The organism is Sphingobacterium nematocida (assembly GCF_900168125.1).
GTDB lineage: Bacteria > Bacteroidota > Bacteroidia > Sphingobacteriales > Sphingobacteriaceae > Sphingobacterium > Sphingobacterium nematocida.
Window position 1 is genome coordinate 1 of sequence record NZ_FUZF01000021.1, and the last position, 100,214, is coordinate 100,214.

Genomic DNA, 100,214 nt, shown 5'->3' on the forward strand with positions numbered 1-100,214 from the left:
AAAAAGTGAGTTCTGTACTACGACGTGTTTCATTCAGTGCTTTCCAGTTGCGTTCCATTCCATGTAAACGCAACGATCTCATTTGTGTTTCAATGTTCATTTTTTATTATTGTTTTTGTTATTCTGTTCAGGCCGTACCTGTTTATTATATTCGTGTCCCATCGTTTGGCTGATCAAAGAGTTTGGGTTGACTACTTGCGTAATAGGCTCTACCTCTGATATTGGCATGCTCAGGTAAGGAGCGTTTCACAGCGTCCTCTTCCTGATTGTTAGCTGTACCGTTTTCGAGCACATTTCTAAAGTAGTAGTAGGTATATAGCTTGTTTTTTAGAACGTACTTACATGCTTTGTCAAACTCTTCTGTCGGGAAGTCCCTCTTTAACCTGAACAGCCCGTCACAGGTACGGAATAACTGTTCGGGATAGCGCGCCCGCTCAAAAAGAGCTTCGAGAAGTTCAAGGAACTCCGGAGAGTGTGCTCTTGCCCTTGTTAGATAAGTTTCATGAGATCGGTCTTTATGCGCCCGATGTTCGGATTTTAAGTGTTCCGCAACAGTTGTATAAGTGTTTTCCTGATAACTGCGTATATGTGTAGCAATCTGCTTACCCTGGCAATAGATCGATACCATACTACGCGTGTAAACGATTTTGACTTTTGTTCCGATATAGGTAAACGGCACGCTGTAATAATGCTTGTTGCGCTGGAGGTAGATATGTCCATTATTTCCTACTTTGAGCTCTGCGTAGTACTTTAACTCGAAGCGTTTGCCCGGTAGTTCATTCAACGTCGATTTTTCAGCACTTAAGAACCGTTCCTCACGACAGTATGGCTTTTGCTGCATCCGCGTCTGGTTATGCTTTAGCATACAGGATCTGATGGCATCATTGAGCGAATGGATGTCGAAGAACTGCCTGTTTCTCAGCGGAGCAAAAACACGGGTATAGATCATTTTTACCTGGTTCTCTACCAGTGATTTGTCTTTGGGCCTTCCTGCACGGGCCGGTACTACAACTGTACCGTAATGGTTGGCGAAGTCTTCCATGGACTGGTTTAAGATCGGTTCGTATTTATCGGCTTTGATTACTGCTGCTTTCAGATTATCAGGAACAATGGCCTTAGGCACACCTCCCAGAGCTTCTAGACAGCAGCTTAGGGCATACAAGAAGTCTGGAGTCTGCTGAGAAGGTACAGCTATGGCAAATGCATAGTCTGAAAAAGGCAGGCAGGCGACAAATACTTCACAGGCAATCAGCTCCCCTGTGGATCGGTCGATATAATGGAGCTTTTTGCCTGAGAAATCAATATACAGTTTGTCGCCGGCGATGTGTTCCATCACCATGCTGCCTTTTCGGGAGACAAGCTGTTGTCTTAAATGATAATTAAACTGCGGATAGCTATAGCCGGTCGGGTCACTCTCGATATACTCTTGCCAGAGCAACAGTTTAGTGACGCCCGTACGTTTAAGTTCTCTTTCATAATAATCGAGACGACTTTTTAGGTATTCAAACTTATCTGCTTTATAAGCAGGGTTACCGGCATGAAAAGATTTTTCCAGTAAAGGATCTTCCTGTTTAAGAAGTTCTTCTGTGTTGAATCCGCCATCGGCCATCTTTTTGAGATAAGACCTCACCGTATTCTTACTCATCCCAAGAATGCGGGCAATTGTTTTTATTCCACTGCCGCCCTGGTACAATCTAATTAATTGCTTTATCTGACTCATTTGTTTTGGTTTTCCAGCCATCAGTGATCCAAATTGTTTGGTCACTAAGTAACAAAAACTACTCGCAAAGGGGTCAGCTTGCTCCAGCGCAATGAACTAATAAATGTATTTAGGGGGTCAACATCAGCCAGTATGGCAGTTGAATATGGGCTTTAAACGCAATATGCCTCCCTAAAACTAATTCAATTTTGAGGGGTCACCTTGCTCCAGTATATCCATCTTTAAGCTGTTCGTCCGTAATGTTCTTGTGCAGTATAGCCAATAAAGCCGTTAACACGACTACAGAAAATGGATTGCAATTGGCTCGAAGACCTGCCTCGTCCTGATCCAAAATCTTGTAGCTCTTAAAATCGTACCGAATCTTCGTATCCATAAATTCCTGAATATACACCTTAGGCCGATAACTTTTATTACCATCTGCAAGAATAGCTATTGCTGTGACCGGCACCTTGTATCGATCGTATATCTTATAGTAATACTGAAACATGCGCTCGGCTAGGTCTCCGCGTCCTTTGGCACTCTGTATCTCGATATGGCATAAAATAAATTTTTCTCCGCCATCCTTAAGATAGACTTTCACTAGCTTATCGACATAACGTACCCCTTTACCATTGGCCTCTGGGGGAAATAGGCTCTCGAACTCCTTATCCAAATAATCAAAAGGCTTATTCAAATCAAACACGGAAGCAGCATCGATATACATAAATTCTAGAAAATGGGAAAATGTCTGCTCTAAAATAGACTTCCACAGCGGGTCGTCCACACGCCTTACTCTTTTACTCATAACTGTCTATCAAATGGTTACTATAGCAAAGATACTAAACACAATATTAAAATGCTAATTATTTTAGCTTTCTGTCGCTATTTATTCTATTCCAAATAGATAGCTGAAAAGGAAAACTGCTTTATAGCGGCTGTAAATCACCCCGCTAGCAAACCACGACATCTTGAAAAAAAAGACTTCTAAAAAGGATAAACCAGCGGAGTAAAAGGGGGCAACTCCAGAAAAACCTTCAACACTTAAAAGTCAACGGTCTAATAAAACGGATCGGCCCGGACAAAAGAGGCCACTGGCAAGTGAAAGGGAATGGTGAAAAAAATAGCTAAATTTATTGAAGCCTCCAAGGAGCTGCTGTTTGCCAATCGTCTGGAAATCCCAAGTTTTTCACAGCTATGGAATGTTGGTCAACAAGATCTTCCACCTTTTTTACAAATGAATTATGTGGATTAAATGACGCCAACAAATGATTTATAACGATTATAGCTCCATAAATATTTGAATTTGAATACTCGGGTATGTGTCCTTCTATCTTATTGTTTTTTCTTGAAGGAAATATAAGCTTGTTTGCAGTAAATCGTCTATTCCACAAGCGCGTATGGTGCGCACAGACATTTCTAACATCGTTCAAAAACAAAAGCCAATTTACCAAATGCTTTCCTGAGGGTACTCTAAAGCTTAATGCTACGGCATTTTTTGCTTCATTATTTTTCAGACAAGTATACAACTTGATCATTTTGCCAAAAGAAAGAATCTCGAAAAACATATTCTCTGGGGGATAGGTCTCGGAAGTGTACTTATTTTTGAATGCCTTCAAAAATTGCTCTTTGGGAGTACTAAAGTCTTCCAATATGGATTTGAGTACATAGTGTTCATAAGATAACACCTCTTCTTTTTCTCCTAGTAATTCTGGTTTCCCAATAAAATGCTTTTCGTGCAGCGACCAGTAAAACCCATTCTCGACAGCATATTGATTAAGTATCCGTGTACGGAAGCAAACTTCAATGCGTTCTAGATATTCCAAAAAGATACATCGCAGTTTTTTATCGAAAGTATAAATGTTTATAACATCTGCAAAAGTTGTACCCTCATAAAAAAACGATTGTTTTTGTTTATCCTGCAAATGAAACATATAGCCACTCAGCCTATAATAGCTTACACTTTCTAAATATTTCCTAGCTCGATCCCGATCGCTAATAATTAGATTCCGACTTTCAAGCAAGTCGATATGCTCCTCTACAGTAAAGGCTTTCTTGGTATACTTCATTATTTAGGCAAAAAAAAACCTCGCAAGATGCGCTTGAATCAGAGGCGTGCGAGGGTATAACGAAACAAATATAAGAAATAGTTTTTATTATCCAAAAACAAAAATCAACTAAAATATTGAAGACCAATACCTAATACCTCCTTCACATTAAGCAAGCATGAAAGAATATCTACACTATACGACAACGGCGAGCACCCCATTATCGGCATACAAGCAGGGAATAAATATGGAACTTCACAAGGCTTTTGAAAATTGGGTGGATGAACAAGGAGTCATAGATTATTGTAAGAAAAACTACTCATTTATATATGACACCGCAACCAATACATTGAATAGTGCAGTGAAGAAAGGTTGGTTGCAAAGAGACGATAATGCTTCCCCTAAAAAATATAAATTGACTTGAGCATTAAACTTAAACAGAACTACTATTTTCTTTAACTACTTATACGACGAACGTCCTATCATAGGCTTGGTACCTCCTGCGGAAGAGATGTAAGGAAAATAGAAGTCCCCTGCTCGCGCGAGCGGCCTCGCTCGTGTCTAACTATTAAAAGCACGTATTTGCTAGCCAACTCTAGAAGAAAACCAAAAGAGGTTAAAAAGTAACGGGCAATTATAAATAACTTCGAGCGTCCTATCATAGGTTTAGTACCACATGTGGAAGAGAAGAAAGGAAAATAGAGGTAGTCATGTTGGTTCTTGGTTGAAATAGTTTAAATTATTTCAATCGATAATTGACTATGATATAAAACATTACACCAAAAATATTTTGCTAACTTAATTTATCTTATTATATTTGTACCAACGGTACTCGTACTGCTTCCCATAAGAACAGCATGCGGGTCTTTTTATTTTATAACCAAATTATACCTTAAATGTCTGGAAAGATACCTCTGACCGTTCAAGATCAGTTGTCCTTATTGCAAGAACGCAATATGCAATTCCGAGATATTGATGCGGCCCCACATTTCTTAAGCAATATAAGCTATTACAGGCTAAAAGGTTATTGGTGGGAAATGCAAGAAGACAAAGTGCTTCATACTTTCAAAAAAGGATCCGTTTTTGAAGATGTGATTGATCTCTACAATTTTGACCGACATTTTCGATTACTAATTTTTAACGCTATTGAACGGATTGAAATTTCCCTAAGAACAAAATTGATCTATCATTTATCGTTATCCCATGGAGCAGAATGGTATTTAAAGCAGTCCTTATTTCGAGACAAAAAGGAGCACATTAAATTTTTGTCAAAATTACTGAATGATATGTGCCAAAGCAGTGAGGAGTTTATGGTAAAGCATTATCTAAATCACCCAAACGATTATCCAGAAGCATGGAAAGGATTAGAGGTTGTGACTCTGGGAACATTGTCAAAACTATTTGATAACCTAGAAATACAACTCCCAGAAAAATCTAAAATAGCAAATGAATTTGGCCTAAGCAGCACTAGAGATTTTTCAAGCTGGTTAAGAACCATAACACTAATACGCAACCTTATAGCCCATCATAGCAGACTATGGAATAGGGCATTGATAATTAAATATACATGGCCTAATAATCTTTCTGGCACTGTTCTTAATTATATACCGAATGAAGACAGGAAAAAAAAGATTTTCCCAATCCTTTGTGCTATGCTATATATGAACGACAAAATATCTCCTGGGCACTCCCTAAAAAAGGAACTTATTGAACTAATTAAAGATTTTCCTAATATTCCTCCTTGGAAAATGGGTTTCCCAAAGGAATGGCTTGAGCAACCTCTTTTCTCGCAACTAAAGCCCAGTAAGTAGCTCAAGATGACCAGTTTTTCAAAATCGTTAACACGGAAAATGTAAACCACCTAGACAACAAAACTTCCAGACAGATCATTCTAAACCTTTCAAAACTCCTTACACAAGAAATCGGAAAAGGGTTTTCGCGTTCGAATCTCTTCAATATGCGAAAGTTTTACAAGGAATATCCGGATGTCCAGACAGTGTCTGGACACTTGACATGGTCATTTATATGTGAACTCCTCATTATCGAAGATAAAGCAAAGAGAAGCTTCTATCAAAAAGAAGAGCAGATATGAATAGGCGACGGGGTAATACTAGCGAAACGGCAAGCGCCCTGTTATAGGCTTAACACTGTCGGCTGAGGAGAATAAGCAAACTAGAACCGTTAAGTAGCTACAAAACAAATTATTAACCAAAAATATTTTGTTTACTTAGTTTATCTTATTATATTTGTAATAACAGTACACGCCACGCTACCCATCAGAACAGCGTCCCAGGGCGTGTCTTTTGCTTTATAACCAGTTATAATACACCTCCAACATGTATAATAAGCAAGCTTTTTCTATTGAACAACAGATACAGCAATTAAAAGAAAGGGGACTTACGATACAAGACTCAGATAATGCTCCTCATTACCTTTCCCACATCAGCTACTACCGCCTCGCTGGATATTGGTGGCCAATGCAAGATGACAAAGTAAACCACATCTTTAAACCAAATAGCAAGTTCTGTGATGTAATTGCATTATATAACTTTGATAGAGAATTAAGACTGCTGCTGTTCGATATAATTGAAAAAATTGAAATAAGCCTAAGGACGAAACTTATATATCATTTGTCACATGAATTTGATCCCTGGTGGTTTCAGAACTTCAACATTTTTCAAAACGCACCCGATCTTGTAAAAACGTTATCAACCATTGAGGAAGAAATAGATAGATCAAAAGACACATTTATAAAGGAACATAAGAAGAAACACAAAGATGATGGAAGGTTTCCTCCTTCATGGAAATCCTTAGAACAAACCAGTTTCGGAGCCCTATCAAAACTATATGGGAATCTTAAGAATAATATATCGTCAAAAGATATTATAGCTAAAGAATTTGGCACAGTAAACCATACATACCTTCCAAGTTGGTTACAATCAATAGCACAAATACGGAACTATTGCGCACACCACAGCAGACTCTGGAATAGGAACTTACCAGGAAGTCCAAAACTTCTTCCATCTCCTCCCAACCGATGGATACAAGATGTGCCAAAACCTCACGAATTTCAATTCTTATATGTCCACCTCTGCTGCATGAAATACCTGCTGAATGTCGTTCAGCCTGAAAATAACTTTGGAGAAAGATTAGAAAACTTGCTTAATAAGTTCCCAAATGTCGACCCTAATGCATTGGGCATGAAAAAAAAATGGCGCAATGAAGATTTATGGCAATAAAGAAAGCAACTCCGCTCGTCTCCCCACTCTAGAGAGCTGTAATATATAATTCTAATAAACAATCAGAGTTACAGCTCGCCCAACGCATCGCGATAAAACGAAGCTAGGAGCTCGTCGAAGACAAGACGAACTTAGCTGCGTTAACCAAAATAGCTTATGCAAACGAAAAAATAAACGCTGTCGCGTTATCTCAGATACTTTCGTTATTATTTAATAGACCCTAATTATAAACTAAAAGGTCTTTAAAATGTGAATGTCTATTACAAATTGCACAAAATATAATAGACACTAATTAACACTTTAAATTATAGACTAAATATGAGAACAATTACATGCCTACCCGCAATGCTTATTACTGCCTTGCTTTTATTCGGCTGCAAGAAGGAGAATGATTTACAGATCCAGCAGGGAACTTACAAAGGTACCTTTACCGTAACTTACGAATCAGGTACTCACACAGGCGAGACGACAGTAGAATTGAAAGATGGAAGATACTCTTGTCTTGCAAACGTAAATAAAATCCCTGCAGGGGGCTCGGGAAAATATTCTTTCGATAAAAAGTCAATCACCTTTAATGATGAAAATGTCTGGACCACCGAATTTGACGGCGGTTTAATATTAAATAGACGCTACGACTACACATTTGACGGTAAGAACTTAAAAATAAACCGAACGAATAAGATAGGAACATATACATATGACCTTGAAATGCAATAGGCTGATGTCAGAAAGATAATTCTGAAAATACCATACCCACGAGCGAGGAAGCTCGCTCGTGGGTAATCATTATACGTACTCTGTCCGCACCTCTATCTACAAAAAAGCCATCCCGAATTGACTTCGGGATGGCTTTTCTATTTTTTATAGCGATGTGCTTTCGCTAGAACTTTTCGATTTTACTGCGTAGAACGCTTTTAATTAGCACTAAAGTAGCTCTGCTAGTTTCTTATCAAGTTGTTCTTGTCTTAAATTCATGGCGACAACCTTGCCGTTGGCATCCACCAAATAATTGGCTGGAATACCTCGTATGCCAAACTGCATCACGACAGGGCTTTTGAAAGCCTTCAAATCACCAATGTCTATCCACGGCAGGTTCTCTTCTTTGGAAGCTTTTTCCCAACGTGCACGCTCATGGTCCAATGTGAAAGAAAGGATTTCAAAACCTTTGTTCTTGAAACTTTCGTATGCCACTTTCATATGCGGTATTTCACCTCGACATGGACCGCACCATGATGCCCAAAACTCCACTAAGGTATACTTATTCTTTACCAAGACATCCTTTAACCGTACGGTATTGCCTGCTAAATCCTGTCCTTGAAAATCTACAATATCAGACCCCACTTTTATATCCACTCTCTTTGCATTGCGCCTCTTTGCTGACTCTATACGATATCTCAAGTAAGTGATTTCGGGTGCTGTACCCAATTCTTTTTCCAAGCCGTCCAACTCTGTGCTATACGGAATAGCAGGATCAGAATTGGCTATTGCCAACAATCGGACTATCGGATCTGTATGTTCTGTCCGAAGACCAGTATATAATTTATACTGGGTAGTATACATTTCCTTTTGAAGTGCGGAATGCTTTGCTCTGACCGCCTCGTCTTTATAAAGCTCCTGTGTTAGCGTCTTTTGATAATCGGTAAATGCTTCTTTTGCTGCACGGTAATCTAAATTATTTTTTAGCGATGCGAATAGCACGTTGTATTTGCCTCCATCAATAACTAGACCATTGTCCATAGCATTTAAATCTATCTGCAGCTTACCTGGCTCTGCTATAAACTCTTGCTTATACACATAATCGCCATTGGGATTGTACATGCCAAAGTAGGCATTTTGTGGATAGGCTAAATCGCCTGATACTTCGAATTTACCATTTTTAATAACCTGTTCAGCTAATAGGTGCGTACCTCCAATTGAGGTGTCTAACACAGCGATAGATAGGCGATGCCCCTCATACTTATCCCAATTTTTCCCTGAATAAGTGAAGGACTTTACTGCGGTCGTCTGTGCATAGCTCGTAAGCGTCAGGAGTACCGCAAGGATACATAATCCCAAAGATTTCATTTGATGATTTTTTAATTTGGTATACATGGCGGATTAATAAATATATAAATTAAACTTCAGCTAACTTTATTTAACAAATGGATTCCATAAACCCTCGGTAGGTGTAAGCCCCCAATGTGGATTATATTTTATTATTTCGTTAGTTATAGGAAGCGTGAACGAATGTTTATTAAGCGTTACACTAAACACCTTTGGACCAATTGTATGGGTAAGGGTCGTTTGAGACCAAGGTTTACCTGTATCATGGAAATAGCGTTTAATATCCACTGTTCTATGGAAAGAGTTGTAAGGCATCTCGCGTCTGCGTTCCTGAATGATTTCGTTTAATAATTGATCCTGATTAAGCCCTGCTCCTCCTGGAAGATCGGTGATAGTAATGGGATCTGTGCTCGCTTTTACATACCTGTATTTTCTGAGTGTATTTAAGTCATTAAGTGCCTCAGACAAGTTGTTTAATCGCGCATTGGCCTCTGCGCGCATCAGCAACACTTCGGGATAGGTAATACCATGGCTACGTGTTAATTTATTTGCACGATAATACATTAATTGAATACCGTCATTGAAGCCTCCGGCGAATGTGGCTCCTACGCCCTTTAACATAAATAGCTTATAACGCAAATCTTTATTCTTGTCGAACAATGCGATGTAGCTGTCAGAAGGGTAAATACCGGACGACGAAGCCGCGCGTCTCCAAAAAAGATTCTCCCGCCCTCTTGCTTCTGAAAAGGGCTCTGCGGTATTCAGTACGCCTCCAGGGGCATATTCGATGGAAAGCGAAACGGCATGATCTGTACCATCGGTAGGTGGATTTCCTACGACTCTGTATCTAAAATCGTTGAAGTTGTATAACAGTTTATTCGGGTCGCTTCCTGCAGCTGTCCAAGAATCGTTTGCTTCTTTGAGCATATTCGTCCAATCTCTTTTATACATGAAAAATTGTGCTCTCATGGCGTGCAAGGCTGCCTTATTAGCCCAGATGGGATTACCCACCAACGTTGGCATACTTTGCATATCTGCATCTAGGTCTTCCCATATTTTGGCAAACAGTTCTTCTGTATTACTCAATTGAGGATTTGGGGCCGTAGGCGAAGAATCGGTGCGGTAAGGCATCACTTTTACGGTGTTGTCTCCGGCTGGGTCCCACATCGGGCCATTTACAACTGCTGCCACTAAATAGTTGTAGGCACGTGCAGCCCTAGTTTGCGCAACAATGGACTTAGCATCGGCGCTTTGATCTCCAAGATTTGTTATACCATCAACGATGGTGTTGTAAATGTTGATTGTCCTGTAATTCCAATTCCAGAAATAATAATAGTAAGCATTAAAATCAATCATCGGCTCAAAGAAAGTATAGCCCGCATACCTGTCTGTACTAGGGCTGGCGCTGAATGACATCTCTTGCGTCGTACTCATTCTAAAATTATCGCCCCGGTATCCATAAGAGCTTCCAATGTTATTATCCAAATAGAACCAATCGAAAACATTGCCATGATTCATCAGTGTGCCGAGTTGTTGAGCCTCCGTTGGAATCAATTTACCCGAAGGTTTTACATCTAGAAATTCATTGCATGAGCTTAATGCCAATGCAAGTAATAACGTATATTTTATTTTTGATTTCATAGTAATCATATTTAATTTAACTAAATTAAAATGCTAATTGTAAGCCAAAAAACAAGTCTCTTGGTAGAGGTAGTGAAGAAAATGAATAGTCGACATTACCGTTGGTTCCGCCCGTGTAGTTGACCATTGTTTCAGGGTCTATATCCATACCTTTAGCTCTCAACGTAATAAGGTTACGGCCTTGTGCGTATATTTTTGCACTGCCTAAGCCTAGCTTTTTAACCCACTTAGCATCAAAGTTATAAGCTAAGGTAATGTCGCGTAATCTTGCAAAGTTGGCTTTGTTGATATTGATATCAATAAATGGAGAATACCACCAATCCGAGTTGGTTGTCGTCAATGCTGGTACTTTTGCCCATTCTTCGTCTCCTGGTTTTTTCCATCGTTCGCCCACATGCTTATTTTGTATATTTCTACTATGGAATGCATCTCTAAGGTAATAGTGCCCTAGCTTGGTGATGATCATGAAGGAAAGATCCAAATTTTTATAAGAGAAATTGTTGCTAAATGATAGATCATATAATGGAGTGGTAGAGCCTACAAAATAGGCATCCTGTGCCAAAGCTTGTGAAGATAGCACTGCTTCCCCCTTGGCATTATAAACCATGGCGGCACCTACATTATTTAGTGGAGCAAAACGTAATCCCCACAACCCATTGACGGGATAACCCTCTACGTTTGCACCCGAGCTACGCAAGTAGCTCCCCACTGTTGCCAACGTGACATTATATTCTTTTATCACATTCTTGTTGTAGGAAAAACTTGATGAAACGCGCCATTTGAAATCTTTGTTGTCAATGATCTTGGATGAAGCTGTTACCTCAATACCCGAATTGTTGATTTTACCCACGTTTTGCATTAATGACATGTAACCAATGGTTTGATCTACGGCCTCATTGGCAAGGACATCAGAACTTTTCTTGGTATAATAATCTACTGTCAAATCCACCCAATTATTGAATAAGGACATGTCTACACCAACATCAGCAGTATTCGTTTTCTCCCAACGCAGTTGATCATTGGGTGGAGAAGATATGGTCGCACCCATGTTTTGAGCTGTAGCATTGAAAAGTGCATTTGATAGAATTAGGTAAGGGCCCTGTGTCAAGCTGATATTACCATTTACGCCATAGGAACCGCGTACATGAAGTTTGTTTATGAAGTCAACATTGTAAAACTTTTCATTCGATACCTTCCATGTACCACCCAATGACCATAAGGGTCTATATCGGTATTTCGGGTCGGTACCGAAAAAATTAGTTTGGTCTAGACGGATACTACCTGATAAGATGTAACGGTTGTCATACTCATAAGAGCTATTTCCATACCAGGAAACAAATCTATTATCACTTAATCCATATTCGCCCGTGTTAAAGGTGATTCTTCTACCAAATAGCATATCATTGCTATATACAGAAGAATTATAGTCCAGGATGTTTATCGGAGTGAATGCACCCGCCTGCTCATTATATCCAGCTCGTGTTGCAAGTACTATTTTATCAATGTATGTTTTACGGATCTCGGTTCCAGCAATAGCTGACACGATATGCTTCATGCCATTGAAGCTTTTGTTGAAATTAATCTGTCCCCTAATAGTCCAATTTCCGTTGTTGTTACGATTTTCATCAATAATAGATCCATCAGGTAGGTAATGTTTGGCAGGGTTGCTCAAGGACTTGGAGTCATTGTATGCTTCTCTTACTGCAAAGGCATTTTTATCGCGTACCTGCTGATATTTATACGAGCCACGCTGCCAGTTACCACCAAATTCAAAATTGAGGCCATCAATTATATTAGCACGTACAAAACCTGTAAGTCGTGTTTGAAAATTTTTGGTTGAAACCATTGAACGAGTAATATCGTTCATAAAATCGTAATCAACGGCTTTCATACCTTTATAATCGCCATAAATGGTTTGCTTGCGAATACTCTGTCCCCATAGGTTGGCTACGTCTCCGTTTTCGTCAAAGAGACTGGTATAAGGCGTAAAATAAGAACCTGTATGGAAATTAAATAACTGCTGGCTTCCTGTCGCATCTCCAGATTTAATCTCACGATCGGGATTGATGGTAGGAGATTCAAAACCCGCGTAAGAAAGATTTGCCGATATTCCTGCAGAGATGTACTTGTTAAACTTCCAATCATCTTTAATGTCTATGGTAAAACGATTGCTATTTGCATCCTTAAAATTCTGACGAACGTCCATTAAGTTTACAGCAACGTTGTACGTATGCTTTTCCGTTCCGCCACTAACCATTAGGTTATGTTGTTGACTGAATCCCATGCGATAAAGATGTTTATGTACTTCAGACAGGTAGTCGTTGTTACGTAGCTTATTGATTTCTTCATCTGCAACGGCTTGTGTAATATCTCCTTGATAAGCTTGCCTAAGCAGGTAGGGTACGCGTGATATTATTCCTGTTCCGGTGTTAATATTATAGGCCGCGGGGTTCAGATTAAAGAGATCGATTTCAGCATCGATATAATCACTGGTGCTCGCTTTATTTAGGTTACGAAGACTCGGAGTAGGTGCGAATCCCGTAATACCTCTATACGAAAATTTGGCCTCACCTTGACGACCTTTTTTTGTCGTAATTACGATTACCCCATTTGCAGCACGGGCTCCATAAATGGAAGCTGCTACAGCATCTTTCAATACGGTAACACTCTCCACGTTGGCTGCGTTGATGTCTTTAAATAGACCATCATCATAGCGATAGAAGTCATCGGTTACACTGGGTTCAACGGGATAGCCATCAATCACAATTAGTGGTTTCTTTGATGCGTTAAGTGTAGATATACCCCTAATAACAACCTGATTGTTCTGATCGACAGTGAGCCCCGCTAATTTACCTTCCAGCATGGTTACCAAATTAGGCTGCAATTTGTCTTCTAAATCTTTACTCGTTATTATGGAATAAGCACCGGTTACTCGCTCTTTAGATATGCTCTGGTAACCTGTGTTGACAACGACTTCACTTACGGCAACATTTACTGGCTTTAATACGAGGTTTTGAAGATCTGCAGAAGCGTTAATTTCCAGATTCTGATACCCTACATAAGTGACGATGAGTTTTTCTTTCGGATCGACGTTCGTTAATCGAAAGTATCCTCTCTCATCTGTTGCTGTGTATACCGCTGTACCTTTGACCCGTACTGTTGCTTTTAACAGCGGCTTGCCATTTGGGTCTCGTACGTATCCTGAAATGGGCTGCTGCACATCGACTATGCCGTTTACGGTTTCGTAAGGACTCTTGTTTTGCAATGGCACCAACGAAACAACTTTCCCATTTACAACATAATCAAACGGTTGATCCTTTAAGATTTTTTCTAACGCTTCCAAAACTTCCTCATTTTTGATCTGAGCAGTTATTGGCTTGCTTTTATTTAAATACGCTGAATTATAAATAAATGAGTACCCGCTCTGTTTTCTAAGTTCCTTAAAAACCTCTTCCAGAGCTCCCTTTTTCACATTTATATTCACCTTCTGCCCGAAAGTGCTAGCTGAAAGCTGTAAACTAGCTCCCAATAATAGATAACTTAAAACACGCATTTCAAGGGAAAAATTGATAGTAGTCCGTGTTTTTTTCCAAAAAGAGGGCAAAGAAATCCCCTTTAACCTTTTTGTATAAAACTGATTATTCATACATTTGAATGTTAGGTTATTAAAATTCTGTCAGTTATAGTTTTTTTTAGCCTTATTCTTAGGCAGAGGTGGTAGGATACCTCTGCTTTTTGGCTTTTATATGATAAAATTTATTTAATTCATCGGTCTCCTTTCATTTAGATTATTACTTTATTAGATTAGTTAGTTATTTATAGTTTTCGATTTGAATACGTGATCCATTTCGTGAAAATTTTATCCCCATGGTTGCTTCTAGGCCTTTTAACAACTCATCAATATTAACATTGGTCATCAACTCGCCATTAAGTTCGAAGCCCCTAGGTAATTTTTCGTGATCAAATTTCACATTGTAATTGCGCTCAATCATGCGGGCTACAGCTGGAAAATCTTGTCTGCTTAATCTAAGAATTCCTTCTTTCCAGCCGATGTAATCTTGAACATTTACCTGAATCACACTTTCTCCACCACGACCCTGAACAAATTGTTGATTCGGCTTTAACTCGGAAACATTTTTCCCGTCACTAACTTCAACAGCACCTTCAACTAGAGTAGTTGCTTTTATTTCTTCGTTATTGTAATTACTGACATTGAATTTTGTTCCCAAAACTTTGATCTTCTGAAAGCCCGCATCCACTATAAAGGACACGGAACGATCTTTAATTTTTTGCTTTGCTACTTCAAAATAGGCTTCTCCTTCTAATTCAACATGTCTACTCTTATCGCCAAATGCCACAGGGTATGTCAAAGTGGTTTCTGAATTTAACCATACTAAGGACCCATCTGGTAGCTGGAAATTTAATTTACCACCTCGTGGTGTCTTTAATGTTATATACTGCTCTGTCAAATTTGTTCTTTTGACAGCCGCATCATCCAGCACGGTATTGAATCCTTCACTATTTAAAATGATTTCTTCACCATTGGGTAATATCGCTATGGCTTCGTTTGTTATTTTGGGCACATCGATTTCTTGATGAACAAGTTGCTGATCGTCTACTGACCTAACACCGGAAGATTGCTGAAACGCCCAATAGCTGAAACCAAGTACCAAACCAACGGCAGCAATAGAAGCAGCCCAGCGCCAGATCTTGTGCACCGGAGTTTTCTTTTGTTCAAATACTTGCTGCAGGTCAAACGCCTTCATTTTGGATTGAGCGATCGTGTCGTCGTAACTCTCCAGTGATTTGGCCCTCAAATAATCGTTGTATGCTTGATAAAGTGCTGTCTTTTGATCTGCACTAATATTTTGATCAGCTAGTTTTGAAAGTAAATCTTGTAGTTCCTGTTTGTTCATAATCATGGATATATCATCCAACTATACTAATGACAGCATAGCCTGAGGATTGTCTAAGAAAAAAATAAAAATTAAGAGAAAAAAAACAACAAGGCGTATTTGAGATTACTTTTTAGGTTTAATAAGGCGTTATAAATCTGCTGCCTGACAGTTTTTTTCTTGATCTGAAGTAGATCACTAATCTCCTGATGTGAAAGTTGTTCGTCCCTACTTAAAGTGAAAATACGTCTCATTTTTTCAGGCAGTTGTGCAATCTTTGCTTCTATAATTTGGGTAAGTTCTTTCGTAACGAGATAGTCTTCTACACTATTATTTGAATCGTTATTTTGCCAAACTACATACGATTCAAATTTACTTTCGACTTCCTGATGTGCAATTTCGTTTAGATTGAAACGCCTAACCATAGAATGCAAGTAAGCACTGAAATTTGAGGTAACCTGAATATTAGCGCGCTTCTCCCATAATTTTATAAATATCTCTTGCATGACATCTTGAGCCTTGTCATAGTCTTGATGAAATAAGTAAGCGTGTTTGAATACGACTTCCTTATGCCTCTCATAAAGAACGGCAAATGCTTCTTGGTCATTGCTTTTGGACAATCCAAGTAGCATAATATCTGTATATTCACTATATCCCTTCACACGGTGGTTAGTTGCGTAATTCAAATATAGACATGTTGTATCTCTTTTCCAAAATAATAATCTACTAATTTAGTAGTCTACACTTAACTATCAATGGAATCTTTCTGTCAAAGTCGATTGTATCGAATAAATTAACGAGAGAAAGCACACCTACTGACTAGGCGAAACTTGATAGGATAAAAACGTTTAACACCAGATAATTCAAAATTTTATTTAAGATATCCCAAAGTTTAATATCAGATATTTCAAAGTTTAACATCAGATATTCCAAAGTTAATCGTTATATTTGACTTAAACAATGGAGGTTAACATGTCAGAATGGATTACAAGAACATTAGCGGAGCAGATTAGGAAGAGAATAAATCAATACCCTATTCTAGCAGTAACAGGCCCTAGACAATCGGGAAAAACTACTTTGCTCAAGGTTCTTTTCCCTGATTATACATATGTATCTCTTGAAAACCCGGACAATCGTTCGTTTGCGACAGAAGACCCCAATGGCTTTCTCAAGCAATATTCAGGGCAGGTAATTTTAGACGAAGTACAGCGGGCACCTGAATTGTTTTCCTATTTGCAGACAGTTGTAGATGAATCTGGCGAGATGGGGCAATATATTCTCTCTGGTTCTCAAAACTTTCATCTACTCAAACATATTACGCAATCCTTGGCCGGAAGAGTAGCTCTATTTCGCTTATTACCCTTAGATACCCAAGAATTAGAACAGGCTGGGAAATTGCCCAGCAACTATCTAGAAGCTTGTATAAAGGGAGGCTACCCCGCTATCTATCATCGAGGCATTAATCCAACAGATTTTTACGCCAACTATATCCGTACCTATATCGAAAAAGACGTCACCGAACTGATCAATATTCGGGACTTAAATAGTTTTAGAACATTTTTAGGCTTGTGTGCGGCACGCGCTGGACAATTATTAAATCTTACAGCCATGGCCAATGAGTGCAATATTTCGCAGCCTACTGCAAAATCCTGGTTGTCCATTTTAGAAAGCAGTTATGTTGTTTTTCAGCTCTATCCCTATCATGAGAATTTTAATAAACGTTTGGTAAAAACTCCTAAACTATATTTTTATGACACCGGCCTACTGACTCATTTGCTCCAAATTAGAGAGCAGGAGGAATTGGCAACGAATAGATTCAAAGGCAATATCTTTGAAAATTTTGTAATTGCAAATTTTCAAAAGTTTAATGAAAATAGCTATCAGCATCTTCAATATTATTTCTGGCAAGATCATAATGGAATCGAGCTTGATCTCTTGCTCAAGAACGCAAATGGATTTGAAGTGTATGAGGTAAAATCTACGCAAACATTAAGCGCTCCGTTATTTAAAAACTTAAAGCATTTCGCAGAATTGGCCCACCCTCAAAGAGTAATACCTCATTTAGTCTACGGTGGTGAAGAAAGCCTAATACGTAGCGGTGTACAGGTATTACCCTGGAAACTGACGGTAAAGTAATTGAGCCCTCCCTGAGAGACCTCGGTAAAAAATGGTTTGCGTTTTCTAGAATTGATCCCCCTCGCGCGAGCGTCCTCGCTCGTGTGTTCACTATTAAAAGTAAGTATCTCCGCTAGCCAACTTCAGAAGAGGGCCAAAAGAGAATAAAAAGCAAGGGAAAATCATAAGCGATGGCGAGCGCCCCCATGATAGTTTATAGTTAAACTTGCACTACCGTATTGCAAAATAAATTTTTCATGCAAAAAAGTACACTCATTCTGTACAATAGATAAAAAATAAAGGAATACGTCACAGCATCCCTTTAACCTGTCATTACTCAAAATAAAATTAGTAAGCCTAGTATCTCCATGTTTCCTTCTTTAATTCAAACCAGTCTGTCAAATCTCCTTCATAATCAAATGTTTCTTTGAAATCAAATCCAAGCTTGGACAAAACTCTTTTGGAATTCACATTCTTGGGATCGGTAATTGCAAACATGGAACAAATGTCCAGATTTTTGAAACCGTAATTTAAAATGGCAATGGAAGATTCCGTGGCATACCCCTTGCCCCAATGCTGTCTCTTAAACCTGTAACCCAGTTCATAAAAGTTTGTATGGTTATTTAAGGGCTCCCTAAAATATTTTAGCCCTGACCACCCTACACATTCGTTCGTTTCCCGATCCACCACCGCCCACCTCGCTATTCCATTTTCTTTATATTGTTGCTTCAGCGTTGCGATCACGTTAGTTATTTCAGAAATTGACTTTACTGGGTTATTCTCTATGTATCGATGGACCTCAGGGTCGGAATCCATTTCAAAGAGATCATTTTCATCTATAAAATCTAGCTCTCTTAGTATTAATCGCTCTGTTTCGACAATTGGCTTCATAATCTGGTGATTTTTAATCTTATTTAAGATGTATTTCTAAAAGAACAAACTTAAGCATATGAATTTGGATTATTTACGATAAAGATGACATGTTATGACTTACTATAGAAACAAACCTTATAATGATCTCCAAGCACTTACCTACAGTCAAGAGATGTAAGAAGACCGATCTAGATAGTCACATCTAAATCGGTCTTTTGCATTTAATAGCCTGGATTCTGAACCAGCAGTTTACTTTTTGAAATTTCAGCGAAAGGAATTGGATAGAGGTACATCGATTTTTTGAAAATTCGAGGCGCATTATCAAAATCTACTCTTTTGTAATAGCTCTGGTCTCCGTTATTTCCAGCAATATTCATCCCTGTAAATACCCCTCCTTGTCTACCCTCACTTGTTTCGGCGATCATCCAACGTCGCACATCAAAATAGCGCTGTCCTTCAGCAAAGAGCTCAACTCTTCTTTCCTGTTGTATGGCTTCACGCTGTTTATCTTTATTTCCCACCACAGTCGTCTTTTTTCCATTTGTATTCATTTCGGCATAGCCGGGTACGCCCGCACGTTTACGTACGAGATCCAGGTATTTTATGATTTCTGGATCTGTGGGATCTACTTCGTTACAAGCTTCTGCATATAAAAGATAGAAATCTGCTAACCTAAAAATTATCGAAGGCCTAAACACTGATCTTACGCCTGCCGCGACTGTGGGATGAATAGTCCTATTGTTAAATTTATAAAGTAAGTATCCTGTTTTTGAAAATCCACCAGCGGTAGCATCTCCACTATGCGCTATTCCGCCGTAGCCTGGTCTCGGATTTGTCGAGGATAGCACGTCTGGAACTGCAACTAAAAATGAGAGACTTTTTTTATGCTGCTAATCTTTCTTTACCCAGCAGCATTTCTTCCATTTGCCTAGGTGTTTTGTAACCTAAAGCCGAATGTGTTCTTTTAGTGTTATAAAAACCTTCTATATATCCGAACACCTCTAATTTAGCCGAGTGCTGATCCATAAACCTTCTATGGTAGACCATCTCTGCCTTTAAAGATTTGAAGAAACTCTCCGCTACGGCATTATCCCAACAGTTCGCTTTCCTACTCATACTCTGGATTATGTTATTATCGCTGAGTATCGATTTAAATTCGCCACAAGCGTACTGGATCCCTCGGTCTGAGTGAAAGATCAGTCCATTCTTGACAGCTCTGTTCCCAACAGCCATTTTCATGGCGGCTACCGACGTGTTTTCCGCTGTCATGTCGGTTATGTGGATTACAGCTGGCTTGGGGATTTGGACAGCAGGGGCTGTTATTTTGTGACTAGGAGTAAGACTGGCATGAAGTATAAAGTTATCAAGTCCTATCAGAGCGAAGTACTCCTGGAAAAGGGAATTATTAAGGATGAGCTTATTGAGCTCTGCGTTCCTTCGGCAAATAAATACAGTGCCAAGCGGCTGCGACTGGTTCACTTCTGGGACAGCATCACAGGTCATGAATACCGCTTTCTGACCAATAATATGCAATGGAAGGCTTCCCTGGTGGCAAGTATATATAAACAACGCTGGCAGATTGAGGTCTTCTTCAAGCACCTCAAACAGCGCTTAAAGATCTCGACTTTCGTGGGTACGTCCGAAAATGCAGTAATGATCCAGATATGGACTTCGTTGATCGGGATATTGCTGCTCAAATATCTTCAAAAAAAGGCTAAATACGACTGGAACTTATCCAATCTGGTTGGATTTATTAGAATGAACATCTTTGTCAAAATAAACATCTGGCAAGGGATAGACGATCCTTTTATTAGAGCGGCAATTAAAGCAAAAAATGGACAGTTGCAGATGTTCTCGGGCTAAAAGGAAGGGTAGAAATAGAAAGTGAATCAAAAAAGCGCTTTTTGATAAGGGAAACACACGCCGTAAATTTATTTAGGACGTAAGTGTTACAATACTAACTTGCACTATTCCTGCAAAAAAAATTGAAAGCTAAGAAACATTTTGTAAATTCGCTCCGCTTAGCCACTATAAACAAGAGGAATAAGCCTAAACATACCATATATGACATGAAAAACATTGCCCAGAAAATCAGACCTTGGTTTAGAAAAGTAAAGGACAGCCTTTTGAAAGGGAGCTCCAACACCTATCGTGATCCAAAAAGAACTGAAGCTGAGACCAAGCTGGATCAGTTTAGGCAAGCGGCAATCAACGCAGTGGATATGCCCAACGATTATCTGGACAGACATCTATATTGGCGAATGGATCCATTGGACAAAAAAACGCCGAAAGATCTTCCCATACAGTCATTCCCAAAAAAGGATGTGTACAAGTGCTTCGGATGGCAGCTGCACCCTTATGATATCCAAAAGCTATCGGAATATATCGATGCTAATCCAAGACTAGAACGTATACAGACTAATAGTATAATAGCTGGGGCGAGCGAGGCAGATATTCTAATCCTTACCAGTGGGTCTGGTAAATATCATATCGATAGTTTTCTATCCGATATAGATACTTCAAACAAAATCGTTATCATCGCCTCTGTGCGCGAGCTGGATAGTATCAAGCAAGATATCAACCACCGTATAGACGCCCATTTCAACAAACTGAAACCTTTTTCGATAGCCGATTTTAATACACTTATCGATGAGGTTATCTTGACAGCGCAGGCAGAACAACCTGAAGAAAATACGTCAAAGAAAAGGTTGAAGACATCAAGAACTGATCAGATACGCTTGTAAAGTCGTAAAAGAGTATTTTTTTCATACCTTTGCCTCAGTGCGCAAATTGGATAATTTCTCATTTCATCCCTTTGTAGGCCCTTAATCTGTAATAAAAGCGCACGCTTTCGGTCTACTCTCGAAATCCTGGAGCAGGAAATTATTGTCAAGATAGTCAAAAAAGAAAGCCTCCTTCTGAAACAAAAGCAGACCACCAACTGTTTCTGTTTCAACACACATGATGATTAAATTTCCCAAAATAAGAACTACCCTCAGTAAAGGCGTCACGCTACCCAGCCTGATCTTCATACTAGGCATCTGTCTACTATCCGCAGCCTTCCCTTTACTAACCGAAAATCTACTAAACACTGTCAAATCTTTCATCTTTGTCAACCTCAACTGGGTATATGTATGGGCTGTGACCATATTCGTCATCTTTTTGATATACCTGATGTTTAGCAAATACGGCAACATTAAACTTGGCAGCAATGACAGTAAGCCTCAATACTCCTTCTTTTCCTGGGTATCCATGCTTTTTGCAGCAGGAATGGGTATCGGTCTGATGTACTTTAGTGTCGCCGAACCAATGCAACACTATTCAGACGCTGTGTTTGATGGCAATACAGTAATCAACAAAGCCAAAAACGCACAACTCTATACCTTTTTTCATTGGGGCATACACGCCTGGGCAATATATGGTATGGTGGGATTATCACTGGCCTACTTTGCCCATCGCTACCGCTTACCTCTATCACTGCGCAGTGGATTTTACCCCTTATTGAAAGACAAAATCAGCGGTCGCTGGGGGAATGCTATTGATGTATTCGCTCTGTGCAGTACCTTTTTCGGAATCACTACTACCCTCGGCTTTGGCGTTGTACAGATCAGCTCTGGGTTACAGACCTTAGGTATCATACCAGAAAGTAGTTTTTTGTATCAGCTCATCATTGTTGCGGTCCTTGTATCATTAGCCATCTTCTCGGCCGTATCTGGCGTAGACAAGGGCGTACGGATATTAAGTAATGTCAATGTAGCTGGTGTAATACTCCTCCTGCTGGCAGTCCTCTTCTTGGGACCTACCGTATATCTCATCGGTAGCTTTACAGAGGGACTGGGTAATTATTTTAATAATTTTTTTAATCTGACCTTCGGTACGCATGTTTACGAACAAGAGACCTTACCTTGGTTTTACAATTGGACCATATTATACTGGGCATGGTGGATCTCCTGGTCGCCTTACGTCGGACTATTTATCGCCAAAATATCCAAGGGACGCACGATACGCGAGTTTATAGCTGCTGTACTGCTCCTGCCTACCTTATTCAACTTCATCTGGATGTCCGTCTTTGGCAATAGCGCCATGTGGATTGACATCCATATAGCCAATGGCGCTCTTAGTGAGCTCGCCACAGATCCCGATGCATTAATGTTCCGTTTCTTTGAGTACCTACCGCTATCCACGATATTTAGCTTTCTCACTATATTGATCATCGTTATATTTTTTGTAACCTCTGCCGATTCTGGAATTTTTGTGATGAATGGCATCGCTACAAAAAACGCCAAAATATCTCCCAAATGGCAGGTTATATTCTGGGGAGTCCTCCTAGCCACGCTAGCGCTTCTACTCTTGAATGCGGGAGGTCTACAAGCCCTGCAAAGTATGACCCTGATCACGGCACTACCTTTTTCTATTATCGTACTGCTATTCATCGTCAGTCTTGTCAAAGCGCTGGCCATAGACAGAAGCTACTACGAACGTGATTTCTCGGCCTCTACTGTGCCATGGTCTGGGGAATCTTGGAAAGAACGTCTCAAACAGATTGTCTCCTTCAAGGATAGCAAGACGGTCGACAAGTTCATACAGACGACCGTCAAGTCGGCCTTTGACGAGCTACAACAGGAGTTTCTGGCGAATGGTATCGAAGCGAAAATCAATACATTTGAAGAGCCGTTGCAGATCGAGATTGAGATCCACCACGATGTGGTCAATAACTTTGTGTATGGTGTCAAAAACCAGGCCCGCGACGTATCCGACTACCTGCTCACCGAAAACAACTTGCCCGACATACGCGAAGAAGAAAACCATTTCCCAAAATCTTACTTTGGTGATGCCCGTGAGGGGTACGACGTACAGCTGTTTACCAAAAACGAACTAATATCCGATGTACTAAAACACTACGAGCGCTTTATAGAAATCATCGTTGAGCAACGCAATGAAATGTTTATCAGCATTAATGCAAATCGGAGGATAAAGTAGATTATAGAGGTGGATAGTTACGGAAACAGTAATCGCGAGGGGCGAAATTGAAGGAATTCTTTATTTGATAGCTTAATAATTAATCCTAGTTTTGAACAAACGAAAAGTGAATATCAATCCTAAACTGAACTAAGAAATGAGAAAAACCTTACTAACTGCTGCTTTGATTTTTTTTGGCACAGGTCTGTTCATGACCTCGGCACAACAAAAAAAACCTAACGTAGTGCTTATATATGTAGATGATCTGGGCTATGGCGATCTTAGCAGCTACGGCGCGACTAAAATTAAGACCCCTAATGTGGATCGTATAGCGCAACAGGGAACGCGCTTTACCAATGCGCACAGTACCTCATCGACATGTACACCATCGAGGTTCGCCTTGATGACAGGGGTATACCCATGGCGGCAACAAGGCACAGGTGTATTGCCTGGCGATGCTAAACTTATTGTGCCGATAGACAAAGCTACCCTACCTAAAGTATTTAAGGACGCCGGTTACAGCACCGCTGTTGTGGGTAAATGGCACCTCGGTCTCGGCACACAGGTAGAAAAAAATTGGAATGCTGCGGTAAAGCCAGGCCCCAATGAAGTAGGGTTTGATTATTCATTTATATTTCCTGCCACGGCAGATCGCGTGCCCACTGTTTTCTTAGAAAACCATCATGTACTAGGGCTTGAACAGGACGATCCTATACAGGTCAATTATAAAAATAAAGTCGGCAATGATCCTACTGGCAAAGAGCACCCCGAATTGCTCAAGATGCGTTCGTCACCGGGGCAGGGGCATAACAATACAATTGTAAATGGCATAGGCCGAATTGGCTATATGGCTGGTGGCCACAAGGCGAGATGGGTTGACGAAGAAATAACGGGAACATTTTTACATGTGGCGCAAGATTTTATCTCTAAGAATAAAGATAACCCTTTTTTCTTGATGTTTTCACTGAATGAACCACATGTACCACGCATGCCGTCTACCTATTTCAGGGGGAAAAGTGGATTGGGATACCGTGGTGATGCCATACTGCAACTGGATTGGACTGTAGGCAAAGTGTTGGATCAACTTGAGCAGTTGGGAATTGCTGATAATACCCTCGTTATCTTTAGCAGTGATAATGGACCTGTTTTGGATGATGGTTATGTGGATGGTGCTGTGACCCAACTGAATGGACATACGCCAACCGGGCAATTACGTGGTGGCAAATACAGTATTTTCGAAGCAGGTACACGTGTGCCATTCATAGTTTCTGGCCCTGGTGTAACGAAGAACCAAGTGTCTGATGCGTTATACTGTCAGATCGATCTTTTGGCTTCAATGGCCCAACTGCTGGGACAAAAGTCCCCTAAAACCGCAATAGACTCCGAACCATTGGCAACCACTTTGTTGGGCAAAGACCTTAAAGGTCGCAAACACCTTGTCGAACATGGAGGGACACTCGCGATCGTGCAGGGCGACTGGAAGTATATCGCCCCGAGTAATGGCCCTGCCTATTCTAAACTAACGGATACCGAAATGGGTAATAATCCCGAGCCACAGCTTTATAACTTAAAAGAAGATATCGGCGAAAAAAACAACTTGGCTCAGACAAATCCGGAAAAAGTTAATGAATTAAAAGCGCTCCTTGAAAAGGAAAAAGCAAAAAAGGAACATTAATGTTCCTTTTTTGCTTTACAGGATTTTGATTTACTATACACAATAGATTCTTCCTCTTTATCCCCCTGTTTTAGTGCTCGGCTTTGCGGATCTTTACAGTAATCGATAGTTACCTCAGAATCCAGATATTTTTTTATCATTCCAGGTATTTCCTGATATCCCCTTGTCTCACTTGTCACCTTAATAATTTTACTTTTGGACTCCTTGTCAAATAATCTATTCAACCACCACCGCTTATCATACGTAATATACTTTGGAAGACTGTTTACATAGAATTTAAATCCATGGTGAAACTCTATAAAATCACTACTCACGACATAATTGTAATAAATAACGGTTTCGATGGATTGCCAATCGATAAAACATTGTTTGTCGAATAAAGGCATTTCAATTGTTATCCCTCGTTCATCAGCAAACAACTTATTTTGTCTCTCCTCCATTTTCCATTGTTGCTTTGCAGAAAGTGAAAATCCAAATAATATTCCGTAGAGAACTATCAATGGAAACAGGGTAAACAATGAAATGGTCAACCAGCCAAAAAATCCAACTTCCCAATGTTGCTTAATGGCAAAATACGTTATAGCAAAGCCAATGATTGAAAATATGACAAGCGGTAATATAAAATATATCCTCATTCAGGGCTAATTCTTAAGTTAGAAGCGTTAACAGCAAATACTATGCCTCTGATGTTGAAAAAGAACCGCTATCCCTCTAGAACTTGCTTGCTTCATTTGCATTATTGATTATGGTTATTTAAATTGGGGTGAAATCTACTAACACACCTTAAATTTATGATCAAGAAAGGATTTGGAATTAAAAATATTGCCGAAATGCTAGGAACCTCGGTTTCCACAGTATCCCGGGCGCTACGTGATGCGCACGACATAAACCCGGACACCAAAGATAGAATACTCGCTCTCGCCAAGGAACTTAATTTCAAACCTAATAAAAATGCAGCCGCATTGGCTTCTGGAAGTACAAAAAATATAGGTGTCATCATTCCATTCATTACCAATTATTATTTCGGCACTGTTATCTCAGGAATCCAAGAGGAAGCTTATCAATTGGGCTATAATATCATCCTATTTGTTACGAATGATGAGGTAGAACGCGAAATCGATCTAATACACAACCTAAATCTTGCCAGTCTTGATGGATTGCTAATTTCGATCTCTTCCAACACGACTGCAACAGATCACTTTAACGAACTCATAAGAAAGGAATTACCGGTGGTATTTTTTGATCGAGCACCGAGTGATATAAACGCATCTAAAGTAATGCAAAATGACTTCGAAGGTGCATTTTTAGCAACAAAACATCTAATCAATAAAGGGTACCAAAAGATTGCCCATTTAGCGGGGCCAGAGTCTTTAGACTTTTCAAAAGAAAGGCTAAGGGGGTATTTAAGTGCAATGAAAAAGGCTCAATTACCGGTCAATCCCGAACACATACTTCATTCTGGATTCACCCAGCAACATGGTTATATGGATACGCAAAAATTGTTGGAGCTACAAGATGTTCCTGATGCTATATTTGCTATAAATGATGGAAAGGCTATAGGTGCTATTCAAGCGCTTAAAAAAGCAGGAAAGCTCGTAGGCAAAGAAATAGGGGTTATGGGATTTACAAACGACCCTATATCGACGATCATCGAGCCCAATCTAACAACGGTAGAAGAACCTGCATTTGAAATCGGTAAACAAAGCTGTCAGCTATTGATCAGACATATAAAAAACAGAGAATTCGAGGCTCGGTCTGTGGTAATACCCTGCAAACTAATCGACCGCGACTCGGCTTAGATTAACAACCCATCATCGCTCATAAACAAAACGACCTTCAATCATCGTCTTTTGGATTTCGATATTATGATCAAACAATACTAAATCGGCCTGCAATCCTTTTGCAATAGAGCCTATTTTATTTTGCAATCCCAATTGCTTTGCGGGATTTATGGTCAGCATTTGAACCGCATCCTTTAACGCTAACCCCGCAACATTACACATCGTTCGGATTAGCCTATCTGCAGTCGCTACACTACCGGCAAAAGACTTACGATCAGGAAGTTTAGCCACATTGTCTTCGATAACTACGGGAAGCCCGTGGGCCCTACTCCCCAATATACTTACTGAATCGTGTGTCCCGGCAGCTCGCATAGCATCAGTAATCAAAATAATCTGATCCTTTGCCTTTACTTTGCAGATCAGTTTTAGAAATGGTTCGGGCAGATGCACGCCATCTGCAATAATTTCGACGTCTATATCATCAATCAAAAAGCAGGATTCTATAGTACCCGCATAACGATATGCATTTTTTCGGGTCATGCCCGACATACCCGAATAAAAATGGGTAGCCAATTTATATCCAGCCTCAACACCCCGCAAAATCTCTTCATAAACAGCATCTGTATGGGCCAAAGCCAGCAAAATACCTTCTTCACAAACCCTCCTACCGAAGTCAAGAGCTCCAGGTAATTCCGGTGCAGCACTCCAGCGGGCGATCAGATGTTTGTATTTTGATAATATAGGCTCATACTCTTTGGGATCGGGATTACGGATGTATCGAGGATCCTGTGCTCCACGCTGCTCCATCGCAAAATAGGGCCCTTCAAGATGTAATCCATAAAAACGTGCTCCATTTGTACTCTTCGCTAGCGATCCAGCATACGTATTAAAGGTCTGCAACAGGAGATCCTGCTCACTTGTCAACGTCGTCGGCAACATGGCAGTGGTTCCAAATTTGGCATGAGTCTCGGCAATATGGACATAAGCATCGACCTCATTATCCATAAAATCGGCCCCACCGCCTCCATGAATATGAATGTCAATAAAACCAGGCGACAGATATAACCCCTCTGCGTCTATGACCTTATGATTTGCCGTTTCTTTTAAGCCTGTATCAGACTGATATACATCAATAATACGCCCATTTTCTATTGTCACTATTCCCTTATCCAAAATTCGATACGGGGTAATTACTTTTGCATTTACGATACTGATCATATGCTGGAAGTTTTACGCCACGATTTAACTTTATGCCCTATAAAAGCATAAAAAATAATATATAGAAAACAAGGTACCAATACCCAATAAGCGTCTCGTACAGAATATGAATCGGCAGCCAAACCATAGATCATAGGTATGATGGCATTTCCACATAACCCCATAATCAATAAAGCGGACCCTTGCTTTGCGTATTTGCCCAGACCATCTAGAGCCAAAGGCCAAATGCCTGCCCAAATCAATGCATTAGGTAGCCCAATCATCGCTAAAAACCAGATTGAAATATCTAGATTCATACCCATCCAACCGACATTATAACTGGCGACACACACTAAAACAGATAGAAACAAGCCTACTATCGAACATATCTGGAGCATCCGCTTTTGGGATATAATGGATGGAATCAAAGTGATCCCTGCGAAATAACCAATAATTGTCGCTGTCAACACATAGGATGGTAATGCCTTGGCCTCTAAAAGGGAAAGACCCATCGAATCTGCATAATTAATGATAGTATCGATGGCTACCACCTGTGTGCCCACATGAAGAAAAATAGCTACAGCTCCCAATACTAAATTGGGAAATTGAAAAACGCCTGTTTTTTCTTCCGAAACGGTATCTTCGTCTGTATTTTCAATCTCAGGTAATGGCGAAAAATAAACGAACAACCCAATAAGAAACAAAACAACTGCAACCACGGAATACGGGACGACTACGCGCAGAATCAGCTCGTCCAAGGTAGTGGCTCGAGCTACTTCATCCATTAAAGGGATCTGTTTAAAAAGTTCATTATCTGAAGGTCGAAGAATAGCCCAAGAAAATACGAGAGGAGCCAATATGCCAGCCCCCTTGTTGCATATCCCCATGATACTAATCCGCTGTGCCGCGCGCTCTTTATCACCTATCATGGTAATATATAGATTGGCAACGGTTTGCAAAACAGCTAGCCCAGATCCCAACGTAAATAGCCCAGCAAGAAATAGCGCATAGGTACGACCATAAGCCGCGGGAATAAACAATAATGCTCCCAATGCCATGATCCAAAACCCAATTGTAATGCCCTTCTTATAGCCAACAAGTTTTAATAAGTAAGAAGATGGCATCGACATCACCAAATAGGAAATATAAAAAGCAAAGGCTACTAAATAGGATTGAAAATTGGTGAGCTCGCAGGCAATCTTAAAATAGGGAATCAAAATTGCATTTATCCAGGATACAAATCCAAAAATAAAAAACATCGTCCCGATAATGCCTATGGAGATAAATGTCGTCTTCTTGCTTATAGCTTGTGTATTCATTTTTAGGCTAAAAATTAGTAATTTATAGTAAGGAGGCTGATCCTTCATCTAAATAACAATAGCAATTAGCATGCTTTTGTAAGATACTGGCTGGATACAGATTAGACACTTCATTTTTGAGACAATCTCTTACTGCCACTGCTTTACGCACATCAGGCACAGCGCAGATGATGGTATCAGACTTCATGATCTGCTTTATCGACATAGAAATAGCTTGACTCGGCACTTCTTCCAAACTATTAAACCACCCCTCACCCATTTGCTGTTGTCTACATTGGTTATCCAAATCAACCACAATATAAGGATCTTCTACATCATAATTGGCCGGTGGATCATTAAAAGCCAGATGTCCATTTTCTCCTATTCCAACAAAAGCCAAATCGATAGGATATTCTTTAATAATCGCTCCCAACCTACTACATTCATCTGTAGCATTTTCCTCTCCATTGATTAATACCACTTGCTTTAACGGGTCCACTTTATTCAAAAATCGTTCTGTCAGATACTTTCTAAAACTCGCTTTGTGCGTAATGGGCATACCGATATATTCGTCCAAATGAAACATACGAACTTTAGACCAATCAATATCTTTATCGCTGATAAGAGCCTCTAAAGTATCGAATTGACTCTGTCCCGTAGCTAATATAATATTTGCTTCTCCTTTTTCGCGAATGACATCTTTAATACATGCTGCGCCTTTCGCTCCTGCCTGCGCTCCTAAAGATTCCCTATCTGGGAAAATTTCAACATTCATAGTTATTATTTTTATTTATTTGATTGTAAGACTTTTGTAGTTCCTCCCGTCTCCAAGTGAATAGTGTGTACTACATTTGATTTCCAACGTCCCATTGTAAAATCTGGGATGGCAATAGGTTGAGATCCATTGGCTACAGACCATTCGCTCAATGGGGAGATTACGGACCAAGAAGCAGCATCGTACACGTCCATATCTACAGGCAAGCCGTTGCGCAAACAATCGATCAAACGCCAGTCCATAATAAAATCCATTCCTCCATGTCCTCCTACGGCTTTTGCCATCTCACCGATCTGTGTAATGATATTAGGGGTATACTGGACTTCAATCTGCTTAAATTCAACTTCATCCATAAACCGCTCGTGTCCTACAGCTAATTTTGCTGGGAGTGGATATTTTTGTGCAAAGGCTTTAGTACCACTAATCATATGGATCCTAGAGTAGGGACGAGGTGTGCTTACGTCGTGCTGCAACATGATTGTACTCCCATCACTATTTTTGATAGTTGAAGTGTTTAAATTACCTCTGAACGGGTATTGAAGATACTTTTCAAAATTTTTGTTGGTTTTGGCCAATTCTTCCGTTTTGGGTTTCAAGGAAAAATCCTTGGAAGACATCGACGTCAAAAACTCCATCTTATTGCCTCTATTGATCTTTAATACCTGAGCGATGGGGCCTAGTCCATGCGTCGGATACAAGTTTCCGTTGCGCTTGGCATTCTCAAGAAGACGCCATTTATCATAGCGAGCCTCTTCTTCGAAAAGACTTTCGAGAATATCGTGGATATAAGCACCTTCACAATGTACGATATCGCCAAAAAATCCCTGACGGGCGAGATTAAGGGTTAACATCTCAAAAAAGTCATAACAACAATTTTCAAGAATTACACAATGTTTTTTTGTACGTTCGGAGGTCGTCACTAATCTCCAACACTCTTCTACAGTCACTGCTGCAGGAATCTCGACAGCGACATGTTTGCCCTGTTCCATTGCATATATCGCCATTTCGGCATGTGTAGCCCAATGGGTCGCAATATATACAAAGTCAATATCATCTCTCCGGCACATTTCTTTCCACGCTTCTTCATTTCCACTATATATTCTCGCCTCATGTCCTGTCGTGACGATGCGTTCTTTTGCGGCTCGGGCTTTATCGTCTCGCACATCACAAATTGCCTTGATAGACACGCCTTCAATCATACTTAACCTGTACACAGCAGCAGCCCCCCTATTTCCCACACCTATAAAACCCGTTCTTACAGTTGGTAAAGCAGGGGCTGCATAGCCAGACATATTAAATATGGGTTTATATGATTTTTGTGATTCTTTTAAAATATGGTCAAGATTGCTTCGTTCCTTCGTAGGGTTGGCAGATACTTGGTTCGATAGCAGTCCTAAGCCGGCCAGACCTGATAATTTAAGAAATGATCTTCTATCTGTAGACATAATATTAGGGTTTAAATATTTTTATTTGAACAACACTATTTGTTGTCCGTAATTGCAAATTATAGACAAGACAACTGGAGACGTGCAGCAATTGTCATCGTCATTAAAGATAGGTTCTAAAACCCAACCTACTTGATATAAAAAGCAGGTAACTTCGATAACGCTATCGGTTTTTTAAAGCTTAAGTAACCATAAGTCTGATTATGAGTCAGACTCTTGGTTACTCCATGTTTTTCCAATTGCAGTTAAGGAATATCTTCTAGCGGGGCAATATTTTTGTCTGCCCCATCATAGCCTTTATTCTGATTGATCACACCTTTCGTATTTGCTGTAATGATGGTAGATGGAATCGGCCATAGCACGTGAAAAGGAGCTATTGCGGCCACATTACCATTGAGATTAATTTTTTGATCATAGGTAGGGTTCTTTCTTTTCACACGATCATAATAATAGTTCTTTTCGCTAAAGTTTGCTAAGTTATACCCATTTAGACCTCTTTTAGCCAGGATGTAGGACATCCTGACCATCTCCGCATGTCGAGGCTCTTCTGCAAAAAGCTCCCTTGCTCTTTCATCCAAAATAAAATCGATATTTACCTCTGAAGGTGATACTGACAATGCTTTTGCCCTGCTTCTTACTTTATTGATATCTTCTGCGGCCAAATTCAATTGATCTTTCCAATAATAAGCCTCAGCACGCAATAAATAGGTCTCGGCCAAACGGAAAAGATACCAATCACCATTTCCACCGGCGACAATAGTAACTGCTGGATTCTGTTCGGGCACAAATAATTTGTAGTGTGGGACGGCATAAATAAAGCGAAATGTATCTATCGGAGCGGCTAAATAAGCTAGATTTACGGGCTTACCGAAGTCTTTAGATGCTGGATTATTGTATTTATACTCATGTTTATCCACCCAGTTTGCATCGGCTCTTCTCAGATCTGTGGTATTGTTCCAGGTGGCTCCTTTATAGGACCAAACGTCATACTGATAAAATCCGGTTAGACGTACATTGGCATTACCCCTCCCCAAGGTGTCATACATCGGTCCAGAAGCGACCATACCTGCTTTACCTTCGCTGTCTCTTACATTGGCACCAAACCAAGAAGCACCGTACCAACGCATCGTAAATAAACCGGATGAACGAGCGTCCGAAGGAGCCTCATATCTATCAATGGTAGCTAATATTGTTTCTTTGTTATTGGTCAAAGAAACATTTTCTGGCCGATGCAAATCCCAGATCACATTCCTATAGTTATTAGCCGCGTCTTTACCAAAGCGTGTTGTCATCAACGCATAAGGACCATTGATGACCTCCGATGCGGAGGCTATCGCTTTATCAAACTCTAAATTCGCTAGGTATACTTTAGTTAATAAATGATTGGCAGCACCTTTAGTCAGCTCACCTGGAGCAGCAGTAACAGGCAACCATTTGGCCGCAAACTCTAGATCTGCTTCTATTTTCTTTAATATAGCCGATCTACTATGTGACTGAAAATCTAATTTAGCACCAGAGATCTCTTCTCCAATAAACGGCACATCTCCATAGGTATTAACCAAACGATAATACCAATAAGACCTATACCACAAACCGGTTGCCAACATGGCATTCTTCTCTGCTTCAGTTTTAAAATCTACCTCTTTAGCCCTAGAAATAAGAACATTACAATTCTTAATATTGGTATACATCATATCAAACATGTTGACAAAATTGTATATCGCACTGCCATTAGGGGTCAATTTATAAAAATCAAGTTGTGACCAGGGCGAAGCAAGATCGGAGGCTGCAAACTCTTGAACTAAATGTTGATACTGTTTGGTGCCTGGCTTTCCTGTATTATGAGTTTCCTCTTTTAAATCACGCTTTAGGGTAATAGCTAAGGCTGCTAATCCTTCGGGATTTTGGTAGACATTCTCGGGTGTATAAAAGGATAAAGGCTCTGGAGATAACCAAGATTTGCTACAGGAGAGGGCAATCAGACTAAGAAAGCCTCCCATAATTACTATTTTTATTTTTTTCATGATATTTACACTTTTGGTTATAAAGAGAAATTGATACCTGCGGAATATGTACGTGGCATAGGAATAGTTGTTTCCGGATCCCACCCTGGCCAATTATCAATTGTAAATACATTTCTTGCCGCCAAGAACACCCGGAAGCTCTTTACATTTATCCGATCTAGGTACGCTGAAGGGACAACATAGGAGAACGACAAATCTTGTAATCTTAAATACGAGGCTGGTTTATACACTTTAATACCCCCTCCGAAAACAGTAACGTTGGTATTGAGCCGCGCATATTCGTTATTACTGTTTTCCGCTGTCCAATAAGGAAAATCAAATGTACTACGCTTGTCGTATGTCTCTGTACTCGTGCGGACACCCTCTGCAAATTGAGCGACATGCCCCAACTCTGCTCTTAAGAAAAACGTAACATTAAAGTCTTTTAGAAAATCAATAGAATTTCGAAGACCTAAGCGGTGCTGAGGAGCCTTATTCCCTAGAAATTGTTTATCTATTAACGCATTATAAATATAATCGCCGTTTAAATCCTCTACTTTAAAATCACCCGGCTGCAGCTTGTATTTCTTCGCTTCCTCAGCTTCACTAGCTTGCCATATTCCAGAAATTCTATAGTTCCAAACGCGGTCTAATGCCTGCCCCGGAAACCACTCGTTGGTATAATCGGGTAATTCTTGATAACCTGTGACACCATTTATTGTCGTTTCGCCAAAATCGCCAAATAATTCGTCGATTTTATTTCTATTTGCAGAGTACACAAAACTACTCGTCCATCTAAAATTTTCTTTATCTACATTTACCGTATTTAAGGTAAATTCAACGCCCTTATTACTCAATTTACCCAAATTTGTAACTACAGTAGAATATCCGGTAAGCTCGGGCAATTTCCGATTCATCAATAAATCAACGGTCGTCATATCATATACATCTGCCGTAAATCCTATTCGATTACTAAACATCGAGAGATCAATACCTAAATTAAATGATTCTGTCTGCTCCCATTTTAAATCATAGTTGGCCAAGGTGCTGTTGTACACCCCTATTTGAGTCGTCGAACCATTATAATAGCGGTTGGAAGACACTTCTGCTAATGCAGCATATGCGCCTATGGACCGATTACCATTGCGTCCCCACGAGGCACGTAGCTTCAGATCATTGATACTATTCACCTGAAAAAAAGGCTCATTGGAAATACGCCATGCTGCCGCAAAAGCGGGGAATACTGCGCGAGGGTTCTTCTTGCCGAAAGCCGAGTAACCATCCCGACGCACAGATGCCGTGAACAGGTATTTATCATTCAAGGTATAATTCAAACGAGCCATAGCAGCGTCTCCCGTAGCCTTTCGATCATCCGAAGAAACTTTAGGATCTTTACCATACTGAATACCATGATAACCTAAATTTTGATTTGGCGTAAAACTCGAGTTACTCAAATAAGAATTCCAGTTCTCCAGTTTCTCAGCACTGTAAAGCAAGGTCACATCAAACTGGTGTAGTCCTATTTTTTTATTCCAATTGACGAGGTGGTCTAACATCCATTCAAAACTGGATTTTTCATCTCTTGTGCCATAACCATCTTTATAAGTAGAACCTCCTATGATCGTTGTTGAGGGGTAAAAATTATACAGCTTTTCAAAACTATATCTAGGTTGGTAAGAAATCTTATAATTGATATCAAGAGGTAATTTGAAATTCATGTAGATGGAGGCAAATAAACTATTGATTTTATTTTTTTGATCTTGACCTCCCAGTATATTAACTAATGGATTGGCTACCGCATAACTATTGGGATACCATAATAATTTACCATCTTGATCATACATACTACCATAGGGACTCATTAACGACATCTGGTAAGTACTGGGTAGCAAATCGAGCTGACTACGGTCCGAAAACTGCGTGTTGACTCCTGCTGACAACCACTTGTTTATCGTAAAATCTGTATTCAACCGGGTCCGGATCGCTTTAAAATCATCCCCCAACATAATACCCTCATTGCTTTGATAGCCTAATGACCAATAATATTTGACTTTCTCAGCACCACCTGAAATGCTCAGATCGTAATCTTGACGAGTTCCGGTTCTAAAAACTTCATCGAGCCAATTCACCTCTTTACCTGCCACATAATTATCCGATTCGATATCAAAAAAATTCAAGCGATTTAACCACTCCAATGTATTATCACTCTGCGGGTTATTACTAGCTTTTCTCCAATCCTCCAAACTCACCCCAGAAGGTAGATTATTTGGATCGTTATAGTAATAGCCTGGCTTGGTCGTATTAAACGCTCTCATGACATCCGATCGGAACTGAATGTACCCTTCGCCATCATAGATTTTAAAAGGACGAAGTAAACTCGCTCCCCCCACTGTAGCTTGCAAATTAATAGTAGGATTACCAATAACCCCTTTCTTGGTTGTCACCTGGATGACACCGGCTGCTGCCCTCGCTCCATACACAGCGGTCGAACTAGCATCCTTTAATATATCCAACGTTTCGATGTCGGCAGGATTGATGTCAGACAACGATCCATTAAAAATCACTCCGTCCAAGACGATCATAGGGTCTGTTGAGGCATTTAACGATTTAGGACCACGGATCTCCATGGAACCACCTCCCGCTGCCCTTGTGCTTTGATTCGAATTAAAACCAGCCACTGTTCCATTAAGCATTTCTGTCAATTGTGTTTTGGGTTGATTTTGAAACTGCTTGGCATCCACTCGGGTAATTGACCCTGTTAAATCACTCTTTTTTGCAGAGCCGTAACCAATTACAACAACTTCATCTAAGGAGGATTGTGTGCTTTCTAATACGATGTTAAGATCTTCCTTACTGTTAGAGATCTTTTGGCGGACACTTTTGTAGTTAAGCATGCTAAATGTCAACACATCACCGATCTGACATTTAACTACGAATCTACCAGAAACATCTGTCGTCGCTCCCCCTGCTTTACCTTGAATCCCAACAGAAACACCCGTCAATGGCTCTTTGGTATCTGATGAACGAACTATGCCTTTTACTTCGACGGTCTGTGTTTGATTCGATGCAAAATTCCCAACCCTACCGATTGGAACTTTTGCTTGTAGATCATTGTGATAGAGTGCCACAAGAACTACCGTAAATAATAAACTTTTTACCCTCATAATTTTTTAGTTTTATTTAAATCGGTTTGGGAATTCTAGCCTTCCCGACTATACAAGGTTAAAAATTATCCCTTCACTATTTTGTTAAACTTAAATATTTATTGTCGGTAACGCTACCGAAGAATAGATAAAAATCCTGTCTTACATAAACCTGCTGTTATGGCTGATTTTAGTATTTTTATAGAAACAATATTTTTCCGTTAGTATCTTAAGTTATGAGAAACCTAGTCATAATATATTTTTGCACCATACTATTCGTAACCGTTAGTCAAGCTCAACAAAAAATCAACTGGGATGATAAAACGAGCGCGATATGGCCCAACCAAACAAGCCTGATAGAAATTAAGTCTAGTATAAGTCCAGCTTTGCAGAAGTGTTATGTTTATAAAAGCACGGCCTACACGAAAAAACCGCTCATCATCAGTCTACACACCTGGGGTGGGGACTATTCGCAGCGAGACCCTTTATTAAAATATTGTATGGAGGAGAATATCAATTACCTTCACCCGGATTTCCGTGGACCCAACAACAATCCAGACGCTGCAGGTAGCGCACTGGTCATTCAGGATATTGACGATGCCATTCAATGGGCAATTGACTCGCTAAAAGTCGACACACAAAACATACACATGGTGGGCGTGAGCGGAGGCGGCTTTGCAACTGTTGCCAGCTACATGAAAACCAAACACAATGTCAAATCTTTTCACGCTTTTGTCGGTATTTACAACCTCGAAGATTGGTACTATGAGTCTTTACAGCGAAAGAATAATTACGCAAAAGATATACTTGCGATAACTGGAGTAATTAATGGGAAACCAAATCCGGAAGAGGTCGTAAAGAGATCTCCATTATTAATGAAAACACCCACGAAAGAAAGACTCCGTACCAAACTAAACTTGTACACTGGACTCCATGACGGATATGTCGGATCCGTACCTATTTCTCATAGCTTGGAAATGTATAATAAAGTAGTAAAGGATTTCAATAAGGATATAAGGGAGGCTATAATTTCTCCAGATGATATTTACACCTTATTAAAACGAAGAAAGCTAACAAATTTTGAAATCATAAAAGGTGCATTTCTAGGTAGAGATATCATTTATCAAAAAAAATACAAAGAGCTCGTGGAGATCATTGTTTTTGATGGTGGTCACGAAATGCCTGACCAAGATTTATTAAAACGGATATTTAATCCGTAATACCTAGTGAGCCGCTGGCAGCGTTATCGCTGATAGTCTTTTTATTTATCTTCAAATTCATTTACTATTGACCTCTAAATCGGATAATGGATCCGAAGAACTACTTTAAATCGATGAAAATTAATAACGATAACCTCAGTCAAATTATTCAACTGACGCATCAATCCATCGCTGATCCTAAGAAATTAACGGATAGAGTCATTCAATTTGGAACGGGCGTTTTATTAAGAGGCCTACTTGATTTCTATATTGACCATGCTAATCGTACTGGAGATTTTGAGGGATCCATTGTCTTGGTCAAATCTACAAATCAAGGTGACATCAATGCCTTCAAAGAACAGAATAACCACTATACTATTCAAACAGAAGGTATAGAAAACGGAGAAATTATACAACACCAACAAATTGTCACCTGTATCTCTAAGGTATTAACCGTGCAGCATGATTGGGATCAATTAGTAAATATCGCCAAACAACCCAATATAGAATATATTATATCCAATACGACAGAATCCGGTATCGTCGAAGTGGACGAAGACCTAACAGGTATTCCTAAAAGTTTTCCAGGACGACTTACGGCTTTACTCTACGCTCGTTTTCTCCATTTCGCAGGCAATCCAAATAATGGTTGGATTATACTACCGACAGAATTGATCGATAACAATGCAGACAAATTGAAAGCAATCGTTATTTCAATAGCGACAAAAAGCAACCTTTCAGCTGCATTTGTAGAGTGGATTGAAAACTCTAATCACTTTTGTAACACCCTAGTAGACCGGATTGTTCCAGGCAAAGTAGAAACTTCGGGCTGGGAATATGAAGATGAATTAGCAATTGCAGTTGAACCCTTCAACCTATGGGCTATAGAGGTAAAAAACGATACTCTCAAAGAAAAAATAACCTTTGCTGCGGCAAATCCAGGAATAAGACTGATGGACTCGATTCAAAACATTAAAGAATTAAAATTAAGACTTTTGAATGCGACCCATACGTTACTTTGCCCTATTGCAATAATAGCACGACACGCACTCGTGCGAGAATCTCTTAACGATCCATCAATCGAAAATTGGACACGGAATCTGATGCGAACAGAGATCAATCGGTATTTATTGACAAAGGGTATTCTAGAGATTACAATCAATGAATTCGCATCTGTTTTAATTGACAGATTCAAAAACCCTTTTATCGGTCACCAGTGGCAAGCCATTTTTCAAAATAGTACCCAAAAATGGATACAGCGGGTAATCCCCATTCTACATACCTGGAACACTTTACACACAACCTCTTCTGCCACTATAGCTTTAAGCATGGCTTGCTACTTAAAATGTCATCATCTTTTCAATGAGACAGAACTAGCTCTGGATAGCCAAATCCAAAAAGCTCTGTCTCAAGGTAGTTCTCCTAGCGACATTCTAGGTCAAAAAAATATCTGGACAGTTGATTTGAGCTTAAACTCAAGCTTCGTCGAACTGGTCACAAAATATATGCAGGATTTAGATACAAAATCCATTTTTCAACTCATCCATTAAATTCGCATCACAATGAATATCATCAAACTAGACGCTATAGATAATATCATAGTTGCTTTAGAAGATCTAAATCAGCAAGATACTTTTAACTATAATCAGGAAGAGATTGTACTAAAAGACGAAATCCCTGCAAAACACAAATTTTTTACCGAAGACCTGAATAAAGGAGACAATATCCTGATGTATGGAGTCAAAGTCGGCCAAACGAGCAAAAACGTCTATAAGGGCCAACGGATGAGTACAGAAAACAGCATCCATGCAACGGACAAATATCAATATAATGGTTTTAAGAGCAACTGGAGCCCCATTGACGTAAGCAAATTCAACAACCGCGTATTTTATGGTTATCACCGTGAAGATGGTCGTGTTGGAACGGCAAACTACTGGTTATTTATCCCTACTGTCTTTTGTGAAAATCGAAACATCGAAGTTATCAAAGAAGCGCTTCTTGAAAATCTAGGATATGCAAAGCCGCAAATATATCAAGACTACGTGAAGTCTCTGGTACAGGCCTATGAAAGTCAAACGGATATTGAAACCCTGAATCTATCTCCTACCACATCCAATAATAGTAGAGTATTTAAACAAATTGATGGAATCAAATTCTTAACCCATCAAGGCGGTTGTGGTGGTACTAGACAAGATGCTGTAAGCTTGGGTAAGCTATTAGCTTCCTATATTGATCATCCTAATGTCGCTGGCGCGAGTATACTGGGGTTAGGCTGTGAAAACCTACAAATGGATAATCTCCTGACTGAAATCAAAAGGAGAAATCCTAACTTTTCAAAACCTATAATACAACTGGAGCAACAAAAAGTAGGTAAAGAAAGCGACTTGATACAAAACTGCTTACAAGAAACGTTCAAGGCCCTCGTCAAAGTCAATAAGACAGAAAGAAAACCTGCCACACTAGATAAACTTGTACTAGGTGTAAAATGTGGGGGGAGTGATGGATTTAGCGGAATATCCGCTAATCCTGCTGTAGGATATGCCGCTGATCTCTTAGTCAGTCTTGGAAGTTCTGTATTACTGGCTGAGTTTCCGGAATTATGTGGAGCAGAACAACAATTGCTGGATCGGATGAAAGAACAACGTCATGCAGATAAATTCATAGCACTAATGGAAAAATACAGCCACTCTGCCGAACAAGCAGGCTCAGGCTTTCATATGAATCCCTCTCCTGGGAACATTAGAGATGGTTTAATCACAGATTCGATGAAAAGCAATGGGGCAGCGAAAAAAGGAGGAACCTCCCCCATTGTGGATGTACTAGAGTATACCGAGGGGATCAAACACAAAGGTCTGAATCTGGTTTGCACACCAGGCAATGATGTGGAAGCTACTACCGGCAAAGTAGCTTCTGGAGCAACCATATTACTCTTTACCACAGGATTAGGAACACCTACAGGCAACCCTATTTGTCCAACGATAAAAGTTGCTACAAACAATCAGCTCGCAGAACGCATGCCCGATATTATCGATTTCAACACCGGATCTATTATTGATGGCAGCAAAAGTATAGAGCAGGTCGGAGAAGAAATATTAGAATATTGTATAAAAGTAGCAAGTGGTATCATCATCCCGAAAGCTGTACAATTGCAACAAGATGATTTTATACCCTGGAAAAAAGGAATTAGTCTTTAAGATTAAAAAAACTTATTTAAAACCTGTATTTTACACCGGTTTTAAACCGGATGAGATTATCGATCTTAACGATTCCAGGTAGAGGGCTAGGTACATGAACTGATCTAAATGTTTTAATTTATAACTATGATGATATTTAATAAAGACCAAATTTTAAAGTATTGTTTGTGCATTTTCTCATTTGTACTATATTGGAATAATTCGCATGCGCAAGCTCAGTATACTCGGATTTCTAGCGATCTGATAATGGGCAGAGTCGAGGAGGTTAGGGAATTAAATACGCTAGGTAGATTGCCCGAGCGTTTGAAAGGAAGTGTAAGGGAACCTGTATGGTCTCTGGGCACAAGCACAGCGGGTAGCTATGTTGATTTTCAAACAAATAGCGATACAGTTTATGTTAGATATAAGGTAGGGAGTGGATTAAATATGCCCCATATGCCATCAACAGGTGTTAGTGGTGTTGATCTTTATTATCAGGATAAGTCTTCTAAAAGCTGGAGCTGGGCATTTGGCAACTACAGCTTCAAAGACACGATAAATTATGTATTTGCAAATCTTGGGAAGTCAAATGACGGAGCATACAGACTCTACTTACCTTTATACAACAGTCTGCAATGGATTGAAATAGCAGGCAACAAAGGTAATTCCATCAAATTCGTTAACAACTCTAAAGAGAAACCTATTATTGTATATGGGACCTCCATCGCACAGGGAGCTTGTGCTACGCGACCTGGATTGGCCTGGACCAATATATTGGGGCGTTCATTTACGAATCCTGTAATTAACCTTGGCTTCTCTGGAAACGGCCGTCTCGAACAACCGATTTTGGATCTGATCACGCAGGAAGATGCTGCGGCATTCATACTAGATTGTATCCCCAACTTAGCGTTAACTGCCGAACGTTCGGCTGCCGACCTCGAATCTCTTATCTTTAATGCGGTAAAAACTATTCGAAAAAAACATCCGCAGACGCCCATTGTACTAGCTGCTCACAGTTCGGCGAACACTCCTGGCTTCTTAAATATCCATACGATGCAGGAATATGGCAACTCTTCTAAAGTAGCTAAAGCTACTTACGCAAAATTAACAAGAGAAGGGATAAAGCACCTCTATTGGGTCAGCGAACAAGAGTTTGGACTTGATATTAATTCTACCGTAGATTATGCCCATCCAAATGACATAGGAATGATGAAAATAGCAGAGGCATACCGACGTTTGCTAATAAAGGTCCTATAAATGATCACATGTGTATAAGTTTATAAAGTTTACGTGTTTCTTATAGTCGAGAGAAAGAAATCCCCATCAGATATCAAGTCTCAACACAACTCTGAAGTATAAACTACAATAAGCAACACAATAAATTTTCAAAATCAAGTATATTCATAAAAGTGACTTTTGGCTGGTTAATGACTAATCATGAACGAAAACAAAATATTTTATTCAAAGTACTCCGAGTCCGATTTCGATAGCTATAAAACATTAGTTTACGACAATGATCTAATGCGTTATATAACAGGAACGGCACTAACAGAAGAGCAGGCTCAAACAAAGTTTAAGTCCATTTTAGGGATCAATAAAAAAGAAGAAAAATTAGGATATTTTAAAATCCTTACTGTAACTAATGTTTTTATAGGCGACTGTAAATTGGAACGCTATAAATATGACCCTTCGATTCTAGAGATAGGATATATACTAAAAAAAGACTATTGGGGAAGGGGCTACGGGACATCGATCTGTAAGGAGATGCTTACATTGGCAAGCACATACTTTCCAGGACAAGATATTATTGGAATTATCGACCCTGATAATATCGCTTCAAAAAAGCTCTTGCAGAAATTTGGATTTGAAAGCTACTTTGTCGGGGTAGAGGACAACCTGCCTACGGAAAAACTACTATTGAAAATTGCAGATAAAACACTGAAATAAAAGGAGGTGCTAAAGTACCTCCTTTTATTTGTATTGACAACGTTACTCGACTTTTACAAAATTACCGTTGCGATCGAACTCCAACTCGACATCCTCTCTAGACTCGTTACTGTATAGCTCTATTGAATATGGTCCATCCGCATCGATCGCTACATCAACAAGAATATAAGAAGCATATCCACTAGCAACATACGCTGCGATCTTAGCGGGCAACAAAATTCTTATCGGAAATCTAGCATTATTTCCTTATTTTAAGAATCTAAAATTCTACAACATGAACCTCATAAAGAAAATTAGTCTAATAGGTATTCTTGCTACAGCGACACTCTCCACCAGTGCCCAAGAGACATCTGTCCCTTACGAAGGAGTATCTGGTTGGGCAGAGACGAAAGATAAGCGTATGGAATGGTTTCGGGAAGCTCGTTTTGGTCTATTCATCCATTGGGGACTATACAGCGCTGCAGCTGGTAGTTGGGATGGCAAACAGTACCCTCAGCATTACGCAGAATGGATCCAAGCTTGGGCCAAGGTACCCAGCAAATCTTATGCTGAAGTATTAAAACCAAAGTTTACAGCAGCAAAGTTTAATGCTGACGAATGGGCCTCCCTGGCTGATGAAGCCGGGATGAAATACATGATCATCACTTCTCGTCACCACGAGGGTTTTTCAATATTCAATAGTCAAGAGCCTTTTGCCCAGAAAAACAACGTGACTGGAGGAACAAATACCCTAAAGGACGCGACCTATACGGCGAGATCATAACAGCGTTTCATAAAAAAGGGCTTAAAGCGGGAGCATACTATTCTTTACTAGACTGGCAACACCCCGATTCCTATGAAGGCCTAAGCTACCTAAATAGCAATCCAACGGGATACAAACCTGACCATGAGGCCTATAAAACCTTTTTATATGGACAAGTTAAAGAATTAGCGAACAACTATGATGCGCTAGATGTATTATGGCTTGATTTCAGCAGCAAAAAACATCAAGGGGAAAGCTGGGGAACAAAACGTATTCTTACCGACCTCATTCGATGGCAACCAAATATTTTGGTAAATAACAGATTTTGGGATGGATTAGAAAATAAGAATGGAGACATAGGTACACCTGAAAAATACATACCACCAACTGGTCTACCGGGAATGGATTGGGAGGTAAGCCACACAATGAATGAGAGCTACGGTTACAGCGCACATGATCAAAACTGGAAATCTTTTGATCAAACCATGCGTCTCTTCATAGAAACAGTGAGCAAAGGTGGTAATTTTTTACTGAATGTTGGCCCTGATGCCGAAGGTGCGATACCAGCAAAAGCAACAACGCTGCTAAAAGATATCGGTAAATGGATGAAGGTAAATGGCGATGCGGTCTACGGGACTACAGCCAGTCCTTTTCAAGCCTTGGACTGGGGATACTGTACACAAAAGACAGGAAAATTATACTTTCACGTCTTTGACATTCCTGCCGATGGATCGATTACAGTACCTTTGTCCAGCGCTATCCAAAACGCTCATATCATGGGGGTATCAGGAAAAAAATTACAAATAAAAAGTACAGCCGCGGGCAAAACCATCCTATTACCAAAGCATTTTAACGGACAGATGCCTTTGGTTATCGTAACAGAAATTAAGGGAACACCACAGGTTATACAGAGTCAGATACAGACACAAAAAGATGGGCGGATCGTCCTGACAGCAAACAATGCCCGGTTGACAGGTAGCGGGGGAATACGCTTGATAGGAGCAACAACACATAATCCCAACCGTCCCAATGCTATAGGAGCGTGGGCAGACAAAAATGATCAGGTCGTGTGGGATGTCAAAATCCAAAGACCCGGTCAATACCAGGTTGTTATCAATTATCTCCCGAATCAGAAACATGCTGGAATAATCGCTATCAAAATGGGTGATCAGCTCTTGAAACATCATTTTTCGGCAGAAAAAGAAAACCAATTTACAAATAAAGAAGTGGGCACTATCGAAATATCCCAACAGACCATAGGAGATGCTGGATTACAAATAAAACTGAATGCATTAGATATTCAAGGTCTAACACTTCCTGAAATAAGTTCAATAACATTGATTCCGATCAGCAAATAATGTTCGAATTAATACGCTGACCCGTAAAAATAGAAGAAAGTCTCTAAAAAGCTTCTATTTAGAGGAAATGCTTGATTATTTTTCTAAACAAGAACGCCTGTAGCGGGGAGCTACAGGCGTTCTAAACTAACCAATTATTAACCTAAATTATGAATACCCAAAGTTACGGAGATGAATGCTTTTAAATGTTAAATTCTCGTTAATATTCAACTAGACAACAGATTTGTTACCTCTGCTCACTCCTTTTAGCATAGATAGAAGCATTATCACTAGAAATGCAACCTCCATTCCTTCATTCCCGCCGAGTAGTTTTTGACATCCTTGAAACCATGTTTTGCCAATAAAGACTGTGCTATTGTAGAACGATCTCCGCTCTGGCAGTGAATAACAATTTGCTTGTCCTTATTAAACTTATCCAGATTTTTGGTCAGAGTCCCCACGAAAATATGCTCTGCTCCTTCAACATGATATTCTAGATATTCGGAAGCCCCTCGCACATCTACAATCTGTACATTAGGATCTCCGATATAAGATTTAAACTCCTCCATATCAATAATTGTCTCCTGTTCTAAATCTATATCTAAATCATTGACACTAGAAATATACCCGTACATATTATCTAGTCCAATCCGCATTAACTTGCGTGTGAGATCCTCCATCTTATGATCCTCGGCTACAAGGATAAACTGTTGTTGATAATCTAGCAACCACCCACACCAAGTTGCAAAAGAGTTGTTTCCCTGTATATTCAGGCTATTCGGTATAAATCCCTTTGCAAAATCAACTTTATTGCGGGTATCGATCACAGTTAGGCCTTTTGAATACGCTTCCAGAAACTGATCTCTTGTTAGTTTCGGGTACTGCGGAACCTCGACAAGCAATGGTCTATCGACTTTATTAAGATGTTTCATCATTGCAAAATAGGTCGGTGGTTCTGGCTGTCCGTCTAAGAGATTAGCAATAAATCCTTTTTCATCTTGAGGATATTGAAATGCCCAGTTTCGAATCTTCTCATACCCAATAGTAGTGCTAGGCACTGCCCCCAACGCCTTGCCACAGGCAGAGCCTGCGCCATGACCTGGCCAGATCTGCACGTATTCCGGGAGTTGAGCAAACCGTTTGATCGATTGATACAATTGTCGAGCACCCTTTTCCTGTGTACCGACCAGTCCCGCAGCTTTTTCCAATAGATCAGGTCTCCCCACATCACCAACAAACACAAAATCGCCTGTAAACACCATCACAGGACTTTCGGTAGCAGGATGGTCTGTCAATAGAAAACTAATACTCTCGGGCGTATGCCCAGGTGTATGCAACACCTCTAAACTCAAATTACCAACGCGAATGGTATCTCCATGTCGCAATCCCTGATGTACAAATTCGTACTGCCATTCAGGACCTCCTTCAGCAGACAAGTAGAGTTCGGCTCCAGTGGCAGCAATCAACTCTCTTGATCCACTCAGAAAATCCGCATGAATGTGTGTTTCTGTGACATGTGTAATCTTCATATTGTTTTGCTTTGCAATATGCAAATACACATCTATATCACGCTGCGCGTCGATAACAATAGCTTCGTTCTTGGCCTGACAACCGATAAAGTAACTCGCTTGAGCTAAACTCTTATCGTACACATGTTGAAAAAACATATCTTTTACTTTTTTAATGGGGACATAAAATCAGGATGCGACCAGTCCCTTCCTGTTATAAAAATAATTCTTTAATGAAAATATAGATTCCCATCAATAAAACAAACCATCCAAACGCGACCTTCAAGCGCTTTCCTTCAATCTTTTTAGACAAGTAGATTCCTACAAAAATACCCAAGATTGATAGTACAGTAAAAATCACTAATAAATTCCAATCAATGATTTCATTGCCCTGTAGATCACCTATAAAGCCGAGTAGCGATTTAGCCGCGATGATAAATAAAGAAGTACCAACAGCAAGCTTCATTGGCATTTTAGCAAGAAGGACCAAGGCTGGGATGATTAAAAAACCTCCCCCCGCTCCAACGAGACCGGTCAAGACACCAACTAAACTACCCTCTAATAAAATCATTGGGTAATTGTACTGTATACGGACCTCTTCCGAATCACTACAATTACGACATGGCTTTATCATAGAAATTGACGCGAGAATCATAACGATTGCAAATAATACCATCAATCCTATTGCTTTAGTAAATTGAAAGTCGCCGACGGTAAAAATAATCTCCGGAATCAACGGCATAAGATAGGCTCTTGTCAAATAAACCGCAGCGATAGAAGGTATGCCAAAAATTAGAACTGTCTTGAAATCTACTTTTCGCTGCAAAGCATTCTGCATGCCTCCAACCAAAGATGTGGCTCCTACAACAAAAAGAGAATAAGCCGTAGCGAGTACGGGTTCTACCGCCATAATATAAACCAGAATAGGAACAGTCAGAATCGATCCTCCGCTACCTATAAGCCCCAGAGAAATACCAACAAAAATTGCTAGAACATACCCTATAATTTGTGAATCCATGTAACTATACTATTTATTTGACGACTTGACACCCCTCTTACTTTGACTAGAGACCAAAGATACCAAAGATCCTAATCCTCTAGCGTAACATTAGTTACAGTAATACAAGTAGTCAACCATATATCAAAAAATAGTCCTAGTCTACTATTTTGACGGTAGCATCACCTCCGTTCTCTGGAAGATTAACCGATTCGCCAATCAGTTCACGAATAGTCTCTTCAATCATGATATTCATACTATTCAGCCCCAGATCGTTGGCTTCATGACCAAACGGCTCTTCGATCTCATCGGCAATGGCTTCAAAAGCAACAAAGGTATAAGCAATAAAGACAACGATAAAGGGAGTAAACCAGCTCAGACTATCCACTAAGCCAAACGGTAATAGCAAGCAATAAATATAAACAGTACGATGTAATAGAACCTTATAGCTATAAGGTATAGGTGTTGAAGATATACGTTCACAACCGCCCAAAATATCGGATAGTTTATCTAGATTTTCATCAAATCTGGCCTGTTGAATTGAATCAATATATCCTTCTTCTTTTATGTTTTGAACCCACCTACCCATCAACATCAAAACAACAGCTGGCTTATACTTTGATTCCATAAGCATCTCATAATCCGAAATAGAAACACGCGCCCTCAACTCATCACTCGGATCCGTGAACCGTAATTGATGCTTTAGCGATACAATAAATGCCCCTATCAAATAGACAAACTCCTGTATAGTTTCTGCTGCTATTTTTCTCTGCCCTAGGGTCAATGATTGACGAGTCAGTGATCGGGACACATTCAGTAGAGCTCCCCACAATTTTCGTCCCTCCCAAAAACGATCATAGCTCACATTATTACGAAATCCCAAAAATAAAGCAAGAACAAAACCAAATAAAGTAAAGGGAACAGGATTCAGCGGTACTTTATAAGAAAATAAGGTCCCGTGAAAATACACCACGCCAATAGATAGGATAAATAACAAGGATAGCCGTGGTAACAACTGCGGCAATACGGAGCCATGCCAGATGAACAGCATCCTAAACCAATTTTCCTTTTTACGTACAATCATGGGCTCCACTGTAATGGTAATCAATCACAAAAATACGGAGATAAATTAGCTTTATTGCAATACAGACGATCAAGCGAGGTACTTTTCCTCTTCACTATCTAAAATTGCTGGGCGCTCAAAAACTATAAATTTCTGGTAAATAGCATGCTTACTTTGCTCTGTGCATTCCAAATATCCACTAATATAAAGTTCTAACCCATTCAGTCTGATCTCAGGAACTAGCCGTATATCTACTAAAAGAAAAAGCTCCCGTGCTCTTCTGTCATGGGCTGAATCGGTAAGATACAAAGGAGAAAACTGCCTAAAACGTATATTATCTTTTTTTAAAAAGCCTATTTCTTCAACACAAACACCTCTATAATATGGAGATAGGGATAATAATTCCAAACGCAACTTGACCAAAGAACGCCCTGTATCCTGATGAACTTCTTCGTCAGAATAACAAGTAGAGAGGCGTACATTAACAGCATCCTGAAAAAGATAAACCTTCCCAGTTTTAACATACTGCATGTAGACCATAAATCCCAAGAGGATTATACCTAAGGTCAATAACACTTCATAAATCATAGATAGCCTGCGGTTTGCATGGGTGCAATCCCTAAAACGAATGTAGACAAATTTTCTTTGAAAAAAAATTTTCTTTCTAAAAAACATACGCTTATACGTGCTGCAAATATTTACGGGAATTTAATCCTTAGAAAAAAACTAGTTTTTAACGCCAAACCGCTTTACATCTATTTTCTTAGCTTTTACCTTCAAACTAAAAGATCCAAGATCCACCCTGCTTCCAGGATTAATTTGGATAGTGTAAGCAGGATCCTCGAGGTATATGTGCTGTTGAAATTTGGAGACATCCGGATATATGGTATAAGTTCCTTTTGGCAGATGGAATTCGAAGAAACCTCTTGCATCCGTATTCACGGTAAAAACCCGTCCTTGTTCATTACGTGCACTTATCGTATAGATACCCAGGCGAGGGTCGATCGGAAGCTGCAGTGCAGGATCATAATCCAACAGTAAGCGACCGTGCGCGCTTCCTACTTTTTGCAAAGCAACTTCTATCCGCATGCTCTTTGCGTCTATATCAACAGATCGCGAACCTCCTTGGTATTGATTCTTCAATGGGAAAAACAACATATAGCTTCCATACGGCATTTTCTTGAAGGAGGCCTCTCCTCTTTTATCTGTTACAAACAGGATATTACGCACCATAAAACCGTAATCAGATGCCGTTTCGTCACCTTCATCGAAAATATCATTCCCATTATTGTCGTAATAACAAAACATTTTCAAATTTCCTGATTTCGTCGCTGCACGTTCTAAATCCTGTCCTTTAAACTGCTGACGAACCCCCACCTGCAGATTTGCATAATCGTATCGATAGTTAGTTACACCGACATTGTACATATATTGAAATGTAGTATGCAAATGAGTTTGCTTTGCTACACGATATTCGGCCAATACATTACCACTGAGTGATTTTCCCCATCCTTCGTTCACCTGTCCACTAACACTTGTATTCCATCTCAGTTTACGTTGCATTAAATCGCCTTGGTAACGTATGCCTAAAAGATAGCGAGCACCAAACTCTCTGTCTAAAATCAAAGCACTCATCATATCATAAACCTCAAAAGGTCCATTTTGATAGTTGCCAAAAACACCCAATCGCTCATAGTTATAGGATACATCGGTACGAAGAACAAATCTACGTGAAGAAATATTCTCCAAAGACATACTCCCTCCCTCCACTGTAAAAAACAAACTGTGTTTTAAGTTTTTAGAACGAAGACTGGCACTCGTTAACAAAAGTGCCGAATGGGAAGAAAGTTTGACCATATCGTCATATACCATATAATCTGCGTGCTCCTGATTATAACTAGGGACGACACTAAACTGTCCAAAGGAAGATAAAGAGAAGGAAAACTGCGCATCCCATCGGGATAAGCCACTGTTAAAACTCTTATAATAAGGATTTAGATACTCAGGTCTATAATCTGTATAAGAATACCCCAACCCCAGACCGAAATGCCGAAGACGACGATTGACCCGCTGGCTTAACTGCAAAGCACCACGTCTATTGCCTGGAAAATACCCAGAACTGTAATAATTGTCACTACTGAAGTTCCACTTTCGCAATTGCTGATCCACTTTAAGCCCCATAGCGATAGATGGCATGGATGTTTCATCTTTTCGATAAAAACCAGTATATTGTTGTACCCCCGCTCCAAAAAAACCTTCTATCCTCATCCCTTCGGCATGTTTCGGCTTAGCAATATCGAAACGATTAGTCCATAGGATAGAGATCACACTATCCTGACGATTTTGATCATATAAGACCTGTCCATCATAACGCTTTTGTAGAGATTCTTGATCTGCCAACTGTACACGGGCAAATGCCGTAAACCCAGGATCATCCGGCCCATAATATCCCAACAAATCGTGAGTCCGTTGAATGAAACCTCCCGAAAACCGCTGATCAGCGGCCGTATCTTGGTACACATATGTAGCTCCTCTTCCATAAAAAGGAGCTTCAAGACCCTCTTGTATATTTCCGACTGTCACACCGTGGCGTCCTTTTTCATAGGTCAAAAAAGTATTATTGACATTCCAATACTTATCTCCTCCCCAATGATTGGCCGATACTCCATAACGAGCCCTTCCACCAGCAAGCCGATAAGATCCTTCGGAAAGGATATTATACGATGGCTGTTGATCTAAAATATTTGAAACCCGAAACTCTACATAATTAGGATTATAGCCTACAAATCGTTGATCAGAGGCAAACATTTGTTGATAGTTTCGTTCAGAGACAATATTGGAGTACTGTAAATTAACATTACCAAACACATCATTATTATCATATATCCCCGCAATTCGTACGGTATATTGAGCGAGATTCATCATATAACGCTCGATCACAAAACTTCTTCTTATTAACGTATCTTTTCCCGAAGCAAGCTGTAGATTTATTTCCTGAAAGATAGTTTGACCTATGCGGTCCGAAGAGGAGAAGAGAATTTTTACTTGTTCATCTGTAGTCCCAGTATTGACGACACGCAACTGCATTTGTATCGAGTCACCAATATTGCGAAGATATTGAATACTTGAATTATCTTGAAGCTGTACGGAGCGCCTATCAGGGACCTCTAGCGAAATAGACTTACTTAAAACTTCCTGCTTGTCATTATCAGAAAGAAACACACGAAATCTCTTCCCTTTAAGCAAGCTCAATGTTTCTGAACGTAATTTAAGCGACATAAACCGCTTCTTTCCAGCATCGATCTGAACAGCTATTCGTGATGAACTAAGGCTAGTCAAATCTGAGGGTAATTCTAAAGAGACATAGCCCGTAAAAACAGTACTTCCTGTATTCTCAAACTCAATATCCAAACTATTAATTCCTGGTTGTAAAATCAAACTTGATACAATAGTCCAATTTACACTTGCTTTTTCCTGTGCATAACCTTTTAGCGCGGAAAAACACGAAAGCAACAATAAAAAAAAAGACAGTTGCCAGTTCAGAAAAATCGACTTTCGACAAGAAAACATCTTCACTATTTTGGCATTAACAGATAAAGAAGTGAAACTGTATAACTCCCAGAACGAGCTGTAAGCAGTTGTGAGCGGGTCAAATAGGCACCGTATTGAATATTAAAATAACGAACCACCTTTTTGTCTGTGGAGCGTCCTGAATAGGCGACCTGCTCTGTTGTAGACAACTGTATTTTAGGATTGGAAATTGTATTTCCTGAACCTGAGGTCGGGACGACCTGCAAGGAAAGAACAGACAAAGGAAGAGAGCCCCCTAAAGCCCTATTAATCTCTGGTTCTAAGGACTTAACACGTAGTTCATAATCTGTACTGGAATTAATACGGATAGCATTATCTACCTGAAACTGCACCCCCTCAGCATAATGCTGACGCGTAAAAAACTGCAATGAAGCATCCATGGCAGCTGCATCTATCTGCAGACTATAATCTGGTTCTACATCGACAGCATTTCCGTCTGTAAGACGAGGCTTAATATGAAGCTTATAATTAACATATTGATAGCCTATAACCCTACCATTCACTTCGTACAAGGTAAATTGCAATGGAATATCATATTCAATATGTGTCCATTCATTAACACTACTTATAAAATCGTCCAGATATTTCCCTTGTACAACAGTTAACATCCCGAACAATCTAGCTAAAGTGTGCTGATTATTACGTCCACGCAATGGCTGACCAGACTTTTCGATCAAAAAAACCTCCCCACTATTCGCCAAAAATATATCATTTCGACTAGCTCCTATACCACTAAGATTTAAGAACGATTGGTTATCATCTTCTGTCCATCGAAGTCCAATCTTATCCGCAGGAAAGGGCTTTCCGCTACGATTCGGACCTCCTGATACAGGTTGTATCGGAGCCAATAAGCGTACTGAAAGTGACCAGTTGGGAATATTTATATTACCATCCTGACTACCTATTTCAAACTGAAAGGTATTGAACCGAGGCGCCGTGCTCTTACCTAAATAGGAAGAAACCTCTACATACCTGTCGGACCAGACCGTGAATTTTACTTGAGCCCTACCCCACGAGATGGAAATAAGACTAAGAAAAATAACAATATATAATCTATTGCTTTGAAACATAATCAAACTCAAGCTCTGCAACTTTCACATCGTTATCCTCACCGTAAAACAACATCGCCGTCGCCAAATAACTTCCAGATTTCAATTCAGGAGGGAGTAACACATACTGCTTTCGCTGATCTCCAGGCAAGCTATAAAGATGAATATCGTCAACCTTAAAACGTTCGCCCGTATCCTGATTCAAAAACTCAACACGTAACTGACCTTCTGTCCATGTATTTCCTTTGGTATCAAAATTAAGCGCAAGATATTGTCCAATGCTATCTACCGAATGATAGGTAAGGTCAGTAATCTCGACGTCGGTCTCGGCTCTTCCATTAAAGCGCTGGTAAATTTTAATGCCCGAGCGTACTGCCAATCGAATATTAGCCCCTTCACGCTCCTCGCTCACTCTAGGATTCAGCTGCGTAACGAATAACATCGTCGTGTGTACAGGTACAGCGCTACTATTCCGTTTATCTTGAGGAACCTGCATCTGTAGTTGTAACCGCTTTGTCTCTCCTGGCTTTAATGCAAAAAATGGTTCAGAAACGGAGAGCCAATTTGCACAACTGGTTATCAAGCTGCCTTTTGGACTAAGAATATTATCACCCGTAGGAGAGTAAGCCCAATCCTCAAAGGAGATCGCGAGATCCAATGCATAATCTTTACTGGGATTGGTTACATCTACATACTGCGTCTGCGTTTGGCCTCCGTCTGCAACAAAGTAGACACGCGGAGGACCAACAGTAAGTCCTGTCTGGGCATACCCCATCATAAACGTTAAAATGTTAATTAAGAGAACAGATAGGTAGTATCGCATAGGAAGTGGGTTTTGAACGGAAAATTAAGAAAAATTTCTGACAGCTCTATAAAAACTTTCATGATTCCATGGAATCATGAAAGTTCTTGATGGCCTTTGGAAACAGAGGTTTTCAGAAAAAAAGGCAAGTGTTAACGCACTTGCCTTTGATATGACCTTATAACAGATCGCAAATTAATTTGTTGTGATCGTGTAAACGACGTCAATCGTATATTTTGCTTGGCTTTTTTGATTTCCAAAAAGGGTGTTCAACATACCTTCATCTAGCTTTTTACCAAAGTACTTAACATCTAATTCTTGATCTAATACGGATGACTCACCAGTACTAGTTGCACCGAAAGGTCCAAATTCCATATTTGCTGCTGCTGTAGTTCCGGCAGTAAGACCGCTAACGGTTCCTCCTTTACCAATCGCAATTTCCAATAATTGAGCAGCATCAATATTCCCTACACCACCACCTTGCACTTTATTAAACTTGCCTGAGTTGCCACTATTAAATCCTAGTGTCGCTTTTACCTTATAGCCCGATCCTACAGAAGATACTTTTAATTGTTTTTCAACAAGCTTAGATACACCAGTCTTATAATCACTAGCCGTATTATACACTAAGTTCACTTCGTCACCTGAATTGGAACCTGTACCTATTTCGATCGATTGAAAAGGGTTCAATTCGACATTTACTTTTACTTTTACAGAACTAGAAGATGCTGTTTGTGCCTGTGTTCCTACTACTGCTGCGAAAACTACTGCTAATGCTAAAACTACTTTTTTCATATTTTTTATAGATAAACTTTGTGTTATTTTTTTGTTTTATCTCATTGAGAACAGGACAAAGGTAATCACCGAAAAAGGCCATAAAGTATGATTTTAGGCGCAAAAAATATGAAAAAATGCAGTAGTTTTTATTTGTAGTTTTTGCTCTACAAGATGTAGCTGAGGCGCTACAGAAAAAGCCTGATATGAACCTATCGAGTCTCTATACTATACAAAATATCGTTAGTAAAAATAACCGTTTTATTTTTTTCGGCGTATCGGATGAGCTCTTCTCCACCCGGACCTTGATAAGTAACATTATATATAGCATCAAATGCTGGTCTATCAGAAGAAATAATCTTGCTTCCCCCAACAGAGAGTTCTCCAGTCGCCAAACTGACCTGCTGGTCCCCAACAGGACTTGCTTTTACTTTTATATTTGGCATCTGTAGTCGATCTGTCGGTTGCCCACCCAGTTTAACAAACTCTTCATTAGCCAACTTTACTTTAACCTCATAAGCGCCAGTGCTAAACACGGTAAGATGAGAATTCTTAACAACCTCGACCCCTCTTTTATAATCTTGGAGATCATTGTATGTCAAGGTCACTTCATTTTGATCTGGATGAATGGTCAAATTTTGCACATGGTTAAGCACAATATTAAGCCTTACATTAGCTTGTCCATATGCCCCGCTTAAAGCTACTACCACGAGCAATAATAGGATTGATAAAGTTTTCATAGCGTAGTCCCTTTTCGTAAAAATAAAGCTAAAATTAGAGCAAAAAGAATTTTTAATCCATTATTTTACCTACCGTGACGTATATCATAAAATTAGACCTGCCTTGTTACTTTTTCCAGTCACTTCGGTATTTTTTAGGACTAATACCTGCTTCTTTTGAGAAAAGTGTACTAAAATTATTTTCGTCCACATAGCCCAGTTGCCACGCAATCTGCTTAATACTTAATTTTGAATTCGCCAATAAACGCTTTGAAACACGAATCAAACCATCCGTAATTAGTTCTTTCGGCGTTTTGTTCATCACATCTTTGGTGTACAACGAAAGTTTTCGAGGGCTAATCCGTAGATGATCAGCATAATAACCTACATGTTTTTCATGATTCACATTTTCAGCAATCAGTTGTTGAAAACGATTTACAACCTGTACAGCCTCGCTTTCGTCCATTAGCTGAGCGCTATCACGATCCCCTATATAAACAGCACCTAGCAGCAAAATCTGCTTAATAATATTAAACGCCAGCACATGCTGGATAGATTCAGGTGGTTGCTTTCGAGCCATCTCCAAATGTGCGCGGACGAACTGATAATAAAACAAATAATCATCTGGAACACTAAGCATCCGGTAAGTCGAACTGTCTTGTAATACGCGAAAGAAATTTTGCAGAAACGTCCCATCCCATTCGCTGCGCGAAAAAAAAGCTTCCGTAAAATAAATTAAGACAAACTCTCGATTTTCATCGGGATTGCTCTTAAGCTGCGTACCAAACGGTACAAATATTAAACTGTTAGGAGGAAAATCAATTAAATTTTGATTAAGGAACAGACTGCATCCATGCTCCTTAATAAACAATAGTGTGTAATGGTCTTTCTTTAATGCAAGATCATTTGTTACAGCCCTCAAGTCTTCTCCGACAACATATTTTATGCCGTATTCCATTCAAAAATGCTTTTAATAGGTAGAGTAATGCGATTAAAGCAATTAATAGAATAAAAATAGAAAAAGAATCTTAATTGTAAAGAAAAATCAATGTAAAATGACAGAAATTAAAGGCTGAGGCCACAAAAGTCGATATACAAAGGTCAACAATCGAACTAGAGGCGAGCATCCACGATAGATCTATCCAAAACAGATTTACAATCAAAAACAACGGACTTGCCTGCCAAAATATTTTTAATATCCAGTTTTAAAAAATCTGCATGTGCAACAGCGAGAATCACAGCATCATAAGGCCCCTGAGGAGCAGGTATTAACTCGACTTTATATTCCTTCCTTACTTCTCCAGGATCTGCCCACGGATCGTATAACACTGGAGCGGCTCCGTATTCTTGGAGCTCCTCATAGATATCCAATACCTTCGTGTTACGAATATCAGGACAATTCTCTTTAAATGTCAATCCTAAAATCAAAACCTTAGCATCTTTGACTGCTATATGTTTTTGCGACATCAATTTAACAACTTTTGAAGCAATAAATTCGGCCATACGATTATTGACACGTCGGCCCGACAGAATAACTTCGGGATGATAACCCAGTTGAGATGACTTGTGCGCTAAATAATAGGGATCCACAGAAATACAATGTCCTCCCACCAAGCCTGGCTTATATTTTAGAAAATTGAACTTCGTTGCCGCTGCATCCAAGACATCGTGGGTATCTATCCCAACCCGGTCAAAAATCAAAGCCAACTCATTCACAAAAGAAATATTAACATCTCTCTGGGCATTCTCTATTGCCTTTGCTGCCTCCGCGACCTTGATCGAAGGAGCCATATATGTACCGGCTTTGATTATGGTCCGATACAACGCGTCGACAGTCTCCGCAGTCTCTGCCGTCGATCCCGAGGTAACTTTAACAATCTGTTCTAAGGTATTGACCTTGTCTCCCGGGTTGATTCGCTCTGGAGAATAACCAACAAAAAAATCTGTATTAAATTTTAATTTGGAAACCTCTTCCAAAATAGGCACACATTCTTCTTCTGTACAACCCGGATATACCGTAGATTCGTAGATAACGATATCGCCAACTTCTAAAACCTTTCCTATCTCTCGAGAAGCCTGTTGAAGAAAACGAAGATCAGGGGCATTGAACTCATCAATAGGAGTGGGTACTGTGACGATGTAAATCTGGGCTCGAGCGATATCAGAAAGGTCGGATGTAGCTCGATACCCTAGCTCTTGGGACGACTGAAGATCTAATGCTAACATTTCTTTCAGCAACGATGCATCCGCCTCTAACGTACGATCCTCCCCACGATTCAATTCAACAACCCGACTAAGTGAAGTATCGTATCCCAACACAGAATAATGTGCAGCAAAAGCTAGAGCCAATGGAAGCCCCACATACCCTTGTCCTATAACCGCTATGGTACCTTTCTCCGTCACGAGTAAAACTATAATAAAGGAGAAGCTCCGTGCTCCAACTCTTCATACAGATGTTTTACATCTTGAGAAGCCTGCTTCTGAACCACTAAAATAGCATCCTCAGTATGAACCAAAATCGTATCCTGAACACCTAAAAAAGAAACGTACTTGTCAGTACCGATCACCATATTACCGGCAGAGTCAACTGCATGTCCTTTATTTTTAAGGTAATCGTACAAGGAATCGTACGACCCCATATCAGACCAAACAAAATTGGAAGGAATCACTTTAATCCGCTCACTACGTTCCATAACAGCATAGTCAATACTCTTTGATGGAATTTTGATAGATAATTCGGCTGACAAGATACCATCATGCGACGCTTCAAAAGCTTCCTTGGAAGTCCTAAACACCTTAGGTTCAAACCGAAGCAATTCTTCAAGATAAATCGAGGCTTTGAAACAGAATATTCCTGAATTCCATAAAAAATTACCCTTCTTCAAAAATTCCTTTGCCGTATCCAAATTGGGCTTTTCTCGGAAAGAAAGCACATAATTGTCTTCATATTCGATATAGCCATATCCTGTCTCAGGTCGATTGGGCTGTATACCAAATGTGACGAGATAGTCTTGCTTGGCCATTTCAATACCTTGCCTCAGCACAGCCTCATATTGAGGTTGATTCTCGATCAGATGATCCGATGGAGTTACAACAAGAATATCATCTGGATTACAAGCGAAAGCAGCAAAAGCAATCGCTGCAGCGGTATTACGAGGAGTGGCCTCAACAATAGTCTGACTGGTATCTTCCGACAGGTAAGATTTGGCCAAATCAACATTCTGTATACTCCCGACCATAAGCGTACGATCCACAATCCCTTGATTGCGAGACACGGTCAACTCAAATAGAGACTGTCCCTCAAATAATGGAATATACTGTTTAGGTCGCGACTTACGTGAGAGCGGCCACAACCTAGATCCGACACCTCCGGATAATACAACATTAACAATACTTGACATATTTATTTATTCTAATCCACTAAACTACGGTAGCAGTGTAGCAGGAATATGATCTTGTTTTAAAAATAGTAAAGCTGATGCACGTGCATCAGAAAGCGCATCATGATGTTCTAACGGAATCCCCATTAATTCACAACAGATACTCAACTTGGTTTTAACAAATCCCTTTTGCCTGTATATATTGCTGGTACACGCCCACACTTCTGGCAAATGAAGGTTCTTGTAATCCAGACCATAAAGTTTCATCGTACGCTGAAGAACAGCGCGGTCAAATGATTCATTATGTGCAACCATATATTGTCCTGACAATAAAGGAGCCAAAACGGGATATAACTCTTCAAAAGAAGGCGCCCCTATGGTGTCCTTTGGCTTAATACCATGTACACGGGTCGTTTGCCACATATACTTATTCTGTGGGGGCCGCACAAGGCTGTAAAATTCGTTGCTAATCTGTCCGGCAATGACATTGACAATACCTACAGCACACACACTCGTATAGTCCGACGTCGCCAACTCAAAATCTATCGCTGTAAATGTATCCATCTATGACAAAAGTATAAAGTAATCTGTTAATATGAAATATCCATGTGGCAATAGCTGTACAAACACAACTAAAAATACGTTGGATATTCCATATAGCCTTTAAAAACAAACAACCTATATATGAAATATCCATGCAACTAATAGCCGTACTTATCTTTCCATTTTTCCCGTAAGGAGAGCCGCAGTTTTTCTTCGGAAGCATTACCTCCTGGTTCATAAAGTTTATTACCGCGAATCTGGTCGGGCATAAACTCCTGCACAACAAAATTTCCGGGATAAGCATGCGAATACTTGTATTCCGCGCCATAATCCAGCTCTTTCATCAATTTGGTCGGCGCATTACGCAAGTGTAGCGGAACAGAAAGATCTCCAGTCTGTCGCACCAGTGCTTGTGCTTTATTAATCGCTTCATATGAGGCATTGCTTTTGGCCGAAGAAGCCAAATAAGTCACTGCCTGTGATAATATGATCCTAGACTCGGGCCAGCCAATTACGTTAACCGCCTGAAAACAGTTATTGGCCAATAAAAGCGCATTGGGATTGGCATTTCCAATATCCTCTGAAGCTAAGATCAACAATCGGCGAGCAATAAATGAGGGATCCTCCCCCCCTTCAATCATACGAGCTAGCCAATATACCGCTGCATTGGGATCTGACCCCCGGATTGACTTTATAAAAGCCGATATAATATCATAATGCTGCTCTCCGGTCTTATCGTATCGTGCCATATTCTGCTGAACCTGCCTCAGGACAAAATCATTGGTTATAGCCGTATTATAGGGTACCGCAGCATCCACAACAAGTTCAAATACATTCAATAGCTTCCGTGCATCCCCTCCCGAAAGACGCAGCAATGCATCATACTCCTTAACCACTATGCGGTCATTTTTCAGAAATTCGTCCTCAACCATCGCCTTTTGAAGGAGACCGATAAGATCCGCTGCTTCCAAATTTTCTAACACATACACCTGGCATCGACTTAAAAGCGCTGAAATAACTTCGAACGAAGGGTTTTCCGTTGTGGCGCCGATCAATGTCACCAAACCACGCTCGACAGCCCCCAAGAGCGAGTCCTGTTGGCTCTTTGAAAATCGATGAATCTCATCAATAAATAAAACAGGTTGTTCTTGATTGAAATTCATCAATTGTTCTGCTTTATCGATCACTTCCCGGACCTCCTTAACACCAGATTTGATCGCGCTCAGACTAAAAAAAGGGCGTCCCAGTTCTTTAGCTATTAAATATGCTAAACTCGTCTTTCCTACTCCAGGAGGCCCCCAAAGAATCATCGACGGAATATTCTTTCGCAGCAAAGCATGATGCAACACGGCATCTTCACCAATAATATGCTGTTGCCCTACATAATCCTGTAATGTTTTTGGCCTAAGCCTTTCCGCTAAAGGTACTCGTGTCGCCATGATTGATTTCTTTACCTTACAAAGGTACGGAATTTGCAGAAAGGAGTTAGCCCGACTACAGGAGTAAATACCTTAAGTGATCGGACGAGACATAAGTAGTAGCTTTTGTTTTTCGATTTGGCATTCGTGAATACAAAGCTTTTTATCTAAGTTTGATTATATGATACAAACATACAGCATTATAAAATTGGCTATGCGATCTGTCGCTCTATTAGGAATAGGCATATGGATGGTAACTCCGGTATCAGCACAACAGAAAACACCCGATCCTTCTGGTTATATACAGAAGTATGATAGTGAATTTGATGGTATAGGCCCAAGGGTATATATACTCCCCGCTCCACGAACAAAAGAAGAACAAGTAAGGGACAACTACATGGAAATAGCAAGTTTCCAAGACTCTATAAACAGGTCGCTACAATACCTACGGCTTCTTGAGTCCTGGAAAACGACAAGCAACAATGCTACTATCTTACAACTCATCACACCTGCTCCCAAAAACACGGCAGACTGGAATGCACTGATAGCCATCTACACAGATACCGACCAAAAGAATCCTGCTATCGCGACAGGCCTCCTCAATGAATATGCGAAAATCCGAATTCTTCAAAAAGAGACCAGTCAAGCGACAGGGATACTTGAATCAGCCCTGCAAGAAGCATTAGCACAGCAAAACATTCAAGACATCGGTGTTATACAGTCAAACCTATCTTCGCTACTGGTATACAACAAAAACTACATAGATGCAGGACGATATGAAGAAGCCTATTACAAACAGGCCTTAGAAAACAAAAGCATCATTGATCAAGCCAGTTCCTTAGTCAAAATTGCTTTGATACAAGCATATGACAAAGATTACAATTCGGCAGAAAATAATATTATCCGTAAAGCTGTCCCCCTTTTCAACAAAGCCAAAGCATATGAAGGAAAGACTATAGCATGGCTCGTTCTTGCTGAAATATATCAGATGCAAAACAAACACACCGAGGCCCAGTGGTTTCTGATTCAGGCAAGGGACCTTGCTTTAGCGAAGAATTTTACAAACGACCTCGCTGAAATAGAATACATGTTGGCTTCTTCAAAATATATCCAGAAAAATCTCGTTATTTCCAAGAAAGAGCTAAACTTGGCTTTTGATCTGGCGACAAAAGAAGACAACAAATACCTACAACTCGCCATTGCGGAGAAATTGGGTCGGATAAATCTACAACAAAACAAAATTGATGAGGCAGAAAAGCTGCTGGAAGACTATTGGAAGATTAGAAATGAGTTGTTTTAGAAAAGTTACACGTTTTTTTGCCTGTTTGTGAATTAATTACGTCCAACAGATATTAGCATGTCTATTTTTTAACTATTTTTAGCCTTCGCAAAACGTGTCACAATTTTTGCGTTATATTTTAAACAATGAATCTTAACAAAACAATCTATATGTTTAGAAATTTAGTATTTGGATTAGCATTGATTTCCGTTGTAGCCTGTGGCTCAAAGCCGCGCGTCCAACTGGAAGAAGGGGGGATTAATATAAAGCCGACCTTACAGCATGAGGTGATTGCAAAAGAAGTCGTGGGGATATTAGAGAACTACAGTTATAAAAAGGTAAGCCCAAGTGACTCACTATCGAACATCGTTTTTAACAATCTGGTAAAGATGATCGACCAAGGTAAAAATTACTTACTCCAGTCGGACATCGATGACATTAATAAATATAAAAGCAATATCAGTCAAGATATGAAAAAAGGAGACCTTTCTGCTCCATTTTATATCTTTAACATCTATTCCCAGCGCTACCTAGAAGCTATGGAATATGCTTTAACACAGGTCGACGCCAAGCACAACTTTGACGCAAACGAAAACTATACGAACAACCGGGAAAAACTAAACTGGTTTAAGTCTGATAATGAATTAAAAGACCAATGGCGTAAACGCGTCAAGCTTGACCTTTTAAATCTCAAAATGGCAACGGCAGACGGCAAGAATGAAGATGAGAAACACAAAGAAACTCTTCGTAAAAGGTATAACAATTTGATTTCTCAAGCGAAGAAAACAAATGCCAATGATGCTTTTCAATTGATTATGACATCATTTACTGACGCCATCGATCCACACACCACTTACTACAACCCATCTTTTGCACAAGCATTCAACGAAGGGATGTCCAACACACTAGAAGGTATTGGTGCACGTCTCCAAATGGAAAACGAGATGGTCACTATTAAAGAAATCATTGCCGGTGGCCCTGCTTTTAAAGAGAAAACCTTAAAAATGGATGACCGCATCATAGCGGTGGCGCAAGGTAACAACGGTGAATTTGAGGACATCGTAGGTTGGCGTCTAGATGCTGCTGTAGCAAAGATTAAAGGATCAAAAGGAACAATAGTACGCTTAAAGATCCTTCCAGCAGGACAAGATATATCCGCGCAACCCGTCATCGTAAAGTTGACCCGCGAAAAGATTATTATGGAAGAAGAATCTGCTAAGAAAATAGTTAAAACTGTCAAAGGTGAAGATGGCAAAAACTACCGCATTGGTGTGATCAATCTACCTAAATTCTATATTGACTTTGAAGGCTACCGCAAAGGGGATCCTAACTATAAAAGCACAACACGTGATGTAAGGTTAATCTTAGATTCATTACGCAAAGAAAATGTAGATGCTGTCGTCTTGGATTTACGCAACAACGGCGGAGGTTCTTTACAAGAAGCGATCGAACTGACAGGACTATTTATAGACAAGGGTCCTGTTGTTCAGGTACGCAGTACAAACAACCGGGTTGATGTTGAGCAAGACAAAGATGCAGGAGCAATATGGACAGGTCCCTTTGGTGTAATCATTAACCGCTTCTCGGCATCTGCCTCTGAAATCTTTGCAGGAGCTATCCAAGATTATGGCCGAGGTATTATCTTAGGATCGACTACCTATGGTAAAGGTACCGTTCAATCTGCGGTACAAATGTCTAGATTCATTAGCCCTACAAACAAATTGTTAATGAAAGCAGCCGGAGCCGACAAAGATGCAGATACACCTGCTGGAGCTCCTGAATTTGGACAGATCAACGTGACAATAGGCAAATTTTACCGTGTGACCGGAAGCAGTACCCAGCACAAGGGTGTTGATGCTGATGTCACATTCCCAACACAATACGTTGCAGAAAAATTCGGTGAAAGCTCTGAGCCTGCTGCTTTACCTTGGGATCAGATCAAGGGCACGACTTTTGGCCGTCTTGCTGATCTTAAAACAACAACACAGCAACTTCAGGACGCCCACATGAAGCGCATGGAAAAATCTCCAGAATACAAATTCTTGCTGGAAGATATCGATGAGTTTAACAAATCTGATTCTATAGCCCAAATTAGCTTGAATCAAGAAAAACTAAAGAAGGAACGTGATGTTAACAAAGCTAAAAACAGAGCTCGGATTAACAAGCTTTTGGAGCTACATAATATGCCACTTTGGAAAGAAGGTCAACCACAACCAAAAGTAGAGTTTGACTTTATACTAGATGAAAGTATGAATGTGATGAAGGATTATGTGAAACTTGTAAAAAAGTAATCGGCTAACAATACTATTAAATAAAAAAGCAACGTTTAAAAACGTTGCTTTTTTATTTGAACCAACTTCTATCTCAATATGGTTACATAACCTTTGATGACACGGGACTTCTGATTATCCCCTTCAAATTCTAAGATATAAAAATAGGTCCCCAATCCTAGACCTTGTCCATTCCAGTCGTTACCATAATTCTCACTTTGGTAGACCTCAAACCCCGAACGATTAAATACACGAAGTCTCTTCTTATCAAAAAGCTCTAAACCTTGAATAACAAAAGTATCATTCTTACCGTCGCCGTTAGGCGTAAAGACGTTAGGAATTTGAAAGAAGACAATACGCACTTTAGCGTCCGATTCATTATTCAAAGCACTCCCATCTTTCTCCTTTGCCGTCACTTTAGCCATAGTAATCACATCCCCGTCAGCGATACCTTTGACAGAAACCCAAAGCGACAAAAACTCCTTAGCTTTCAATTCAGGCAGCTTCCACAATAGCTGTCTAGAGCTCTGTATGAAATCAATCTCGCCACCATAGCTACCGACAGGTTTTAGATACTCCAGACTCGCTGGAAGGTCAAATGTAACTCGCAAATCGGTTGCATCTACCAGACCGTTGTTTAAAACCATCAGTTGATAGTTGAACGGTTCCCCAAGCGCAACAACACCCTTCTCGGGCAGATTCCGAATTTCCAAATCAACGGTAACCTCACCTCCACCTGGATCTAGAATAATTTCTACAGGATCTGACATATCTGAATTACAACCATCGCCCAATGCAATAACTGTGTAAATCCCTGGTTCGACAACAACGATCCGTTGATCATGCAGACCATTGAGCGGTTCATCATTCTTAAACCAGATGTAAGACAAGGCATGTTTAGAATCGGCACGCAATGTTACCTTTTTACCCTGAACAATATGCAAAGTCTGTCCCTGCTGCGCCATTGCTCCTTTTGAAAGGAACAACAGCACAGTTAGGAAAAATCCTAAAAACAAGAGCAGGCTACGCATTGCGAAAGTATTACCATTCTGTATTAATCGTTAACAGTTTCGATGGTGATTGTAGGACGTCCTGGTTTCGGAGAAACTATTAACTCGTATGGCGTATCACCACCAACCCGAGCTGTCCATAAAGCATGTTCTCTATTATCACGTTGCTTAATTGCTTCACTGTATTGTACTTCAACAAAGAATTGATACGTGGCAGCATCCGCCAACGCCGTGTAATCAGACAGCGTAAAAGTATTAGCAGCTCCTGTACTATTAACAGGTGTAGTTTGCAAATATATTTTAGTATTACTGACATCTCCTTTTTTTACAGCATACCATCTATATGCTAAATCAAAGTTTCCTACTGCTGGATTAGGATAACTCCCACCCTGATAGTCAATAGCAGAGAATTCTACTGTTGAATTCAAGACAAGGTCTGCAGCGGACGCTTCTTCTCCAATACAGAAGCCGGCAAGGCTATTCGCCGCCGCGCTAGCAGTCGGATCCAGTGGACGAAGAACGAAGAAAATAATGTCTTGAAATTCTTCAGACTGACATAATACTGTCCCATCCTCAACTAAACCGTACACCCTGTATTTGTAATATCCTGGCTGAAGCGCTGTCAAAGCCAAATCACGAGTAGTCTGACCAGAAATTTCTGCAGGCGTCTCGGTAGTGCCGTCATACCCCATTTTATACCACCTATAACTCGTAAATTCTAAGGGATCAGTGCTATTATCATCTGTCAAACTAGCTCGTAAAGTTAGTCCCGTTACTGAAACGCCTCCAGTTTCCTTATAAAACAAGATGGTATTAGCTTGATCCGTTACTGTTCCCACACCATCATCTAAAGTCCCCAAGCCTAATTTTGACTTACTATCAATAGGAATAGTTGGAACTGGTGCTGCCAACTGCGCCAACGAGGAATTAATTAAAGTACATAAAAGCAGTGCTAGTAGCCCTGTTTTCAATAATTTTAGTTTGTTTTTCATATCGATTAATTTTTAATTGTTTTTATTTTTTAACTCTAATTGATAACATCTGATATGGTGAGTTGCGCTTTACCTGGCTTATCATAGACCATTACCCTGATTATTGAACCCCCAGATTCTTGTGAAATACAATTAGGTGCTATGGACCGAACGACAAACTCATAAGGTGATCCATTAGTAATCAACGAATTAGTAGAATATTGCAATTGATTGCCTGTTCCAATATTATTTCCATTTAGATACCATTTATACACTAATGATGAATTGGGATTTTTCACTTCAAGGGCAAGCAAATCACCTTTGCAAGCATTCGCCGTAGAAGAGTTGACCTCGGGAAGAGGGGGAAGCATCTGTATCATGTTAAACTCCATCCCCCCACTTAATACGCCTATATTTAAGAAATTTCCCAATGAAATTCTTACTTTGTCAAAAGATGAATTAACTCCATATATATCTACAGGCACCAATTGCTGTCCGCCTAACAAACCTAAAAGGTCTAAACCTAGAATCTGATCTAAGGTCTTTTCAAAGACCATGCTCGCGCCGTTATAAACTGTTATCTTAACCCCTGAAAATAAATTTAGATTAACGACGGATTGGGGACTTCTTAGATAAAGACGAACTCCATTACCTTGGAGACTAGACGGCTTAAAAAGCACGTCCTGATAGACAAAGCTACCTAAGCCAATAGTAACACCAGATCCCAATAAAAGTTTAGAATGGGTATTTAAATCATCATCAATAGCATTATAAGGATTTACCACCTTTGCCCCCTCTCCAATTAAATCTATTGTAAGCCCACTGGCACCGAAAGATGTATTAATTGCAGCGTGACACTCCGAATCTAAAAAGTAAGCATAATACAATCTCATCCGCAAGTAAGAAGCGCCTCCCAATAATCCTAAAAGCGAACTACCTTTATCCGTTTCAATTATTATCCTTAACCTATTAAAACTTCCATTTACAGAGAAAATAACTTCTCCATTAGACGTTTTGGGCAAATCGTTAAATTGTTGAGCCGTTCCAACACTAGTATAAGTGCTATTAAAATAGTTATACGCCTGGACTGAAACTTTGTTACTCCTAAATTGGTCATAAATAATTGCGTTGATATATATTAACTGACTTGCAATCGTGGACTTACTGAACGATAATTCTATCCATGCGCTCGTACTTCCTCCCTCACCAGCCAATAATCCAAGAGCTCCAGTTCCCGGTTGACCACTAATAGCTTCTATATTACTAGAGTTAGAATAGTCGCTATCACCAATATTTGCAACATCTTGAAATTGAAAAGAGCCATCTGCTCCTCTGCTCCCCCCCAAACCTGCATTACCACCGCTACCCTTCACTCCGCCAGAGTTAAAATAAGATCCATAAACCCTTTGCCCATACACTTCCCTCCCCGCTCCGCAGAACAGCAGCACCAATACCAACGTCCATAACCAGCGGAGACGAGTTTTTTCCATAGATCAATAGCATACACTCACTTATTGGTAATTAAATGAGTCAAATAAAAACGTTTTTCACAGTTATTATATCAAAAGATATAATATAAAAGTCACTAAATGACTAAACAAATATATTGATTAAAAGGAAACAAAGGTAGACCTAGATACAATATATTGATAAATATCATGCATTTTTTCAATCAAATATTGAAAATCGATAATTATTCAAGGCCCAACAATTTAACGCCAGACACAAATAACTGAAAAACAACCCCTTACAAAAACAACAATAAGCGCAAAAAAATCAATAAATAGAATCTATAGGAATACAAAAAAAGGCCTCGGTGAAGTTTTCACCGAGGCCTTTCAAAATTCATTTATTAAAGACTAATCTCTCCAGTTTTTATACTGATTGATCAACCCATTAGTGGAACTATCGTGACTATCAACGTCATTGTCACTGATCAATTCTGGCAAAATTTTACTGGCAAGCTGCTTTCCAAGCTCCACTCCCCATTGATCAAAGCTATAGATATTCCAAATAATACCTTGTACAAATATTTTGTGCTCGTACAGCGCAATCAAACTCCCTAGCGACCTTGGTGTAATCTTTTTTAACAAAAAGGAATTCGTAGGCCGATTTCCTTCAAAAACTTTATAGTTCTTTAACCCCGCTATCTCTACTTCCGTTTTCCCTGCTAATTTAAGCTCTCCAACGACTTCTGTCTCCGATTTTCCATTCATCAGCGCCTCTGTCTGCGCAAAAAAGTTGGACAACAGTAATTGATGGTGATTACCGATAGGATTGTGCGAAATAGCAGGAGCGATAAAATCACAAGGAATTAATTTCGTCCCCTGATGGATCAGTTGGTAAAATGCATGTTGACCGTTCGTTCCCGGTTCTCCCCAAATAATCGGCCCAGTCTGATATTCGACTCGATTACCATTCCGATCGATATATTTACCATTACTTTCCATATCCCCCTGCTGGAAATAAGCAGCAAAACGGTGTAGATACTGATCATACGGAAGTATAGCATGGCTCTCGGCATCAAAGAAATTATTATACCATACTCCCAGCAATCCCAATACAACAGGGATATTCTGCTCGAATTCCGTAGTTTTAAAATGTTCGTCAGCAATATGAGCTCCTTCCAGAAGCTGTTCAAAATTATCAAAACCAATTCCTAAGGCAATAGACAGACCGATGGCAGACCACAGAGAGTAACGACCACCTACCCAATCCCAAAACTCAAACATATTCGCCGTATCGACACCAAATGCCGCAACACCCGCCTCATTTGTACTTAATGCCGCAAAGTGTTTCGCCACATCGGCCTGTTTCGCACCGGATTTTAAAAACCAGTCCTTAGCAGATGTCGCATTGGCCATAGTTTCCTGAGTCGTAAATGTCTTAGAAGCAATGAGGAATAAGGTCGTCTCTGGATTTAAGCTCTTTAAAGTTTCTACAAGATGTGTTCCGTCTACATTAGAGACGAAGTGCATATTAAGACGCGTCTTATAAGCCTTAAGCGATTCCGTAACCATAACAGGCCCCAAGTCTGAGCCTCCTATACCGATATTAACCACATCCGTAATTTCTAGTCCAGTATATCCACGCCATTCACCAGACAACACGCGGTTCGTAAAGTCTTTCATGTGCGCTAACACCGCCTTTACCTTAGGCATCACATCCTCGCCATCCACCAAAACCGGAGTACCTGACTGATTTCGTAATGCAGTATGCAAAACCTCACGTCCCTCTGTCACATTAATCTTCTCACCCGCAAACATGGCCTTGATAGCCTCGTCGAGCTTACACTCTCTCGCCAACTGAGACAAGAGTGCCATAGTCTGTTCATCAATTCTATTTTTAGAATAATCTAAAAGTATGTCTTCTAAGCTAAGAGAGAATTTTTCAAACCGAGCAGGATCGGACACAAAGAGATCTTTCAACGTATGTTCATTAATAGAAACAAAATGATCCGCGAGATATTTGTACGCTTGAGTTTGGGTAAAGTCGATTTTTGGCAACATAAGTCTGCTATTTTTTTGCTACGATCAAACTTAGATAAAATGCTTGATATTCACCAATACGAAGATATTATTTTTAGCTAAACCGTTAAACAACGTAAATTCACCAAGGTCACTTATCTTTTAATCGCTAACCATTAATCCTTAACCATTAACAATTAATTCTTACCTTTGAAACTATGACCAGAGAACAAATTCAGGACTTGAGGGATAGAGTAACTTCCCTGAGGAGGCATCTTTGACATCGATGCCAAGAAAGCAGAGATAGCAAACGATACCGAGATCACCCTACAACCTACTTTTTGGGACCATCCAAAAGAAGCAGAGAAAATCCTTCATGGGATTAAGAATCTCAAAGTATGGACAGATCATTTTGACCAAGTAGCCGCTTCCGTAGAAGACGTCGGCGTCATGTATGATTTTTTTCAATCCGGAGATGCTAGCGAACAAGAAGCGCAGGAACAATACGAAGTTGCATTACGTGATGTCGAAGAATTGGAATTCAAAAACATGCTCAGCGCCGAGGAAGATCAATTAGACACCATCCTACAAATTACCGCAGGAGCAGGGGGTACCGAATCTTGTGATTGGGCAGCGATGCTCATGCGCATGTATATTATGTGGGGCGAAAAACACGGCTGTAAAGTGACCGAGCAGGATTACCAAGAAGGAGAAGTGGCAGGTATAAAAACAGTCACACTACAATTTTCAGGAAATTTTGCCTACGGTTACCTGAAGGGCGAAAATGGGGTGCACCGACTCGTCCGCATTTCACCTTTTGACTCAAATGCCAAACGTCACACCTCTTTTGCATCCGTATATGTATATCCACTCGTCGACGATAATATCGAGATCGACGTTAAAGACTCCGAAATAGAATGGGATACATTTCGAGCTGGAGGTGCTGGTGGACAGAATGTGAACAAAGTAGAAACGGCTGTACGTCTACACCACAAACCGACAGGTATCATCATCAAAAACCAAGAGTCTAGATCACAATTGCAGAACAAGGAAAATGCTTTCCGATTACTAAAATCTCAATTGTATGAAATCGAAATGCGAAAGCGCCAAGAAGCAACTGCCGCTATCGAGGGATCTAAGAAAAAAATAGAATGGGGGTCACAGATACGAAACTACGTATTACATCCTTATAAGCTGATCAAGGATCTACGCACAAATAAAGAAACATCCAATACACAAGCTGTCTTAGACGGCGATCTCGATGATTTCTTAAAAGCGTACTTAATGGAATTTGGTGGATAGGGAAGAATGCTAAAAAGCATTCTTCCACATCATACTTTCAACAGGACGGATAGTCTTGTTGTTATATTTGGCATTTCCTTTACTGTTGTAGAAAGTTTCAATATCCCCCTCTACCACAAAATAAATCAACTGACCGATAGGCATCCCTGCATAGACACGAACAGGCTGAGCAACAGAAACCTCTAAGGTCCAAGTGTTACAAAAACCCACGTCACCCTTTCCAGCTGTCGCATGTATATCGATACCAAGACGGCCGGTGCTTGATTTGCCTTCCAGGAAAGGCACATGTCCGTGCGTCTCCGTGTATTCCATCGTAACCCCCAAGTAAAGTGTGCCCGGCTCTAAAACATAACCTTCTTCAGGAATTTCAAAATGTACAATCTCGTTATGCTTTTTGGCATCCAACACGCCATCTTTATAAGTTGCTAAGTATTTTCCCAAATGTACATCGTACGAATTCGTACCTAGGCATTTACGATCAAATGGCTCGATAACGATGGTTCCATTTTCGATCTCTTCTAATATTCGTGTATCTGATAATATCATATTGAATTTTCAAACAGCTGGCGATTACCAACTGGACACCAAAAATACGGTATTGCCTGACATCTAGCAAGTTTTTTAAAAAGTTACTCGAGGTCAGGACTAAAAATAACTTTTTACTTTTTACTTTTTACTTTTTACATTTGGAGTATGGCTTTAGTATACCTCAGAGAGCTGGACAGCAGCACTAAATTCGCAATATGGAAGATTGAAGAATCTGCAGATGAGCTATTGAGCAAATTGCAATTGGATGAGGAAGAGCAAAATCGCTTACAAAATCTAAGCAAGGGCAAAAGAACCCTGCATTGGCTGGCCACTCGTGTCTTGCTACGTTACCTCCTGCAGACCGATGAATTCATATATTGTCCTTCCGACAAAAACGGCAAACCGTATCTACCACACTACCCTTATAAGATCTCGCTCACGCATTCTTTTGACTACGCTGGCGTAATGTTAAGCACAAAGGGCGAATGCGGCATGGATCTCGAAATTGTAAAAGATAAGGTATTACGTATCAAAGAGAAATTTCTAAAGCCACAAGAGTTATCTTTTATCCAATCCGAAAACGACATTCTACAATTGTATGCCTGTTGGTGCGCCAAAGAAGCTGTTTATAAATTACAAGGCAACAAAGGAGTATCTTTCTTACAAGACATGACCATTCGGCCTTTTAACTACGAAGCACAAGGTGTTATGACGCTCGATCTGGCCAAAGACGGAGAAGAGACTTCTTATCAAGTTTACTACGAGCAATTTCAAGATTATATGTTAGGATACGCCGTGGGCTAACGATTATTCTAACCTTTCCTCCAACATCTGCTTTTGAAGAGAGAGTCGCTTATTCGCCTTGTATATCTTCACGGCGATTAAGAAATACGCCAGCAGTAACGGCCCATATACCAGTCCCATAATTCCGAAAAGAGGAATACCAATAATAACACCAACGATAGTAATAATAGGATGTATATCGCCAACCTTTTTGGCGATAATCAAACGCAAGACGTTATCGATATTAATGACGAGCCCAAATCCCCATACTAAAAGTCCCACTCCTTGCCAAGTAGCACCTTGAGAAAATAGAATAACTGCAGCCGGCACAAAAATTAGAGGAGGCCCCAATAAAGGAATAAAAGACAGAATGGCACAGATAACGCCCCAGAATAAACCATCCTTAACACCAAAAATATAAAAACCGATGGCCAAACAAATCCCTTGAACGATAGCAATAAAAGTTTGTCCGATGATGTTAGAATAAGTAATATTTTTCAACTCTTCTCCAAAAACTGTCGCATTGGCATCATCAAAAGGCAAGTAATGTATAATACTACTTTCAAACCCTTTATAATTCACGAACAGGAAGTAAAGCAAGAAGTACATTACCGAAATCTCAAGAAAAGCATTTGCAGCCCCCCCTAAAACCGCGGTTAGCATTCCTCCAAAATAGGCCGCACTAGCTTCAATCTGTTCTTTAAGAAAATCAGGTTTCCCTAGCTTATCCCCCGCAAAGCTATTTATCGCATTGATGATATCGTTAATCCAGGCAGGATTTTTCTGCAGCTCAATTGCCTTATTAACCAGCATAGTCCCAATCCCAACAAATGGTAAAACTATAATGAAAATCGAAAGAATAATAACGACTACAGAGGATAAGGACTTTGGCCACCTCAATCGTTCAATCAAAAAGATATTCAGATTACGAAACAAGGTGTACATTACCATGGTCCCTAAAATAGCACCAAAAATACCTTTCATGGCATAAAGAATAACAGCCCCGAGGACAAGGATAATTATTAAAATGATAATATTCCTTTCCTTCTGCGAAAAAACGTCTTTACCAATCATAAACCAACCATTAAATACAACTACAAGAAGACTCTATTCATTTAAAAATTTGGCTTTCTTTTCTCCAAAAAAGCTCGAATCCCTTCCTTCGCCTCATCCGTATCAAAACAAGCACCAAAAAGAGCCATCTCTTTCTGAAAACCTTCCCTCGGGTCTAAAACACCCGTATTGACAGCCTTTATGGTTGCCGCAATTGCTTTAGGCGATCGTAAATAAATCCGCTCCAGCAATGTATAACACTTCCCTAATAGCTCATCCCCCTCCACAACATAATTTACTAAGCCATAGGCCAAAGCTTCCTCAGCGTTCACCATATCACCCGTCATAATCATTTCAAAAGCTCTCCCCTTTCCCACCAATTGAGGTAACCGTTGTGTCCCCCCATATCCAGGGATTAATCCCAAAGACACCTCTGGCAAACCCAACTTTGCAGTCGAACTCGCAATACGCATATGAGCAGCAAGTGCCAATTCAAGCCCACCCCCCAATGCAAAACCATTGATTGCCGCTATAACTGGTTTTGGATAAGCTTCAATTTTATCCATTACGTTTCGTTGCCCCTCTATTGCGAGAAGTTCTGCAGAGGCTCCATCCATACCCTCAAACTCCAAGATATCAGCCCCCGCGATAAAAGACTTATTTCCTGCGCCCGTTAAGACGATTCCCCGTACGGTCACGTCTTCAGCCAACATATCTAAAACAGCACTCAACTCAGCCAACGTCTCTTTATTAAGCGCATTCAACTTTGCCTCTCTGTTTATCTTAACAACTGCAGTCTTTCCCTCTCTTTCCACTAAAATTGTATGGTATGCCGTCATAGCTCTAAAAATTAAAGTTTAATGATAGTTTAAATCGTTCGTTAGTTATATTCGGATGATATCGGTAGTTAAAACGATAAAAATACTGTACCCGGAATATACTTAGAATATTATCAAGTCCTACGTATCCCTCCCAATAAGGGCTTTTTTGAAGTGCATGAGTTACGGTATATCCCTCTTTATGAGTATCAAAGTACACCACCTTATCACTGATACTTGGGTTATTGTTCGCTGATAACCGTCCATAAAACATACGCCCGCCAAAGATCTCCCTGAATCTCAGCTTTTTGATCAAGGGCAATTTATTTAAAAGAAAGCCATTCAATTCGTGATCATAGGAAAGTTTCAAAAACTGGTCTGCCACAAACTCCATTGAGTTTGTCATTTCATACGATATCGTATGCCGATCTTTCATCTCCTGTATGTTCGGCATTTCTAATAGCGGGTAAGGTAAAGTACCCCAAATCTTTCCGGCAGTAAACGTAATATCAGCAAACCCGAGCTGATTCATAAAAAAACGTTTGGAAGCAGAGAAACGTAAGGCATCATAATTATAAGCACCGCCAAAAAAGCCATCAAGCCCCTTGTTATACTGCAGACTAAACACGGGCTGGCTTTCTATAATTGTGCGCCGTTGCAAATTTCTATAGTAAAATTTCTCGAAGGGGGCCCATCTCAAGGTAAACTGTACATCGTTCGTATTAATATTTGCCAGAGATTTCGTGCTATCTGCGGTTAACACAAACCGTAAATCACCAATAGCTGTTCGCTTTTGATGCGTAAAGGTGCTTGATAAGCTAAAATGATTTCCAAACTCGACAACATGTCCAAACCTATAAGCTTCGGTATCCAACCACTTTGTCGGCTTATTCGACCTAAAGCTTCTAAAAAAACTATCGCCTTTTAGATAACCGATGGCTTTTCCTGGTTCAAATATATCACGCTGTACGGATCCCTCTAAATAGTGTGCTGGAAAAGTAGCAACAGATTTGCCATTTAACGCAATAGCCGTACGCAAATAATATTTAAACTGTTCATCCTGGAACCCATAAGCCATATACCCTTCCAAATAAACCTTCTCCGAAAATTTCGCTGTAGTTCGCCCTCCAAATCGAATCCTATCGCCCTCCATTTCATTGCGATGATACAAATATTCCAACGGACCAAGCTCAAATTTCCCTACCGGATAATAACCCTGCGCTACCAGATAGCCGGCAGCCAATAGTGTTTTGAAAGATTTAAGATCATTTAAACTATCTATATTCGCATAGGTCCGAGCTTCGTACGTACTCAACGGCACAGGCCGTTGCCCATCCAGCCCCGATCCTGAGTCCAACCGTAATTCAACCGGAGCCCCCGAAAATGTATTCTCTGCTGCTACGTGGTGCGTATCATAACGATAATGAACACTAGACCGCTCTCCAAATACAGCATCAACCTTACCTCTACCAAATACAACAAACACATTCGAACTATCCTGCAGCATGACTCCCTCTGTGTTTTTAAAATACGAAAGATCAACTTTAAAAGAATTAACCCAACTGATATTTGTCTTCTCGTCGATTTCCAGCGATGCCCGCTTTACAGCGTAACGAGCGTCCAGGGACACAACAAGTGATCCTTTAAAAAGCAGATCACTTTTATTCCGAGGTTCAAATCGGAGGACAGCAAAAATTTCCTTTTCCGTACGGAGTGTGTCTGTGATATAATATTTGTAATACAACTTCGCATTGTCTGCAATAGGGCTAAGGAAAAGCTTATTGATAAAAAATATACTCTCGTCATAAATATCCACCGGTTGAAACAAGTAGTTAAGATAAGAGCTTACATTTGGGTTGTTGACATAACGCGGGTCAAATTCCGTTTTGTGTTGTGCGCGGATGATTTTTTTAGTTCGCGTAGGCCGTTGTCGGATATAATTATCGGAGAGGTCCTCTTGCAAATACAAGGTCAGTAATTCATGTCCCGGAAGTGACGTCGTATCGACATCTTTGAAAAAGAAACTCATGTCCCCCATTTTGGTCTTGAATCCATTTTGAGGGTCCACCATACCAAATTTTATTTTATCATACTGTTGGAAGTATAGACTATCTTTATGCGTAAGCTGGTTTCTACGTTTATTACGAATCACCAAGTCAATGAGCTCTGTTGCCGGGTTATTGTTCTTATACTTGCCCCTTTTGACGATCTCGACAGTCTCAATGAGATGGTCTTCCTTCTCAAGATATATCAGCAGTGTACTATCTTTTCCAGTGACAAGAACATTTTTCTTCTTGTAGCCCATAGCAGACACCACAATTTCTAGAATTGTCGAGTCCAGTTTCATGTAAAAACTCCCACTGCTGTTTGTAGAACTCCCCTCTGGATATTCCAGACACTGTATAGTAGCACCCACAATTGGACGCTTACTTATTGCGTCTCTGACTCCCCCCCTTAAAGAGGTTTGGGCCAAAGTCGGAACAATCGACAATAGCACAACAATAAAAATCGCAACATGCCTACTCAATAGCACTACCAATCTTCTCATAATCAACTATGGTCCTTTATAAAGATACAACTTGTGACCAAAGTTCAAAACACATAGGCACAAAAAATAGGTAAGTCTGTGGCGCTTGCCCCTTAAAAAGACAAAAAGCCCTTACAAAAGGGCTTTCATCATGAATTTATAAAACAATTATAACAATCTAATAATACAATCTGGATAAAGGCCAATCAACAGCGTAAACACCACTGCCGTAGCTAGGACAACTTTAAAACTCCACGGAAGCACGACAGCCTCCCCCTCATCTTCAGCCGTTTTGAAATATAGGTGCACAACAACACGCAAATAGTAGTACACACCAATTGCCGCATTTACCACTGCTAAAAGCAACAAGATGATATGATAATCCTGCATCACTGTACTGAACATCATAAACTTCCCAATAAAACCTGCAGTCAACGGAATTCCGGCCAAAGACAACATCGCTACCGTGATTACAAAAGCAAGGAAGGGATTCGTTTTTCCAAGACCGTTAAAAGCCATAAACTGATCAGACCCTTTGGCACGCTTAACCAAAATAAGCCCCGCGAAGGCTGCTACAGAAGATAATGAATATGCAATCGCATACGTAAAAATACTAGAAGAAGATGTCGCCCCCAACGCTACGATAGCAAACAACATGTATCCTGCATGTGAAATACTGGAATAAGCCAACATCCGCTTGAAGCTAGTTTGCATCATCGCGGTAATATTACCGATAAACAATGTGATGATAATAACAACTAGAAGCACCGGCGTCCAAAAATCGTGCAACGGCACAAACACGTAACTAAACAAACGTAAAAACCCTGCAAAAGAAGCTACCTTGACCACTGTACTCATATAGGAAGTAATCAATATTGGCGCACCATCATATACATCAGGGGTCCAAAAGTGAAATGGAGCAGCCCCTACTTTAAAACAAAGCCCGATCAATAGAAGCAAAACACCGCCATAAAAATAAGGGGAAATATGCTGCGGATTGTCAATCAGATACTGTCTTACGCCAGTAATATCAAACGTTCCTGTAGCTCCGTACAACAAAGTTATTCCAAACAAAAGAAAACCTGTGGAAAAAGCTCCCATAAGGAAATATTTCAAAGAAGCCTCATTCGACGCAAAGTCCGTTCTCCGTATACCAACCAAAATGTATAGCGCTACAGACATCACTTCGATACCAATAAATAGCATAGCAAAGTTATGATATGCACACACCATCAGTGCCCCAGTAAGGGAGAAAAGAATCAAACAATAGTATTCAGCGACGTTATTACTAATAGCACTGAAATAAGCCCTGGATAATAGGATTACTAATCCTGTAGTGACAATACACAATATGGAAAAAGCAAGAGCAAAGTTGTCAAAAACCACCATTCCATTATATATTGGTTGAGCATCCCCCCCCCATAAAGCTACCTCAAACCCCAATGCTATCAGCAAGCCTATAAGTGATACAGGTAACAACGCTGACTTTGCCTTGAATAGCCCTAAATACAATACTAAAATTCCTAATAACGAAAGCGTAATAATCGCGGCCATAATCTATTAACTTATATCTTGCTTTAAAATTTAACTTGTTGTAAGAGTTTCATTACCGATCCCTCTGACAAATGCAATAGGCCATTTGGAAACACGCCTAAATACAACACCCCTATTGCCACAATGAACAATACAACTACCTCATGCCCTTTTATATCCACAATCGCAGCATGTTCCTCCAAACGTCCACCTAACATTGTACGTTGAAATAAACGCAGCATATATACTGCACCCAGAATTAATGTGAGACCTCCAAAAACAGCATAAAGTAGCCCCACACCATAAACACCCTTAAGCAGTAAAAACTCTCCGATAAAGCCATTTGTAAGCGGCAAACCCACCGCCCCCATGAGGATAATCAAAAAGAATATAGCCAGTTTGGGCATACGTTCTGCGAGTCCCCCCAGCTCCTTAAGGCTACGGGTACCAGTACGGTCTGCAATAATATCCAAAACAAAAAACAAACCAATAACACTGATACCGTGATTAACCATTTGCATCAATGCCCCCTGAAGCCCTTCCTGATTCCAAGCGAAAATACCTGCTCCAATCAATCCTACGTGTGCGATCGAGGAATAAGCGATAAGGCGTTTTGTATCCTTCTGCTTAAACGCAATAAGAGAAGCATAAACAACACCGATAATACAAAGGATTAAAGCCATCTGACCATAAGCCGCTACGCCCAGTGGGGCGAGTGGAATTAACCAACGAATCAAACCAAAAGTTCCCATCTTCAACATGATACCTGCCAGAAGCATCGTTCCTGCCGTCGGGGCGTTGGTATACGTATCCGGTTGCCAGGTATGAAAAGGAAATATAGGAATCTTAACAGCAAACGCTATAAAGAAAGCCCAAAAAATCCACCGCTGCGTACCATCCTGTAGCGAGAGTGCGGTAAATGATGTCCATTCAAAATCTTTCGTAGGAGTCTGCTGATAAAGATAAATAATCGCGATCAACATCAGTAAAGATCCAAAAAACGTATAAATAAAGAACTTTAGATTTACACGAATGCGGTCGCCTTCACCCCAAAGCGCACATATAAAATAAATTGGGATCAGAGCGACCTCCCATCCTACGTAGAAAGAGAAGGCGTCCAAAGCAACGAAAACCAAGAGGAGGCCCGTCTGCATAAAGGATACTAAGGCATAAAAATTACCTTTAAAGCTTTTACCAAAAGTAGAAAGCACAATCAACGGAATCAATCCATTCGTCAACAGGACCAACGGCAAACTGATACCATCCAATCCAATATGAAATCTTATCCCGAGACTCTTAATCCAATCAAAGGATTGTTCAAATTGAATACTCGCATCAGGAACAAATTGACATAAAAAAGGAACAGTCAATGCCAACTGTAGCACAGACAAGCCCAAAGCAAACCCCTTGGCAGAAGACGAAGACTTCACAAATGCTAAAACTATAGCACTTACAAGAGGGAGTAACAGCAGTATAAATAGGTTATTCATGGATTACTTCGATTACAAATAGCTATACATTCAAAAAACCGTACAAAAGGATAGCAATAACCCCAATGACCATCATAAAGATATAAAAACCAACGTGTCCGGTCTGTAGCTGTCGGATTCCACGTCCCGAAGACATAAAAAAGGAACCTAAGCCATTCACAAAACCATCTATTCCAGCTCTGTCGATCACGTTGTACAAAAATTTAGAAAGCGCGTTTAATGGACGGACGAATACAAGATCGTACAGCTCATCCACATAAAGTTTATTATAGGAAAGCTTATACAACAATCCTTGTTCTTGACCATCAGCACCAGGTATATTCCGCTTCTTCACGTAAGTTGAGTATGCGACAACTGCCATGATCAACGCAGCCACAGCTGATGCTCCCATCAACATATATTCTGTATTATGATCAATATGAACGGCCTCTATCCGACTGTTACTATAAGCGAATATCGGATCTAGGAAATTCGCCAACCAATTACTTCCACCCAAAGCTTCGGGCACATTCAATAGCCCTCCCCCTGCAGCCAATATGGCGAGTATAACCAAGGGAAACAACATCGTAACCGGCGATTCATGCAAATGACTTTTTTGATTCTCTGTTCCTCTAAATTCTCCAAAAAACGTCAGATACAACAGCCGGAACATATAAAAGGCTGTTAATAATGCACCTAAAAACCCAAGTCCCCATAACAGTGGGCTGGAAAGAAAAGCATGCGCTAAAATCTCATCTTTAGAGAAAAACCCTGATAAAGGAGGTATTCCAGAAATAGCAATCGTCCCTATCAACATTGTCAAATACGTCACTGGCAAACTCTTTTTAAGCCCTCCCATATGTCGCATATCCTGTTCATCACTCATCGCATGGATTACCGAACCTGCACCCAAGAAAAGTAGAGCCTTAAAAAAAGCATGCGTAAGGACGTGGAAAAAAGCCCCTGTAAAGGCTCCAACGCCAAGCCCCAAAAACATATAACCCAATTGTGAAACTGTGGAATAGGCCAAGACCTTCTTAATATCATTCTGCGTGATGGCTATAAAAGCAGCTACCAATGCCGTACATACACCTATGCCTGCGATAATCTGCATCGTGACCGGCGACAAGGTAAACAAGATATTCGAGCGAACGATCATATAAATACCCGCTGTAACCATTGTGGCAGCATGTATCAATGCCGAAACCGGAGTCGGTCCTGCCATCGCATCGGGCAACCAGGTAAATAGAGGAATCTGCGCGGACTTTCCTGTAGCCGCCACAAACAACAATAGCGTAATCAACAGAAGAGTCGCGTCACCTATAGGAAAAGTAGACGCTTGTTTAAATACAACATCAAATTCCAATGATCCAAATGTCGCGATAATAGCAAAAACAGCGATTAGAAAACCAAGATCTCCTATTCTGTTCATCACAAAGGCTTTTTTTGCGGCAGAAGCATAGGAGGAGTTTTTGTACCAGAACCCAATTAATAAATACGAGCATAGGCCGACCCCTTCCCATCCGATAAACATAATAAAATAGTTAGATCCTAACACTAACAACAGCATAAAGAAGATAAACAGGTTCAGGTAAGCAAAAAATTTACCATATCCTGCATCGTGATTCATATATCCGATCGAATACAAATGAATTAAAAATCCTATTCCCGTAACAATAAGCAACATCAATGCGCTCAAAGGATCTACCAAGAAAGAGAAACTGATATCCAAATTACCTACCCGAATCCAGTCGAATAAATGGTATGCAAACGCAGATTCTTGCCCGGCATTCCGAGCAGCTAACACCTCGCCAAATACAAGACAGCTCAACACAAAAGATACCAGTACCACAGCACTACCGAGCGTACCGATGACGCTTTTAGGAAGAATATTTCGTCCTATTCCATTGACTACAAATCCAATCAGGGGTAGTAAAGGTATCAACCAAATTAGTTCGATCATATAGCTAGTTCTACTTAATTTTTACCAACGTAATTTACTTAACGATTCAATGTCTACCGACTTTGTATTTCTATAAACCATGATTACAATAGCTAGACCGACCGCAACCTCAGCCGCTGCTAATGCCATGATAAAAAACACAAAAACCTGCCCACTGGCATCTCCACGATAGGCAGAAAAGGCAGCCAACAGCAAGTTGACCGAGTTGAGCATAAGCTCTATCGACATCATAATGATAATCACATTACGACGGATCAATACACCAATGACGCCGATTGCAAAAATGATACTGCAAAAAATCAAATAATGATTCAATGGTATCCCTTGTATATTTTGAATAAGATTATCCATTATGCTTCTTTCGTTTCTTTTTTAGCCAACAATATCGCTCCAACCATCGCTGTCAACAATAATATAGAAGATAACTCAAACGGTAGCAAGAACTCGTCAAACAAAACCTTACCCAAGTTTTTTACAAGTCCTACATCAGTATTACCTGTCACAAATTCATTGTTGCTCTCGATCACCTTGAAAGCGCCCAAGAATGTAGCCAGCATGCACATCCCAGCTACCGCTCCCATAACTTTGACCAAGCTTGATTTCATTGGTTCGGTATCTTTATTAAGGTTGAGCAGCATCAAGACAAATAAAAACAAGACCATAATCGCACCCATATAAACGATGAAATTGACAACGGCCAAAAATTGTGCATTCAGTAAAATGTAGTGCACCGTAAAGGTGAAAAAGGTAATAACCAAGTAAAGTACACTATGCACAGGGTTCTTTGTGAAGATGGTCATCAGCGCAAAGAAAATAGACAAAAAGGCAACAAAATAGAATATAGTCATCTGCTTAGGCGTTTTCTCTGTTTAGTTTCGTAATATCAAATTTTGGCTCCACCAATTTATCTTTGCCATATATAAAATCTCCACGTAAATAATCCGCAGTAACATGCGGCCCATCGAGGTATATTGCTTCCTTAGGGCAAGCCTCTTCGCAAAGACCACAAAAAATACAACGCAACATATTTATTTCATAAACCGCGGCATACTTCTCTTCTCGATAAAGGTGTTCTTCCCCCTTTTGGCGCTCTGCTGCGATCATCGTGATCGCTTCAGCAGGACACGACAAAGCACATAGCCCACAAGCAGTACAGCGCTCACGCCCCTGTTCATCCCGCTTCAGAGAGTGTTGCCCCCTAAAATTCTTTGAATAAGGGCGTATCTCCTCAGGATACTTAATCGTTGGGATCTTCCTGAAAAAATGTTTTATGGTAATAGACAGCCCTTTGGCAATAGCCGGCAGGTACATCCGTTCCCATATATTCATTGGCTTCTGCTCAATTACTTTCTTTCTATTGCTTAATGATTGCATAGTTTTTAAAGTTACAAAAGTGATGATTGTGATGATAGTGACGGAGGTCTGCATACTTCCTCACTCTCATCTCCAACGTCACGATTTTTAAAAATAAGTATCCTTTATTACTGTGATTATACCTGTCAACACGATATTCGCAATGGCTAATGGAATCAATATCTTCCATCCCAAATTCATCAATTGGTCGTAGCGGAAACGCGGCAATGTCCACCGTATCCACATAAAGAAAAAGATGAAACCGAATATCTTTAAAAAGAAAACTAATACTCCTATAATTGTTATCCAATTCTGTGATAACCCAAGCTCGTACATGAATGGAAAATTATAACCGCCGAAGTACAACGCCGCCATCAGTGCTGATGATACAAACATATTAATGTACTCCGAGAACATATAAAGTCCTAGCTTCATCGAAGAATACTCGGTATGATACCCCCCGACAAGTTCGGTCTCACATTCTGGTAAATCAAAAGGAACACGGTTACATTCCGCGAAAGCACAAGTGATGAAAATCAAAAAACCCAGCGGCTGCACCCAGATATTCCAATTGACAAATCCGGACTGCTGCGCTACGATATCCTCCAATTGCAATGTCCCAGTCACCATCAATAAAGCAATCAAGGACAACCCCATACCGATCTCATAACTGATACTTTGAGAAGCCGCACGAATAGCCCCCATTAAAGAGAACTTATTGTTAGACGCCCATCCACCGAGCATAATACCATACACGCCCAATGCGATAACACCAAACATATAAAGCACACCGATATTGATTCCCGAAGCGACCTGCAAAGAGATTACTTTTCCATTAATGGCCAATTCCTGCCCCCAAGGGATCACCGCCGAACTAATACATGCCGTAATAATAGCTATTACCGGTCCCAGAATAAAGAGCGGCTTGTGTGCTCCAGAAGGAATAATTTCCTCCTTAAAAAAGAACTTACCGCCATCGCATAGGGGCTGCAAAAGGCCAAAGATACCAGCTCTATTCGGACCGTGTCGATCCTGCATAAAACCGGCTATTTTGCGCTCTGCAAGCGTGGAGTACATCGCTATTACCAAAGTGATGGTAAATACGATGACTACTAAAATTAATTTTTCTAAAATAAAACCTGCTTCCATCGCTCAATTTACTTTAAACGTTCTGTTCTAGCCAACTGTTCTTCATTCGCCAGCTGCAATTTTTTATCTTCCTGAATTACTGCCGGAGGATTAAACTCCAGGTAATGGTTAGCTCCGATGACAGATTCCTGCTCTACAAGAGTAGGCTCGTCCAATATCCAATCCCCAGTATGTTTTGTTTCAAAACGACAAGTGTTACATATAAAATCGGCAACTTCACCGTACTCATCCTTTCTACCTGTGACCCGTAACACCTCGTCACCTTTATACCAAAGTGTTACTTTGCCAGCGCAAGTCGGACAGTCCCTATGTGCATCCACAGGTTTCGTGAACCATACCCGGTTTTTAAACCGGAACGTTTTATCCGTCAAAGCTCCCACGGGACACACGTCAATAACATTGCCTACAAAATCATGATCAAGAGCCTTGTGTATGAAGGTAGAAATCTCCGAATGATCTCCCCGATTCAATACACCATGTTCCCGTTCTTCAGTAAGCTGATTGGCGACATACACACAACGATAGCAGAGAATACAACGATTCATGTGCAATTGTATCTTGTCTCCGATATCAATACGTTCGAACGTACGACGTTCAAATTCGTAACGTGTACCTTCATCGCCATGCTCATACCCTAAGTCCTGCAATTTACACTCACCAGCCTGATCACATACGGGACAGTCTAAAGGGTGGTTGATCAAAAGCATTTCCACTACCCCTTTTCGGGCCTCAACCACATCTGGTGATGTAATATTTTGAACCTCCATTCCATCCATAACTGTGGTACGACAAGACGCAACCAGCTTAGGCATAGGCCGAGGGTCTTTCTCAGAACCCTTCGAAACTTTAACCAGACAGGTGCGGCATTTACCGCCGGTCCCCTCCAACTTAGAATAATAGCACATCGCTGGTGGGACAATATCCCCACCGATCTGACGCGCTGCATTGAGAATAGTAGTCCCTGGATCTACCTCTACAGGTATACCATCGATTGTTACTTTAAATTTTACAACTTCTTCAGCCATCGTTTCTGCTTTCTACTATATAATTACGGCTTTTACTGTGCTACAGGTTTTATCGGATCAGCATAATGTGCTAGTCCATAATTCCGAGATTGTGATTCCTCAGGGTGCAGGACATGCCATTCAAATTCATCCCTAAAATGTCTAATTGCCGCTGCAACAGGCCAAGCCGCCGCATCGCCTAAAGGACAAATAGTATTCCCTTCTATCTTACGCTGGATATCCCATAATAGATCAATATCATCTATCGTACCCTGTCCATGTTCTATTTTATGCAACACTTTCTCCATCCATCCCGTACCCTCACGACAAGGCGAACACTGCCCGCAGCTCTCGTGGTGATAAAAACGCGTGAAATTCCAAGTATTACGAACAATACATTGATCTTCATCAAATACAATAAACCCACCAGAGCCCATCATAGTTCCTGTTTGAAACCCGCCATCAGCTAACGATTCATAGGTCATCAAGCGGGCATCTCCATTGATAGTCTTACAGATTAGATTGGCGGGCAAGATCGGAACAGAAGAACCACCTGCAACCAATGCCTTTAAACGCTTGCCATTAGCTATGCCTCCGCAATATTCATCAGAATAGATAAATTCTTCGACAGGTACTCCTAATTCAATCTCGTACACGCCAGGGTTATTTACATTTCCTCCCGCGGAGATAAGCTTCGTACCGGTACTGCGCTCGATTCCGATTTTTGCGTATTCTTCGCCTCCATCATTGATGATAGGCACTACAGAGGCAATAGATTCGACGTTGTTAACAACTGTTGGACACCCATACAAACCCGCCACAGCGGGGAAAGGAGGTTTAATACGTGGATTACCACGATTACCTTCCAATGATTCCAACAAAGCGGTCTCTTCACCGCAGATATATGCTCCGCCTCCAGGCTGTACGTAAATTTCTAAATCAAAGCCTGAGTTTAAAATGTTCTTCCCTACGAAACCAGCCGCTTTAGCTTCTGCAATAGCTCGCTCAAGAATCCTTATTTGTGGCATCATCTCACCACGTACATAGATATACGAAGTATTCGCGCCCAAAGCATAACTGGACACAATCATACCTTCGATCAAAGCATGTGGGATATGAGTCATGAGGTAACGGTCCTTAAAAGTTCCGGGCTCCGATTCGTCACCATTACAGACCAAATAACGGGGTACTCCCTCTGGTTTAGCTAAGAAGCTCCATTTCATCCCTGTTGGGAATCCCGCTCCTCCTCGACCACGCAGTCCAGATTTCTTGACTTCCTCAACCACATCATCTGAAGACATGCTTTTCAATGCCTTTTCTACGGCTCGGTACCCCCCCTTTTGACGATATACATCAAAGGTCTGAATACCTGGCTCATTAATATGCTCTAATAATAATTTACGTCTCATAGGTATTAAGCTTGCTGTTTCGCCTTATTTCGCAAATTGTCAATCAGTTGATCCACACTTTCTTCGGTCAAATTCTCATAAAAAGTATATTCAGGTCCAATCTGTAATACTGGCCCATAGCCGCAAGCAGCCACACACTCTACGCCCCGCCAGGAGAATAACCCATCCGCTGTAACCTCGCCTTCCTCTACGCCTAAGCGATTTTCTATATGCTTCATGATTTTTTCGGCACCGACCAAGCAACACGGTCCAGTACGACACACCTCCAACATATACTTGCCCTGAGGCTTTAAAAAATACATGGTATAGAAAGTGGCCACCTCATACACCTCAATAGGTTGTATATGAAGATAAGCAGCTACCTTATCCATACCTGCTGTACTCAACCATCCATACTCCGCTTGCACCAGATGAAGGATAGGCAACAATGCAGACTTTTGACGACCTTCGGGATAGCGAGAAACAATCTCTCCGAACTGATCCAAAAGCGCTGCAGAAAATTCTATCGGTTGGTTCTCTTGTATACTAAGCATCTAATTCTCCAGCTATTACATTTAAACTACTCATATTGATAATCGCATCCGATATTAACATTCCACTACTCATGGGTGCAAACATCTGATAATTGATAAAAGATGGCCTTCTGAAGTGTAAGCGATAGGGAGTACGTCCACCATCATGTATCAAATAAAAACCCAACTCCCCGTTTCCTCCCTCAACAGCATGATAAACCTCTGATTTTGGTGTATCCCACTCACCCATCACTATTTTGAAGTGATAGATCAGAGCCTCCATATTATTATAAACCTGTTCTTTGGGCGGCAAATAAAACTCCGGAACATCAGCATGAAACACCCCTTTCGGTTCCTTTTCTATTTTCTCTAGCGCTTGCTCGATGATACGCATAGACTGCCACATCTCCGCATTACGCACCATGAATCGGTCGTAAACATCACCAGTTGTACCCACAGGAACGTCAAAATCAAACTCCTCGTAAGAACAATAAGGAGCCGTAACGCGCACATCGTAGTCTACACCCGTAGCCCGTAAAATAGGTCCAGACCAGCTGTAATCAAGGGCTTGCTCTGGTGTAACTGCTGCCACACCCGAAGTACGTTCTATAAAAATTCGGTTACGAACAAAAAGCTCCTCGAACTCACTTAACACCGGTGGATATCGTTCTAGAAACGTTCTTATCTTTTCGAAAGCGATTTCATTAAAATCCCGTTCGAATCCACCTATACGTCCAATATTTGTTGTCAACCGCGCACCACAGATTTCTTCAAATATTTCGTAGATAAACTCCCGTTCCTGCATAACATATAGAAATCCGGAGAATGCACCTGTATCCACCCCCAAAATTCCATTACAGATAATATGATCGGCGATACGAGCAAGCTCCATTACGATCACACGCATATACTGTACACGTTTTGGGATCTCGATATCCAAAAGTTTCTCCACTGTCATATGCCACCCCATATTATTGATCGGGGACGAACAATAATTCAAACGATCTGTCAATGGAGTAATCTGATAAAAGGGTCTGTGCTCTGCTATTTTCTCGAAAGCACGATGTATATAGCCAATAGTAGAGACTCCACTTACAATCCGCTCGCCATCAATCTGCAACACGTTCTGAAAAACACCATGCGTCGCAGGATGTGTAGGCCCAAGATTGAGTGTTATCAACTCGTCTTGTGGATCATTATCAAAAAAAACTGGGCTATTTGGGGTTATCTTGGTTATTCGGTTACTCATCTTAATCTACACTTGAAGTTAACGGCCAAAATAAAAATCTTTCTTATCTATTCGGTTAGGATCCTCCAGTGGATACTCTTTCCGCATCGGAAAGACATCCAGGTCGTCCATATTCAGAATTCGTCTCAAATCCGGGTGTCCTTCAAAGTGGATTCCAAAAAAATCATAAGTCTCCCTTTCCATCCAATTTGCACCTTTCCATACTGCAGTTGCAGATGGTACTGTCGGCTGCTCACCGCCAACAAAAACCTTAATACGAATACGAATATTCTGGAAAAGGTTGTGAAGGTGATATACGACAGTATACTGCTTCTCCTGATCCGGATAATGAACAGCAGTAATGTCTGTCAAATAATTCAGTCGAAGTATCTCGTCATTCTTAACAAACGCCAACAGCTCTAAAACATGCGCTACATCTGTCTCTATAGTCAATAAACCATGAGGCTCTCCCAACACACGAACACTATCGTTAAAAACAGCCTGAAGTCGATCTATTATGACCTGATTGTCCAACTTATCCATTGTTTGCTTCTATTCCGTACTTTTCTAATAATGCTTTATACTCCGGGGTATTTCTTCTATTCAGGGATTCATTTTTTACGATCTCCTGCAGCTTAAGCACACCATCCAAAATCGCTTCTGGACGAGGAGGGCAACCGGGGACGTATACGTCTACAGGAATAATCTCATCTATTCCCTGCAGCACCGAATAGGTATCAAAAATACCTCCACTAGATGCGCAAGCACCGACAGCAATTACCCAACGCGGTTCGGCCATTTGTATATATACTTGTCGCAATACCGGAGCCATCTTTTTGGCAATAGTCCCCATCACCAAAAGCATATCTGCCTGACGAGGAGAAAAGCTGGGCCGCTCAGCACCAAAACGTGCCAAATCGTAAGTCGACCCCATTGTAGCCATAAATTCTATCCCACAACAAGAAGTAGCAAAAGGTAGTGGCCACAAAGAATTAGCTCGCGCCAAACCGATGGCTTTATCCAATGAAGTAGCAAAAAATCCAGCGCCTTCTACGCCCGGAGGCGCCTCAGCTAAAGTAACTTTGCTCATAATTAGTTGTTTTCTTTCCGTAGTTTATATCTTGGCTCAATATAATATTTTAAATCCTGTATTGAAGCCCAGGATTACTATTTAGAACTATTCTAATCCCAATTGAGTGCCTTCTTTTTGATGACATAAATGAAGCCTAAAAGCAACATCCCCATAAAGACAAACATCTCTATTAATCCCTCTACCCCAAACTCACGGAAATTCACGGCCCAAGGGTACATAAAAATGACCTCGATATCGAAAATCACAAAAAGGATGGCTACAAGAAAGTATTTAATCGAAAAAGGTTGACGGGCATTACCTATAACTTCTACCCCGGATTCAAAAGAGGAAAGTTTCTTTTCTGATCGCACTTTAGGCCCCAAAAGATGTGTACCGACAATGGTAAGAACACCAAATCCCGTGGCTACAGCTAATTGAATCAGAATAGGCAAATAATCAACTGGCATATTCTCTATTTGTACATTTTCCATGCTATAAGTTTAAGTCTCAGTTATATAAACAAAAATAGGAAATTTATCCCAAATAAAAAGGGGAACTGACAGTCAGTTCCCCTTTTTATCTTATTTATAGCCGATCTAGCTTAGCTTTTTAGATAATCCAAATAAGCCTTAGCTGTCTCATCTTCAGGACTGTACTTTAAAGCATTTTCAAAATACGGTAATGCCTTCGCATTATCGCCTTTTAGCAAGTGGAAATAGCCCACATTATTATAAGCTTCTACTATTTTTGTAATCTGATCTTCATCTAATGTTGTACCTGCGGCTTCTTTATCTTTCAATACTTTGATCAATTGATCAAAAGCAGGAACAAAAAGACCTTTTGTCAATTCAGGAGTTTCTGGATTAACAACATCCAGGTTCATATTGGAATAACCTGTCATATATAAGGCCTGCACCAAATATTCGTCGTAAACTTTTTGATCGTTGGATTTAATGATCACATCAAATGCCTTGATTGCATCGTTGAATTCCTTCGTAGCATCCTCTTCCTTTCCTTTCTTAGCAGTACCTGCACGGAAATTTGCCATACCTAAGAACTGATTTGCTTCGTAGTAAAAATCAGTACCCGCTTTCTGAGCTGGAATATTGAAAATACCTGCAGCCACATCATACTTGCCTTGATTAAAAGCAACCATACCTGCAGAACCGATCTCCGCCATCATTTCCGGATTCATTTCCAACGCCTTTTGCAAGTTAGGTAATCCCTTTGCTAAATCACCAGTTTCGATGTATGCAAGACCAGAGAAAAGATAATCAATATCGATCAGTCGGTTTGCCTCTGCATTAGCGAACAACTTACCGAAGTATTCTACCCCTTTTGTATAATCCTTATCTTGGTTAACTGCGATCAATCCTAAATAACGGAATACTTTCGCATCTACCCCCGGTACATTAGCCAATTTCTCAGCTACCGTTTTTAACTCATCATATTTCTGGCCGTATACCAAGAAGTCAGCGTAGCGCACGTTTGCCTCCGGAGACATATCTCCTGTTACTTGCAAATATTTCTTGTAACTATCTACCGCTTTAGCCACTTGTGCCTCGTAAGCCGTCTTTTCTTCGTCTGTATTGTCCGGCATACGCTTCGCTATTTGCAGTTGCGTCTCGGCAATTTCGCGGTATACTGGTCCATAGTTCGGATACTCAGCAACAATTGTATTGTATTGTTCCAGCGCTTCGTCAAAAGCAAATGCACGGCGTGTAATTAAAGCTTGTTGAACCTTAGCTTTTACCAAATTAGGATCGATATTTAGTGCGTCACGGTAAGCAACATAAGCCTCACTCGATCTTTGCCCCATTCCGATATATGCATCGCCCAAAGCGACAGGAATTAAAGCGTCTTTCGCATTTTTCGCTTTCGCTTGTGTTAAATAATCAACTGCTTTTGCATAATCAGGCTTCGGTGCATCGATATAAGCGCGTCCGATATAGTATAAAGGCAAATAATCCTTCTTACCCAGAGTAGCTGTTGCTGTAGCGAACTTTGACTCGGCCGCCGAAGCATTGCCTTTCTTTAAATCAACAATACCTAAACCAACATTGTTCAACTGCTCTTTAGGAGCGTTTGTCAAACCATTGTTGAAAATGATAGCTGCAGAATCTGCTTTCTCATTAATCAAATAAATCTGTCCCAAGTAAAAGTAGTTTTCGCCATCTTTAGCCTTTTTCTCGACCAAATTTTGCAAAATACTTTTAGCCTTATCATACTGCTCCGCATCCATCGCCGCCTGAGCATCCTTCAAACTTTGAGCACTTGCTGTACCAACTACAGCCCCAGCCATTAATAAACTCAAAAATAATTTGCTTTTTGTCATAATTTTATTTTGTGTTCTTAGTTGTTTACTAATTTATATTATCTCTAATTATTATCTCGCGACCGGGCATTGTAAAAGGTAATAACCCTGATTTTAAGACAATGCGTTGTCCTCGATCTCCTGTCATAAATGCTGAAAAACCAATCCCCAATCCGAGATTCGGTTGGTAATTCAACACAAAAATTTCTCGTTTTAAAGGATATTCGCCTGTAGCAAGCGTCGTTTGCGACGGTTTTACATACTGTATAGCCTTTGATTTTTCGTTAAGCACGCTCAAGATACGAATTTTATCTTTTTCTCTAAAAGAACTTTCTAAAGATAAAAACTGATTGTAGCTGATCAGACCTACCTTCCCTCTATTCTCAGCAATTTCCTGCAAAACTTCGTTTGCACCAGCCTTCGTTGTTACATATGTATTAGCCGCTTTCTCTATATTTCCTAATTCTCTAAAATAACGAAAGACGCTGGAGTTTAGATTGTCAAAGACTAACGAAAAACTCCGGGCTTTATTGCCTTTTATAAGCTCTACAACATCACTTACACGAATACTTGAATCGGCATCAGCAACATTACCTACTAAAATGATGCCATCATATGCCAAACTGTACACCCGTGGCTTAAGAGAACGTATTTCAAACCCCTTTTGTTCTTCATCGGTTAACGTTCTAGCCAAAACAGCGAAAGCAACATCTCCTTTTAAAAGACTATTAACCGCCTGAACCTCCGGCTTTGCCACTTCCTTAATCTTAGCATTATAGTACGAACTTTCAAAAACCTCCTTTTGTTCCAAGAACAATGGCAACAACGTTTCATCCACTACAACGGGCAATTCTCCCGCAAGAATATCGTCTTTCTTTTCCTTCTTGTTGTTAGAACAACCAGAAAAAAAAGTAGTCAACATCGTTGCAAAAATTATGTAGAAATAGCCTTTCATTGTCATTAAGATTTAAGGATTATTAAAAAGTTTAATCACCAAAATTATTTAACGTAAAAAATTATTTTGCCAAAGCCGTGCAAAACGCATAAATGAATACACGATCAACAATGCTCCGAACATATTTTTATACGTCTTATCGATCTCTAAAGGAAACTGTTTCCAGAAGATAATCGCTAGCCCCAAAGCAAAGTAAAAGAGAAACATGCATAGGCCTAAAATGGACAGAAATCGCTGTGTCGGCGATTTCTGTCTAAATTTATTCATTCTTGAGTTGTTACTCACACTCATTACATATTTGTTAAGTCCAAACGAATAGGCAACGTATAAGCCACACGTACTGGTCGTCCGTTCTGAATACCCGGGCTCCATTTCTTTGCTTTCTTCAACAAATTGATAGCAGCTTGTCCGGTACCGTATGATAAGTCACGGATTACTTTTATATCTGTCAAAGAACCGTCTTTCTCAACGACGAAAGATACGTTAACAGCTCCTTTTACGCCTGCATCAATCGCTCCCGAAGGATATTGATAGTTGTCACCGATCCATTTACGGAAAGCTGCCATACCACCCGGTGGCTCAGGTTGGATCTCTACGGATTCGAAAATTTCGTCTCCTGTACCCGTACCGCCTTCAACACCTTTGGTACTACCTGTAGCAGATCCTGCTACATCTTTTGTACCCCACTTACCTTCGGTAGTGATGCTACCACCTTTCATACCTTTCATGGCAACAGGACCGATAAGCTTTTTCTTATCTGTAGCTTCTTCCACAGTTGCTACTTCTTGTTCCACGGCCTTTTCCTTAGGCACTGGCTTGATTTCTGGCAATGCAACAACGTCCAACGCTGGTTTTGACTCAGCGATTTTAGGAGCTTCTTCTTGCACTGGTGGTTTCTCTTCTTCTTCAGGAAGTTTCTCCGCCAAATCTTCTAAAGTAACCTCTTCTGTAAATGCCACCTCTTCTTTAGGAGCATCATTTCCAGAAAAAAGCTTTAGATTCATTGCAGAGGGAATACTAAAGACTGCAACTATACTCATCACAATAAGCAATGCCGTATTTGTCGCTTTAGGTCCTAACTTACGCAGCTCGTATGCTCCGTAAGCCTTATTCCTGTTTTCGAAGACAACATCAAGCCACTCTTTTCTAAATATATTTAATTTTTCAAACATATTAATTCTGTTTAATGATAACTATATACCTGACTAGTCGTTATATAAATTATCTTTTTTCAATAGCTCAATTTCTTCGGTCATGATACGATTAGATATCATATAACGCTTTACATCGACAATCTTCATTTCGTCCAAAGCATCAACGATATTTCTAGTTACTGATTTTTCACTAGGACGTATCACTACGATCATGTCTTTGCCTCCTGCTTGTTTAGGAACGACTTGTTTCATTTTCATAAGCACAGCACGTAGGCCATCCTTACTATAATCGATCACAGCCGGCTCCTGAATAGGCTTTTTCACATCTCCTTGGTACCAAACGATCTTATCATCAGATCCCAGTATCAAAGTAACACTACGATGCTCATCTACATCAACGTCAGTCTGCTTGTCAGTTTCTACGTTTTTATCCGGCATCGCGACGTCCATCGCTTGAGGCTTGTTCAAGGAAGTGGTCAACATGAAGAACGTGATCAGTAAGAACGCCAAGTCAACCATGGCTGTAAGATCTACCTTACCTCCATTTTTCTTGGATCTAACCTTTCCGCCTTTGCCGCCCTTACCAGAGTCTTGATTTAATTCTGCCATTTGCTTCTATCTTATTTATCAGCCTTAAGACCAGTCACGAAACTGAACTTGTTTTGCTTCTGATTACGTAATGTTTCAATTATTAAATTCAAACTAGGAAACTTCTCATCAGCATCTGCTTTGATTGCGACTGTCATAAGCTCGATATCATCTGGATCGCCACCACTTTCGATAGCCTTATCTTTTAATATCTTTGCCGACGCCAATCGAGCTTGCTTTACCCAAGCAGACAACTCATTTGAGGCATTCATTGTCGAATCTACCGGAATACCTTTTTGCTTATCAGCCGTTCTATCCTCTGATGCTGCAGCCAACAATGTTTTCATTGTCTTCATTGACACACCAAAATCTTCCATCGATTTGAATTTGCCATATTCTTCTGGCGTAAATTCAATACCATACAAAGCGCCCATTTGCTGTAATGCTTGTACACGCACGTTTTGATCTGACATATGAAAGAAGACTTTTCCTTCATCGCCAACAGTGATCATCGCTACGTTTCCGTCTGGCAATTTTGCCTCAGAAAAGGAATGTGGCGCGTCAACTATCAATGACTCTTGTTGTCTTGCAGTTGCTGTAAGAACGAAGAACGTAAGAAGCAAGAAAGATACGTCACACATCGCCGTCATGTCGATCGATGTACTGGCTCTTTTTACTTTTGCTTTACCCATTTCTTTAATCTTTTTAAATTAACAACTCTTCTTCTTTTTCTTAATGATGCTTTCAACTTTCACTTTCCATAAAAAAAGTAAAAGTTTTATTCAACATCTTATTTGTGGTTTGCAGCGTACGTTTGTACGATTGAGAAACCAGCCTCGTCGATAGAGTAAGTTAATTTGTCGATTTTTGCAGTTAAGATATTGTACATTACAATCGCAAATGTAGAAGTCGCGATACCTGTAGCTGTATTGATAAGGGCCTCAGAGATACCGTTCGCTAATTTCGCTGAATCTGGTGCACCACCTGTTGCCAATGCCGAGAAGGCCTTGATCATACCTGTTACTGTACCTAATAGACCTGTTAATGTACCGATAGAAACCAATGTAGCTAATACATTTAAGTTTTTCTCCAACATCGGCATTTCTAATGCTGTAGTCTCTTCAATTTCTTTTTGGATCGCTAATGCTGATTTTTCTGCATCTAAGCCTGGGTTAGCTTCAACGTCTTTGTATTTCAACAATCCTGCTTTAATTACATTAGCAACAGAACCTTTTTGTTTGTCACACTCTGCAATTGCAGTATCAATGCTTCCGGTTTTTAATAACGATTGTACTTTACGAACAAAGTTACCTACATTACCTGTTCCTGATGCTTTTCCGATAACGATAAAACGCTCAATAGCGAATACCCATACCATCAAAAATAAACCTAATAAGATAGGTACAACTACCCCTGCGTGATAAACCATACCACCATAGTTACCTGGAAGAGGTTGGTTTTCTGGATTATTATCAATAAAGTTTGCTGGATTACCCATCACGAATTTCCAGATCAAATAACCGATAATGAAACAAATTACGATAGATAAGCTTGCAAATAAGTTACCTGAATTGCCACTTTCTTGTTTTGCTGGACTAGTAGTTTTTGGTGCGTTTGCCATTTTTACTAAATTTTAGATTTTTACTGTTGTTTAATTATTATTGTTTAATTCAATTTATGCAATATTTACTGCGTCATTTTGAAGTCTGTCAAAACAAATATACTATTTTGTTACAAAAGTCAAATTTTTTCGCATCTAATTTTATACTCTTTCAAAATGTCTTGACGGATGAGCATCAGCGGCAATCATATCCTCAATACATCCCTAAATTAAATGTTTCCATCCTGTGAATATTATGCAATAAAAACTATTTTTTTTTTGATATGCAAATTAATAAATAGTTAACTCGATAAAATAAGTAAGCCACCACTCACTTTGATTGTTGCAACATATTTATTCTTAGACGCCTTTTAATCAGCTAATCTCCTTGTACTAACGCATTTATAAAACAAAAATTGCGCTAACCACCTACTTGTTTTACGCCATACCCTTCTGCACTAAGGATATCAAAAACTTTTTGCTTAAAATCACCTTGTATCAAAATCTCGCCGTCTTTTGCAGATCCACCGACACCACATTTCTGCTTTAACAATTTAGCCAAGTTTTGAAAATCGGCATCTTTTCCTATAAAACCTTCGACAATTGTAACAACTTTGCCCTTCCTTGACTTACGGTCCAAAAGAACCTTCAATTTTTGCTGCTTATTAGGCAATGTATCTTGCTCTGACTCCAAATTCTCCTCATATGAAAAAGAGCTGTCTGTCGAATATACAATACCTTCGTATTGCTGTTTTTTTTGCTTTGCCATTTTTATTTTAAAGTTATTAGAAGTTAATAAAAGTGATGTAAGTTACGAGGAGCCTTTCATCACCATCATAACCTTTGTCACCTTTATCACTGTGAGTTAACATATAATCTTCAACGAACTCGGCTTTACCTCTATTTTTAGATTTCCGGGAAGCGCTAAAGGCTCGCCATCGACATGTACTGGACCGTCATCGTCCCGCTCTATCAGAATATCCTTCCCAGGAATAATCTCGACGTAATCCGACTGATCAGCAGAACGATTGAATAGGTGGTAAACCATCATAGGTAGAATATACAATGGAAATTTATGTACAATACATACATCAAGTACGCCATCACTGACAGAAGCATTGGGCGCAATGTATGCATTATTACCATATTGCGGCGAATTTGCTACCGAAATCATAAAAGCTTCCCTTTCATAGGTTTTACCATCTATAGTCAACTTATAATGAAAGGGCTTATACTTCCCAAGCAGATTAACAACAGATCGCAAATAGCCAATTGGCCCGCGAATAGAATCATTCGCAAAGCGGTCACTCACCGAGGCATCAAAGCCAAGCCCCGCAATATTGAAAAAAGGCTTATCGTTTACGGTGCCACAATCCACATCAACAGTTTCAAATCTATTTAATCGACGTATTGCGGCCGTCTCATTCATCGGAATCCCCAAATAAAGGGCCAATCCATTGCCAGAACCTTCTGGAATAATGCCCAAAGGAATACCAGACCCGATCAACGAAGCTCCCAGCTCATTGATTGTACCGTCTCCTCCCACCGCAACAACTGCATCATACTTTTCTTCAATAGCTTTTTTTCCAAGCTCATAGGCGTGATTAGGCTTTGTTGTCTGCTGAAAAGTGGGATTAAACTTTTTTAAATCAAGGACTTCCAGCACATTTTTATTAAAAGCCGTTTTCTTTTTACCCCCGGAAATTGGGTTTACTACAAAAAGTATCTTCTTTTGATCTTCCATAAATGCATATCGTCAGGCTTGTAAAGATAAGATAAAATTAGCTTTTAATAGTTACAAAAGAGTTGTAGCTTTGTGCCGTTAAAAAGGTGGACTGATTTGCATTTTACACAAAAAGAGGTAAAAAAGGAGATTGCAACCACAGAAAAAAAGTGCTAAAACCATTCTTTTATTTGTTTTTTCACTTCGCTCTATACAGAGTAGGCTGCTTCAAATCTCAAAGATTTCCCTCTCTTTTTTCTGAAAGAGTTTGTATTCAATGGACATCAAGAACTTTCATCTCTGTTGGTGATTCAATGGAATCATGAAAGTTTTTTCACACAATGGAGTGCACCGATATATAGTATTATACAAAACATAAATATTGTAATATGGCATATTTATTCACATCCGAATCGGTATCGGAAGGCCATCCCGACAAAATTGCCGACCAAATTTCAGATGCATTAATTGATAATTTCCTAGCTTGGGATGAAGACTCGCGTGTCGCGATCGAAACCTTGGTAACTACGGGTCAAGTGGTTCTAGCTGGAGAAGTGAAGTCTAAAATATATTTGGATGTTCAAAAAATAACCCGTTCAGTTATTGAAAAAATCGGTTATACCAAGTCTGCATATATGTTTGAAGCCAACTCCTGTGGTGTATTATCAGCGATACACGAACAGTCTGCTGACATCAACCAAGGAGTAGATCGTAAAACCAGACAAGATCAAGGTGCAGGTGACCAGGGTATCATGTTTGGATACGCAAACAATGAAACGGACAACTACATGCCATTGGCACTCGACCTGTCCCATCGTCTGCTATACGAACTCGCCGAACTGCGTCGTGAAAACAAAGCTATTAACTACTTACGCCCTGATGCAAAATCACAGGTAACATTAGAATATAGCGATGACCATAAAGCCTTACGTATTGATACCATTGTAATCTCTACCCAGCACGATGATTTTGACGAAGAGGGGCTGATGTTAGCCAAAATTAAGGAAGACATCAAAAACATTCTAATTCCGCGTGTCAAAGCTCAGCTCAAACCGGAGTTACAAGCGTTATTTAATGACAACATTAAATATCACATTAACCCGACAGGCAAATTTGTAATCGGTGGCCCACATGGCGATACAGGTCTTACTGGCCGTAAAATTATTGTGGATACCTACGGAGGCAAGGGGGCACACGGAGGTGGAGCTTTCTCGGGTAAAGATCCTTCAAAAGTAGATCGCTCTGCGGCCTACGCTACCCGTCACATCGCAAAAAATCTAGTAGCAGCCGGCGTTGCAGAGGAGATATTGGTACAAATATCTTATGCCATAGGTGTTAAAGACCCTATGGGGATCTATGTAAACACCTACGGAACCAGCAAAGTAAACCTGTCGGACTCTGAAATCGCCACCAAAATAACAGAGCTATTTGACATGACTCCTTACGGTATCGAAACAAGACTAGGCTTACGTAATCCTATGTATGCAGAAACTGCTGCATATGGACACATGGGAAGAACACCGAAAACCGTTACCAAAACTTTCGAGAATTCAAACGGCGAAACTAAAACGGTAGAAGTTGAACTGTTCACTTGGGAGAAATTGGACTATGTCGATAAAATCAAAACGGCTTTCGAAATTTAATTCTTAACAAAACAGATTATAAAGTTTAAAAAGCTCAAAGAATATATATTCTTTGAGCTTTTTTCAGTAAGAGCAATACCGTATCTAGCGGGTATCAATTTATGTTTTTCTTTTAAATTAACAGGTAGATTTGTAATCTTCCCTTAAAATAGCTACGATTATTAATGTAGTTTTATAATTTAGGGACAATGAAAAAAAGTAAGTTTAGCGAATCACAAATCATCAAGATTTTATCACAGCAGGAAGCTGGGCAATCGGTTTCGGATATCTGCCGAGAGCATGGTATTAGCCAAGGGACTTTCTATTCTTGGAAGAGCAAATATTCGGGTATGGAGGTTTCGCAGCTTAAGCAGTTGCGGGAAATGGAAAAAGAGTTGGCGCAATACAAAAGGATTGTTGCCGAGCAGACTTTACAGATTACGGTTTTAAAAGACGTTATCGAAAAAAAGCTTTAGGGCCTGGCGAAAAG

At 40.1% G+C, this 100,214-nt stretch carries 88 protein-coding genes; 24 read left to right on the plus strand and 64 right to left on the minus strand.

Translation table 11 applies throughout. From position 1 onward, the window contains the following. Window positions 1-145: 145 nt before the first annotated feature. From istA to B5X76_RS18250, 3 genes are all read right to left on the minus strand, one after another. Window positions 146-1,720: an IS21 family transposase gene (gene istA, locus B5X76_RS18240; protein WP_245801088.1), complete on the minus strand. Its 1,575-nt coding sequence runs from the start codon at window positions 1,718-1,720 to the stop codon at window positions 146-148. Window positions 1,721-1,916: 196 nt separating this feature from the next. Then, window positions 1,917-2,504, minus strand: coding sequence for an RpnC/YadD family protein (locus tag B5X76_RS18245; protein ID WP_079645365.1), 588 nt, complete (start codon window positions 2,502-2,504; stop codon window positions 1,917-1,919). 325 nt (window positions 2,505-2,829) lie between these two features. After that, window positions 2,830-3,765, minus strand: coding sequence for an Abi family protein (locus B5X76_RS18250; RefSeq protein ID WP_079645366.1), 936 nt, complete (start codon window positions 3,763-3,765; stop codon window positions 2,830-2,832). Between the two features lie 157 nt (window positions 3,766-3,922). Here B5X76_RS18250 and B5X76_RS18255 point away from each other — a divergent pair, with 157 nt between their 5' ends. From B5X76_RS18255 to B5X76_RS18275, 5 genes are all read left to right on the plus strand, one after another. Beyond that, window positions 3,923-4,168, plus strand: coding sequence for a hypothetical protein (locus B5X76_RS18255; protein WP_079645367.1), 246 nt, complete (start codon window positions 3,923-3,925; stop codon window positions 4,166-4,168). Window positions 4,169-4,640: 472 nt separating this feature from the next. Continuing rightward, on the plus strand, window positions 4,641-5,555 hold the full coding sequence (locus tag B5X76_RS18260) for an Abi family protein (protein WP_079645368.1): 915 nt from the start codon (window positions 4,641-4,643) through the stop codon (window positions 5,553-5,555). 23 nt (window positions 5,556-5,578) lie between these two features. Further along, complete coding sequence (locus tag B5X76_RS22480; protein WP_079645369.1) at window positions 5,579-5,836, plus strand: DUF1016 N-terminal domain-containing protein; 258 nt, start codon at window positions 5,579-5,581, stop codon at window positions 5,834-5,836. Between the two features lie 244 nt (window positions 5,837-6,080). Further along, entirely contained in the window at window positions 6,081-6,983 is a 903-nt protein-coding gene (locus B5X76_RS18270; RefSeq protein ID WP_079645370.1) for an Abi family protein, read from the plus strand. Window positions 6,984-7,301: 318 nt separating this feature from the next. Beyond that, window positions 7,302-7,700: a hypothetical protein gene (locus B5X76_RS18275; RefSeq protein WP_139375383.1), complete on the plus strand. Its 399-nt coding sequence runs from the start codon at window positions 7,302-7,304 to the stop codon at window positions 7,698-7,700. A gap of 207 nt (window positions 7,701-7,907) precedes the next feature. Here the strand turns inward: B5X76_RS18275 and B5X76_RS18280 are convergent, their stop codons facing one another. The 5 genes from B5X76_RS18280 to B5X76_RS18300 all read right to left on the minus strand — a co-directional run bounded on the left by B5X76_RS18280 (window position 7,908) and on the right by B5X76_RS18300 (window position 16,248). Then, window positions 7,908-9,047, minus strand: a complete 1,140-nt coding sequence (locus B5X76_RS18280) for a TlpA disulfide reductase family protein (RefSeq protein WP_176141126.1) — start codon at window positions 9,045-9,047, stop codon at window positions 7,908-7,910. Between the two features lie 66 nt (window positions 9,048-9,113). After that, window positions 9,114-10,667, minus strand: coding sequence for a RagB/SusD family nutrient uptake outer membrane protein (locus B5X76_RS18285; RefSeq protein ID WP_176141127.1), 1,554 nt, complete (start codon window positions 10,665-10,667; stop codon window positions 9,114-9,116). Window positions 10,668-10,692: 25 nt separating this feature from the next. Continuing rightward, window positions 10,693-14,313 carry a SusC/RagA family TonB-linked outer membrane protein gene (locus B5X76_RS18290; protein WP_079645374.1) on the minus strand — a complete coding sequence of 1,207 codons (3,621 nt, stop codon included), beginning with the start codon at window positions 14,311-14,313 and terminating at the stop codon, window positions 10,693-10,695. A gap of 166 nt (window positions 14,314-14,479) precedes the next feature. Next, window positions 14,480-15,583: a FecR family protein gene (locus B5X76_RS18295; RefSeq protein WP_176141128.1), complete on the minus strand. Its 1,104-nt coding sequence runs from the start codon at window positions 15,581-15,583 to the stop codon at window positions 14,480-14,482. A gap of 71 nt (window positions 15,584-15,654) precedes the next feature. After that, window positions 15,655-16,248, minus strand: coding sequence for an RNA polymerase sigma factor (locus tag B5X76_RS18300; RefSeq protein ID WP_139375384.1), 594 nt, complete (start codon window positions 16,246-16,248; stop codon window positions 15,655-15,657). A 274-nt stretch (window positions 16,249-16,522) separates the two neighbouring features. On the opposite strand from B5X76_RS18300, the gene B5X76_RS18305 reads away from it, so the two are divergent. Continuing rightward, window positions 16,523-17,698: an ATP-binding protein gene (locus B5X76_RS18305; protein ID WP_245801089.1), complete on the plus strand. Its 1,176-nt coding sequence runs from the start codon at window positions 16,523-16,525 to the stop codon at window positions 17,696-17,698. A gap of 336 nt (window positions 17,699-18,034) precedes the next feature. Here the strand turns inward: B5X76_RS18305 and B5X76_RS18310 are convergent, their stop codons facing one another. The 3 genes from B5X76_RS18310 to B5X76_RS21790 all read right to left on the minus strand — a co-directional run bounded on the left by B5X76_RS18310 (window position 18,035) and on the right by B5X76_RS21790 (window position 19,927). Beyond that, window positions 18,035-18,568, minus strand: coding sequence for a GNAT family N-acetyltransferase (locus tag B5X76_RS18310; protein WP_079645378.1), 534 nt, complete (start codon window positions 18,566-18,568; stop codon window positions 18,035-18,037). A gap of 203 nt (window positions 18,569-18,771) precedes the next feature. Continuing rightward, window positions 18,772-19,398 (minus strand): RagB/SusD family nutrient uptake outer membrane protein, encoded by a 627-nt coding sequence (locus B5X76_RS18315; protein ID WP_079645379.1) that lies wholly within the window; start codon window positions 19,396-19,398, stop codon window positions 18,772-18,774. A gap of 34 nt (window positions 19,399-19,432) precedes the next feature. Beyond that, window positions 19,433-19,927, minus strand: coding sequence for an IS3 family transposase (locus tag B5X76_RS21790; protein WP_394333413.1), 495 nt, complete (start codon window positions 19,925-19,927; stop codon window positions 19,433-19,435). Here B5X76_RS21790 and B5X76_RS21795 point away from each other — a divergent pair. From B5X76_RS21795 to B5X76_RS18340, 4 genes are all read left to right on the plus strand, one after another. Continuing rightward, window positions 19,829-20,413, plus strand: coding sequence for a transposase (locus B5X76_RS21795; protein ID WP_139375386.1), 585 nt, complete (start codon window positions 19,829-19,831; stop codon window positions 20,411-20,413). The genes B5X76_RS21790 and B5X76_RS21795 overlap by 99 nt on opposite strands. Window positions 20,414-20,619: 206 nt before the next feature. After that, a complete protein-coding gene (locus tag B5X76_RS18330) occupies window positions 20,620-21,294 on the plus strand; it encodes a hypothetical protein (RefSeq protein WP_139375387.1) in 675 nt (224 codons plus the stop codon). A gap of 217 nt (window positions 21,295-21,511) precedes the next feature. Beyond that, a complete protein-coding gene (locus tag B5X76_RS18335; RefSeq protein WP_217699691.1) occupies window positions 21,512-23,530 on the plus strand; it encodes a BCCT family transporter in 2,019 nt (672 codons plus the stop codon). Between the two features lie 136 nt (window positions 23,531-23,666). Further along, window positions 23,667-25,184: a sulfatase family protein gene (locus B5X76_RS18340; protein ID WP_079645383.1), complete on the plus strand. Its 1,518-nt coding sequence runs from the start codon at window positions 23,667-23,669 to the stop codon at window positions 25,182-25,184. Here the strand turns inward: B5X76_RS18340 and B5X76_RS18345 are convergent. Further along, window positions 25,181-25,819, minus strand: coding sequence for a hypothetical protein (locus tag B5X76_RS18345; RefSeq protein ID WP_079645384.1), 639 nt, complete (start codon window positions 25,817-25,819; stop codon window positions 25,181-25,183). The two genes, B5X76_RS18340 and B5X76_RS18345, sit on opposite strands and share 4 nt — an antisense overlap. A gap of 156 nt (window positions 25,820-25,975) precedes the next feature. On the opposite strand from B5X76_RS18345, the gene B5X76_RS18350 reads away from it, so the two are divergent. After that, window positions 25,976-26,983, plus strand: coding sequence for a LacI family DNA-binding transcriptional regulator (locus tag B5X76_RS18350; RefSeq protein ID WP_176141129.1), 1,008 nt, complete (start codon window positions 25,976-25,978; stop codon window positions 26,981-26,983). A 12-nt stretch (window positions 26,984-26,995) separates the two neighbouring features. On the opposite strand, the gene nagA is transcribed toward B5X76_RS18350, so the two are convergent. The 6 genes from nagA to B5X76_RS18380 all read right to left on the minus strand — a co-directional run bounded on the left by nagA (window position 26,996) and on the right by B5X76_RS18380 (window position 36,847). Continuing rightward, window positions 26,996-28,183: an N-acetylglucosamine-6-phosphate deacetylase gene (gene nagA / locus B5X76_RS18355; protein WP_079645385.1), complete on the minus strand. Its 1,188-nt coding sequence runs from the start codon at window positions 28,181-28,183 to the stop codon at window positions 26,996-26,998. After that, window positions 28,180-29,481 (minus strand): sugar MFS transporter, encoded by a 1,302-nt coding sequence (locus B5X76_RS18360; RefSeq protein ID WP_079645447.1) that lies wholly within the window; start codon window positions 29,479-29,481, stop codon window positions 28,180-28,182. The genes nagA and B5X76_RS18360 overlap by 4 nt, the downstream gene beginning before the upstream one ends. Window positions 29,482-29,503: 22 nt before the next feature. Further along, on the minus strand, window positions 29,504-30,235 hold the full coding sequence (locus B5X76_RS18365; protein WP_079645386.1) for a glucosamine-6-phosphate deaminase: 732 nt from the start codon (window positions 30,233-30,235) through the stop codon (window positions 29,504-29,506). Between the two features lie 11 nt (window positions 30,236-30,246). Continuing rightward, window positions 30,247-31,680, minus strand: coding sequence for a Gfo/Idh/MocA family protein (locus B5X76_RS18370; RefSeq protein ID WP_079645387.1), 1,434 nt, complete (start codon window positions 31,678-31,680; stop codon window positions 30,247-30,249). Between the two features lie 245 nt (window positions 31,681-31,925). After that, entirely contained in the window at window positions 31,926-33,704 is a 1,779-nt protein-coding gene (locus B5X76_RS18375) for a RagB/SusD family nutrient uptake outer membrane protein (RefSeq protein WP_079645388.1), read from the minus strand. 17 nt (window positions 33,705-33,721) lie between these two features. After that, window positions 33,722-36,847, minus strand: coding sequence for a SusC/RagA family TonB-linked outer membrane protein (locus tag B5X76_RS18380; protein WP_079645389.1), 3,126 nt, complete (start codon window positions 36,845-36,847; stop codon window positions 33,722-33,724). Window positions 36,848-37,062: 215 nt separating this feature from the next. Between B5X76_RS18380 and B5X76_RS18385 the strand changes: the two genes are divergently transcribed. The 5 genes from B5X76_RS18385 (at window position 37,063) to B5X76_RS18405 (ending at window position 43,145) form a co-directional block, all read left to right on the plus strand. Then, window positions 37,063-38,046, plus strand: a complete 984-nt coding sequence (locus tag B5X76_RS18385) for an alpha/beta hydrolase family protein (protein ID WP_079645390.1) — start codon at window positions 37,063-37,065, stop codon at window positions 38,044-38,046. Window positions 38,047-38,159: 113 nt separating this feature from the next. Next, window positions 38,160-39,575 (plus strand): tagaturonate reductase, encoded by a 1,416-nt coding sequence (locus B5X76_RS18390; RefSeq protein WP_176141130.1) that lies wholly within the window; start codon window positions 38,160-38,162, stop codon window positions 39,573-39,575. A gap of 12 nt (window positions 39,576-39,587) precedes the next feature. After that, entirely contained in the window at window positions 39,588-41,219 is a 1,632-nt protein-coding gene (locus B5X76_RS18395; protein ID WP_079645392.1) for a UxaA family hydrolase, read from the plus strand. 129 nt (window positions 41,220-41,348) lie between these two features. Then, complete coding sequence (locus B5X76_RS18400; protein ID WP_262507917.1) at window positions 41,349-42,455, plus strand: SGNH/GDSL hydrolase family protein; 1,107 nt, start codon at window positions 41,349-41,351, stop codon at window positions 42,453-42,455. 180 nt (window positions 42,456-42,635) lie between these two features. Further along, window positions 42,636-43,145, plus strand: a complete 510-nt coding sequence (locus tag B5X76_RS18405; protein ID WP_079645394.1) for a GNAT family N-acetyltransferase — start codon at window positions 42,636-42,638, stop codon at window positions 43,143-43,145. 42 nt (window positions 43,146-43,187) lie between these two features. On the opposite strand, the gene B5X76_RS22055 is transcribed toward B5X76_RS18405, so the two are convergent. Continuing rightward, entirely contained in the window at window positions 43,188-43,361 is a 174-nt protein-coding gene (locus B5X76_RS22055) for a hypothetical protein (protein WP_176141132.1), read from the minus strand. A 58-nt stretch (window positions 43,362-43,419) separates the two neighbouring features. Here B5X76_RS22055 and B5X76_RS22380 point away from each other — a divergent pair, with 58 nt between their 5' ends. Both B5X76_RS22380 and B5X76_RS18415 read left to right on the plus strand, forming a co-directional pair. After that, entirely contained in the window at window positions 43,420-43,908 is a 489-nt protein-coding gene (locus B5X76_RS22380) for an alpha-L-fucosidase (protein ID WP_079645395.1), read from the plus strand. After that, complete coding sequence (locus B5X76_RS18415; RefSeq protein ID WP_262507918.1) at window positions 43,905-45,245, plus strand: alpha-L-fucosidase; 1,341 nt, start codon at window positions 43,905-43,907, stop codon at window positions 45,243-45,245. The genes B5X76_RS22380 and B5X76_RS18415 overlap by 4 nt, the downstream gene beginning before the upstream one ends. Before the next feature lie 269 nt (window positions 45,246-45,514). Here B5X76_RS18415 and B5X76_RS18420 read toward each other — a convergent pair whose 3' ends face one another. The 14 genes from B5X76_RS18420 to B5X76_RS18485 form a co-directional block, all read right to left on the minus strand. Continuing rightward, window positions 45,515-46,891, minus strand: a complete 1,377-nt coding sequence (locus tag B5X76_RS18420; RefSeq protein ID WP_079645397.1) for an MBL fold metallo-hydrolase — start codon at window positions 46,889-46,891, stop codon at window positions 45,515-45,517. A gap of 55 nt (window positions 46,892-46,946) precedes the next feature. Continuing rightward, window positions 46,947-47,750 (minus strand): sulfite exporter TauE/SafE family protein, encoded by an 804-nt coding sequence (locus B5X76_RS18425; RefSeq protein ID WP_079645398.1) that lies wholly within the window; start codon window positions 47,748-47,750, stop codon window positions 46,947-46,949. 136 nt (window positions 47,751-47,886) lie between these two features. After that, on the minus strand, window positions 47,887-48,813 hold the full coding sequence (locus tag B5X76_RS18430; RefSeq protein ID WP_079645399.1) for a bestrophin family protein: 927 nt from the start codon (window positions 48,811-48,813) through the stop codon (window positions 47,887-47,889). Between the two features lie 69 nt (window positions 48,814-48,882). Further along, entirely contained in the window at window positions 48,883-49,380 is a 498-nt protein-coding gene (locus B5X76_RS18435; protein ID WP_139375389.1) for a hypothetical protein, read from the minus strand. A gap of 138 nt (window positions 49,381-49,518) precedes the next feature. Then, window positions 49,519-52,230: a COG1470 family protein gene (locus tag B5X76_RS18440; RefSeq protein WP_139375390.1), complete on the minus strand. Its 2,712-nt coding sequence runs from the start codon at window positions 52,228-52,230 to the stop codon at window positions 49,519-49,521. A 137-nt stretch (window positions 52,231-52,367) separates the two neighbouring features. Continuing rightward, the gene (locus B5X76_RS18445; protein ID WP_079645402.1) at window positions 52,368-53,453 is read right to left on the minus strand and encodes a hypothetical protein; all 1,086 of its coding nucleotides are present in this window, start codon (window positions 53,451-53,453) and stop codon (window positions 52,368-52,370) included. After that, window positions 53,437-54,255: a fimbrial biogenesis chaperone gene (locus tag B5X76_RS18450; RefSeq protein WP_079645403.1), complete on the minus strand. Its 819-nt coding sequence runs from the start codon at window positions 54,253-54,255 to the stop codon at window positions 53,437-53,439. Before B5X76_RS18450 ends, B5X76_RS18445 begins: the two co-directional genes overlap by 17 nt. A 174-nt stretch (window positions 54,256-54,429) precedes the next feature. After that, the gene (locus tag B5X76_RS18455) at window positions 54,430-55,029 is read right to left on the minus strand and encodes a hypothetical protein (RefSeq protein ID WP_079645404.1); all 600 of its coding nucleotides are present in this window, start codon (window positions 55,027-55,029) and stop codon (window positions 54,430-54,432) included. A gap of 191 nt (window positions 55,030-55,220) precedes the next feature. Beyond that, window positions 55,221-55,748, minus strand: a complete 528-nt coding sequence (locus B5X76_RS18460; RefSeq protein WP_079645405.1) for a hypothetical protein — start codon at window positions 55,746-55,748, stop codon at window positions 55,221-55,223. A 106-nt stretch (window positions 55,749-55,854) separates the two neighbouring features. After that, window positions 55,855-56,685, minus strand: coding sequence for a helix-turn-helix transcriptional regulator (locus B5X76_RS18465; protein WP_079645406.1), 831 nt, complete (start codon window positions 56,683-56,685; stop codon window positions 55,855-55,857). A 155-nt stretch (window positions 56,686-56,840) separates the two neighbouring features. Continuing rightward, the gene (locus B5X76_RS18470) at window positions 56,841-58,130 is read right to left on the minus strand and encodes a nucleotide sugar dehydrogenase (RefSeq protein WP_079645407.1); all 1,290 of its coding nucleotides are present in this window, start codon (window positions 58,128-58,130) and stop codon (window positions 56,841-56,843) included. Window positions 58,131-58,138: 8 nt separating this feature from the next. After that, entirely contained in the window at window positions 58,139-59,128 is a 990-nt protein-coding gene (locus B5X76_RS18475) for a mannose-1-phosphate guanylyltransferase (RefSeq protein ID WP_079645408.1), read from the minus strand. Between the two features lie 24 nt (window positions 59,129-59,152). Continuing rightward, window positions 59,153-59,671 carry a 3'-5' exonuclease gene (locus B5X76_RS18480; protein WP_079645409.1) on the minus strand — a complete coding sequence of 173 codons (519 nt, stop codon included), beginning with the start codon at window positions 59,669-59,671 and terminating at the stop codon, window positions 59,153-59,155. Between the two features lie 137 nt (window positions 59,672-59,808). Further along, the gene (locus B5X76_RS18485; RefSeq protein ID WP_079645410.1) at window positions 59,809-61,089 is read right to left on the minus strand and encodes a replication-associated recombination protein A; all 1,281 of its coding nucleotides are present in this window, start codon (window positions 61,087-61,089) and stop codon (window positions 59,809-59,811) included. 160 nt (window positions 61,090-61,249) lie between these two features. On the opposite strand from B5X76_RS18485, the gene B5X76_RS18490 reads away from it, so the two are divergent. Continuing rightward, window positions 61,250-62,368 (plus strand): tetratricopeptide repeat protein, encoded by a 1,119-nt coding sequence (locus B5X76_RS18490; protein WP_079645411.1) that lies wholly within the window; start codon window positions 61,250-61,252, stop codon window positions 62,366-62,368. Window positions 62,369-62,517: 149 nt separating this feature from the next. Continuing rightward, window positions 62,518-64,638, plus strand: a complete 2,121-nt coding sequence (locus tag B5X76_RS18495) for a carboxy terminal-processing peptidase (RefSeq protein ID WP_139375391.1) — start codon at window positions 62,518-62,520, stop codon at window positions 64,636-64,638. A 68-nt stretch (window positions 64,639-64,706) separates the two neighbouring features. On the opposite strand, the gene B5X76_RS18500 is transcribed toward B5X76_RS18495, so the two are convergent. The 4 genes from B5X76_RS18500 to pgi all read right to left on the minus strand — a co-directional run bounded on the left by B5X76_RS18500 (window position 64,707) and on the right by pgi (window position 70,107). Next, on the minus strand, window positions 64,707-65,648 hold the full coding sequence (locus B5X76_RS18500) for a T9SS type B sorting domain-containing protein (RefSeq protein ID WP_079645413.1): 942 nt from the start codon (window positions 65,646-65,648) through the stop codon (window positions 64,707-64,709). Between the two features lie 23 nt (window positions 65,649-65,671). Continuing rightward, a complete protein-coding gene (locus B5X76_RS18505) occupies window positions 65,672-66,619 on the minus strand; it encodes a hypothetical protein (protein WP_079645414.1) in 948 nt (315 codons plus the stop codon). A 35-nt stretch (window positions 66,620-66,654) separates the two neighbouring features. Next, entirely contained in the window at window positions 66,655-68,088 is a 1,434-nt protein-coding gene (locus tag B5X76_RS18510) for a hypothetical protein (RefSeq protein ID WP_079645415.1), read from the minus strand. 369 nt (window positions 68,089-68,457) lie between these two features. Next, window positions 68,458-70,107, minus strand: a complete 1,650-nt coding sequence (gene pgi / locus B5X76_RS18515) for a glucose-6-phosphate isomerase (RefSeq protein ID WP_079645416.1) — start codon at window positions 70,105-70,107, stop codon at window positions 68,458-68,460. Window positions 70,108-70,283: 176 nt separating this feature from the next. On the opposite strand from pgi, the gene prfB reads away from it, so the two are divergent. Continuing rightward, window positions 70,284-71,367, plus strand: a protein-coding gene (gene prfB, locus B5X76_RS18520; RefSeq protein ID WP_139375392.1) for a peptide chain release factor 2 whose coding sequence is annotated in 2 segments (ribosomal slippage) — window positions 70,284-70,343 and window positions 70,345-71,367 — 1,083 coding nt in all. Because the reading frame shifts where the segments join, the coding sequence is not laid out codon by codon here. A gap of 9 nt (window positions 71,368-71,376) precedes the next feature. Here the strand turns inward: prfB and dcd are convergent. Continuing rightward, the gene (dcd, locus tag B5X76_RS18525; protein ID WP_079645417.1) at window positions 71,377-71,913 is read right to left on the minus strand and encodes a dCTP deaminase; all 537 of its coding nucleotides are present in this window, start codon (window positions 71,911-71,913) and stop codon (window positions 71,377-71,379) included. A gap of 147 nt (window positions 71,914-72,060) precedes the next feature. Here dcd and B5X76_RS18530 point away from each other — a divergent pair, with 147 nt between their 5' ends. After that, complete coding sequence (locus B5X76_RS18530; protein WP_079645418.1) at window positions 72,061-72,699, plus strand: 4'-phosphopantetheinyl transferase family protein; 639 nt, start codon at window positions 72,061-72,063, stop codon at window positions 72,697-72,699. A gap of 3 nt (window positions 72,700-72,702) precedes the next feature. Here the strand turns inward: B5X76_RS18530 and B5X76_RS18535 are convergent, their stop codons facing one another. From B5X76_RS18535 to B5X76_RS18660, 26 genes are all read right to left on the minus strand, one after another. Beyond that, window positions 72,703-73,752 (minus strand): AI-2E family transporter, encoded by a 1,050-nt coding sequence (locus B5X76_RS18535; protein WP_079645419.1) that lies wholly within the window; start codon window positions 73,750-73,752, stop codon window positions 72,703-72,705. 41 nt (window positions 73,753-73,793) lie between these two features. Next, on the minus strand, window positions 73,794-74,570 hold the full coding sequence (locus B5X76_RS18540; protein ID WP_079645420.1) for an enoyl-CoA hydratase/isomerase family protein: 777 nt from the start codon (window positions 74,568-74,570) through the stop codon (window positions 73,794-73,796). Window positions 74,571-74,574: 4 nt separating this feature from the next. After that, window positions 74,575-77,097: a DUF5686 family protein gene (locus B5X76_RS18545; protein ID WP_139375393.1), complete on the minus strand. Its 2,523-nt coding sequence runs from the start codon at window positions 77,095-77,097 to the stop codon at window positions 74,575-74,577. Window positions 77,098-77,244: 147 nt separating this feature from the next. Next, window positions 77,245-78,630 carry an NADH-quinone oxidoreductase subunit N gene (locus B5X76_RS18550; protein ID WP_079645421.1) on the minus strand — a complete coding sequence of 462 codons (1,386 nt, stop codon included), beginning with the start codon at window positions 78,628-78,630 and terminating at the stop codon, window positions 77,245-77,247. 23 nt (window positions 78,631-78,653) lie between these two features. Then, window positions 78,654-80,099 (minus strand): complex I subunit 4 family protein, encoded by a 1,446-nt coding sequence (locus tag B5X76_RS18555; RefSeq protein WP_079645422.1) that lies wholly within the window; start codon window positions 80,097-80,099, stop codon window positions 78,654-78,656. 22 nt (window positions 80,100-80,121) lie between these two features. Continuing rightward, the gene (nuoL, locus tag B5X76_RS18560) at window positions 80,122-82,041 is read right to left on the minus strand and encodes an NADH-quinone oxidoreductase subunit L (protein WP_079645423.1); all 1,920 of its coding nucleotides are present in this window, start codon (window positions 82,039-82,041) and stop codon (window positions 80,122-80,124) included. A 21-nt stretch (window positions 82,042-82,062) separates the two neighbouring features. Then, a complete protein-coding gene (gene nuoK, locus B5X76_RS18565) occupies window positions 82,063-82,392 on the minus strand; it encodes an NADH-quinone oxidoreductase subunit NuoK (RefSeq protein WP_079645424.1) in 330 nt (109 codons plus the stop codon). Beyond that, window positions 82,392-82,889: an NADH-quinone oxidoreductase subunit J family protein gene (locus tag B5X76_RS18570; RefSeq protein ID WP_079645425.1), complete on the minus strand. Its 498-nt coding sequence runs from the start codon at window positions 82,887-82,889 to the stop codon at window positions 82,392-82,394. The genes nuoK and B5X76_RS18570 overlap by 1 nt, the downstream gene beginning before the upstream one ends. 4 nt (window positions 82,890-82,893) lie before the next feature. Next, entirely contained in the window at window positions 82,894-83,415 is a 522-nt protein-coding gene (locus B5X76_RS18575) for a NuoI/complex I 23 kDa subunit family protein (RefSeq protein WP_079645426.1), read from the minus strand. 87 nt (window positions 83,416-83,502) lie between these two features. Then, the gene (gene nuoH, locus B5X76_RS18580) at window positions 83,503-84,543 is read right to left on the minus strand and encodes an NADH-quinone oxidoreductase subunit NuoH (protein ID WP_079645427.1); all 1,041 of its coding nucleotides are present in this window, start codon (window positions 84,541-84,543) and stop codon (window positions 83,503-83,505) included. 8 nt (window positions 84,544-84,551) lie between these two features. Beyond that, window positions 84,552-85,568: an NADH-quinone oxidoreductase subunit G gene (locus tag B5X76_RS18585; RefSeq protein ID WP_079645428.1), complete on the minus strand. Its 1,017-nt coding sequence runs from the start codon at window positions 85,566-85,568 to the stop codon at window positions 84,552-84,554. A gap of 32 nt (window positions 85,569-85,600) precedes the next feature. After that, window positions 85,601-86,956, minus strand: coding sequence for an NADH-quinone oxidoreductase subunit NuoF (nuoF, locus tag B5X76_RS18590; protein WP_079645429.1), 1,356 nt, complete (start codon window positions 86,954-86,956; stop codon window positions 85,601-85,603). 5 nt (window positions 86,957-86,961) lie between these two features. After that, window positions 86,962-87,489: an NADH-quinone oxidoreductase subunit NuoE family protein gene (locus B5X76_RS18595; RefSeq protein ID WP_079645430.1), complete on the minus strand. Its 528-nt coding sequence runs from the start codon at window positions 87,487-87,489 to the stop codon at window positions 86,962-86,964. Next, window positions 87,482-88,717, minus strand: coding sequence for an NADH-quinone oxidoreductase subunit D (locus B5X76_RS18600; protein WP_079645431.1), 1,236 nt, complete (start codon window positions 88,715-88,717; stop codon window positions 87,482-87,484). Before B5X76_RS18600 ends, B5X76_RS18595 begins: the two co-directional genes overlap by 8 nt. A gap of 18 nt (window positions 88,718-88,735) precedes the next feature. Continuing rightward, on the minus strand, window positions 88,736-89,239 hold the full coding sequence (locus tag B5X76_RS18605; RefSeq protein WP_079645432.1) for an NADH-quinone oxidoreductase subunit C: 504 nt from the start codon (window positions 89,237-89,239) through the stop codon (window positions 88,736-88,738). Continuing rightward, window positions 89,232-89,786, minus strand: coding sequence for an NADH-quinone oxidoreductase subunit B (locus tag B5X76_RS18610; protein WP_079645433.1), 555 nt, complete (start codon window positions 89,784-89,786; stop codon window positions 89,232-89,234). The genes B5X76_RS18605 and B5X76_RS18610 overlap by 8 nt, the downstream gene beginning before the upstream one ends. Before the next feature lie 92 nt (window positions 89,787-89,878). Then, window positions 89,879-90,259, minus strand: a complete 381-nt coding sequence (locus B5X76_RS18615) for an NADH-quinone oxidoreductase subunit A (protein ID WP_079645434.1) — start codon at window positions 90,257-90,259, stop codon at window positions 89,879-89,881. A gap of 110 nt (window positions 90,260-90,369) precedes the next feature. Next, window positions 90,370-92,103 carry a tetratricopeptide repeat protein gene (locus B5X76_RS18620; RefSeq protein ID WP_079645435.1) on the minus strand — a complete coding sequence of 578 codons (1,734 nt, stop codon included), beginning with the start codon at window positions 92,101-92,103 and terminating at the stop codon, window positions 90,370-90,372. Between the two features lie 28 nt (window positions 92,104-92,131). Then, window positions 92,132-93,037: a PstS family phosphate ABC transporter substrate-binding protein gene (locus B5X76_RS18625; RefSeq protein WP_176141133.1), complete on the minus strand. Its 906-nt coding sequence runs from the start codon at window positions 93,035-93,037 to the stop codon at window positions 92,132-92,134. Window positions 93,038-93,085: 48 nt separating this feature from the next. Next, window positions 93,086-93,304 (minus strand): hypothetical protein, encoded by a 219-nt coding sequence (locus tag B5X76_RS18630; protein ID WP_079645449.1) that lies wholly within the window; start codon window positions 93,302-93,304, stop codon window positions 93,086-93,088. Between the two features lie 23 nt (window positions 93,305-93,327). Further along, entirely contained in the window at window positions 93,328-94,209 is an 882-nt protein-coding gene (locus B5X76_RS18635; RefSeq protein WP_079645437.1) for an energy transducer TonB, read from the minus strand. Window positions 94,210-94,242: 33 nt separating this feature from the next. Beyond that, window positions 94,243-94,800, minus strand: a complete 558-nt coding sequence (locus tag B5X76_RS18640) for an ExbD/TolR family protein (RefSeq protein WP_079645438.1) — start codon at window positions 94,798-94,800, stop codon at window positions 94,243-94,245. 11 nt (window positions 94,801-94,811) lie between these two features. Beyond that, entirely contained in the window at window positions 94,812-95,471 is a 660-nt protein-coding gene (locus B5X76_RS18645) for an ExbD/TolR family protein (RefSeq protein ID WP_079645439.1), read from the minus strand. Between the two features lie 98 nt (window positions 95,472-95,569). Then, a complete protein-coding gene (locus B5X76_RS18650; protein WP_079645440.1) occupies window positions 95,570-96,400 on the minus strand; it encodes a MotA/TolQ/ExbB proton channel family protein in 831 nt (276 codons plus the stop codon). A gap of 400 nt (window positions 96,401-96,800) precedes the next feature. Further along, on the minus strand, window positions 96,801-97,148 hold the full coding sequence (locus tag B5X76_RS18655) for a translation initiation factor (RefSeq protein ID WP_079645441.1): 348 nt from the start codon (window positions 97,146-97,148) through the stop codon (window positions 96,801-96,803). A gap of 96 nt (window positions 97,149-97,244) precedes the next feature. Then, window positions 97,245-98,123, minus strand: a complete 879-nt coding sequence (locus B5X76_RS18660; protein ID WP_079645442.1) for a diacylglycerol/lipid kinase family protein — start codon at window positions 98,121-98,123, stop codon at window positions 97,245-97,247. A gap of 368 nt (window positions 98,124-98,491) precedes the next feature. Between B5X76_RS18660 and metK the strand changes: the two genes are divergently transcribed. Together metK and tnpA are read left to right on the plus strand one after the other, a co-directional pair. Continuing rightward, a complete protein-coding gene (gene metK, locus B5X76_RS18665; protein ID WP_079645443.1) occupies window positions 98,492-99,745 on the plus strand; it encodes a methionine adenosyltransferase in 1,254 nt (417 codons plus the stop codon). 188 nt (window positions 99,746-99,933) lie between these two features. Next, window positions 99,934-100,200 (plus strand): IS66 family insertion sequence element accessory protein TnpA, encoded by a 267-nt coding sequence (tnpA, locus tag B5X76_RS18670; RefSeq protein ID WP_079645444.1) that lies wholly within the window; start codon window positions 99,934-99,936, stop codon window positions 100,198-100,200. Window positions 100,201-100,214 lie beyond the last annotated feature (14 nt).

Coding starts and splice junctions, on each gene's coding strand:
- istA (WP_245801088.1), bottom strand. CDS start 1,720: ATGAGTCAGATAAAGCAATTAATTAGATTGTACCAGGGCGGCAGTGGA.
- B5X76_RS18245 (WP_079645365.1), bottom strand. CDS start 2,504: ATGAGTAAAAGAGTAAGGCGTGTGGACGACCCGCTGTGGAAGTCTATT.
- B5X76_RS18250 (WP_079645366.1), bottom strand. CDS start 3,765: ATGAAGTATACCAAGAAAGCCTTTACTGTAGAGGAGCATATCGACTTG.
- B5X76_RS18255 (WP_079645367.1), top strand. CDS start 3,923: ATGAAAGAATATCTACACTATACGACAACGGCGAGCACCCCATTATCG.
- B5X76_RS18260 (WP_079645368.1), top strand. CDS start 4,641: ATGTCTGGAAAGATACCTCTGACCGTTCAAGATCAGTTGTCCTTATTG.
- B5X76_RS18270 (WP_079645370.1), top strand. CDS start 6,081: ATGTATAATAAGCAAGCTTTTTCTATTGAACAACAGATACAGCAATTA.
- B5X76_RS18275 (WP_139375383.1), top strand. CDS start 7,302: ATGAGAACAATTACATGCCTACCCGCAATGCTTATTACTGCCTTGCTT.
- B5X76_RS18280 (WP_176141126.1), bottom strand. CDS start 9,047: ATGAAATCTTTGGGATTATGTATCCTTGCGGTACTCCTGACGCTTACG.
- B5X76_RS18285 (WP_176141127.1), bottom strand. CDS start 10,667: ATGAAATCAAAAATAAAATATACGTTATTACTTGCATTGGCATTAAGC.
- B5X76_RS18290 (WP_079645374.1), bottom strand. CDS start 14,313: ATGAATAATCAGTTTTATACAAAAAGGTTAAAGGGGATTTCTTTGCCC.
- B5X76_RS18295 (WP_176141128.1), bottom strand. CDS start 15,583: ATGAACAAACAGGAACTACAAGATTTACTTTCAAAACTAGCTGATCAA.
- B5X76_RS18305 (WP_245801089.1), top strand. CDS start 16,523: ATGGAGGTTAACATGTCAGAATGGATTACAAGAACATTAGCGGAGCAG.
- B5X76_RS18310 (WP_079645378.1), bottom strand. CDS start 18,568: ATGAAGCCAATTGTCGAAACAGAGCGATTAATACTAAGAGAGCTAGAT.
- B5X76_RS18330 (WP_139375387.1), top strand. CDS start 20,620: ATGAAAAACATTGCCCAGAAAATCAGACCTTGGTTTAGAAAAGTAAAG.
- B5X76_RS18335 (WP_217699691.1), top strand. CDS start 21,512: ATGATGATTAAATTTCCCAAAATAAGAACTACCCTCAGTAAAGGCGTC.
- B5X76_RS18340 (WP_079645383.1), top strand. CDS start 23,667: ATGAGAAAAACCTTACTAACTGCTGCTTTGATTTTTTTTGGCACAGGT.
- B5X76_RS18345 (WP_079645384.1), bottom strand. CDS start 25,819: ATGAGGATATATTTTATATTACCGCTTGTCATATTTTCAATCATTGGC.
- B5X76_RS18350 (WP_176141129.1), top strand. CDS start 25,976: ATGATCAAGAAAGGATTTGGAATTAAAAATATTGCCGAAATGCTAGGA.
- nagA (WP_079645385.1), bottom strand. CDS start 28,183: ATGATCAGTATCGTAAATGCAAAAGTAATTACCCCGTATCGAATTTTG.
- B5X76_RS18360 (WP_079645447.1), bottom strand. CDS start 29,481: ATGAATACACAAGCTATAAGCAAGAAGACGACATTTATCTCCATAGGC.
- B5X76_RS18365 (WP_079645386.1), bottom strand. CDS start 30,235: ATGAATGTTGAAATTTTCCCAGATAGGGAATCTTTAGGAGCGCAGGCA.
- B5X76_RS18370 (WP_079645387.1), bottom strand. CDS start 31,680: ATGTCTACAGATAGAAGATCATTTCTTAAATTATCAGGTCTGGCCGGC.
- B5X76_RS18375 (WP_079645388.1), bottom strand. CDS start 33,704: ATGAAAAAAATAAAAATAGTAATTATGGGAGGCTTTCTTAGTCTGATT.
- B5X76_RS18380 (WP_079645389.1), bottom strand. CDS start 36,847: ATGAGGGTAAAAAGTTTATTATTTACGGTAGTTCTTGTGGCACTCTAT.
- B5X76_RS18385 (WP_079645390.1), top strand. CDS start 37,063: ATGAGAAACCTAGTCATAATATATTTTTGCACCATACTATTCGTAACC.
- B5X76_RS18390 (WP_176141130.1), top strand. CDS start 38,160: ATGAAAATTAATAACGATAACCTCAGTCAAATTATTCAACTGACGCAT.
- B5X76_RS18395 (WP_079645392.1), top strand. CDS start 39,588: ATGAATATCATCAAACTAGACGCTATAGATAATATCATAGTTGCTTTA.
- B5X76_RS18400 (WP_262507917.1), top strand. CDS start 41,349: ATGATATTTAATAAAGACCAAATTTTAAAGTATTGTTTGTGCATTTTC.
- B5X76_RS18405 (WP_079645394.1), top strand. CDS start 42,636: ATGAACGAAAACAAAATATTTTATTCAAAGTACTCCGAGTCCGATTTC.
- B5X76_RS22380 (WP_079645395.1), top strand. CDS start 43,420: ATGAACCTCATAAAGAAAATTAGTCTAATAGGTATTCTTGCTACAGCG.
- B5X76_RS18420 (WP_079645397.1), bottom strand. CDS start 46,891: ATGTTTTTTCAACATGTGTACGATAAGAGTTTAGCTCAAGCGAGTTAC.
- B5X76_RS18425 (WP_079645398.1), bottom strand. CDS start 47,750: ATGGATTCACAAATTATAGGGTATGTTCTAGCAATTTTTGTTGGTATT.
- B5X76_RS18430 (WP_079645399.1), bottom strand. CDS start 48,813: ATGATTGTACGTAAAAAGGAAAATTGGTTTAGGATGCTGTTCATCTGG.
- B5X76_RS18435 (WP_139375389.1), bottom strand. CDS start 49,380: ATGATTTATGAAGTGTTATTGACCTTAGGTATAATCCTCTTGGGATTT.
- B5X76_RS18445 (WP_079645402.1), bottom strand. CDS start 53,453: ATGTTTCAAAGCAATAGATTATATATTGTTATTTTTCTTAGTCTTATT.
- B5X76_RS18450 (WP_079645403.1), bottom strand. CDS start 54,255: ATGCGATACTACCTATCTGTTCTCTTAATTAACATTTTAACGTTTATG.
- B5X76_RS18455 (WP_079645404.1), bottom strand. CDS start 55,029: ATGAAAAAAGTAGTTTTAGCATTAGCAGTAGTTTTCGCAGCAGTAGTA.
- B5X76_RS18460 (WP_079645405.1), bottom strand. CDS start 55,748: ATGAAAACTTTATCAATCCTATTATTGCTCGTGGTAGTAGCTTTAAGC.
- B5X76_RS18465 (WP_079645406.1), bottom strand. CDS start 56,685: ATGGAATACGGCATAAAATATGTTGTCGGAGAAGACTTGAGGGCTGTA.
- B5X76_RS18475 (WP_079645408.1), bottom strand. CDS start 59,128: ATGTCAAGTATTGTTAATGTTGTATTATCCGGAGGTGTCGGATCTAGG.
- B5X76_RS18480 (WP_079645409.1), bottom strand. CDS start 59,671: ATGGATACATTTACAGCGATAGATTTTGAGTTGGCGACGTCGGACTAT.
- B5X76_RS18485 (WP_079645410.1), bottom strand. CDS start 61,089: ATGGCGACACGAGTACCTTTAGCGGAAAGGCTTAGGCCAAAAACATTA.
- B5X76_RS18490 (WP_079645411.1), top strand. CDS start 61,250: ATGATACAAACATACAGCATTATAAAATTGGCTATGCGATCTGTCGCT.
- B5X76_RS18495 (WP_139375391.1), top strand. CDS start 62,518: ATGTTTAGAAATTTAGTATTTGGATTAGCATTGATTTCCGTTGTAGCC.
- B5X76_RS18500 (WP_079645413.1), bottom strand. CDS start 65,648: ATGCGTAGCCTGCTCTTGTTTTTAGGATTTTTCCTAACTGTGCTGTTG.
- B5X76_RS18505 (WP_079645414.1), bottom strand. CDS start 66,619: ATGAAAAACAAACTAAAATTATTGAAAACAGGGCTACTAGCACTGCTT.
- B5X76_RS18510 (WP_079645415.1), bottom strand. CDS start 68,088: ATGGAAAAAACTCGTCTCCGCTGGTTATGGACGTTGGTATTGGTGCTG.
- pgi (WP_079645416.1), bottom strand. CDS start 70,107: ATGTTGCCAAAAATCGACTTTACCCAAACTCAAGCGTACAAATATCTC.
- dcd (WP_079645417.1), bottom strand. CDS start 71,913: ATGATATTATCAGATACACGAATATTAGAAGAGATCGAAAATGGAACC.
- B5X76_RS18530 (WP_079645418.1), top strand. CDS start 72,061: ATGGCTTTAGTATACCTCAGAGAGCTGGACAGCAGCACTAAATTCGCA.
- B5X76_RS18535 (WP_079645419.1), bottom strand. CDS start 73,752: ATGATTGGTAAAGACGTTTTTTCGCAGAAGGAAAGGAATATTATCATT.
- B5X76_RS18540 (WP_079645420.1), bottom strand. CDS start 74,570: ATGACGGCATACCATACAATTTTAGTGGAAAGAGAGGGAAAGACTGCA.
- B5X76_RS18545 (WP_139375393.1), bottom strand. CDS start 77,097: ATGAGAAGATTGGTAGTGCTATTGAGTAGGCATGTTGCGATTTTTATT.
- B5X76_RS18550 (WP_079645421.1), bottom strand. CDS start 78,630: ATGGCCGCGATTATTACGCTTTCGTTATTAGGAATTTTAGTATTGTAT.
- B5X76_RS18555 (WP_079645422.1), bottom strand. CDS start 80,099: ATGAATAACCTATTTATACTGCTGTTACTCCCTCTTGTAAGTGCTATA.
- nuoL (WP_079645423.1), bottom strand. CDS start 82,041: ATGATCGAACTAATTTGGTTGATACCTTTACTACCCCTGATTGGATTT.
- nuoK (WP_079645424.1), bottom strand. CDS start 82,392: ATGGATAATCTTATTCAAAATATACAAGGGATACCATTGAATCATTAT.
- B5X76_RS18570 (WP_079645425.1), bottom strand. CDS start 82,889: ATGACTATATTCTATTTTGTTGCCTTTTTGTCTATTTTCTTTGCGCTG.
- B5X76_RS18575 (WP_079645426.1), bottom strand. CDS start 83,415: ATGCAATCATTAAGCAATAGAAAGAAAGTAATTGAGCAGAAGCCAATG.
- nuoH (WP_079645427.1), bottom strand. CDS start 84,543: ATGGAAGCAGGTTTTATTTTAGAAAAATTAATTTTAGTAGTCATCGTA.
- B5X76_RS18585 (WP_079645428.1), bottom strand. CDS start 85,568: ATGGCTGAAGAAGTTGTAAAATTTAAAGTAACAATCGATGGTATACCT.
- nuoF (WP_079645429.1), bottom strand. CDS start 86,956: ATGAGACGTAAATTATTATTAGAGCATATTAATGAGCCAGGTATTCAG.
- B5X76_RS18595 (WP_079645430.1), bottom strand. CDS start 87,489: ATGCTTAGTATACAAGAGAACCAACCGATAGAATTTTCTGCAGCGCTT.
- B5X76_RS18600 (WP_079645431.1), bottom strand. CDS start 88,717: ATGAGTAACCGAATAACCAAGATAACCCCAAATAGCCCAGTTTTTTTT.
- B5X76_RS18605 (WP_079645432.1), bottom strand. CDS start 89,239: ATGGATAAGTTGGACAATCAGGTCATAATAGATCGACTTCAGGCTGTT.
- B5X76_RS18610 (WP_079645433.1), bottom strand. CDS start 89,786: ATGAGCAAAGTTACTTTAGCTGAGGCGCCTCCGGGCGTAGAAGGCGCT.
- B5X76_RS18615 (WP_079645434.1), bottom strand. CDS start 90,259: ATGGAAAATGTACAAATAGAGAATATGCCAGTTGATTATTTGCCTATT.
- B5X76_RS18620 (WP_079645435.1), bottom strand. CDS start 92,103: ATGACAAAAAGCAAATTATTTTTGAGTTTATTAATGGCTGGGGCTGTA.
- B5X76_RS18625 (WP_176141133.1), bottom strand. CDS start 93,037: ATGAAAGGCTATTTCTACATAATTTTTGCAACGATGTTGACTACTTTT.
- B5X76_RS18630 (WP_079645449.1), bottom strand. CDS start 93,304: ATGAATAAATTTAGACAGAAATCGCCGACACAGCGATTTCTGTCCATT.
- B5X76_RS18635 (WP_079645437.1), bottom strand. CDS start 94,209: ATGTTTGAAAAATTAAATATATTTAGAAAAGAGTGGCTTGATGTTGTC.
- B5X76_RS18640 (WP_079645438.1), bottom strand. CDS start 94,800: ATGGCAGAATTAAATCAAGACTCTGGTAAGGGCGGCAAAGGCGGAAAG.
- B5X76_RS18645 (WP_079645439.1), bottom strand. CDS start 95,471: ATGGGTAAAGCAAAAGTAAAAAGAGCCAGTACATCGATCGACATGACG.
- B5X76_RS18650 (WP_079645440.1), bottom strand. CDS start 96,400: ATGGCAAACGCACCAAAAACTACTAGTCCAGCAAAACAAGAAAGTGGC.
- B5X76_RS18655 (WP_079645441.1), bottom strand. CDS start 97,148: ATGGCAAAGCAAAAAAAACAGCAATACGAAGGTATTGTATATTCGACA.
- B5X76_RS18660 (WP_079645442.1), bottom strand. CDS start 98,123: ATGGAAGATCAAAAGAAGATACTTTTTGTAGTAAACCCAATTTCCGGG.
- metK (WP_079645443.1), top strand. CDS start 98,492: ATGGCATATTTATTCACATCCGAATCGGTATCGGAAGGCCATCCCGAC.
- tnpA (WP_079645444.1), top strand. CDS start 99,934: ATGAAAAAAAGTAAGTTTAGCGAATCACAAATCATCAAGATTTTATCA.